We start from the raw sequence: 115,343 nt of genomic DNA, 5'->3' as shown, positions 1-115,343 counted from the left end.
CTGACGGTTTTCGATTTTAGAGATAATCTTAATGTCATTGCAGCCCTGCTCTGCCATAATTTTCCGTAACTGCAGCACATCATCTGCACAGCGTACAAAAGATGCTGCAATAAAATCTACACCCTGCTCAATTCCAAATAGAATATCGGAGCGGTCTTTCGGGCTGATATAAGGCATGGACAGATTTACATTCGGTACATTAATTCCTTTGCGGTCTGAAATCACACCACCATTTTCTACTTTACAGGTAATCTCAGTTTCTGTTACATTGGTTACCAGCATTTCAATCAGTCCATCATCAATCAGAATTCTGGTTCCGGCTTTGACATCATGCACCAAATCCTTGTAAGTAATAGAGACCCGCTCTTTATTTCCCATAATATCATTGGTGGTAAGTTTAAAGGTATCTCCCGGAAGCAGTTCTGCTCTGCCACCCTCCAGCTGTCCAATCCTGATTTCCGGTCCACTGGTATCAAGAAGAATCCCAACCGGTCTGCCCAGTTCCTTACGCATCCTTTTTACACGATCCATGGTTACTTTATGTTCTGCCTGTGAGCCGTGGGAAAAGTTAATTCTCGCCACGTCCATTCCATTTTCCATTAACTGTTTTAATACTTCATCATCCTTTGTTGCCGGTCCTAATGTACATATAATTTTTGTCTTTCTCATATTCTGTCCTTTCCTGCTACAAGCCCTCTATCTTCTTTTATTCCTTTATACTTCTTTCGTCTTTTCCTGTTCCTCTTTAGAAGAAGTCTCATCTTCTCTGCCATGATGCTCATACCACCAGCATGCAGCAACTGCTGCCGCTACCATAACGCCCATAAGCGCTACTACAATATCCTGTGCCATATTTTATTATCCTCCTATCACAGTTATGACCTGATATTGTACGCAAAGAAACCTATGCTCCTCTGCGCACAGGTAAATTGCTTCTAACTTGTGATAGTCAGCCCTTCGCTCCATCCTGATGATGGATATAGCCTATAATGACACGCCTGCTGTCCAAAACATCCTTTGATTTCCGTAATTCAAAGTTCCAGCCGTCTTTTGCCTGATTTTCAGGCAATACTGCTTCCAGTGATAATGCGGCTCCTTCCAAATCGCTGTTTTTCTCCGACAGTCTGCGGTATCCCGCTGCAATCCTGCCGGTCTCCCGAGTTCCCAAAAGTTCTTCGGTACAGCTCTCTGATGGTCTGGATAAATGTGCTACCTGTGTGAAATTCTGGTTCGCAGTATCTTCACATGCAAAGGAAGAATCTATGTTGATATTTTCAACATACATTCCTGAAACCGTCATAATAACAGCCACTATGAGACTTATCAGCTTTTTCTTTAAACCTGTTATCCTCATTGTATTCTCCCTGCTTACTGTGCAACTGCGAAAACACGCTTTACAGGAAAGCAATTTCCTGTAAAGTAAAAAAACTGGCAGGAGTAACTCCTGCCAGTTGCGTTGCTACCCGTCTGCTTACGCTCATTATAAGCATTTCGCTATTGAAATGCAAGAAACGAATAGACAATTATTCTTTTTTTACATAATCTTTACTTATTAACTACCGGATACGACACCAAGTTCCAAAAGCCTTCTTTTTGCCTGCTGCTGATTCTGAAACTGTATGCCTATAATGCCAAGCTTTTCTGCCGTCTCTATGTTTTCCGGACGGTCGTCTATGAATACACATTCCTGTGGCACTAAATGGTATCTGTCCAGCAATAGCTTATAAATTTCCACTTCCGGCTTGATGCACTTCACCTGATAGGAAAAGATTGCTCCGGTAGTCTCCTTTTCAAAAGAAAGTTCTTCTGTTGCTTTTTCATAAGTGCTCTTTGGAAAATTAGATAATATATAGGTATGATATCCATTTTTCTCAAGGCTTCGTATCCACCGCACCGTATATGGATAAGTACGAATCGTCTCTCCTACATGGTCATAAAAGAGTCTTATTTCTCTTTCATAATCCGGTGTTTCCTTGATGCATGCAGCAATAATCTCTTCATCCGGCTTTGCCCCCCGGTCGAATTCATTCCAGGTTACGGAACGGACGGTAGCATCCGCCACACATTCAAAAGTTTCCCCCTCAAAACCGAGCTTATGAAATACTTCTTCCCAGCAAAAGTCTACCAGCACTTTTCCTACGTCAAAGATTACATTTTTTATCATCACGATCTGCCTTTATTCTTAACGATAAATGATATCATTTCTTCCCGGTCCGTTAGAAACCATGGTAATCGGATATCCAATCTGTTCTTCAATGAATTCTACATATTTACGGCAGTTTTCCGGAAGGTCTTCGTATTTCTTAATTCCACGGATATCTGTCTTCCAGCCCGGAAGGTTCTTTAATACAGGTTTTGCTTTTTCAAGCTTTGTAGTTACAGGGAAGTCTGTGGTTACTTCTCCGTCGATTTCATATCCTACGCAAACCGGAATCTCATCTAAATATCCTAAAACATCTAACACGGTAAATGCTACATCGGTAGTTCCCTGCATGCGGCAGCCATATTTACTTGCCACACAGTCAAACCATCCCATACGTCTTGGACGTCCTGTGGTTGCGCCGAATTCTCCGCCGTCTCCACCGCGTTTTCTTAATTCATCTGCTTCTTCGCCAAAGATTTCGCTGACGAATGCGCCTGCACCAACAGCAGAAGAATATGCTTTACATACAGTAACAATTTTCTTAATCTCATATGGTGGGATTCCTGCTCCGATTGCACCATATGCAGCCAATGTAGAAGAAGATGTTACCATTGGATAAATTCCGTGATCCGGGTCTTTTAAGGTTCCAAGCTGTCCCTCTAAGAGAATGTTCTTTCCTTCTTTGATTGCCTTATCAAGATATAAAGAAACATCACAGACATACGGAGCTACCATATCACGGTACTCATGTAATGTATTTAACAGCTCTGCCTTGTCCAGTAATGGTTTGTGGTACATATACTCTAACATAATATTTTTCATTTCACAGATACGGTCTACCTTTTCTGTTAAAGTATCTTCATCGAAAAGTTCACTTACCTGGAAACCGATTTTTGCATATTTATCTGAATAAAATGGTGCAATACCTGACTTGGTAGAACCGAATGATTTCTTTCCAAGACGCTCCTCTTCGTACTGATCAAAAAGCACATGATACGGCATAACAATCTGTGCACGGTCAGAAACCAAAAGCTTAGGTGCCGGTACATTACGGTCTGTAATAGACTTCATCTCATTGAAAAGCTTCGGGATATCAAGTGCAACACCATTTCCGATAATACTTGTGGTATGTCCGTAGAACACTCCTGATGGAAGGGTATGTAATGCAAATTTTCCGTAATCATTTACGATAGTATGTCCTGCATTTGCACCACCCTGGAAACGGATAATAATATCTGCTTCCTTTGCAAGCATATCAGTAATCTTGCCTTTTCCTTCATCTCCCCAGTTTGCACCAACTACTGCTGTAACCATTTTTATTTCCTCCTTATAATAAGAAATATGTTCTTCTCGCTGCTCGCGTAACTATGAGAAACACGCTTTACGAGCTACTCGCGGAGCGTTTTTTACTTTACAGGAAAGCAATTTCCTGTAAAGCAAAAAAGAACCGGTGTAAAAACCAGTTCTCTGCTTCTTACTTTCTGATTATACCGAATCAGATATTATAAGTAAAGTCAATATTCCTTATACTCGACATAAGTTTTACTTATGTTGCAGTAATTTCAACAATTTTTCTGCTGCTGCAGTCAACGGAACCCTGTCATCTGAAACAATACAGAACTGTCTGGCAGGAATCTTCTTATTAAATGTAATCTGAAACAGTTCCCCCTTTTCAATTTCTTCCTGGGCAAAGTCCCTGACCACATTTGCTATGCCAAGGCTCCTTTTCGCAAACTGTATCAGCATATCGCTGGTGGCAAGTTCTATCTCCGGATGAATCACAACGCCTTCTCCCAGCAGAAATTCCTCTACATATTTTCTGGTAGAGGTATTTCCCTCCAGGCACATAACCGGCAGATGTTCCAATTCTTTATAGCTTAATTTACCGCCCTTTAAATATTCAAATTTTCGTCCTGCCACAAAGACATCTTCTATCTCACGCACCGGAATCACATGCATATTCTTCGTTGTCTCCATGGGCGTGCTGACTACACCAAAATCAATTCTGCCGCTCTGCAGATATTTCAGTGTCTCCGGTGTCGGTGCATTGGTAACTGTAATTCTGATTTTCGGATACTGCTCATGAAACTGTTCCAGATAAGAAAGCAGATAAAACTGCAGTGTCATATCGCTGGCTCCGATACATACTTCTCCGCTGGTCAGCTCCTGCATTTCAAGGAATTTGCGTTCGCCTTCCCGGATGGTCTCATAGCCCCGCTGCACATAGCCGTAAAGTGTCTGCCCCTCTGCAGTCAGACGCACCCCTCTGGATGTCCGCATGAAAAGGGTGGTTCCCAGTTCCCGCTCCAAATTACGGATTGCCTGGGACACTGCCGGCTGTGAAACATTCAGTTCTTCTGCTGCCAATGTAATACTGTGAAGTTTTCCTACATAATAAAAAAATTTGTAATATTCTAAATTCGTATTCATGAGCGAATTATACCATAATTAAATTGATTTTTACATTGTCATTTTTATTTTACCAATGTATACTAATCCCGTTTCCAAAGAATATAGTACTTTTTTCTCATATAGTGCAGAACATTTCTGCAAAAAATTATGAAAGGAGCTTATAATTATGACGAAAGATATGACAACCGGAAATCCACTGAAATTAATTCTTTTCTTCTCACTTCCTGTATTGTTCGGAAATCTGTTCCAGCAGTTCTACAGTATGGTAGATACCATCATTGTAGGACAGTTTTTGGGAGAAGATGCCCTGGCTGCTGTAGGTGCAACCGGTTCTATTATGTTTCTGGTACTTGGTTTTGCATCCGGACTTGCCCAGGGATTCGGTGTTATGGTATCACAGGCTTTCGGTGCAAAGGATGAAAGCCGTTTAAAGCATATTGTTGCTTTATCCTTCCTCTTAACCATAATCATTTCCGTGGTTCTTACCGCATTGACTGTTACTACTTCCCGGGAGCTTTTAATCTTTATGAACACACCGGATAATATTCTTGATATGGCAGACTCTTATATCCGGGTTATCTTCTGGGGTATCATTACCAGTATGATGTACAATGTTGTTTCCGGAATTTTAAGAGGTGTTGGTGACAGCAAGACTCCATTATACTTCCTGCTGTTTTCCTCCGCTCTTAATATTGTGCTGGATTTATTCTGTATTGTAACTTTAAAATTAAATGTTGCAGGTGCTGCATATGCCACCGTAATCTCACAGGGTATTTCCGCTGTTCTCTGTCTTATTTATATGTACCGTAAATTCACGATTCTCCGCACCAGAAAAAGTGATTACTACATCGACCGCGTGACAACCGCCCAGATGATGGGACTTGGTATCCCGATGGCTTTGAACTACTCTCTGATAGCTGTTGGTTCCATGATTCTTCAGTCTGCAGTAAATGTATTTGGTTCCAGTGCTGTTGCAGCCTTTACTGCTGCATCCAAGGTAGAACAAATTTCTACCCAGCCAATGCCAGCTCTTGGAACCACAATGTCTACTTACTGTGGTCAGAACTTAGGTGCCGGAAAATACGAACGCATCTTCGATGGCATGAAGAAGGCCTTTGGAATCGCCCTTGGAACTGTTGCAATTGCTGCATTCATCTGTACTGTATTTGGCCGTTCCATTGTTTCCCTTTTCTTAAGCGAACCGACGGAAGCCATTTACAGTTATGCCACACAGTACTTAAATACCATCAGCTGCTTTTTCTTCTTTCTTGCTCTTATTTACCTTTATCGTACTTCTTTGCAGGGACTTGGAAAAGGTATCATGCCTATGGTCAGCGGTATCTTTGAAATGATTTGCCGTGTCGGTGTCGTATGGCTCCTTTTAAATCCATATGGATACTGGTCAGTCCGTCTGGCAAGCCCGGTAGCATGGATTGGTGCCGGTGTACCACTTATGATTTCCTATCTTGTTTGGAAGAACCGGAAAAAGAAACAGCTCTGCAGTCAGGCTGTATAAAATCCTGAGCCTGCAATGCTGCAGCACGCAGAAAAGAAGCCCCATCCTCTGAATCATCAGACGATGGGGCTTCTACTTATTTACGCGAGTAGCTCGCAAAGCGTGTTTCTCGTAGTTTACTTATTACTTATTTCATATTCCAGTTTATGCAACCGGATTTCCGCACTTGGTACAAAACTTATTTCCAGCTACAAGCGGAGCACCACATTTACTGCATACCGGCTGTACTGGCTGCTGTGGCGGCATTGGCTGTCCCTGGAACTGTCCCTGCTGCTGTGGCGGCATTGGCTGTCCCTGGAACTGTCCCTGCTGTGGTGGCACATTTCCATACATATTCTGCTGTGGCATTCCCTGATATCCGTTCATCATTTTCTGTCTGATTAATGGTTTCTCAGCTTGAAGTACGTTGATAATAATCAACAGATCCAACACTACAATTGCCAGAATAAACAATATATTAAATATAAATCCGGCTGTAACTTTCGCTGTACAGTAATTATCTGTTGCTTCCTTATTTACTCCGACGCAAAGTGCAATCCAGAAAATAAAGTCAACAACTGCACAGCTTCCGGATGCGATTGCAGCAATTTTGTCTTTTAATACGCTCTTTAAGCACCAGAGAGCCAGCATAGCGATTGGAAGCAACAGCATTATAATGCAGATTACTTTTGGATCTGTTACACTTTCACCCTCTATCTTAATACCTGTCATAGCTTTAAAAGCGCTGATTTTAATATTTCCATATCCTGCACAGGATACCATAAATGATGGCACAAAGAAAAATACCATTAATAAAATAGATAACAGACGAATGATATTTTTCACATGAATGTGCTTTGTAAAATCATTTCCAGAATTCATTTCCTTCTCCTTTAGTTTCCAAACTGAGTTAAATTATCAGTTACTTCGTAAGTATAATCAACCTTCTGAGTTACAACCAGATCATTAAACATCTGTGCCCCATCTGTATAACCATCAACATTATACCATCCGTCATCATACTCTAAATCAGTATATCCTTCGATATCACCGTATGTATTGAAACTCTGGCTTCCATCAGATAATGCCATTATATTTGTATATTTTACCGGGAAGTATACAACAGTTGGCTCAAATGCACTTTCTGCACTGGTTACAGTTGTCGAAAATACCAGATAAAGGACGTTCGTATCACCCCATGTATCACTGTTTTTTGCAACCAGATAATAAGAACCTTCATAACTGAATCCGGAATTTCCAATATAGGAATTGTTATTTGCAAAATATGCATCTAACGCATCTGTTGCTTCATTTTTCATGGAATCCAGATTGTCTGCTGAAATATCTGCAGCAGATGTTACATAAGAATCTACTCCGGATACAGTATATTCTTTTGATGTCTGTGTGAATTTGTAACCATTTGCCAATGCATTCTCTTCTGATTCATCAACTGTTAAAGTTACGGTATCTCCGACATCAAGACTGTCATAATCTTCAAAATTGAACCACAGATAACGTAAGTAATCATCATCTGAATTATTGGTCCAGTCTGGATATACATAAGGTGGTGTTCCTGAGAAGGTTACCTCGATATCTTCAAACGGATCAACTTCTTTTACTTCTTCCAGTCCTTCTACTGTAAATTCCTGTTCTTTGGAAAGAATTTTAACTCCTGCTTTTTTCTCATAATCTTCATTCCATGAAGCAGTAACGGTTACCACATCACCATTTGACAGGTCTGAATCCGGTTTCACATCAAAAGTAATACTGTCAATCAAATCCCAATTACTACTTCCCATCAAATCTGTGAGGTCACTCCAGTCAAGGTCATCAAGAGATTTTACATTTTTAAGTTTCTTTCCCTGTGCCTTGATAACAGCTTCACTGAATCCGGTCTCGTCAAAATCAACATATGCTGTTCCCGCTGTTTCATATCCGTTATACTCTACAGAAATATAATCGTTGATATTTACTTTCTTTTTCTGATTCTTCACTACCACAAGTGCAACAATTGCAACTACTACAACTGCAATGACTGCAATAAGCAATGCCCATAACTGTTTCGTCATCTTAAATGGTTTCTTAGGCGGGCGTGCCTGCTGTGGCTGTCCCTGGAACTGTCCCTGCTGCGGCTGCGGCTGTCCCTGGAACTGTCCCTGCTGTGGTCTTCCCTGGAACTGTCCCTGGAACTGTCCCTGCTGTGGTCTTCCCTGGAACTGTCCCTGCTGCGGCTGACTCTGGAACTGTCCCTGCTGCGGCTGTCCCTGGAACTGTCCCTGCTGCGGCTGTCCCTGGAACTGTCCCTGCTGCGGCTGACTCTGGAACTGTCCCTGCTGCGGCTGACTCTGGAACTGTCCTTGCTGCGGCTGTTCCTGTACCGGTGTTTTCTGTTCTGCCGGCTGTTCCTGTACCGGTGCTTCCTGTTCTGCCGGCTGCTCCTGTACCGGTGTTTCCTGCTCTGCCGGCTGTTCCTGTACCGGTGCTTCCTGCTCTGCCGGCTGTTCCATCTCCCCTTTTAATTTCTGGCCACAATTTGGGCAAAAATCTGCATCATCACCCACTTGTGTGCCACAATTACCACAAAATGCCATTTTCATTTTCCTCCTTCGTTTTACCATGATATGTTACTTGCTTTTATACATTAACAAGTTAAACTATTTCAATTCTACACAATATTTTGTGGTTGGTCAATCAATTTTACCAAGAATTTACACTTTAAATCCTATAATTTTCTTGCACAGGCAAGTGCTAATGCTCCCGGTCCGATATGGCAGGATACATTTAAAGAAAGCGGATCCATCATAATGTCTGTAATCCCAAATTCTGCTTCCACTTCTTTGCGGAATTCCATCGCTGCACTTATATCTCCAGTGTATGCAATACAAAGCTGCATCTCATCCTGACACTCCTTAAAGCGGGATGCATAGTCATCTTTTACTGCTTTTATCATAATGCTTTTTGCCTGCTTTACCGTTCTGGCTTTTGCAAAAGCATCCAGCTTTTCACCCTGAATCTGTAATACCGGTTTTAATTTCAACAATGTTCCCAGTGCTGCTGCTGCCGGTGTAATTCTTCCACCTTTTTTCAGATAGTAAAGGGTATCTACCATGATATAAATGCTGGACTGGAATTTTGCATCCTCTAAAATATCTTTAATCTCTTTTCCGCTCTTGCCACTCTCTGCCAGCCTGATTGCATCAAATACGGACTGTTTCTGTGTTACAGAAATTCTCTGATTGTTTACTACAAAAACCCTGCCCTCATACTCTTCATCTGAAGATAATGCTGTTGCTGTCTCACAGGAACTGCTCAATCCACTGGATAAAGGAATGTATACTATTTCATCATATTCTTTTAAAAGCTCATCCCAACGGTCTGTAAGGTCTCCTACTGCCGGCATGGATGTTGAAATCTCTGCTCCATCTGTCAGATGCTCATAAAATGTATCCTGTGTCAGATTGATATCCTCAAACAGTGTTTCACCATTTATAAAAAAAGGCATTGGTAATACGCTAATCCCTAACTGCTGCGCTTCTGCCTGACGAATTCCACTGGAACTGTCTGTAAGAATAACTACCTTTCCCATTTTTCTTCCTCCTTGCTGTTCAGACTTCATGTTACACAATGAAATAATTGTAACATATTTTGCAAATCAAAACAACTGCCCCCAAAAAACTAACATCAGGAAAAAAACTGCATAGTAAAACTCCTGACTGCATTATCCGCAGCCAGGAGCTCTCTATCCTTACTTTTCAGTAATATATTTTATTTTCTTATTACATCATTCCCATACCTGGGTTTCCTGCCGGCATTGCAGGAGCATCTTCTTTGATATTTGCTACAACAGATTCCGTTGTAAGTAATGTAGATGCTACAGATGTTGCATTCTGCAAAGCACTTCTTGTAACCTTAACCGGGTCAAGGATACCAGCTTCTACCATATCTACATATTCTTCTGTTGCTGCATTAAATCCGATACCAGGAGCGGACTCTTTTACTTTATTAATAATAACTGCACCTTCAAGACCTGCATTTGCGGAAATGTAATACAATGGAGCCTCCAATGCTTTTAAGATAACCTTTGCACCGGTCTTCTCATCACCTTCCAATGTCTCAGCAAGCTTTGCAACCTCTTTGGATGCATGGATGTATGCAGAACCGCCACCTGCGATGATTCCTTCTTCGACTGCTGCTCTTGTTGCATTCAAAGCATCTTCCATACGAAGTTTTGCTTCTTTCATTTCTGTCTCTGTTGCAGCACCAACACGGATAACTGCTACGCCGCCTGCCAGTTTTGCAAGTCTTTCCTGTAATTTTTCTTTATCAAATTCAGATGTTGTCTCTTCAAGCTGTGCACGAATCTGGCCGATTCTTGCCTGGATTTCTTCTTTATTTCCTTCACCATCAACGATAACGGTGTTCTCTTTCTTAACCTTAACAGATTTTGCACGGCCAAGCTGTGCCATAGTAGCATCTTTTAATTCCAGACCAACTTCTTCTGAAATTACCTGACCACCGGTAAGGATAGCGATATCTTTTAACATTTCTTTTCTTCTGTCGCCATATCCTGGAGCTTTTACTGCTACAACGTTAAATGTTCCACGCAGTTTATTTACAATCAATGTAGTTAAAGCTTCACCCTCGATATCTTCAGCAATGATAAGAAGTCTGGAACCGGACTGAACAATCTGTTCTAACAGTGGAAGGATTTCCTGAATGTTGCTGATTTTCTTATCGGTAATTAAGATGTACGGCTCATCTAAAACTGCTTCCATCTTATCCATATCTGTGCACATATATGCGGAAATGTATCCACGGTCAAACTGCATACCTTCTACCAGGTCAAGCTCTGTCTGCATGGTCTTGCTCTCTTCAATGGTAATAACACCATCATTGGAAACTTTTTCCATTGCATCTGCTACCATGTTGCCAACGCTTTCATCACCTGCGGAAATAGATGCAACTTTTGCAATCTGGTCTTTTCCGGTTACTTTAGAAGACATTGCTGCGATTGTTTCAACTGCTTTTTCAGTTGCTTTCTTCATACCACGTCTTAAAACGATTGGGTTTGCACCAGCCTCTAAGTTCTTCATTCCTTCCTGAATCATTGCCTGTGCAAGAACGGTTGCTGTTGTAGTACCATCACCAGCAACGTCATTGGTCTTGGTTGCTACTTCTTTTACAAGCTGTGCGCCCATATTTTCGAATGCATCTTCCAATTCGATTTCTTTTGCAATGGTAACACCATCATTTGTGATTAATGGAGCGCCATATGATTTATCCAGTACAACGTTTCTTCCTTTTGGTCCGATTGTTACTCTGACTGTATTTGCCAGTTTATCAACTCCAGCCTCTAATGCTGTTCTGGCTTCTGTTCCATATTTGATTTCCTTTGCCATAATTTCTTACCTCTTTCTTCTATTTTCCTATTTTATTATTTGTTTTATTTACCAATTATCAATTCGATTATTCTACTACTGCAAGAATATCATTCTGCTTTACGATGATATATTCTTCGCCATCCAGTTTTACTTCTGTTCCGGCATATTTAGAATAAATAACCTTCTGTCCTTCTTTTACCTGCATGGTAACTTCTTTGCCATCTACCACTCCGCCAGGACCAACTGCGATTACTTCTGCTTCCTGTGGTTTCTCCTGTGCAGCACTTGCTAAGATAATTCCGGATTTGGTTTTTTCCTCTGCTTTTAACTGTTTTAATACAACTCTGTCTGATAATGGTACTAATTTCATGATTCATTGCCTCCTTGATTCGGTCTCTTTGTTTTCTTTCTTTTTTATTAGCACTCATTCAAACCGAGTGCTAACTGATAGTCATATAATAGTTTCTGCGTCTCTTTTTCGCAAGCCTGACCATTTTTTATTTTTCTCTTGTTTCCTTATATTTACTCTTAATATCTCGTTTTTTCTCTCGTTTTCTCACTTTCTGTAATTTGTAACGATTTAATACTTTTTTTAGATTTGTTTATGAAATCAGTCCAAAATGCTCCAATCCCTTATAAATGCCGTCTTCGTGCAATGGTGCTGTGATATAATCCGCTGCTTCTTTTGCTGCTTTGGTACCATTTCCCATGGCAATTCCATGCTGCACATGCTTTAACATTTCCACATCATTGATACTGTCTCCAAATGCATAGGTATCTTCTTTCTCAATACCAAGAAGCTCACAGGTTTTTTCGATGCCGGACGCTTTGGAAAATCCTTTTGGAACAAACTCTGCACATGCCGCATCATGCACCAGCGGTGTGAAATTCTCTTCCAGATGGGAAAGTACCTTAAGATAAGTATCATCCGGTGTGGAGCAGGAAAACTTACTGATTTCCATAATTGCTTCATTTCCCGTTACCGGCAGCAAATCCTCTCCCAATGTCTCTTTTAGTTTCAAGCCATAAGGGTCTTCTTCAAATTCTTCCAGATCCATATACAAATTCCGGCTTCCCTCATATACCGTAGGAATTCCATACTCTTTTAATATATGTATGGTATCCTCTATCAATTCCTGTTCTAATTTTTTATAAAAAAGTGTTTTTCCATCCATCTCTATCCAGGTACCGCAGCCTGCCACAATTCCGTCGAATCCCAGTGTCAGCAATCTTTCATCCTGAATAAATGCTCTGGTTCTTCCGCTGCAGAGAAATGCCAGATGTCCATTTTCCCGCAGCTTCCGGATTGCTTCCTTTGTGCTCTCCGGTATCACAAAATGCTCGTCCCACAATGTTCCATCAATATCAAAAAATACTGCTTTCCTGCTCATTCTCTTTATGTCCTTTCGCTGTTTTCTTCTCGCTCTTTTTGTCACAAGGGTTATTTTATGCCCCAAAAGCAGAATGTGTCAACCACGAAAAAGCCGCCTGCCACAGCTCACCCTCCGGTGCACCATAGTCAGACGACTTTCTTCTATCATTATATTGTAATTTTCATTACTGTACGGAAAGATAAGAATATCCCATCAGACTTTCGTCTACTTCACGGGCTGCTTCTCTTCCTTCACGGATTGCCCATACAACCAGGGACTGTCCTCGATGCATATCTCCTGCTGTAAAGACATTTTCCACGTTGGTCTTGTAATGACCGGCTTCTGTTGCCACATTGGTTCTGGCATTTAAGTCTACGCCGAATGCTTTGGCAATGTAATCTTCTGTTCCAAGGAAGCCTGCTGCAATCAGAACCAGATCACAATCTAACTTGCTTTCAGAGCCTGGTACTTCCACCATCTGCATCCGTCCGGTCTTTTCATCCTTTTTGCCCTCTAATTTTACGGTTTTTAATCCGCAGAGCTTACCGTTCTTGTCTTTTAAGAACTCTTTTACGGTTGTCTGGTAAATACGAGGGTCGGAGCCGAACATGGCAATTGCTTCTTCCTGACCGTAGTCTGTCTTGCAGACTCTCGGCCACTCCGGCCATGGATTGTTCTCAGCACGTTCATCCGGTGCCTTTGGCATCATTTCAAGCTGGATGACACTGGCTGCGCCGTGACGGATAGAAGTTCCGACACAGTCATTTCCGGTATCTCCACCACCGATGATAACTACTTTCTTTCCCTTGGCAGAAATATATTTGTTATCTTTAAGCTCGGAATCTAAAAGGCTCTTGGTAGTTGCCTTTAAGAAATCTACTGCAAAGTAAATGCCTTCTGCATCTCTGCCCGGAGCTTTGATGTCTCTTGGATTCTTTGCTCCACAGGCTAAGATGACACGATCATATTCTTTTAAGAGTTTTGCCGGCTTGATGTCTTTTCCAACATTGACATTGGTAATAAACTCGACACCCTCTTCTTTCATTATATTAATCTTACGGTCAATAACCCATTTTTCCAGCTTCATATTCGGGATCCCATACATCAAAAGTCCACCGACACGATCATCTCTTTCAAATACGGTAACGGAATGTCCTCTTTTATTCAACTGGTCTGCTGCTGCAAGTCCGGCAGGACCGGAACCGATGATTGCAACCTTCTTTCCGGTACGGACTCTTGGAGGTTTTGCTGCAGCATATCCTTTTTCATAGGCATTTTCAATGATTCCATGCTCATTTGCCTTACAGGTTACCGGGTCTTCCCAGTGTCCACAGGTACAGGCCGCTTCACAAAGTGCCGGACATACTCTTGAGGTAAATTCCGGGAAGTTGTTGGTCTTGGTCAGACGGTTATATGCCTGCTCCCAGTTGTTGGTATACAAAAGGTCATTCCACTCCGGTACCAGATTATGCAGCGGACATCCGCTGGTCATTCCCATGATATTCATACCAGCCTGGCAGAACGGCACACCGCAGTTCATACAACGTGCTGCCTGTACTCTTTGTTTCTCTTTTGAGAGAGGGGTATGGAACTCGTTAAAGTTCTTGATACGCTCCTTTGGTGCAACCGCTGCTGCATTCTCTCTGTCATATTCCATAAATCCTGTTGGTTTTCCCATTTTGCGTCCCCTCCTTAATTTCTTGTATTCGCATAAAATGCTTCAATCTGTGCCTGTTCGGAAGACAATCCTTTTTCTTCCATCTGAACAATTGCCATTAACATACGGTTATAATCGTATGGAATTACTTTCTTGAACTTCGGCAGATACTCACTGAAGTTATCTAAGATTTCTTTTCCCTTTTCAGAATTGGTCAAAGCTACGTGTTCTTTAATCATATCTTTTAATTCCATAACATCATATTTGTTTCCGACTTCTTCTGAGAATACCATTTCCTTATTGATTCTGGTATAAAGGTCGTTGTCCTCATCTAATACATAAGCGATACCACCACTCATTCCGGCTGCAAAGTTTTTACCAGTCTTACCAAGGATAACCACACGGCCACCGGTCATGTATTCACATCCATGGTCACCGACACCTTCTACTACTGCAGAAGCTCCGGAATTTCGTACGCAGAAACGTTCTCCTGCCACACCACTGATAAATGCTTTACCACTGGTTGCACCGTAAAGTGCTACGTTACCGATGATAATATTTTCATCCTTCTTATATTTCACACCTGCCGGAGCGTAGACAACCAGTTTTCCACCAGAAAGTCCTTTTCCGAAGTAATCGTTGGAATCTCCTACCAGCTCTAAGGTAAGTCCCTTTGGAATGAATGCGCCAAAGCTCTGTCCGCCGGCACCGGTACATTTTACGATAAAGGTATCTTCCTCTAAAGTATCGTCATATTTCTTTGTAATCTCGGAACCAAAGATGGTACCAAAGGAACGGTCTGTATTGCTTACTTCTACATCAATGCTTCTCTTCTGTTTCTTATCCAGTGCAGAAGAAAGCTGTTTTAACAGTACAGTTTCGTCCTTGGTCTTCTCCAGTTCGAAATCGTATACATGTTTTGGATCAAATGTAACTTTCTCCTTTGGTCCTGCAAACGGGTTATTCAAAATCTTGGAAAGGTCGATTTCTTTTTCCCGGTCTGTCAAATCCTCTCTTACCCGGAGAAGGTCACTTCTTCCTACCATTTCATCAATGGTACGGCAGCCTAACTTCGCCATGATTTCTCTTAATTCTTCTGCAATAAACCGCATGAAGTTCTCTACATATTCCGGTTTTCCCGCGAAACGTTTCCGAAGCTCCGGATTCTGTGTTGCGATTCCGGCAGGGCAGGTATCCAGATTACATACACGCATCATCACGCATCCCATGGTTACCAGCGGTGCAGTTGCAAATCCGTACTCTTCTGCTCCAAGCAATGCAGCAATTGCTACATCACGGCCGCTCATCAGCTTACCATCTGTCTCGATTCTTACCTTATTACGAAGTCCGTTCATAATCAGAGTCTGGTGTGTCTCTGCAAGTCCAAGTTCCCAAGGAAGTCCTGCATTATGGATAGAACTGCTTGGTGCTGCACCGGTACCACCGTCATATCCGGAAATCAATACCACCTGTGCACCCGCTTTGGCAACACCGGCTGCGACTGTACCCACACCTGCTTCTGATACCAGTTTTACGGAAATTCTTGCATCACGGTTGGCATTCTTCAAATCGTAAATTAACTGCTCCAAATCCTCGATGGAGTAGATATCATGATGAGGTGGCGGTGAAATCAAGGATACACCCGGTGTGGAAAGTCTTGTCTTTGCAATCCAAGGATATACTTTCTTGCCCGGAAGATGTCCACCTTCACCAGGTTTTGCACCCTGTGCCATCTTAATCTGAATCTCTTCTGCACTGACTAAGTAACGGCTGGTTACACCAAACCGGCCGGACGCTACCTGCTTGATTGCAGAACATCTGTCCAGACTTGTATGCTTGCTTGCGATACGGTCCGGATCTTCTCCACCCTCACCGGTATTGGATTTACCATGTAAATGGTTCATGGCAATTGCCAGTGTTTCATGGGCTTCCTTGGAAATAGAACCATAGGACATCGCACCTGTTTTAAATCTTGTTACAATAGAATCTACGCTTTCTACTTCTTCAATCGGAACACCTTTTTTCGGGAAATTGAAATCCATCAGTCCACGAATATTAGCATCACGCTCTTCGCTGTTTACAAGGTCTGTGTACTGTTTGAACAGGTTGTAATCTCCACGTTTGGTTGATTCCTGTAAAAGGTGGATGGTTGCCGGATTATAAAGGTGAACATCTGCGCCACTTCTCATCTTGTGACGTCCCTTGCTGTCTAAAGTAAGGTCTGTCTCTAATCCCAATGGATCATAGGCTGCAGAATGCAGAGTATCTACATCTTTTGCAATGTCTTCCAGTGTAATTCCACCGATACGGCTTACGGTATTTGTGAAATATTTATCAATTACTGCGGAGTCAATACCAATTGCCTCAAAAATCTTAGAACCCTGATAAGACTGAATGGTTGAAATACCCATTTTGGAAGCAATTTTTACGATACCACTGATAATTGCCTGATTGTAATCATGGATTGCTGCATAGTAATCCTTGTCTAACATATGCTCGTCTACTAACTGCTTTACGGTATCCTGTGCCAGATATGGGTTGATTGCACAGGCACCATAACCAAGCAATGTTGCAAAATGATGTACTTCTCTTGGTTCACCGGATTCCAGAATCATTGCAACTGCAGTTCTCTTCTTGGTCTTTACCAGATGCTGCTGCAAACCGGATACTGCCAGAAGGGATGGGATTGCCACATGGTTCTCATCAATGCCACGGTCGGAAAGAATCAGGATATTTGCACCGTCACGGTATGCACGGTCTGCTTCTACAAACAGATGATCCAATGCTTTTTCCAGGCTTGTATTCTTATAATATGTAGTAGGAAGAACCACAACCTTGAATCCTTCTACTTTCATATTTTTAATTTTCATCAGATCTGTGTTGGTAAGAATCGGGTTATCTACCTTTAATACCTGACAGTTAATCGCCTTTTCTTCCAGCAGGTTACCATCTTCTCCGATATATACGGTAGTGGATGTAACCACTTTCTCACGAATGGAATCAATTGGCGGGTTTGTTACCTGTGCAAATAACTGTTTGAAATAATTAAACAGTGGCTGATGGTCTCCTGCCAGTGCTGCCAGCGGAGTATCAATACCCATTGCAGAAGTTCCTTCTCCTCCGTTTAATGCCATCGGAAGGATTGCTTCACGCAGTGATTCGTAAGTATAACCGAATGCTTTCTGCATTCTCTGACGCTCTTCTTTGGTATATTCCGGAACACGCTGATTTGGAATCTTTAAATCCTCCAGTTTAATCAGGTTACGGTCAAGCCATTCACCATAAGGCTGTTTGCTTGCGTAATACTCTTTTAATTCATCATCATCGATGACTCTTCCCTGGATGGTATCTACTAAGAGCATTTTACCCGGACGAAGTCTTTCTTTTACAACAATCTTGGTCGGATCAATATCAAGTACTCCGACCTCGGAAGAAAGAATCAGCTGGTCATCATCGGTAATATAATATCTGGAAGGTCTTAATCCATTACGGTCAAGAACAGCTCCCATGACATCTCCATCTGAGAAAAGAATGGAGGCTGGTCCATCCCACGGCTCCATCATGGTTGCATAGTACTGATAGAAGTCTTTCTTCTTCTGGGACATGGTATTGTTATTTGCCCATGGCTCCGGAATCATAATCATAACTGCCAGTGGTAAATCCATTCCACTCATTACTAAGAACTCTAAGGTATTATCTAACATTGCTGAGTCAGAACCTTCGGAATTAATAACCGGAAGGACTTTCTGCAGTTCCCCTTTCAGTTCTTCGGACTCCATGGTTTCTTCACGGGCAAGCATCTTATCTGCATTACCTTTGATGGTATTAATCTCTCCGTTATGTACAATGAAACGGTTCGGATGTGCTCTCTCCCAGCTTGGATTGGTGTTGGTTGAGAATCTGGAGTGTACGGTTGCGATTGCAGATTCATAATCTTTATCCTGAAGGTCTGCAAAGAACTGACGCAACTGGTCTACTAAAAACATTCCCTTATATACGATGGTTCGGCTGGAAAGGGATACTACATAAGTGTCATCATTGGACTGCTCGAATACCCGTCTTGCCACATACAGCCGGCGGTCAAAATCAAGTCCCTTGGCTACTTCAGCTGGGCGTCTTACAAATCCCTGCATGATATATGGCATACAGTCTACTGCTTTCTGTCCCAGTTTATCCGGGTCAGTCGGAACTTTTCTCCATCCTAAGAATTTCATTCCTTCCTTTTCCACGATAACCTCAAACATTTTCCTTGCCTGATTCCGTTTCAGCTCATCCTGTGGGAAGAAAAACATTCCGACACCATAATCTCTTTCTCCACCAAGTTCAATATCTGATTCCTTTGCTACCTTGGAGAAAAATTTGTGTGATACCTGAAGCAGAATACCAACACCGTCACCGGTTTTTCCTTCTGCATCCTTACCAGCTCTGTGCTTTAAGTTCTCTACGATTTTTAAAGCATTTTCTACCGTCGCATGGGATTTGATACCTTTGATGTTTACCACAGCTCCGATACCGCAGTTATCATGTTCAAAATTTGGATTATACATACCCTGTGCTACTGCTGTACTTTCATTCCACTGTTCTGTCATAATCGTTCCCTTTCTGCTTTCTCTTTATTTTCTGTCTTACTTTGTTACCTGCACTCTGCTGCTTTAAAGTGCTTTTATTTTCTGAACTAAGTTTACACCCGGCGTAATATACTTTGCAATAGTTTTTTTCTTACTATTGTCTGATTATTAGACAATTTATTTTATATTCTTTTATTGTATTTATATTTATCATTTTTTTGCATATAAAAAAGGCTTATTAAAACAATTCAACGTGTTTTTTGTTGAAAATATTTTTTCATAAGCCTTTTGAATTTGCCTGTTATTTTAAATTGTGTCTGAATTGTTTCTCAGTTGTACTGGGATTTCCTGGGAAGGTTTTGAGTGTATCTGCTCTTTACTTCTCTTTTCCACCACGGAAAGCCACCACCAGTAACACCACTATCAGCACGCTCTCCACCACGGTGTATATGACGCTTCCCGTCATGGATGCATCCATGAAATGAAACAGCTTTGTCTCGTTTCGAAGTACCGATACCAGATTCGTTACCATATGGGCTGCCATGGCTGCGCCAAGCCCTTCCTGTTCCATGATGACTGCCAGCAAGAGTCCTACCGCTGTGGCATAAAGGAACTGTACCAGATTAAAATGCATGGCTCCAAATATTACTGCCGATAATACAATTGCTGTCTTCACTCCCAAAAACGCTTTCAAACGCTGGTAAACGATGCCACGGTAAAGAAGTTCCTCTAAGAACGGAATTATGATACAGGTTCCAAGGATTTCTAATGCCAGAGTACTGCCGTAAAAAGCAGCACTTACTTCCTGATAGCTCTGCGATGTTTCTTTTAAGCCGGTATATCCGATAAGATTATTTAACACTACGCCAAATAAGCCTGCAGCTGCTGCAAATAAAATGGTTCGTGGCAGATTTGCCATTTTCCCGCCATCCTCTTTCCGATAGAAAGCATAGATAAAGGGAAATGCTATCACCGTTGCAATAATCTGATAAATCATATAATTTTCATTTGTCATTGTATGCATGAGATTTAACACAAACATCACAACGTTGGTTACTACAAAATAAATACCAATGGGATAAATCACTTCCCAGATGCGAAGTAGCTTATAATCTTTCAATATATTCTGCCGCCTCCTCAATACTGTCACAGATTGCTTTTGCACCAGCCTCCTGCAACTCTTCTTTCGTTCCGAATCCATAAGTGATACCGATGCAGTCCATATGTGCTTCTTTGGCTCCTGACACATCAAATCTGGTATCTCCAATCAATACTGCTTCGGTGGTATCATAAATATGCATCCGCTTTATCGTTTCCTGCAGCACCTCATATTTGCTGTCTATCCTGCCATCCATTGTGGCTCCCACCACTTCATCAAAATAGGAGAGGATGTGGAAATGCTCCAAAATACGCCGGCAGGATTCTTCCGGCTTGCTGGATGCCAGTCCGATACGATAGCCTTTTCGCTTGAGAGATTTCAAAGCATCCTCAACGCCATCAAAAAGGCTGCATTCAAAGATACCGATTGGATGATAGCGTTCCCGGTACTTAGCTACTGCCGCTACTGCGGTCTCTTCATCCATGCCATAATGTTCCATAAAAGTATTTTTAAGTGGCAGTCCGATAAAGAATTCAAGCTTATCTGCATCCGGTTCGTCAATACCATATGCCTTTAGGGCATACTGGGCACACTTTGTTATTCCTTCCTTGGAGTTGGTAATGGTTCCATCCAAATCAAATAAAACAATGTCTTTTCTGCCCTTCAGTTCCTGTTTCATCTGAAGCACCGTCTTTTTTAACACCGGATGCCAGAGATATGGTGCGATTTCACACAGCGGTTCTAACACAAACAGGCGGTTTGCCATATCAATATGCGGAATCGTAAGTTCCGGGGTAGATATCACTTCATCATCATAAAATAAAATATCAAGATCTATCGTTCTTGAACCCCAGCGCATCTTACGCTCCCGGTTGCCATGAGCTTCTATGGCATGAAGCTTCTCCAATAATTCTTCCGGTGTATACAGGGTTCGAAGTTCCAGACATCCATTAAAAAATGCGCCCTCCGCCACGCCACCGTATGGTTCTGTCTCAAGAATATCGGATATACGACCTACCTTACAGTCTTCTAAGTTCCGCAGTTCTTCAATGGCATCTTCAATATATTTTCTCCGGTCGCCCATATTGGAACCAAAGGCAAGATATACCTTATGCCAGCCCCGTTCTATTTCCACTGCCACATCTGATAAAGGCAGTCCCACCGGTGCCCATGGTTTATGTATGGAAAATTTTAATTTCTGAATCAATGGAAAATGCAATAACACTGCCCGTGCTGTCTGCTCTGCTGCAGCTTCAATCAGCTTATAGGTATGTGTCGTCAGAAATTCTGTTACAAAATGGCTGACTTCTCCATAATTTACCGATTCTGTCAAATCATCCGAATATCCTGCTTTTCTGGTTGGTAAATAAAGTTCCATATTGATTAGAAACTTCTGTCCAAGCTTTGTCTCCTCCGGGAACACTCCATGATTTGCAAATAGCTCAAGATTTTCTATGATAATCTTATCCATGTAATCCTCCATCCCTGATTGCTTCTGCCATCTTAATTGCCTCTGCATTGGCACGCACATTGTGTACGCGGACAAATCCGCAATGTGCCCATACGGCATAAGCACTGGTTACTGCTGTGGCTGTATCACGTTCCTTTGCCGGAACATCCAGCGTCAGACCGATTACCGACTTCCGGGATGTGCCAAGCAGCACCGGATAGCCCAGTTCATTCAGTTCTCCCACGCATCGGATAGCTTCTAAATTATTCTCATAAGTCTTGCCAAATCCTACACCCGGGTCTGTCATAATACCATCTTCACGAATCCCCGCTTCCTTTGCAAGACGTAATGTTTCCCGTAAATCATTTTTCATATCTTCCATAAAGTTCTTATAATCTGCTTCGTTGCGGTTGTGCATCAGACAGCATGCGGCATCATATTTTGCAATCACGCCAGCCATTTTATCATCTGCTTTCAGTCCCCAGATGTCATTTAAAAGATGTGCTCCTGCCGCAAGGTTAGCCTCTGCCACCTTACTTTTATAGGTATCTACGGAAACCGGCACATCAAAACGGCTTACAATTGCTTCTACCACCGGAACAGTACGCTCAATTTCTTCTTCATCAGAAATCTTTGTATAACCCGGTCTTGTGGATTCTCCACCCACATCGATGACATCTGCCCCCTGTGCCATCATTTCTTCTACATGCTTTAATGCAAGGTCTAACTGGTTATAACTTCCTCCATCCGAAAAAGAATCCGGTGTTACATTTAAGATTCCCATTACATAAGTATGATTTACTGTGTCAAATGTCCGATTGCCTATTCTCATTTTTCTTCTCCTTTTATGCTGTCTGTAGAACCTGCTACCAACAGCTTCTTGCGGATGCCTGGCAGCTTAAAACCAGGTCTCCGGTTTATTTTTCTCTTCTTCACTCCACTTGCAGCTGTCTGCTGCTTCACAGGCAAAGCACATACGGGATGCCTTATCCGCCCATTTCATAAGCTGTGTAAATGCTGTCTGCCATAATTTCTCCCCGTGCAGCTCACTGCAGGTCTCCCTGCGGTGAGCCAGAATTGCCTGGCAGATGATAGCTCCTTTTTCCTTCGGATAGCCTATAGTCGCAAAAATCTCTCCTGCAAATTCGGCAGATGCCGCTGCATGAGAGATTCCCTGTTCATATTCTTTCATACGACCGATATCATGAAGCAGGGCATAAAGATATATCATCTCTTCATCCAAACCAAGCTGCTCCTTTAAATTGCGAATCTGTGCCAGCCGTGCCACATCCATAAAATGTTCCATATTATGTCTGCAATAGATTCTGTCCGCTTCCAGACGGGCAATTTTCTTTACGGTTTTCCGGTATTGCTCCTGATGCAAAAGTCTCGCTACATATTCCATTTCATCACCATATCTAACGCACCATCTGGAAAAATTTATTTACCAGACGCTCATCCTCATTAAAGATTCCACGGGTCACATAAGTAACCGTCCTGCTGCCCGGCTTCTTAATACCACGCATCGTCATACACATATGCTCTGCTTCCATCATGACCATGACACCCTTCGGCTTTAACTGCTCCATCAGTGCATCTGCCACCTGTGCCGTAAGCTGCTCCTGAATCTGAAGCCGTCTTGCATAGATTTCCACGGTTCTTGCCAGCTTGCTGATGCCGACTACTTCTCCATTTGGAATATAAGCAACGTGGGCTTTTCCATAAAATGGCAGCATGTGGTGTTCACATGTGGAATAAAATGTAATATCTTTTTCCAGTACCATCTCATTATTGCTGGCATGAAATCTTTTCTTTAAAGGCTCTGCGGCATCCATGTCCATTCCGCCAAAGATTTCTTCATACATCCGTGCAATACGATCCGGAGTCTCAAGTAATCCCTCCCGGTTCACATCTTCGCCAATGCCTTCTAATATCAGTCGTACACCTGCTTCCACTTTCTCTTTATCTATCATTCTTCTGTCCTTCCCGATACTGTATGACAGCCTGCTTTGCCTCTGCAAGATATGACAGGGAGCCAAATATCAGCACCACATCTTCTCCCGAGCTCTCAGCAATTGCATGTCTTACCGCATCTTCAATCAAAGGTTCTGTTATTACTGTTTGATAGCCTGCTGCCTTCGCTTCCTCCGCCAGCTTCTCTGCCGGAAGTGCCCTGCCATTATGCGGCGTTACCGCATATACAGTTTCCGAATAAGGACGCATTATCTTTAAAATCTTCTCATGTGCCTTATCAGCAAGCACCCCTATTATATAGGTTATCTTACGATTTGTAAAACAGTTTTCCAGCGTTTTTGCAAGTTGCAGTGCTGCGCCCTCATTATGGGCACCATCCAGAATGCATAATGGTTCCTCTAAAACACGTTCAAAACGCCCATTCCAGCAGACCTTCTGAAAGCCATTTTGTATCACAGATAAGGTAAGCTGCGGAAATGTTTTCTCTTTCAATACTTCTATTACTTTAAGCGCACAGGCTGCATTGGCTGCCTGATAGGCACCGGTCAACAGGAGTCTTATCTTCCACTGTGAATTATCTTCTCTTACATAATCAAACTGCATTCCATTCATATCATACAAAAGATTTCTTATGGCATCCTTCTTCGGCTGGTACAGCTGTGCTTTAAGCCGCTCTGCCTCCTTGACAAGAACCTCTTTCACAGCATCTTCCTGCCAGGCAGATACCACCGGACAGTTCTCTTTTATGATTCCAGCCTTTGCAGATGCAATCTCTGATAACGTATTTCCCAGGAACTGCATATGATCCATGCTGATAGAAGTAATGACACTGCAAATGGGATGGGTAATCAGATTGGTTGCATCCTCTCTTCCCCCCATGCCGGTTTCCAATAACACCACATCACAGGCTTCTTCTTTAAAATATAAAAACGCTGCTGCAGTCTCCACCTCAAAGGAGGTCGGATGCGGAAGTCCTTTTTCTGTCAGTGTAAGACAGGCTGTCTTTACTTTTTCCATCAAGGCAGCGTATGCTTCTTCGGAAACTGCTTTTCCATTTATCTGCCAGATTTCCCGATAGGAAAAGACTGCCGGGGAACTATATCTGCCTACCTTTAAGCCGGCTTCTTCCAATACTGCCTGAAGCATTGCTCCAACGGAACCTTTTCCGTTAGTTCCTGCAATGTGAATAATAGATAAGTCTTCCTGCACATTGCCCAATTCTTTCATCAGTGCCCGGATACTGTCCAGTCCTAATATACTGCCATATTTTTTTGTTTCTTCTACAAATGCAAGTGCCTGCTGATATGTCAATTTATTTCTTTACTCCTTTGGTTGCACGGTTTCCAATATGAAGCCGGTTCAATGCAATTTCTTTATCTTTTACCATGACCACTGGCGGTTCTTCCTCACCCAGTGCATAGATGTTGGTCAGTTCATCCCCTGCTGCAAGCTTCATTCCGCAGACTCCGATTGCCCCCTTCTTCTTCTCAGGAATCGTATCTGCTGCGATCCTAAGGAACATGTCCTTTGCCGACTGCATAACAATAGTCATATTTTCTTCTACCGGTGCTACGAATATAACTGCATCATCATCTGCAAGCTTCGTGGCAGCTGTGGTACGTTTTGCTACGTCAAATTCTTTTCCATCCACCTGTTTTAACATGGCTGTCTTCGTTCCAAATAAAAGCTTCTGCGTACACAGTGCTGCCAGATCCGTGATATAAATCAACTGCTCTTTAGAGCTGTCATAATTACTTACATTATCAATCGGCTGTCCCTTGTCACGGAATTTTCCAAACGGCAAATCGACTACCTTCAGCAGATGCATCTGTCCGGTATTGGTAAAGATGCAGATTTTTCCGGTATTCATACAATGAAGTACATAACGGTTCTCGCTGTCTGCTGCTTCTTTATTACGCTCATAAGCCGCCACATCAATGGTTTTCGCATAGCCAAAACGATCCATCAAGAAGACCACTTCCATCTCTTCCATCTTCTTTTCTTCATAAACAGCAGCTTCCACATTGTCGATACGGGTACGGCGTTCTCTGGAATAGTTTTTCTTAAGACCATCTAATTCCTTCATAATTACCTTCGCCATTGTACTGCGGTTGGTAAGAATATCTTCGTATTCTGCGATATTCTTTAATGTGGTATTATGCTCATCCATCAATGCTTCCACTTCCAGACCAATCAGCTTATAGAGGCGCATCTCTAAAATTGCTGTTGCCTGACGTTCTGTAAAGTTTAACTTCGAAGCTTTCTTTTCGGATTCTTTCGTTTTGAATTTAATATTCTCTGTCACACCATTCATCAGGCAGTTTTTCGCATCCTTGATATTACGGCTTCCTCTTAAGATTTCAATAATTAAATCAATGACATCGCAGGCACGGATTAATCCTTCCTGAATCTCTTTCTTGTCCAGTTCCTTTGCCAGTAAAGTCTTATATTTTCTGGTAGCAAGCTCATACTGGAACTTTACATGGTGACGGATAATCGGAACCAGTCCCAGAGTCTCCGGTCTTCCGTCTGCTACTGCCAGCATATTGACACCAAAAGTATCTTCTAATTTTGTCTTCTTATAAAGGAGATTGCAAAGATTCTGTGCATCTGCTCCTTTTCGAAGTTCGATAACAATGCGGATTCCCTCCTTGGATGACTGATTGGAAATATCCACAATATCATTTGTCTTCTTGGTCTCAACCAGACTGTAGACATCATTTAAGAATTTTCCAATATTGGCTCCAATCATGGTGTATGGAATTTCCGTAATAATCAGGCGCTCTTTTCCGCCTTTTACTGCTTCAATCTCTACTTTTCCACGAACCTTAATCTTACCGATTCCAGTCTCATAAATGGAAAGCAGTTCGTCCTGGTTGGTCACAATTCCACCCGTCGGGAAATCCGGTCCCTTGATATATTTCATCATTTCTTCTGTTGTAATATCCGGATTCTTCATATATGCTTTGACACCATCAATAACTTCGCCAAAATTATGTGGTGGAATGCTGGTTGCCATACCAACGGCAATACCCTCTGCTCCGTTTACCAAAAGGTTCGGCACCTTTACCGGAAGTACTTCCGGTTCTTTTTCTGTCTCGTCAAAGTTTGGCACAAAATCTACTACATCTTTATCCAGATCTGCCAGATACGCTTCCTGGGTAATCTTCTGCAGACGCGCCTCGGTATATCGCATCGCAGCCGCTCCGTCTCCTTCAATGGAACCAAAGTTACCATGACCATCTACCAGTGGCAGTCCCTTCTTAAATTCCTGTGCCATTACCACCAGCGCATCATAAATAGAGCTGTCTCCATGCGGATGATATTTACCCATGGTATCTCCCACGATACGGGCACATTTACGATAAGGTTTATCATAACGGATGCCAAGTTCGTGCATATCATAAAGTGTTCTTCGCTGTACCGGCTTCAGACCATCTCTGACATCCGGCAATGCTCTTGCGATAATAACGCTCATGGCATAATCGATATAAGATTTCTGCATTACTTCCGAATACTCGGTGCGGATAATCTGTTCTTTCGTTTCCATAATCTATCCAATTCCTTCCTGATTTTCTGCTTCTATCATTTCCCATACATCCATAAAAATATGCTGTCAGCAATTCCTTACGGATTCATAGAAATTTATATGTCAAGTTCTGCATCCTTTGCATTATCATAGATGAATTTACGACGCGGCGGTACATCCGTTCCCATCAGCATCTCTGTTACATCCGATGCCATTCTGGCATCTTCGATTTCTACCTGTTTTAACATTCTTGTTTCCGGATTTAAGGTTGTCTCCCAAAGCTGCTGTGCGTCCATCTCTCCAAGACCTTTGTAACGCTGCAGTGTAAAGGAGCCTTTGTGTGTCTTACGATAGCGGGCAAGGGCGGCATCATCATAAAGATATTCCTCTTCTCCCTTAGTTGGCATCGCCTTATACAAAGGCGGCATCGCAATATAGACATGTCCTTCGTAAATCAGTTCCGGCATAAACCGGTAAAACAAAGTCAGAAGCAGCGTTGAAATATGTGCTCCATCCACATCCGCATCTGCCATGATAATTATCTTATCATAACGAAGCTTGCTGATATCGAAGTCATTTCCATATCCTTCGGAAAATCCGCAGCCAAATGCATAAATCATGGTTTTTATCTCTGCATTAGCCAATACTTTATCAATACTTGCTTTCTCTACATTTAATATCTTTCCACGAATCGGAAGAATCGCCTGGAACATTCGGTTTCTTGCAGTCTTAGCAGAACCACCCGCAGAATCTCCCTCCACGATAAAGATTTCACATTTGGAGGCATCACGGCTTTCGCAGTTGGCCAGTTTTCCATTGGAATCAAAGGAGAATTTCTGCTTGGTTAAAAGATTGGTTTTCGCTTTCTCTTCTGTCTTACGGATTTTTGCTGCTTTTTCTGCACATCCGATAATTGCCTTTAAAGTATCCAGGTTACGGTCAAAGTACATCTGAATTTCATCATTGGTTACTTTTCCGGTGGCTCTTGCCGCATCCTGGTTATCAAGCTTGGTTTTCGTCTGCCCCTCAAATCTTGGGTCCGGATGTTTCACAGAAATAACGGCAGTCATTCCATTTCTTACATCTGTTCCGGTAAAGTTTGCATCCTTTTCCTTTAAAATGCCAAGCTCTCTTGCATAGGAATTAATCACCTGGGTAAAGGTTGTCTTAAAACCGGTCAGATGGGTTCCACCCTCTGCATTGTAAATATTATTACAGAAGCCCAGCACATTCTCATGAAATTCTGTTGTATACTGGAATGCCACTTCAACAGAAATGCCCTCAGATTCTCCTTTATAATAAATGACATCATGGAGACATTCATTATTCTGATTCATCTCTTTTACAAATCCAATGATTCCATCCGGCTCATGATATTCAATATGTTCTACTTCTTCCCCACGTCTATCTTCATAAATAATAGTTAAAGCAGGATTTAAATATGCAGTCTCATGGAGACGGCTCTTTACTTCATCCTCTTTAAATCTTGTCTTTTCAAAGATTTCCGGATCCGGCAGGAAATTAATCTTTGTTCCGGTCTTTTTCGTCTTTCCAATTGTCGGCAGCAGTCCGTTTACCAGCTCTACCGTTGGCACGCCACGCTCATAGCGGTCATGATGCACATAACCATCTCTGCTTATCTCTACATCCATATAAGTAGAAAGTGCATTTACAACGGAGGAACCTACTCCATGAAGACCACCGCTGGTCTTATATGCTGCATTATCAAATTTTCCGCCGGCATGCAGAGTAGAAAATACCACACGGGCTGCCGATACGCCCTTCTTATGCATTCCCACCGGAATTCCCCGTCCGTTATCTTCTACGGTACAGGAGCCATCTGCCTCTAATGTAACACGGATGGTATCACATACACCGGCAAGATGCTCATCTACCGAGTTATCCACGATTTCATATATTAAATGGTTCAATCCTTTTCTTGAGACACTTCCAATATACATTCCCGGTCTCTTTCGGACAGCTTCCAGTCCTTCCAGTACGGAAATACTGCTCGCATCATATGTTTCCTGTTTCGCCATTGTTCCAATCCTTTCTTTCTAAAGACTGCTTCAAAAGAAGCCCTGCGGCTAGTATAACACATGGAGATTTTTTTGGCAAACATGTGTTTTCTATTTTGTTTGATCAGGAAGGAAATGGGCTTCTCATATATTTTATTTGGCAAATTGGTCAAAAGCATATCTATTTGTTCCACTGTATGCAAATAAGATGTTCTAAATGTACCTGATTAAATATAGAAATATCACGCAACCGTCCTAAACGAGCCATCCGGGCTCTTTAGGACTCATTCTGACATCCATGTCAGAATGTTGCTGTATCATGGCAGGTACATTAAGAACTTCTAATTTGCTTCCAAAGTCACAAATAGATATGTTTTTGTACAATTTTGCCATATTCAAAATTTGATTTCTCCATTTGGCACCTGATCTTTCAAAAAAAACAACTACCGGGTGAACCGGTAGTTGTCTGAAATCTCTTTTATAAAATTGTCCTGTCTTATTTAATTGAACAGATTCTTAAAGAAATCTGCAATAGAGGAAAACAGGTTGGAGAAAAAGCTTCCTATCTTATCAAAGATGCCGTCTGCACCAAGGTTTTCAATCTTGTCATAAATGGATTTCGCCTGATTTACAAGGCTGTCTACATCAAGATCCAGATTGCCAATCTTCTTTAACAGGTCTAATAACTGCTCTTTCTGCTCTTCTGTCAGTGCAACATCAAATTTATCTGCTGCTTCATCAATGGCATCACGGATACTTGCATCATCCGTAAGATTGTTTTCTGCCATCTGCTGTTTTAAGTATGCAACCAGTCCTTCTACGGATTCTGCATCTGCACCAGTGCTGCTCTCTAACTGTCCGGTTAAAACCAGCTCATTTAATGCAGTATCTACATTTTCCTGTGGAAGTTCTTTTCCGGTAATCTCCTGGTATGCCTTAAACACACCTACCAGAGCTGCTGTTCCGGAAATATTCTGTGGTCCTGCAACAATTATGTCCGCATCTTCAATTCCGGCTGTTACCAGTGCATTCTTATACATACCAACTGTACAGTATGAAATATTCTTGGTGGAAATATTGATTCCATTTCCTTTATCTTTCTTTACGATTACTACAGAAGACCAGGATTTACTTCCAATCTGTGAAGATGGAATATATGCATCCAGATACTGGTGTTCTTCGGAATTGTTTACTGTAACTACATCATAATTATCAAGCTGTGCAGGATCAATGCCCATCAGACTTAATACTGTATTCTTCTGCTCCTCAGACAGATCAGCACCCAGTGCCAGATATGGTTTATCGCTTTCTTTGATCACGACATTGTCATCTGCCTTATCTTCTGCCGCTGCCGGATTATCTGCAGCTGCTCCACTTTCCGGAGTGCCGGCTGCTGCTCCATTATCTGTATTGGCTGCTGCATCGGAACCGTTGTTCTCTCCGCCTGCTGCAGTACCATTTTCCGATGATGTCTCTGTAGACAGTGTTCCTGTCACTTCTGCTGCGGATGCCTGAAATGGCACTCCAAGAAACAGCATACATGCCAATCCCATTCCCATTATTTTTTTGATATGTTTTTTCATTTTTTCCTCCTTTTTCAGGCAAGGTGAACATTCATCCATGCCAGAATATCATGATATACAACATCACGGTCTGTCTCATTTAAGATTTCGTGACGGTCGTTGTCATATAATTTCCAGGTAATATCCTCTTTGCCGGCTGCATCAAATTTATTATATACCTTCTTTACGCCGCTGCCGCAGCCGCCCACCGGATCCATTGCTCCCGATACAAAGAATAACGGAAGACTCTTTGGAACTGCTTCAATATTTTCCTGCTGGTTGTCAAAAAGAACTGCCTCAAACAGTCCCATATAAGCATTTACCGTAAATACAAACGTGCATTTCGGGTCTGCATAATAGGTTTTTACTATTTCTTCATCCTTGGTCAGCCAGCTATTGGAAGCATCTTTTCCTGTCAGGTCAAACTGATGATAGTATTTATCATAAGATAATTTCTGCAATAATTTACTTCTGTGGTGCCAGCCCAGAAAAGCTGCCTGCAGCTTTGCAATAAACATGGCAAGCTTTGTGGTATTGTCCGGAATACAGCCGGTTCCCATAATTATAGCACCGGTAAGCCCCTCTCCATGTATCGCCAGATATTTCCGAAGCATATAAGAACCCATGCTGTGTCCTAACATAAAATAAGGCACACCCGGATGCTCTTTCCGTGTTATCTCCCTGAGTGTATGCATATCGGCAACCACCGTATCGCTGGGATGCTCTGCAAAATATCCCCATTCATCCTTAGATACAACGGATTCACCGTGTCCGATATGGTCATGTCCTACCACCAGAAAACCATTGTCATTTAAAAATTCTGCAAAAGCCCGGTAGCGCTCAATATATTCCACCATACCATGTGTTATCTGTAAAACTGCACGATACTTTCCATCTTCCGGAGTCCATCGTACTGCATGAACTGTGGTTCGTCCATCTGCGGAAGGGAAAGAAAATACTTCCTCTTTCGTCATATAATATACCCCCTGTATGTTATAAATCCCTTATATTTTACAATGATTCTGCACTTTTTACAACCGATGCGTCCTGCAAAAACCATAATACTCTATTAAATTTTTCTTAAATCCCTAAAGTTTTACCTAAAACGCCGTATTATTGCCTGTACACTTTCTCTTCCACTGTAAGTGTCCACTGCCGGCTCATAAACGGCTGCAAACTGTATGCTGTTTTCTTTTCCATGCATAGCTGCATCCACTTCTTCACTGCCAAACTTTTCACTGAGAAATGTAAGTAATTTTTCCACTTCTCCAAAATAGACTCCTGCCACCGGATTCCCCCTTGAATCCAACAAATGAAGTTTTAACACATTCCGGTTTACGCCCACTATACCGGCTCTTGTAATCTTAATATTACGGTCTGCAAACACCGGTCTGGTATTGGACTTTCCGCAAGGCTCCAGCACCCTTAACTGCCGGATGGTATCTACCGTAAAATAGGACATCGGAAGCACCGCATCCAGCCTTACCACCTCTGCCATATCTTCTTCGGAAAGTTCTGCCTTCTGGTTAAGCTGTTCCCGCAATTTATCAATATCTTCTTCCCGCATGGAAAGTCCTGCTGCCATAGGATGTCCGCCGTATTTTGTAAACAGCTCCGCCACTTCCGTCATTTTATCAAACATGGAATAGGCTTCGATGGAACGACCGGAGCCTTTGACTCCTTCTTCTCCTCTGGTCAGTACAAATACCGGTCTCTGATAGGCTTCCCGGATTCTTCCGGCAATGATTCCAGCAAGGCTCTCATGGCATTCCGGCAGGTAAACCACTAATACTTTATCTTTTTCCCGGCCTTCCTTTTCAATCTGTTCCAATGCCTTCTGTGTCTCCTGCTGTGTCATATATTTCCGGCTTTCGTTAAGCTCCACCAATTCGCCTGCCAGTGCAGAAGCCTTTACTTCATCCCGCTCAAGCAGCAGCTCCAGGGAACGTTTTGCCGTATCCAGTCTGCCGCTGGCATTGATACATGGTCCCAATACAAAGCCGATATGGTACGCACTTAATGACTTGTCAGAAAGCTTGTTTTTTGCAATCAACGCTTTCATTCCGGGATTCTTCGTATGCTCTAACGCTTTTAACCCAAGCTTTACCAAAATGCGGTTCTCTCCGGTTAAGTCCATGACATCCCCCACCGTTGCAAAGCCTGCATTTTCAATAAAAATATCCGCTTCTTCCACCGGAATATCCATTCTCTCATAAAGCACCTGCACCAGCTTCCATGCCACTACTGCTCCGCAGATTCCTTTGCATGGATACGGACAATCCGCCTGCTTGGGATTTACAATGGCATCCGCATTGCTCCATAGAAATTCCTTTCCCTGTTCTGTATTGCAATAAGGAATCTCATGATGGTCCGTTACTACAACCGTCATTCCTTTTTCCTTTGCAAAATTAATCTCGTTGATTGCAGCAATTCCATTGTCACAGGTAATCAAAAGTTCTTTTCCATCGGACAATGCCTGCTCGATTAAATGCTCATTGATTCCATAACCATCTTTCATCCGGTCCGGGATTGCAGCATCCACATTGCCGCCGCACCGGCGGATTCCCTCTAACAAAATATAGGTTGCATTGACACCATCAATATCATAATCACCAATGATACGCATGGCCTTTTTCCCTGCAATGCCCTCTGCAATAATTTCTGCAGCTTTATCCACATCCTTTAATAAATGAGGATTATGTAATGCCTCTTTTCCACCATACAAATATTCTGTAATTTCTTTTTCATCTATTATATCCCGGTTTCTTATAATCCGGGCAATCAGTGGGTCAATTCCATATTTCTTTGCCATTTCCATGAAATTGCCGCCTTTTCTGATTTCAATCCATTTCTCCATGAAGCTTTCTCTGCCTTATCTATTCATATTCCACATTTATGAGCACCAGTCCCTTTGCTGCTGCCATTGGTCCTGCCAGACTGCGGTTTCTGCCCTCTAATATTTCTTTCATCTCACGAACTTCCCGCTTTCCCGTTCCAACTTCTAACAGTGTTCCGGTAAGGATTCGCACCATGTTCTGTAAAAATCCATTTCCGATAAAAGAAATGTCAAGTTCATCCTTTTTCTCTTCTATCCGAATCGCATAAATCGTCCGTACTGCCGATTTTTTGAAATGACGGTTGCCGCAAAAAGAAGTAAAATCGTGGGTTCCAATCAGCACTTCCGCCGCTGCCTTCATTTTATTAATATTCAGGTTTTCTGCCACCGGTGTTACATATTTTCTCCGAAATACATCCGGCTTCTCTCCTAAGAAAATGCGATAACAATAAGTCTTTTTTACAGCGTTTAATCTGCTGTGAAACCGGAGCGGTACTTCGGATACCTCCAATACCACAATATCCTCCGGCAGATACTGGTTGCAGTACCTCTTTATCTCTTCCGGTTCATATGCACTCTGAAGTTTAAAATTTGCCACCTGTCCCATGGCATGCACGCCCGCATCCGTTCTTCCGGAGCCATGTATCTCTATTTCTTCTCCTGTCATTTTCTCCAATACCGACTGCAGCTTTCCCTGAATGGTCTGCTCCGTATTTCCCTGCACCTGCCATCCGCTGTATCTGCTGCCATCGTATTGCAATATCATTTTATAATTTGTCATGTTATTTCTCCATTCATTATGCAACAGTATAACACGTTTTTCTCCATTCCGGCATATACTTTATGGAATAAATATCATGAGGTTTCCATATGTCAAACCTTTCTTATATGCAAAAAACCACGGACATGGGGCAACTGCGGATTCATGTCACCACAGAGCGTGGCTTTTTCCCTATTAAAGATGCCTCCATCCGTCTTTCCTATACGGGAAATCCTACTGAAATCATTGAAGAACTATCAACTGACATTTCCGGTCAGACTGCAGCAGTTGAACTGCCGGCTCCCCCCTTAGAATATAGCATGGAACCTTCTGAATTCCAGCCTTACTCGGAATATACCATTCAGGTAAATGCGTCCGGCTACCGTCCCATCAACATTTCCGGAATCTCCGTTCTGCCGGATAAAACTTCCATCCAAAATGTCCGGATGGAAACTGCCACCGTGGAAAATCCCCCGGAACGAAATATTGTTATTACTGCCAACACTCTCTATGGGAATTTTCCGCCGAAAATCCCAGAGGATGAAATCAAGCCGATGAATGAAAGCGGCGAAATTGTCTTAAGCCGTGTTGTCATCCCGGAATATGTTATTGTCCATGACGGACCGCCAAGCGATTCTTCCGCCAACGACTACTATGTCCGCTACCGGGATTACATCAAAAATGTTGCCTCCAGCGAAATCTATGCTACCTGGCCGGATGCAGCTCTCCGTGCAAATATTTTAGCGATTATGTCCTTTACCCTGAACCGGGTGTATACGGAGTGGTACCGGAACAAAGGCTATGATTTTACCATTACTTCTTCCACCGCCTTTGACCACAAATTTGTCTACGGCAGAAACATCTTTTCCAACATTTCCAATATCGTCGATGAGATGTTTAACAGCTACCTTTCCCGTCCGAACGTCCGCCAGCCGATTCTGACACAGTACTGTGACGGGCAGCGGGTAAGCTGCCCGAACTGGATGCCCTTTTCGGTTTTGCGTAGGGAGTGAAAATTTGGGATGCGGGATAACTTCTTTCTCAACAATCTTCTTTGAAAACTTATCAACGCGCCGCTTCTGATATAAAAATACCACCGACCTAAAGGCTAGTAGTATCTACTTCATTTCTTCTATTTTCCTCAATGCTTCTTCTTCGGTTATCTCCTCATAGCATTCAAACTCTGGCTCATCTGGTAAAAAATATCCAATTCCAAGCCCACGTCTTACCCATTCATCATCCTTATATTCATAAAATTTTCTTCCTTCCTGCTTAATAACTGTTCCTCTATTATCATAATCTGTAAGAACTAAATATCTTGTATTATTTGACATTTCCAATCCTCTCTATCTGCTCTGGGATTTTCATAGTTGTATTAACACCATTACTCTTCTATCTTTTCTTCTCTAGATTTATACTTCGGCAGCCTTCTGACCGCTTTACTCAGCTTCATTCAGTCACCTCCATTTTTTATATTAAAAAATCTCATCCTTATTATTTTTCAAACATAAAAAGGATATACCGTTATGATATATCCTCTTGGTAGTCAACCGGAATTGAACCGATGCCTTGTCTATCAACCTGTTCTGCCAGCCTAAACTATCTTCTACCTTATGTAAGTCACCCGGAGTTGCACCGGGATTTCTACGGTTGTTCGGAAACGTCGTTCCGCCGCAGCGTTCTCCTTCTTGAACTATTGCCCTTGCACCTTAAATGTACCATATCCCATTTATAAATTCAATTTCTTTCGTTTACGTTCCCACTGCTATAATACATTATTTACCAACTTTTCTTCTTTTCCATACAATCCAGAATATATTCCATATTCATCATGTTCATATCCGTTATACGTGTGTAGCAATGCTCCAACATGTGCTCTTCCTTTTACATCAATCTGCCTTACCCTCTCCCTTTGTACATCATGAAATGTGATATATTTGATATCGTTAAACTTGTCTACTGTAGCATATACACGTCCTAGTACCATTATTTCCATTGGAGCCTTCTCTCCCCTTCATTGGCTCGGATTGCTATTTCATTTCCAAACTGTGCAATGGTTGTATACTCCGTACCATATCTCTTGCCAGTATTACTAATACCGCTACTTGCTCATCTTCTGCGCATTCTCTATCCGCAATTTCCTTCAGTGTCATTGGAACTGTATCCTTCACACTATTCCCATTTCCAATTCTCCTGTTTTTGGATATAAAAATACCGCCAGTGAAATACTGACAGTATTAATAATGTTTATTTAAGATTTTTCATAATATTTCCCAACTCTGTGGCTATTCCTTCTTTACCAGTCTGAATCTTATTCAGCAAATCATTAATCATTTTTCTTAATTGGCTAACATTCGTTGATAAATACCCATCCATTTGAGCTCCACTAAGTTCATATATCCTTCCACGTTCCAATTGATCTAACTTATTTCCAATATCATTAAGTTCATGGCTATATTCTTCAGATATTTTGTATCCCAGTTTGTCCACTATCACTTCCTCCGTTCACGGTTTTTCATCCAATGTCGTTTCTAAAACTGCTATAATGAAGGATGCCTTATAGCTATCTCCTACAATTGCTTTTGCTGCTTTCAAAATCCCATTTGCAATATCACTTGCCGTATCACTATCTTCATTTAATAATTTAAGTGTAAATATAACATATTTTATTTCTCTTTTGTTATAATCTAAAGCTTTGTCTACACATTCATTAAAAAACTCCAAATTGATATTTCCTGTTTCCTTGTTTTCATCATACATGTCTGATAATTTCTTATACAATTCGCTATCATTTACTAATTTACTCATGTTAGTGCCTCCCTTATATTTATTATAAGAGCATCATATCACTTTCTCCGTCAGTATTCAATTTTCATTATGCAAAAGTCAATTGTTATCGACAAATTAAATCTGCTTTATTCATTTTCCTCTTTTTCAATCAATTAAATCATCTTTCATTATGTAATATAAGCATAAACCATCTATATAATTACTTGTTTTTGTTATTAATATATAAAACTTAAGAGCTAGGTAAAAGTAGTTATTCTCTCTACTTATTTGTTAAGTAGAACTTTTTCTATCATTCATCTGCTTCCGGATCATGCTCCTCCCCCAGTAGTTCATCCAATGTCTTTTCTTCCTTAATACAAATATCTACAATCCTGCTCCATTCTTTTATCGGCCAAGTATAAGACTCTGTATTTACTCCTTCCCCAAAATGTTTTTCATACCTTTCTACTGCAATTCCCATTTTTTCAACATCTGGATCTACCTTCATAGTTTTGTTTTCTCTTCTCAAAAAATCTGGTATCATTCCATTTTCTCCTATCATCTTTTGAATAGAACAAGCACCTTCAGAAAGATATTTCTTTCCGTCGATGCTTTTTCTTAGCGAATTTTCTCATACTAAGTCCACATTCTAATTATTTTTACCGTCCCCTCATACGCAATTCCATCCACTTCCACAGGCTCAGTATAAAGTGTCTTATATACAAAAGTCGGCTACTCAAATTTTAGCACCAAGCCACCGTTCCATCTGTTTGTCCCCTTTTTATGCCATGCAACGCATGATTTGCATATATATTTTCAAAATCCTCTTCCGATTCTTTTATAACTTCCTTTAAATCGTTATCATAATCTATTGCAACCAAACCAGCCGCAGTTCTATTTCCTTCTGGAAAATATGAATAGTAATATTTTGTTCCAACAACCTTTTCCAATAAAAATTCCAACATCATTCCATCCTTTTAACTCTATTATCAAATTAATTACCTATATAGAAATCCTATTTATCATCCATATCAAGGCTTCCATCTTCAAAAAATTTTTTTAACCTTTGAATTACTTTTTCATCATCTGCCTGAATATATGTTCCATAATCAATGTCATACACCAAGCAGAATGCCAAATCTGACCATTTGCATTTGTATAAGTCTTCCGACGGACCTATTTGTTTTCTGCCTATTTCAATTTCTTTACAACTTTCTAATTTTGCCAAAACATTTTGAAACAGAATTTCTTCCTCTATTCTATTATAATTAGTGAAATACAAACACTTAGGTTCACTGTCTATCTGAAATGTTCTCATCCTTTTTCCTCATACATATATCAATACTGCATATAATATAAACATTTACTTTCATACTATTACCTTTAGTATATCATATGTTGCAGTACTTGTACTTCTTTGAAAATTAAAACTGATATAAAAATACCACTGACCTAAAGGCTAGTGGTATCTACTTCATTTCTTCTATTTTCTTCAATGCTTCTTGTTCGGTTATCTCTGTTATTCTATCAAGCCTATCTAAATTTCCAATCCTATATGTAGAATCTTCCGGTTCAGTGTCATCATATCCTAATATTCTATCCATAAGAATATTAGATTGGTCTACAACCCACCCTCTTATCTTATCATAAATATAAGGGATGAACTCTTCCTCTTTTCCAACTTTGTTTAAATCTGATATATAATAATATGTACGCATAATTATTTTACCCTGCTTATATTATGAGGAATCTCATTTCTCTTATTTAACCATAATTTTTATTGCATCTGCATTATATCTCATATTTCTATAAGATACAATTACTCCTATCATTCATCTGCTTCCGGATCATGTTCCTCTCCCAGTAGTTCATCCAATGTCTTTTCTTCCTTAATACAAATATCCACACTCTTACACCATTCTTTTACCGACCATATATAAAATTCTATATTTAATCCTTCCCCAAAATGTTTTTCATATTTTTCTATTGCAGTTCCAAATTTTTCCATCTCTGGATCTATGATTATATTTTCCGGTTTCAAAAAATCTGGTATCAATTTATTTTCTCCTATCATCTTTTGAATTCTTCAATTATCTCTGGAAATTTTAACTTTATTCCAAATAGAACAAGCACCTTCAGAAAGATGTTTCTTTCCGTCGATGCTTCTTCTTAGCGAACTTTATCATAATGCGTCCACATTCTGATTATTTTTACCGTTCCCTCATATGCAACTCCATCTACTTCCACAGGCTCAGTATAAACCTGATAAACCAGCCTATGCTGTATATTGATTCTTCTTGAATAAACGCCTTCCAAATTTCCAACAAGTGCTTCATAAGGTGGCGGATTTTGAAAGGGATTGTCTTTTATGACTTCAACCAATCTTTTTGCTTTTTGGTCGAGCCTGACACTTTTTAAATTTTTAATATCTTTCACAGCCTGCTTAGTATAGACAATTCTGTACATAAAATTACCATTCTACATCTTCTTCTGATACACAATCTTCTATCGGCGTTTCCATTCCTTTTTTTATAGATTCAACCATTCCAGGTATTGAATTAAGGTATACCGTTTCCTGAATTGCATTCCAATCATTTTCAGAAACAAGAACTGCATTCCCCTTCTTACTTACAATCAAAGTCGGTTCACTATAGAGATTGACTTCTTCTACCAGATTGTAGAGTTCCTTTCTTGCGTTTGTTATATTAATTGCTGACATAATAAATCTCCTTTTCTATTTCTGTATTTCCTTACACTAATTTTTCATCTAAAATTTTTTGTAAATTCCTTAGTAAAACTTCTCGAACATTCCTGTGTATCTATATCTGTATTTTGATTAGTACCGTATCCTAAATTTGTATCTTTTACACTGTAATATCATTTTCTTTATATTCTATATTATTATGAATGGACGAGATTTTTTATGTCATAATTATTATAGCGTACGTTTTTACGTACGTCAAGTAAATATATTTAAATATTCTAAAAATACTATCTCAAGTGTCTTATACATAGAAGTCGGCTATATCAAATTAATTACTTATATAAAACCTATTTATCATCCATAGCAAGTCTTCCCTCTCTGATTGCTGCACATATCATAGATAAAGATTCTATATATCCAAGTACTTTTTATTTATCTGCTTCAGATGCATTCGATTTTAAGAAAACCCTTACTTCATTTTGAGTTTCAAAAAATTCTTCTTTTGCATGTTTTTTCTTTCGTATTTTTGCAATTAATTTGTCTGCTTCACTTGAATTTTCAGTAACCGTATACTTTCTTTCATATTCCCTAATCTTTTTTCGTAATTCTTTAATATCTGTCATTGCTCTTTCCTTGATGTTTTTAATTATTCTCTTCTATTTACCTGATTAACGTTTAACATATAATCTAATCCGCGCTCATGTAAATACTTTTCCAACCGTTCTCTTCCTGTTTTGTCTTTATTCTTCTCCCACTCTTCCAAATATGTATCCCATCTTCCATTTTTCTTCATTTCAATTGCGGTAATATAACTCATTCCTATTGCATCCCCTATTCTTGTTTCTTTTATTGCTTCTTCAATTTCCTTTTCCGAAAATTTTGAAAGTTCTTCATATATCTGAAATATTTCATTTGGATGACTCTCTCCACTTTTAAAATATTCTATAATTTCTACTGCTGTTTTGCCATTCTTTCTTTCAACCATTCTCTTCATGCTTTTTATTTTTCTCTTTCCCATTTTTCTTAGTACCTTCCCTATTTTTCACCTAATGTTCTCATCCTTTTCCTCATACATATATCAATACTGCATATAATATATACAGGAGGTATTCACATGATTGCTTGGTTTTGTTATTTATATCTAAAACTTAAGGGTTAGGCAAGCCGGAACTCTCCGGCCTGCCTCCCGGCATATTGCATCCTGTTTTTTCTGAATTATATTATATATTTTCTTCACATCGTCTTTGGTACTAAAACAATTCTATCCGCTGCCTGCTGATTTAATTTATTTCCGGCACATTTCTTTTCATCTACTGTTAATGTATTAACATTCCGATAATTCTCATCCTCACCAAATCGAATATAAACATTTACCTTCATACCGCCACCTCCAGTATATCATATGCTACAGTACTTGTACTTCATTTCCTGATTTCATATTTATGTGCTTTTTTCATACACTTAACAAAGGAGTGATAACATGACCGACAACACCTCCATGCGTACCGGTGCCCTCTACATCCGGGTATCGACCGGCAAGCAGGAAGAACTATCCCCGGACGCTCAAAGGCGGCTGCTCTTAGATTATGCTTCCAAGAACAATATCATTATCTCCAATCAGTATATCTATGAAGAAGATGGCATATCCGGACGTAAAGCGGATAAACGTCCGCAGTTCCAGAATATGATTGCCCATGCCAAATCAAAAGAACATCCCTTTGATGTAATTCTGGTATGGAAGTATTCGAGATTTGCCAGAAATCAGGAAGAATCCATTGTCTATAAGTCCATGCTCCGGAAAGACCATGTGGAAGTCATTTCCGTATCCGAGCCACTGGTGGATGGTCCTTTTGGTTCATTGATTGAGCGAATCATAGAATGGATGGATGAATATTATTCTATCCGTCTGTCCGGTGAGGTTGTGCGAGGTATGACGGAGAACGCTTTAAGAGGGCGAAATCAGGCTCGACCGCCTTTAGGCTATAAAGTACCGCATGCCAAAGAAACTCCCGTTATTGTGCCAGAAGAAGCTCTTATCATACATACTATATTCGATATGTATACCGAAGACGGTGCCAGTATGTTTGCAATTGCAAAACACTTAAATAACCTCGGCTATCTTACCTCACATAAGAAGCCATTTGAGCGGCGGAGTATCGGCTACATTTTAAGCAATCCTACTTATATTGGGAAATCCGTCTGGAACCGTCATTCCAACGATAATAAAGCATTAAAGGATGAATCCGAATGGATTATAAGAGATGGCAGCCATGAGCCGATTATCAGTGTGGAACAGTATGAAAAGGCACAGCAGCGTATCAAGGCAGAATACACTCCCAAATATGCCAAGCCACCGGAACTGCACCGGCACTGGTTATCCGGCATGGTAAAGTGCCACACCTGCGGACGCTCTCTCTCCACTTCCATTCATAAGGATAAACGATACGGACGAACCTACACGAATTTTCAATGCTATGGATATTTAAAGGGGAAATGCAACGTGTCCCATCAGATTTCCGCCCGGAAATTAGAACCGGCTGTATTAGAAGGTCTGCAAGAAATTATGGAAGGTGTGCGACCGCTCCAGTTTAAAATCATCAAGTCAGAAGAACCAGCCGCCCAGTCCGCCCATGAGATACTCACCGAAAGACTGCATGACATTGAGAAAAAAGAAGAACGTATCCGGCAGGCTTACCGGGATGGCATTGATACCATAGAAGAATACCGGGACAATAAAGCCATTCTTTTCAAAGAACGGGCAGAAATAGAAAGCCGGCTGGCAGAATTAACCCCTGCTCCTGCTCCATCGGAAACAGATACCAGGGAACTCATGTGCAACCGGCTTAAGAATGTACATGAGATACTTTCCAGTGAGGATGTCTCCACCGTCACCAAAAGCAATGCGCTAAAGTCCATTGTTGATAAAATTGTCTATGACAGTGAAAAGAAAGAATTAAGCATTTATCTCTACTGCTCCGACACCCTCTAAACCCGCATAAAATAAGGCTTTAGACGTACTACATACGCAAATTGGAAAAGGTTGACACAGTGGGGTTCGAAATACTTAGCAGACCAGGGGTATTCCACCATTGAGATTCTGCGCTACTATTACGGCAGCAGTATGTATATCAACACGGCGGATGAAATCAGTGGTGTACCTGCTTCCTGGCCGGGCAGCAACCTTGAGATTGGTTCTACCGGGGATAAGGTGCGGATGCTGCAGGAGCAGCTGAACCGGATTGCACGTAACTATCCTGCGCTTCCGACTATTACCGTGGATGGCATTTATGGTCCTGCCACCAAAGCTGCCGTAGAAAAATTCCAGTCCATCTTTGGGCTTCCAGTTACCGGAATTGTGGATTTCCGTACCTGGTACCGTATTTCCGAAATTTATGTGGCAGTTTCCAGAATTGCAGAATTGTATCAATAAATTTCATAACTTAAACCTTTTCCGGAATTCTTTTTACCGCAAACCCATAGTAATTATAAAAATACAATGCTATACTAAATGCATATTACGAATTTACTGGAGGGAAAAATAATGCATACTTTTCAACCATATCCAATTGACCTTATGGAAATGAATCCGTTTACTAAAATCGGCAAAGAATGGATGTTAATCACCGCAGGTGATGAGAAAAAAGCAAATACAATGACTGCAAGCTGGGGCGGTGTTGGTGTCCTTTGGGGCAAAAATGTTGTCTACATCTTTGTAAGAGATACACGCTATACCAAAGAATTTATTGATAATGGTGAGACATTTTCACTGACCTTTTTAGATGAGTCCAATAAAGGAGCTTTAAAATATCTTGGAGCGGTTTCCGGACGTGATGAAAATAAAATTGAGAATGCACGAATGCATCTTGATTACTGCAAGGACACACCCTATATTGACGAAGGAAATCTGGTATTTATCTGCCGCAAATTATCTGCCACAAAGATGACTCCGGACCAGTTTATTGATTCTTCTATCGAAAGCAGCTGGTATGCCGATGGCAACCTTCACACCATGTATGTGGGTGAAATCTTAGAAATACTTGCCCGCTAAGCTACCCGCGTAACCATGGGAAACACGCTTTGCAGGTTTCCAGCAGTTATCGCGGTGCTCGCCAAATCTGCATGCAAGCATGCGATTTTTCTCGCTACTCGCGTAAAAAGCCCGGCAGTGGTTCTTTTCAGACTTATCTAAAAGGAACCACTACCGGGCATTTTTTTACCATCATTTTACTTATGAATAATATCATAATGTGCCTGTACGGCAGCATCGATTTTTCTCTGGTCTCCCGTTTCGATTGCTTCTGCAATTTCTACATGAAGCTTCCACATTTTTTCAAATTTTTCTGCATCTGCATTTTCCCAGCCTTTTCGGATACTTTCCTTATAAATTTCAGAAAATACCTGCATAATCGCAATCATGAAGCGGTTGCCGGAACCTAATATTAATTTCTGATGGAACTCCCGGTCAATCTCATAGCTTCTCTGCTGGTCAGCATTCTGCATAGATTCTGCCAGTGCTTTTAACTCCGCAATATCCTGTTTACTCATGTTTTTAGCTGCCAGAAGACCTATCGCATGTTCTAAAAGGCAGCGTGCCTCTGCAAGCTCATCCTTATCTATCTGCTGCAATAGCAGCATCATATTAATTACTTCTGAAAGGCTTTTTTCCATGTTGCAGCAGATATAATTGCCGGAGCCCTGCTGGCTTTCAATCAATCCGATATTCTCCATACTCTTTAATGCTTCCCGGATAGATGGACGTGACATACCAAGTGTTTCTGCCATTTCACGTTCTGTTGGCAGCTTGCTGCCTACCTGAAACTCCCCACTCCGTATTCCATCTTTTACGAATGCCATTACCCTCTTATACTCTCTGTCCTTCATCTGAATCTCCTTTCATCCCTTGCAAAATTATTGTATCATAAATACATCAATAAAAATTAGCAAATACAGTTGCTGCTGCTACTGTCAGAAGTCCTGCTACTGCAATGGCAAGGCTGCTCATTGCTCCTTCTACTTCTCCCATTTCCATGGCACGGGCGGTTCCGATTGCATGGGCGGAAGTACCAAGTGCCAGTCCCTTTGCCACCGGCTCTTCTATATGAAATACACGGCATACCACTTCTGCAATCATATTTCCCAAGACTCCGGTAATGATAATTACTGCCACCGTAATCGTTACGATTCCTCCAAGTTCTTCAGATACTCCCATTCCAATTGCTGTGGTAATGGATTTTGGCAGAAGGGTTACATATTCCTCATGATTCAGATGAAATATCACCGCAAAAAGAAGCACACTTCCCACACTTGCAATGACACCGGATATAATTCCTGCTACAATGGCACTTTTATGTTTTTTTAACAATTCCAGCTGCTCATACAACGGAACAGCAAGACATACCGTTGCCGGGGTTAAAAGATAGCTTAAATACTTTGCTCCTTCATAATAACTGTCATAGTCAATCCTGCCTACACTTAATACAACCATAACAAAAATAATAGAAATCAAAAGTGGATTAAACAGCGCCAGCTTTAATTTACGCTTTAACAGTGCTCCGATTTCATATCCAATGAGACTGATTACTACACCAAAGAAAAGGGTATCTCCTGCAAAATTATTCATTTTCTTCTTTCTCCCTTCCCTTTCGTATCACATTCTGTGTCACTCTTCCGGTCACGACCATAACAATAATCGTCGTAAGTACTGTAATGACAATCACCGGCACAATAGTCGGACGCAGAACGCTCCAGGAGTCCAGAAGTCCTACTGCTGCCGGAATAAACATCACCGGCATAATTTCAATCAAGAATACCGCAGTGTCCTTCACCTGTTCTATCTTAACGATACCTGTTACCAGCGCAAGCAGCATTAACACCAGTCCGTAAATGCTTGCAGGCACTGGTAATGGCAGCGCCATATGCAGAATTTCTCCAGCAAAAGAAATTGCCAGAATTAAAAAAAACTGTCTAAAATACTTCATTTCTAAATCCTCCGATTGGTATTACCAATCAAAGAGTATAATACAAAAGAAGTAAAAAGACAAGTTTTATTTAAGAATTTTTTCTAAGAATTAGAACCTGCGATTAACTCATCCAGAGTACCAAAATGGTAGCCCATCTCTTCCCACTTTGTAATGAGTTCATCCAGGATTTCACCATTGGTCTTTGAAGTATTGTGCAGCAGCACAACAGCTCCCGGATGAATACGTCCGGTAAGTTTTTCAAAGGCCTCTTCTTTTGTTGGCTGATTATCCGGGTCCCAGTCCACATAGGCAAGACTCCAGAAAAAAGTATAATAACCTAATTCTTTTGCCATTTTCAGATTTGACTCACTATATTTTCCCTGAGGCGGCCGGTAAAATTTTACCATCTCCTTGTCTGTAATCTCTTCATAAAGTGACTTGACATCCTCAACTTCCTTTTGAAATGACGATACATCTGCAATTTCTGACATATCCGGGTGATGATAAGTATGGTTTCCTACAGTATGACCTTCTTCCACCATTTTATTTACGAGATCCGGGCTGGTCTCTAAGAAATGCCCTACCACAAAGAAGGTTGCCTTTACATCATGCTTTTTCAATGCTTCCAGTATCTTCTCCGTATTTCCATTCTCATAGCCGCAGTCAAAGGTCAGGTAAATCACCTTTTCATCGTCATTACCAATATAATATGTATTATATTTCCGCAATTCTTCCGGTGTGGCATTTCCGGTTGGCTGTGTCCCCGATTCACCAAATCCAAGTCCCCAGTTCTCTGTTGTAGATGCCACTGCATTTACTCCCAGTAAGCCGCCATTCTGCCAGCTTTTTACCAGCACTGCGCTCCCACGGCCTGCACAAAATACCAATGCCAGCATTACCGTCACTGCCAGTATCTTTTTCCATTTTTTCATAAAAAAAGCCTCATATACTCTTTCTAAAGTATATGAGACTTCTTTTATCTCATGCTTTTCTTTTTAATTCTTTCTGGCATTTACTCTACTGCCTTGAATGCTTCCTCTAAGTCTTCAATAATATCGTCAATATTTTCTGTTCCGATAGAAAGGCGGATGGTATTCGGTTTGATACCCTGCTCTTCTAATTCTTCTGCACTAAGCTGGGAATGTGTGGTTGATGCAGGATGAATTACCAGAGATTTTACATCTGCAACATTTGCCAGTAAGGAGAAGATTTCCAGATTGTCGATGAAATCTTTTGCCTTTCTGTCATCACCTTTGATTTCAAAGGTAAAAATAGAACCGCCACCGTTCGGGAAGTATTTCTTATATAATTCCTGCTGCTTTGGATCTGTACTTACTGCAGGATGATTTACACGCTCCACCTGTGGATGGTTATTTAAGAACTCTACTACCTTCAATGCATTCTGTACATGACGTTCTACCCTTAAGGATAACGTCTCTAATCCCTGTAAGAAGATAAATGCATGGAACGGAGATAAAGTTGCTCCTGTATCACGAAGTAAAATTGCACGAATCTTGGTTACAAATGCTGCCGGTCCTACTGCCTTGGTAAAACTGATGCCATGATAACTTGGGTTTGGCTCAGTTAAGGATGCAAATTTTCCACTTGCCTCCCAGTCAAATTTTCCGCTGTCTACAATAACTCCACCAATTGTTGTTCCGTGTCCACCGATGAATTTTGTTGCAGAATGTACCACGATGTCTGCGCCATACTCGATTGGGCGAACCAGATAAGGTGTTGCAAAAGTGTTATCTACGACTAATGGAATCTTATGTGCATGTGCTACTTTTGCAATTGCTTCAATATCAGCTACATCTGAGTTAGGATTTCCTAATGTTTCAATATATAATGCTTTTGTATTGTCTTTGATTGCTGCTTCAAATGCTTCCGGCTCCGGCTCAACGAAGGTTGTTGTAATGCCGTACTGTGGAAGTGTATGCTCCAACAGGTTATAAGAACCACCATAGATATTCTTTGCAGCTACAATATGGTCACCATTCTGTGCAAGATTTTCAATCGTATAAGTAATTGCTGCTGCTCCGGATGCTACTGCCAACGCTGCAACTCCACCCTCTAATGCTGCAATTCTCTTCTCAAATACATCTTCTGTCGGGTTCGTAAGTCTTCCATAAATATTTCCTGCATCTGCAAGACCAAATCTTGCTTCCGCATGGTCGCTGTTACGGAATACATAGGATGATGTCTGATAAATAGGTACTGCTCTTGCATCTGTCACCGGATCCGGATTTTCCTGTCCTATATGTAACTGTAAAGTTTCAAATTTTAAATTACGTTCTGCTCTGCTTTTCTTTGTGCTCATCTTCTTTTTCTCCGTTCTGTTATTTATTTCTGTCACTCTGATGTTACATCAGATTTTTTCTATTCTACTGCAAATTACTCTGTAAATAAAGCTGTTGAATAATATCTGTCTCCATTGTCCGGTAATAAAGCTACAATTGTTTTTCCTTTATTTTCCGGTCTCTTTGCCAGTTCGATTGCTGCATAAGCTGCTGCTCCGGAAGAAATTCCTACTAATACACCCTCTTTGTGTGCGATTTCTTTTGCAACACGGAAAGCATCTTCGTTCTCTACCGGAAATACCTCATCATATACTTTGGTGTTTAATACATCCGGCACAAATCCGGCACCGATACCCTGAATCTTATGTGCTCCACTCTTTCCTTCGGATAATACCGGTGAAGATGCCGGTTCTACTGCTACAACTTTAACATCTTCTTTCTGTTCTTTTAAGTATTCACCGGTTCCTGTTACGGTTCCACCTGTACCAACTCCTGCTACGAAGATGTCTACTGCTCCGTCCGTATCTTTCCAGATTTCCGGTCCTGTTGTCTCTTTGTGTACTTTTGGATTCGCAGGGTTTACAAACTGTCCCGGAATAAAGCTGTTTGGAATCTCTTTTGCAAGTTCATCCGATTTTGCAATTGCACCTTTCATTCCTTTGCTTGCTTCTGTCAGAACAATTTCTGCACCGTAAGCCTTTAAGATGTTTCTACGTTCAACACTCATGGATTCCGGCATAGTAAGAATGATACGGTATCCCTTGGCTGCTGCAAGTGCTGCAAGACCAATTCCTGTATTTCCGGATGTCGGCTCGATGATAACAGAACCTTCTTTTAACTGTCCTTTTGCTTCTGCATCTTCAATCATTGCTTTTGCAATACGGTCCTTTACGCTTCCTGCCGGATTGAAATATTCGAGTTTGAAAAGTAATTTTGCTTCTAAGTTATATGCCTTTTCTAAATTAACTGCCTCGATTAATGGTGTATTTCCAATCAGTCCTAATGTTCCTTTATAAATGTTTGCCATGATAATAATCTCCTTTTCCCTAAATTCATATATTTCCTATCTGTTTGATATGGATTAAATATAATATAAAACGATGTGTACCAATTGTCAAGACTTTTTTCAAATAAATTATTTAAAATATTTTGTTTCATTGGTACACACCGACCTCGTCCATTTAAATGACATAATCGCTGCTGATATCCTGCTGCCATTCCATCAAATCCTCTAACGTATACTTGTCTACTACACTCTTAATCGCATCGTTTAATTCTTTCCAGATACGAAGTGTTACACATTCTGACTGACGCTCACAGGTGTTCACATCATCCTCAAGACACGATACCGGTGCAAGGCTTCCTTCTACCTGACGCAATATCATCCCTATTGTATATTCCTTCGGTGTCTTTGATAAACGATATCCTCCCTGTGGGCCTCTGATGCTCTTAACAAACCCTGCCCGTACCAGTGTAGAAATAATCTGTTCCAAGTATTTCATGGAAATATCCTGACGTTCCGCAACATCTTTAAGACGTACCGGTTCAACTTCATCATTCATTGCTATATCAAGAAGAAGTCGGACAGCATAACGTCCCTTTGTTGAAATCTTCATACTGTACCTCCATTTCTATATGTCCATAGATACAGTATATTCCTTTTTTCCTACTATGTCAATATGAATATATTGTTTTTAATATTCTTCCTCTTCTTCACCCTCAGAGATGTCGTTCTTCGGCTTCTTTAAGCCTTCAATGACAATGCCATTCTTCTCAGCATAATCCCAAAGTGCAGCATGAATACCTTCTTCTGCCAGAAGGGAACAATGCACTTTAACCGGTGGAAGTCCGTCTAATGCTTCCATTACTGCTTTATTGGTTACAAGTAATGCTTCCTGTACGGTCTTTCCCTTTACCAGCTCTGTTGCCATACTACTGGTTGCAACTGCAGCACCACAGCCAAAGGTCTTAAACTTGCAGTCCTGAATCACACCATTATCATCAATATCAAGATAGATTCGCATGATATCACCGCATTTTGCATTTCCTACTGTTCCTACTCCGCTGGCATTTTCAATCTCTCCTACATTTCTCGGATTCTGAAAATGATCCATAACTTTTTCACTATACATAATCGTTACTCCTTTTCTACTCTATTACTGCTGGTTCTTTACAAAATCTTCGTATAACGGTGACATGCTGCGTAAATGTGCAACAATCTCTTTGATTGCGTCTACCGTGGTGTCAATCTGCTCTTTGGTGGTATCTGCGCCTAAAGTCAGGCGGAGTGAGCCATGTGCAATCTCATGTGGCAGTCCAATTGCCAGCAATACATGAGACGGGTCTAAGGAACCAGAAGTACATGCTGAACCGGAGGATGCACAAATCCCCTTCATATCTAACATAATCAGCATGGATTCTCCCTCCACAAAACGGAAGCATGCATTGACATTATTGGCAAGACGATGCTCTCTGTCTCCATTGATTTTCACATAGGGGATTTCCTTTTCAAAACGGGAAATCATATAATCTCTCAATTCTCTTTCTCTTGCAGTACGCTCTTCCATGGAAGCAAATGCCAGTTCTGCAGCTTTACCGAAGCCTACGATTCCCGGTACATTTTCCGTTCCGGCTCTTCTCTTTCTCTCTTGTGCACCACCATGTACAAAGGAGCGGATTTTTACACCTTTTCTGATATAGAGGAAACCGATTCCCTTTGGTCCGTTTAATTTATGGCCACTGCTGCTTAACATATCAATATTCATTTCATCTACCTGGATTGGCTCCTGACCAAATGCCTGTACTGCATCAGTATGGAATAAAACTCCATGTGCCTTGGCAATTGCACCAATCTCTGCAATCGGCTCGATGGTACCGATTTCATTGTTGGCAAACATAATAGAAATCAGAATGGTATCCGGACGGATTGCAGCTTCTACATCTGCCGGATTGATACGTCCATTCTCATCCACATCAAGATAAGTTACCTCAAAGCCCTGTCTTTCCAACCATTCACAGGTATGAAGAATTGCATGATGCTCAATCTTACTGGTGATGATATGTTTTCCTTTTTCTTTATAAGCTTCTGCTGTTGCTTTCAGTGCCCAGTTATCAGATTCACTTCCACCTGCCGTAAAATATATTTCTTCCGGTTTCGCACCGATTCCTGCTGCAATAATATCTCTGGCCTTTGTTACTGCCTTGCGGCTTTCCTCACCTAATGCATAAATGGTAGATGCATTTCCATAATACCGGGTAAAATAAGGTAGCATTGCCTCCACTACCCGCTCGTCCGTTCTTGTTGTTGCCGCATTGTCCAGATAGATTAATTCCATCGGTTTTCCTCCTTTATCAATTTGCTTTATCAGCTATTTTCGTCCTATTTCCAAGTAATTCAGTCGGAACTAAGAATAACACCTTAGGAATAGTATGTCAATCTTCTGCCTGGATTTATTCCTTTTGTTCTTTTATTTATCCAAGAGGGTTAAAAGGGGAAAGGGCAGCTTTCGCTGCCCTTTCCATCTATCCTCTTATTTCAGACGATATACATTATAAAAACTAAACTCTCCTGTTTGCAGTTTTGCTCTGCTTAGACTCTTTTACGTCTTCTGTAAAGTACAACTACCGCTGCTCCTGCAACGAATAACAATACTACCATGCATGCAATCGGAGTATTATCTCCTGTCTTAACCTGCTTCTCTGCTGTTACAACAGGTGTTGCATTCGGAGTTGTAGATGCTGCTGGTTTCATATCTGTATTGCTAAGTACAATAACATACTCAGATGCATGTGAGAATTTGAAATCAACGGTTCCGTCTGCATTTACCTTTACAGCCTGAACATATTCTAATGCTCCAGTCTTTTCATTATAATAGTAAAGGTTTGCATATTTTCCACTGTTCTCTGCACCAACGTTGACACGAAGTGTAGCATCAAATCCAAATGCTCCGTCATGTGCCAGTGAAAGTTCAATGGTCTTGTTGTCTCCAGCTAATGCTTTAATCTTATCAGCCGGAATGCTGCTCTTACCTACGGTTACACCGAGGTCTATTGCATCTTTTAATTTACTTACAATGTTCTTTCCGTTTACAATCCAGCTTACGTTGTCGTTCAGCTTGAAGGTAATGGTAATATCTTTTCCAATCATGCCATTGAATACTGCTGCTGGAACTTTTGTGGTATCTGGCATTGTAACACGAATGTTAGTTCCATCGCCAACTTTTCCGATTGTATCAATAACTTCTTCGAAGTCTTTTCCAGGAACAGTAATGTCAAGATTGATCTTATCTTCCTGTTTTTCTTTGGTCAGTACTACTGTACCGCCATCCTTTGCTGCTGGAATGCTTACTGTTACAGTCTTGTCTGCTGATACAGTATACTCTTTTCCATCATAAAGGTTCTCCATCTTGCTTCCTGCCTCTGCGCTTACTGGAATAGTAACCTCAGTGGCTTTTTCTTTGATATTCATTCCTACATATAATGTAGTATCACCATAGCTTCTTGCGATTACATCATAGCCATCTTCATCTGATGAAATAACTGATGTTCTGCTTCCTCTTGCAAATACATCTGTGTATGCGTTACGGATTGAAAGCATGGTCTTGTAATGATTGTAAATGCTATTGCTGTCTGCCTTCTGTGTTTCTAACTCTGTCCAGTCAAAGTCACGACGATTTGTCTGGTATGGCCAGTCATTAGCGCCTGCCTGACCAAGCTCATCTCCATAGTAAATAACCGGCTGACCCTTGGCTGTAATCTGAAGAGTAGCAGCTACCTTCATCAGGTTATAAGCCTCTTCCTCTGAAAATCCACTCTTATCTACAAGCTTGTACTGAAGAGTATCCTCATCATGGCTGTTTAAGAAATTACCCATTGTTGCTGTATTGTTTAGTACACCATTACGCTTTAACAATGAGTTTTCAACAGTAGAAATCTTTCCACCTACAAAATCCTTTGCAAAATCATTGAAATCGAAGTCAAGGAGTGCATCCATGCTTCCTGTTCCAAGCTCTCCGGCTGTATTAGCATATCCGGCTCCAGAGTACTCTCCAATCATCTTGAAGTCTGGATTTACTTTTGTAAGAGAATTCTTGAAAGCTGACCATGTAGTAGAATCAACATGCTTTACAGTGTCTACACGATAATAGTCAATGTCAAATTTATCCATCCAGTCGGTCTGCCATTCAATCAACTGGTCTCTTACTTCTGCATCCTCAGTTACGAAGTCCGGAAGGTCTGAAAGTGCATCTTGCTTGTCATCTCCTGAAACAGTATTGTCGCTGTCACGAAGCATCTTTATTGCATTTCCATCCTCACCTGTGAGAATATTATTGAAGTAATTCTCTGTGCCATAGCCTGCATGGTTCAATACCACATCAACCATAAGCTTCATTCCACGGCTGTGGGCAGCTTCAATAAGTGCTGCAAACTCTTCCTCTGTTCCAAGGTGTTTATTAAGCTTTGTGAAGTCACTAGCCCAGTAACCATGATATCCATACGTATCCATACCTGTCTTTGCGTCAGGCTGGTCATCTGTGATATTCTCTACTATTGGTGTAATCCAGATGGTATTTACACCTAAATCCTTGAGATAGTCAAGCTTCTGTGTTAATCCTGCGAAATCTCCACCATGATAGCTTGAACCACCCTTATCGCTTGTATCGTAGTCTCCTACTCCATAAGCATCATTGTTGCTTGTATCTCCATCGAAGAAACGGTCAGTTACGGCAAAGTAAATTACTGCCTCATCCCAGTCGAAATCTCCATCCTTCTTGTCTCTCTCTGTTACTGTAACATTTGTGCTTGTTCTATATACATTTCCGTATATATCCTTTACAGTTACCGGAAGGGTCTTATCTCCAGTAGTTGTAGTATCAAGACATGAAATTGTTGCTTCCATTAATTCTGGGTCAATTGCATAAGTGCTACTTAAGCCAAGTGCGCTTAAATCTACTGTTGCTGTAGCCACTTCAAATCCAGACATATCTGCACCTTCAGCAGGATTTGTCTTTATTGTCAATACGTTATTGTCATTGTAATCCATAGAGGACTGAGATAATTCTGCTGTAATAGCTGCATCAAACTTCTTATAGTAACGATAGCTGCATGTCTTTCCATCATAATCTTTTGTCTCCGCATTATATGCGTCAAGCTTCTCTACACCATCTACTGTGTAGTAGTAACAGTAATCTCCTGTTGTGATGTCAGTTAAGTCATAGCTAAATCTTTCATTTGCAGCATCATAAGTCATTGCATGCTCTACGCCATTTATTGTAACACTTACTTTATCTGCAATAGATTCCTGTGTGTTATCGGCAGCAAGCACCTCATCATCTCTGTAATAAAAATGAATCTGTCCGTTCTCGCCATCCAATACACATCCAACATTTGATGGAATAACCTCAGTGATTCCCTCACCCTGTACGAATTTTGCTTTTACAACATTCTGATTTGCCGGTACACTCACATAATGGTCTCCACCATCTTTATCAGCCCAAGCATCATCTGCTGTGCTTCTTCTCATACAGAAAGATAACATCATATCTGCTGTAGTATCTTTTACTGGAATCTTGGCTACCATCTTGCCGTTCATTTCCTGAAGGTTAATAGTAACTTCACTTCCAAATCCACTGTTCCATGTAAAGATATTCCAACCATCATAGTCACCAGCTGGTCTGTCATATTCTACCATTACATAACGCTCTCTTGGCGCTACAAGCTCTGGAATGCTTGTGTAAGCTTTTTTGCTGTTTGATGTAATGTAAAGAGTTACATTTTCATCTTTGGCAGTGTTGTCATATGAAATTGTATCATTCTGCCAAGACCATGTATCACCATAGTTCTTTGGAATAATACGAATATTTTTATAATATGGAAGCTTTACAGTAGCTTTAAGCCATGTATTTCCATCGGATAACTGCTCTGTTCCAGAAAAATTATAAAGAACTCCATCAGCTCCGTCATCCTCCCAAATCCACAGAGAACTTGCATCTGCTGCCATATGACTTGCAATGAAATCATGATAGTAAATAGTATAAGTATAAACTTTATCTACTACCGGAATGGTAATATCTTTTGTTGTTCCGTTATATGATGCTCGAATAGTTACATCTGTTCCTTTATATGAGGTTGGAACCTTAAGTGTTGCTCCACTTACTGTGATGCCTTCTGAAACAGCAGTATAAGTTACATCTACACCTTCAGTCTTGCTTCCCTGTTCATCACCTGCGTAATAGGTTCCTGTTGCTGGAAGTGCAACATCTACTCCTTTTTCTACCTGTGCTGGTGTTTCAACATCCAATGCCTCAATATAACTAATGGTTACATCTGTCTTTTTATTAGCATCTGTCTTGTCCAGCTTCATGGTAATGTCTGCCGGTGCCTTCACTTCCAGCTGGATATTACTTCCACCTGCGCCCTGCGCCCATGCTTTGTTCCAGCCATTTAAAGCAGCATCTTCCAAAATCTTATATTCATAAGTTTTCGCCGGAACATTCTTAATAGAAATGCTGTATTCATTCTCGTTTGTTTCAGATTTCACAAAGTTTGGTGTTGCGCTTGCATCCCAACCTGTTCCAGGAAGTGTTCCTACCAGGAGGAAGGTTGTCTCAGTCTCTGGTAAATCAGGAACTGGTGTATTTCCTTCTGCGTCAAGGTAGTATGCAAAGCTTTTTCCACCATCTTTTGTAATATAGTAAACATCAGTAGGTGTATCCCCAGTATACTGTGTTAACTTTGGATCATTTGCAGGATTCTTTGTATTTCCAGTATTCTGAAAATCTAAGAACTGAAATCCTGTTGCATCTGTTTTGACAGTAAGATAATAATCTTTGTCGCCATTTGTATTTGTTGTTGTTCCTTCACTGAAGAAATAAGCTTTTGCTCCTCCCCATGTTGGAATTTCTTTTGATTCTCCACCGTTCGCATCATTGCTCACATAAAGCAAATCCTTGCTATTTCCCCAGAATTGTACCGCTGGCTGTGTCCAGCCCCAATTACTTGGTTCCATAAAGTGAATAGTTACATTCATCGGATTTGAAGCTGCTTTGGTAAGCATACTATTTCCGATTGCCGGAACCATGGTCACAATCATGGCAAGTGCTAGTACCATACTGAAGATTCTGCTTACAATACCATGTTTCTTGTGAAAGCGTTCTTTTAACTTTCTCATCTTTCCCTCTCCTTTTCGTCGTTTCATTTTATACTTTCCTGCGATTACGTTTTCCCTCTGAATACGTTTTCGCAGTTTTTCGATAATTAATTATATTCTAATTTTTTTACTTTCGCTATCCGCAAATAAACTAAAAAAGAAATTCTTTTTTGTGCATTTTAACTAATTTCTGTCTTGAAGTGCATTTTTACGATTCATTTTATACAATTTTCGCATGATGTTTTTTTCGAAAAAAGGACAGCACCGATTGGTACTGTCCCCTACAATTTACATAATTGAATTTTCATGGTTCTGCAAAATAAGGCATCTAATTCTGGTAATCCATATGTGCAATGACCATCATGGCAATCTTAAAAGTCATGGCATCCTCGAATTTGCGGATATCAAGTCCAATCATCTTTTCCAGGCGTTCCAAACGGTATACCAGAGTATTCCGGTGGATGTATAGCTGCCTTGCTGTTTCTGAAATATTCAGGCTGTTCTCAAAAAATTTCTGGATTGTCACCATCGTTTCATCATCTAAATCAATATTCCGCTCACCAAAAATCTCTTTGATAAACATTTCGCAAAGGCTCATCGGAAGCTGGTAAATCAGTCTGCCGATGCCAAGCTTTCCGTAGGAAATGGTTTCCTCTTCTACATTAAAGATTCTTCCTACTTCCAGTGCCATCTTGGCTTCCTGATAAGATTTCGCAATATCCTGCAGGGTATTTACCGTATTGCCATAACCCACACGGACACGCACCATCGCTTCTGCATGCAGATTGTCTACAATTGTTTTCGCCAGATTCAGTGCTTCCTCTTCTGTTTTCAAATCTGTTGCATCCTTAATCAGGATAATGTTCTGCTCGTCTAACTCTGTCACAAAATCCCGGTTGCGGTCTGCAAAAAGATTCTTCACCATTTCTACAATAACAGAATCTTTTCTGCCATCTACTTCTATGACATAAACCAGACGCTTTGCCTGCTCAATATGCAACTTTTTTGCCTTATTATACATATCTACAACCAGCATATTGCCAAGAAGGATATTCTGCATAAAGTTGTTCTTATCCGACTGTTCCCGGTTGGAGGCAATCAGATTCCGAATCTGGCATACTGCAAGTCTTCCCACCATATATGCTTCATCATTAGTGGAGCGTGCCAGAAGAATATATTCCACTTCCTGTTCAGCAATTACTTTAAAGAAATGAAAGCCCGACAGCATCTGGCTTTCTGCCATGGATGCTGCAAAATTCACAACCTCTGCACGCATATCTGTCTCAATCTGAAATGTTGCTGCAACCTGCTTCCCGTTTTCGTCATAAAGGGCAAGTCCGATTTTGGATATATCACTGATTTCTTCTAATGTTGTCTGTAGCTTATGATTTGAAAGCATTCTGCGCACTCCTTACTTATATATAATGTGAGAAAAGACTTTTACTGAGAACAAAGAATGTACCTTGGCACATTCTCGCGCCTGCGGCGGTTGCTTGCGACATCTACCTTATACGCCGCAGTGCGCATCCTCGCGGAGCGTGTTTTACTTTACAGGAAATTACTTTCCTGTAAAGTAAAACACCCGGATGCATATAGCACCCGGGTTATTGCACTATATTCAGTTCGATTGTACCGAATTAGTTAGTAATTGTCAATTCAGTCTCTTTGTCGAATACATGAACCTTCTCAGGATCGATAGCAAGTTTGATATGGTCGCCTAAACGAGCCGGTGTTCTGGAATCAACCTTAGCTGTCATCTGAACTCCTGCAGCTTCGAAGTATAATAATACTTCAGAACCAAGTAACTCATATCCGGTTACATCTGTCTCAATGATGCTGTCTTTGAAGGTTTCGATTGTAATCTGGGAATCATCGATATCTTCTGGTCTGACACCCATAACAACTGTTTTTCCGTTGTAGTTGCCTTCGATTAATTTCTTAGCTTTTGCTGGTGGTAATACAACAGTTGTATTGTCAAATGTAAGGGAAACTTTCTCTCCTTCAATATTACATTTAGCATCTACGAAGTTCATCTGTGGGGATCCGATGAATCCAGCTACAAATAAGTTATCTGGCTCATTGTATAATTTCTGTGGAGAATCAACCTGCATGATAACACCATCTTTTAATACAACGATTCTGGTTCCTAATGTCATAGCCTCTGTCTGGTCATGTGTTACATAGATGATTGTAGCACCTAATCTATGATGCAGAGCAGAAATCTCAGAACGCATCTGTACTCTTAATTTTGCATCCAGGTTTGATAAAGGCTCGTCCATAAGGAATACCTTAGGATTACGAACGATTGCACGACCCATAGCAACACGCTGTCTCTGTCCACCGGAAAGAGCCTTTGGTTTACGGTCTAATAATTTCTCAAGGTCAAGGATCTTAGCTGCTTCTTCAACTTTCTTCTTGATTTCATCCTTCGGAACTTTTCTTAATTTTAATCCGAATGCCATATTGTCAAATACGGTCATATGTGGATACAGAGCGTAGTTCTGGAATACCATTGCGATATCTCTGTCTTTTGGTTCTACGTCGTTAACGAGTTTTCCGTCGATGTATAATTCTCCGGAAGAAATCTCCTCAAGACCTGCAATCATACGAAGTGTAGTAGATTTACCACATCCAGATGGTCCTACGAAGATGATGAATTCCTTATCTTCTACTTCAAGGTTGAAATCCTTAACAGCTTCAAAGCCGTTTGGATAAACTTTACAAATGTTTTTTAATGATAAACTTGCCATTGGTTTAACCTCCTAATGTTTTGTTCGTTTTTAACTGTCCTTATCATACAGGATATTGTTCACTTTGGCTATGCGAGGATTCCACAAAGATTTTTCTTTTTTTTGTATGTTCTGACTGATATTCTGTGCATTTTTTTATCTCTTCGTCAGAGTGACGAAAACCCATCTCTTTCTTGTACAATCCGACGAAAGAAATGGGTTTTCACTTTAGAAAATGTTTATCTTTTCTTTATAATTTAGAGTATCCGTAACCATTTACCATGGCCTCTAACTTCATGCCTTTTGCACAATACGGACAGTCATGCTGCTCATATGCCTGATAGCCCGGTACATCTTTCTCGGTAAAGAGACTTTCTACTCTGTGACCGTCTACTTCCTTAACAGTGGAGAAGATTGCTACTACATCTTCAATAATTCCACCGTAATACCGGATGCACTCTAAGCATCTTCTGATTGTCTCACCGGTTGTTGTTGTATCCAGCAAAAGCACGATATGTTTTCCGGTAATCATATTTTTGGTATTATCACGGAAAATCATCTGACCGCTGCTGTTCATCTCCGGAGAAATAACATAAATAGTCTCATGCAGATTGGTTGACATAAAATCTCCCTGTTCAAAACGCTCTGCTAAAAATCCGCCAATCATTTCTGTTCTGTCCATACATACAACGGTATCTACATAGGATGGATTACCGGTCTTCTGGTAAAGCACTTTTGCAGCTTCTTTTGCCTCTTTCACGCGGGCTTTCATACTGGTTACATCAATATAGTAATTGATGTGCGAATGACTGGTGGCAAAATGCCCCGGTATTGCATGTAATGCAAGATTGTTGTTTTCCTTTGAATAAAATTTGACCATACGTTCTTCCATTTGATTTACCCCCTGTTTGATAATTTACTGGATTCCGGTACTTCCGAAACCACCTCTGTCCTGGTTGCCCAGGCTTTCTACTTCTTCAAAATGAATCTGCGGCTGATTCTCTACAATACGGAACTGTGCGATACGGTCATTAACATGAATCACGGTATCACGCATTGCAATTGCAGGCAGTCTCCACATATCATTGTCTCCGCAGTAGGAACCGTCTACGATTCCGCAGCTGTTTGCCTGAATAATTCCGAAATTCTTATAAGTAGAACTTCTTGGCATAATGTGTGCTTCATATCCCTTTGGCAGCTCCATTGCCACACCAAGAGGAATCAGTTTAAATTCTCCTGCTTTCATTTCAACTTCTTCGGATGCACGAAGATCAATCCAGTCGGATTTGCCATCGATATATGTAAGCTTTTCGATTTTATCTGTAAAATATTTGATACGAATCTTTTCCATTCTGCTAAAAACTCCTTTTCTCCTACTGCCATTCCAAATCATCATGCTCTACTTTTTTATCTCTGAGCATCAGTTCTTTTACTGCTTCTTTCGCAGGTTTATCTTCAAACAATACTTCATTGACCTGTTCAATAATCGGCATATCTACATGATATTTCTTTGCTAAAGCAATTGCTGCTTTGGCAGAATAGACACCCTCAACTACCATCTTTACTTCATCCATTGCCTGCTGCATGGTATATCCCTGTCCCATCAGATATCCGGCACGACGGTTTCTGCTGTGCTTGCTGGCACAGGTTACGATTAAATCACCCATTCCGGTCAGTCCGCTTAAGGTCTCATATTTTGCTCCCATGGCAAGAGCAAGTCTTCCCATCTCGGAAATTCCACGGGTTATGAGTGCTGCCTTGGTATTATCTCCATAACCAAGTCCGTCTGCCATACCTGCTGCCAGCGCAATGACATTCTTTAAGGATGCTCCGATTTCCATACCCAGTACATCCGGGCTGGTATAAACACGTAATACTTCACTCATAAAGGTGTTCTGAACCAGTTCTGCTGTGGCACGCTTCTTTGCTCCTGCTACCAGACTGGTCGGAATTTCTTTTCCTACTTCTTCCGCATGGCTTGGTCCACATAAAACCGCCACCTCACATTGTGGAATCTCTTCCATAATGATTTCAGATAAAGTCATTAACGTATTCTCTTCAATTCCCTTTGCCACGCTGACAATAAGCTGTCCCTCTGCTACGAACGGGCTCATTGCTTTTGCTGTGCTTCTGGTAAATGGAGAAGGCACTGCTAAGACGAGCATGTCTTTTCCCTCGATTGCTTCTTTTAAATCTGTTGTGAACATAATATCATCCGGTAAAATAACGCCCGGAAGTTTTTCTGCCTGCTCATGCTTTTCCTTTAACATTTCAATTTCCGGTGCAAGTGCAGACCAGATTGTAATCTTATGACCGTTTTTATGTAATACCACCGATAAAGCAGTTCCCCAGCTTCCGGCTCCAATGATACTGATATCAGACATTTGTTTTTTCCTTTCCTATGCTTCCTGTTTCTTTGAATGGAAACTGAATTTGTTCTCGGTTCCCTTAAGAAGTCTTCCGATGTTGGCATGATGTAAAATGATTGCCAGTCCCGCCACAAAACCGAATACAATATATACCTCCGTCAGATACTGCTCCGGTACGGAAAGCAGTCCCATCTGTCCGAATACGATAATCTGTATTTCAAGACTGATCACACCAAGTATGGAACCCAAGGAAACATACCGTGTGATTGCTACCACAAGAATAAAAATTCCAAGGCTTATTGGCACTGCCAGCGGACAAAAGCCAATCAGCAGACCACCGGTACAGGCAATTCCCTTTCCACCTTTAAATTTCATATAAGCCGGGAAATCATGGCCTAAGATGCAGCCCACACCAGCATAAAGCTCTAAAACCTTTACACTGTCCGGATAACGGTTCCGGAAAATGAGCCATACAATGACCATTGCCATAAATACTTTGCACACATCACCAATCAAGGTAAGAATGCCTGCCTTCACGCCGAGGTTACGCATGGTGTTGGTAGTTCCTACATTTCCACTGCCCACCTTACGTAAATCCACATTTTCTTTCTTTCCATATAAGAAGCCGGATAAAAACATACCGCATAAATATCCGATTCCTACTGATATTACACGTCCGAATAACATTTTATTAATCTTCCTTTCTTTCCCTTATAATGAATTTCAGGGAAGTACCCTTAAAGCCAAATGCTTCCCGAATCTTATTTTCCAGATATCTTGTATAGGAAAAATGCATCAGGTTCTTGTCATTTACAAAGATAACAAAAGTTGGCGGTTTTACCGCTGCCTGTGTAATATAATATAATTTTAAGCGTTTTCCCTTATCGGTCGGTGGCTGCTGCATAGCAACTGCCTCTGCCATAATCTCATTTAATACACCGGTTGCCACACGCATGCTGTTATTTTCAAGTACTACATCAATGGTCTCAAAAATTCTGCCGGTGCGCTGTCCGGTCTTGGCTGAAATAAATAAAATCTCCGCATATGGCATAAAGCTTAAAATCTGACGGATTTTTTCTGTATGCTTGTAAATGGTCTTATCATCCTTTTCAATGGCATCCCATTTATTCACTGCAATGATAATTCCTTTGCCTCTTTCATGGGCAATTCCAGCAATCTTGGCATCCTGCTCCGTTACGCCTTCTGTAGCATCAATTACAATAATGACCACATCTGCACGTTCCACTGCTGTTACTGCCCGGATGATACTGTAACGCTCTAATTCTTCTTTAATCTTATTCTTTCTCCGGAGTCCTGCCGTATCAATAAATACATATTCTCTGCCATTATATTTTATATCGGTATCAATGGCATCTCTTGTAGTTCCGGCAATATCAGAAACAATCACACGGTTTTCACCCGTCAGCTTGTTAATCAGTGATGACTTACCTACGTTCGGCTTACCTACAATGGCAATGCGCGGTCTGTCATCTTCTGCTTCTTCTAACATTTCCTGGGTAAAATGCTTTGCCACTTCATCTAACAAATCACCGATTCCAAGTCTGGATGCTGCAGATACCGGAACCGGGTCACCAATTCCAAGATTATAAAATTCATAAACATCCGGCATATATTTTTTAAAATCATCTACTTTATTTACTGCAAGAATAACCGGCTTCTTGGAACGGCGCAGCATGTCAGCTACTTTCTGGTCTGCATCTACAAGCCCCTGTCTTACATCCGTAATAAAAATAATGACATCTGCGGTATCAATGGCTATCTGTGCCTGCTCCCGCATCTGGGATAAAATAATATCTCCGCTGTCCGGCTCAATACCGCCGGTATCAATTAAGGTAAAGTTATAGTCAAGCCAGGATACTTCGGCATATATACGGTCACGGGTTACCCCCGGTGTATCCTGTACGATAGAAATTCTTTCACCTGCCAACACGTTAAAAAGTGTTGATTTTCCTACGTTTGGTCTGCCTACAATAGCTACTACTGGTTTACTCATTCTGTCTCCTTCCAAGGACTGCATTCAGCAAATCCTGCCCGCTTGATTTTACAATATCTGCCTGTACTTGTAAAGTTCTTTTCAGCTCCGTCAATGTGATGTCATCTAAGAAAACATCCTCTCCCATACGCAATACATTGCATGGCAGCAGTATCTCATCTCCCAAATCTTCGTCCTTAAGCTGTGCGATAATATCCTGTCCGGTCAGAAGTCCTGCAACGGTAATCCGTTCTCCGAAGAAATCGTTTCGGATCACACGGACCCGTATCTTTACATTCGGAAACTTCTCCTTCATTTCTCCTGTCAGTTCCTCCAAAATCGGTCCTGCCAGCTTTCCGGTTACCAGCGTAACTGTCCTTTTCAGATTGGCATCACCTTTTTCTGCTGCAAGTGCCTCCCGGAATTCATCCCGCAGCAGTGTAATCATTCCCACGCCATTTTCCAGCTGGATATACCCATCATAGTTTTCTGCAGACGGAAGAGGCTGCTCTGCCAGAAGATACCACTCGTCTCCTCCATGCACAAAGTGTGTACCGAAATGCTCCATGCAATAATCCTGCCAGCGATGAATCTGCTCTAAGACTTTTCCTGCATCCTCTTTTTCAAAAGCTTCCAAAGGATATAAGCCCTCCCGGTATTTTGTCAGGCCGACCGGTACAATAGAAAGGCTCTGCATATTTGGAATGTATTCTGTCAGATCACGGATGGTCCGCTCTAACTCTTCGCCATCATTGACGCCCTTGCAGAGTACAACCTGTCCATTCATTTCAATTCCGGCATCTGATAAGCGTTTGATTTTCTTTAAGGCTTCTCCAGCGAAACGGTTGTGCAACATGGTACAGCGAAGCTTCGGATTCGTGGTATGCACCGACACATTAATCGGTCCAAGATTGTAGTATATGATACGTTCAATATCCTTATCCTTCATATTGGTCAGCGTTACATAATTCCCCTGTAAGAAGGAAAGTCTGGAATCATCATCTTTAAAATAAAGTGTCTCACGCATGCCCGGCGGCATCTGGTCAATAAAACAGAACATACACTTATTGGAACAGGATTTGTAATCGTCCATCAGCCCATTTTCAAATTCGATTCCAAGGTCTTCATCATAATCTTTTTCAATTTCCAGTTCCCACTCTTCGCCATTATTCTTTCTTACTACCACCAGAAGATACTCGTCCTCTGTCAGGAACTGGTAGTCAAATACATCTTCTATTTCTTTGCCATTAATGGAAATCAGTTCGTCTCCCGGCTCAAGCTCAAGCTCCATGGCAATACTGTCCGGTTTTACTCCACTGATGACATGTTTCTTTGTATGCATAAATTATTTTCTCAATCTTTCTATATTATAATACCTCTCTAGTTTACAATAAAAAGGGCAGAATAACAACAGTTATTCCACCCTTCCACTTATTCCTGCTCCATGCTCATGCTTCTGTCTTCCATTTCCTGTAATGTCATCAGTTCATCCTCTGACTCAATGATATGTAACTCCAGCAGTTTGTTAATCGTGTATACACAACGATCATTCAAATTCAAATTGAAATAATAATCTTTACTGTTTTCCATTCCCCACATCCGTTGTTCTCTCCTGGTAAGCCGGATTCCCTGACTGTTATAGACATGCAGATACAGTCCATTGATATACGTATGTTTATAGTAGTTATCATTTACTGTATTCAGATAAATATGTCCTGCCCGGATGTCCTTAAGATAAGCATCATATATTTCCTGTGCCCGCTCATCATTTATATTAATGCTGTCATATTCCAAATTCTGGTCATAGGCATCAAACTCCATTGAAATAATATGATTATTCGGATCATCATAATTCACCATCAGATTCCCCTTGAGATAATTCTCCGAATCCATAGACATAGCATAAATTCTTGAAACAACCGAATCTGCATTTTCATAATAATTTTTAGCAGCCGGTACATCATAGCTTCTTACCATAACGCTTCCGTCCGCAAGCTGATAATCAATCTCCACCCACTGCAATGCCTTATCTAAATCAGACGAGCCCTGATATGCCTGAAATTCCTTCTTTGAATCAATAATCTGCTGATGAATACTCATAATTTCATCAATTCCGCTTTCTGAATTTTCTTCTATATCAAAATAGCAGTTAATATTTGCTGCGACAATTTCCTTCTTATCCGGGATTTTATTTTCCAGTCCGAAAGCATTCCATTTGATGCAAAAAAGAAATACAACTGAAATTCCTAACATGACGCCGCATTCTAATAATCTCTTTTTGGTCACTACACGCAGCTTCTTCGTCAAAATCATTTCCGCAATGAAAAATGCCAGAAAACCTGCAATCAATGTGGTAAATAAAACCATCAGGAAATTGCCCAGTGATGTATGTACCAGCACACCAAACAGTCCGCTCAGCAGAATTGCAGTAAGAAAAGCCACACAAAAAGCCATTCCCCAGCGGAACACCGGGCGGGTTGCCGGAATTGTAAGCACATCTCCCGTGGTTTCCAGTTTACGTTTCTGATAAAGCATGCAGGATATTACTATCAGCACCACTCCCACCAGCACATAGATCCCTACAACCGAAAGGCCAAACATATGGTATTCTATCCTGTCCTCTAAATAGTCATACTCTACTCCCACCTTATTTGAAAGATATATCACCGGTGATAAAATACTATTCATACGGTCAGCATAAGAATTCGCCATACCATAGCCAATTGTACTAATCATACATGTAATCACATAGCGGCATCCTATATATAATACGTTCAGAATAATCGTAAATACCGGCATTGCCAATAACTGACCGGTAAACATGCCAACGAAAATTGCCATACTGTAGAAGAAAAAGCCCTCTCCCGTCAACATCAGTGCCCACGCCAGCAGATACTGCAGACTTGTAATTCCCTGCATAATGCAGCATACTGTTCCAATAATAAACGCCAATAGTACAGGAACCACAATCATGCAGAATCCTGACAGGAAATTACTGATAAAAAGTTCTGTTCTTTTCAATGGCAGTGAATGAAACAGATGTGAGCTTCTGTTATTATAAAGATAATAAAATACTGCCATTGCTACAATAATTCCAATTGCCAGACTAAGGAGTGCAATAAGCGCACCGCTTCCATCTGAAAACAGAATCTGCATAAAATTATTCATTTTTATTTCTTTAATTTCCTGTGCTGAATAACCTTCATAAGAAATCCCGGAATTCACTAACAGCCGCAGAGGAACCATACATAGCAGCAATATCGTATAAATCAGCCAGACAGGCCAGAAATGCGTAATATTTTTCCAAAATACCGTCTTATTAAAGTAAGATGTCTTTGACCGCATAATCCGCACCTCCTAATTCGTAAATAAAAATTTCTTCCAATGTCAGAGGCAGCACATCAATCAGCATCGGCGAAGTCTGTTCTAACCGCAGCTTTGCCTCTTTGGGATTGCCTTTTACAATCATGGTATATACCCTTCCTGTACTGGACATATGTAACACTTCAAAATCAGCCGGAAGCTTCGGCATTCTTTCCTGATATGCCACCTGAATCTTACAGACACTTCCCTGTAGTTCGCTTAAGGAACGTTCTAACATTACTTTTCCATGATGCATAATGCCCACATGGTCACAGACATCCTCCAGCTCTCTTAAGTTATGGGAAGATACTAACACCGTAGTTCCATGTTCTGCCACATCAGACATGATAATGCTCCAGATCTGCCTTCTCATTACCGGGTCTAGTCCATCTACCGGCTCATCTAAAATCATAAGCTCCGGTCTGCAGCTGATTGCCAGCCAGAAAGCCGCCTGCTTCTGCATTCCCTTTGACATTCTCCGAATGGTCATCTTCGGATCAATGTTGGAAAATGCATCCCGGATCCGGAAAAACAAATCTTCATCAAAAGTCTTATAGATTCCCTTATAAAAGCGTTTCATTTCCATGACATCTGCCTGCTGGAAATAGAAAAGATCATCCGGAATATATGCAAATCTGGCCTTTGCCTGAGGATTCTCATACACCGGCATCCCGGCTATTTCTATGTTGCCGGCATCCGGCTTATAGATTCCGGTAATATGTCTTATTATCGTAGATTTCCCGGCTCCGTTTGGTCCTACCAGTCCATAAATTGCCCCATCCTTTACATGCAGGTTTACACCGTCTAACGCCCGGAAATCTCCAAATGTCTTCACTACATTATTTACCCGTATCATGAATATATTCTCCTCCTTCCAGTTCCGTTATCCGATGTTTTAACTGCTCCGGCTCTACTGCCAGATACAGTAATTCTGATACGATTTCATCAAAATGTCCTTTTAATTCCACAGTTCTTGCATCCTTTACATGCTTCTGGGCAGCCACAAATGTGCCTTTCCCGGAAATGGTATAGACATATCCTTCTTTCTCCAGATCCCGGTATGCCCGCTGGATGGTATTCGGATTAATTGCCAGTGTTGCTGCCAGTTCACGCACAGATGGCAGTTTTTCATCCGCTGTCAATGCATTGGAAATCACAAGATGACGCATTCCATCTTTAATCTGTTCGTAAATAGGCTTTGCATCCCTGTAATTAAGCTGTATCACTTCGCTTCCTCCTTTTGGAATATCGTAGGTGTATTATCCGTATTACTTCAATTGATACGCACACTATAACATCCCAGCAGATGAGACACAAGAAAAATATCTGTATGATTTTATTAATAATTCCTTAATGCTGTTCGCGGAGCGTTTTTTACTTTACAGGAAAGCAATTTCCTGTAAAGCAAAAAAAACGAAACCAGTTTACACTGATTCCGTCTTTTTACACGATTCTATCTTCCTTTCATCAGGAAATATTATTCACATTTCTCTATTGCTGCAATTACTTCATTTAACTTCTGTAATTCATCTTTGATTTCGCGGTTGTTATTACCAAAGTCTGTAGCCAGTGCAGATACATTGGTTGCAACAATTGCGAATCCTTTTCCAGCCTCTCCTGCACGGGCAGCCTCAATAGAAGCGTTTAATGCAAGAATCTTCTGGTTCTTTTCAATCTTGTCCAGCTGTTTGGTAATATCATTAATCTTCTGGATGTATTCTGAAGTCTTCTGTACGTTCTCATGAATATCAGAATTCTTCTTCTCTTCATCCATTCTCTTCTCTTCAGATGCTGCAAGCTGTGTCAGAACGATAGTCAGAGCTGCTATCTTAGATTTAGCTTCGTTTTCATCCTCTGCGTCTTCCTTCTTCGCATAAGAAAGATATCCAACAATTTCAATTCCGGCTTTGATCACATCTCTGTATTCAGATGCTTCACCTTCCCCGATTGCTACACTTCCATCAGAATCCAGAAGTAATGGTTTTACTCCTGTTACGTTTTCCCATTGTGCAAAAAGTACCTCTATATCTTCTGCATTAAATATCTCATTCAACTGCATATTTCTGTCCTCCTAAATTATTTATCCTAATTATATCACATGTTTGCTTTGTGAACAAAAAAAATTTTCATTTTTTGACATTTTTCTATTTAATGCACAAAAATGCCCCAAGATTTCCTCTTCTTCCATGACTTGCTCTGTGCGAAAATAACAGTTCACTGTTACAGCAGGTACACACATTCGGTAAGATTAGTTTTTCCGGCAGGATTCCCGCATCTAAAAGCACTCTTTCATTGGCTTTCCAGAGATTTAACTGATACTTTCCATTTTCTTTCCGGTACATAATTTCACTGCCATGACTGGAAAACTCCTGTTCAAATTCCAGTGCCACATCTTCACTTACTTCATAACAGTCCTGGCATATAGATGGGCCTATCGCACACCATACATCCTCCGGTACTGTTCCATATGCTTCTGCCATTGCTTTCAGCGTGGCTCTTCCCATTCTGTTAACCGTGCCCCTCCAGCCGGAATGGCTCAGTCCGATTGCCCTATGCTTTGTATCCACAAAGTAAAGCGGCACACAGTCTGCATAAAAGGTTGCAAGCATCAGCCCCGGCACATCGGTAATCAATCCATCCACATCATGATACGGCCGTTCCTTTGTCAGTCCGCTTCCTGCATCCTCTGCTGTTACTTTTCTTACATTGGTGGTATGGGTCTGGTCAGAGCAGACAATCTGCCCTGCCGGAACTTCCATTGCCTCAGCTACCCTGCGGAAATTTTCCTTTACTGCCTCTATGTCATCTCCACGGTTAAAGCTTAAATCCAGCGAAGAAAATTCATTCTTACTTACTCCACCCATTCTTGTGGTAAAGCAGTGTTTTACCATATCAAGTGCCTGCAACTGTGGATACTGCAGCAGCACTAATTCTTTTTTCCCCGCATGGGAAAATACGGACGGTATCATGGTTCGTCCATCCTCTTTTATCTGAAATTCTGTCATTTTTCTTTTCCTGTTCTTATTTTTCCAGTTCCAACTCCATGCTGTAACTGGTTCAATTCTCCAGCATTCTTTTTCCTGTATCAAGTCTCATCTGTCACTAATAAGGCTCTATATAGGGGAAAGCATCCTTCAGCCACTGTATGTCCTCTCCTAATATTGCAATCACATCAAACCTGCAGGGCAGTCCCATCATATGTTTACACATCAGGTAATAATCTGCCACTCTTGATATTTTCCTTTGTTTGCGGTAATCTACCGCTTCCTGTGGAAGTCCCTTTCCGGTATCACTGCGGTATTTTACTTCTGCAAAAACAAGATATTTTCCATCTCTTGCAATCATATCAATTTCTCCGAACCTGCAGCGGTAATTCATCTCACAGATACTGCAGCCGGATGCCTTTAAATACTCTGCCGCCTTTTTTTCATACTCACTGCCCATGCTGCGTTTATTTTCCATCCCTGCTCCCCTTTCTGTTATTCCTGCTATTTGGATTCCTGTTATTTGGATTTCCACTATCCCGTTTGCCGTTACAGCTATTTTTATTCCAATTTACTGCGCAGCTTATCCATATCATCGACAAAGACAAGTATCTCTGCCACTACTTCATATAATTCCGGCGGAATCATATCTCCAATTTCAAGCCTGGATAAGGTATTTGCCAGCTGATTATCCTGATACAGCGGAACGTCTTCCTCTTTGGCTTTCTCAATAATTTTATCCGCAAGATACCCCTTGCCGGTTGCCAGTATCTTTGGTGCCCTCTCTCCCGGCTCATATGCGATAGCAACTGCTGTTTTTTCTTTTGTTTTCTCTTCTCCGGCATTTTTCCCATCAAAGTCTGCCGGATGCCAGATTCCATTTTTCATAAATTACGCCCTCATATCAAAGGAATACCGATGCAGGATTCCGACTGACGGATGCTCCTGCTGCATAAAATCTTCAACCAGATTTTTCTTTCCGGACTGGTTCTCCACCTGTACCGTACAGGAATATCCTTTCTCCTGCAGCCGCTGCATCAGCTCAGCCATATGTTCTTCGATTAAATCATAGGATTTCTCATCCTCCAGATAAAAATTCGTATGCACCTTTCTATCCTTCATCCGCACAGACACATCCGTTGCACCAAGGTTATCCATATCAAGATGTAAAAAAGCACTCAGTTCGCCATCCGGTCTGTCCACACCACTCTTATTAGTATAGACAAATAAATCTCCGTGGGTATTCTGATTTGACATCCGAAGGGGAATCTGCACATAATGATAGGCATTATTAATCTGATTCATAAATTCAATATTCCCCTGCAGATTACTTACTGCTTTCGCAAGGGAAGTATTGCTCTGACCAGATTCCTGCACCAGCTCCTGCATCTTCTGCATCTGATTTTCCATCTTCTCATAAAGATGCTTAACAGCATCCCCTTTGATTTCTTCCGGTTTTAGTGTCCACTGCTGTTTTACCTCATATTCCAGCACTTTCTGATACTCTTTACTGGAAAACAGTTTCTTTGCAGAACCTCCGGTTAAACCCATTATCTCATCCAGTGCCTGATGCAGTTCTTTTAGAAATGCACCTGTAGAAAGATTTCCGTTTAAAGTCCCCTCTGCGGTAAATAATTTACTGCCTGCAAGCTGTGGAAATTCTTTCAGAAGATTTGAAAAATCCTTCATCTGCCCCTCTGTAAACAATGCGCCGACACTGCCCCTGGCATAATACTGCACGCCATCTAATGTTTCTTCTATGGATCCTGCTATCGTTTCAGTTTCTGCTAATTCCGTTCCTGTGATTTCTGTGGCAGCAAATTCTGACGCTCCTTCCAGTATGGCTCCTTCCTGAAGTTCCACCGGACTCCAGCTTCCTTTCTGTACTCCCTCTTTTACAATTACAGACATATCCAAAGAACCATCCTGCTTCAACACCTGATAGATTCGGCTTCCCAGTTCCAATGCCTCTGTCTCGGAAAGGTTTTCGTTCTGATATAATTTTCCGATGCTTTCCAAGACATCATCAAACTGTGAAGTGATTGCCGCCTGATCAGATTTATAATTTTCAAACTGCCGGATAAATTCTTCTGACATCGGAATGTCAAGCTTATGCATCAATACCAGTGACTTAATATCCGCATCCGGATATGCAGAAATACTGCGTGCCATATCCATAAGGCTTTCCCTGCCAATGGACATCTGCTCTTCCATCATGGAATTGACCATATCTATCATTCTTGGTTCTGCCGGAATGCCTGCTGCATCCAGTGCCTTTAACAACGTCGGATTATTGAGATTTCCATTGGTATAAGGTCGAATTTCAACGGTAGTTCCATCATTGGATTTCACCTGGAAAAACATCGCCTGACCAACGGCTAACTGTACGCCTGCTGCTATTCTCGCCTGAACAGTCTGACCATTTGCCAGTCCAAGCGTAACCGTTCCGTTTTTGATATCATTTACGGTTCCTTCAAATACATTTCCTACCGTCATTTCCCGTACGGCTGATACCAGCTGCTGAACCCCTTGCTGCGGGGCTGTTGCTGTAGCTCCGGTAGCCGAACTTCTGTTGTATTGTGCTAACATGTCTGAAATCTGCATATCAATCACTCCACTCTGCATTGCCAATTTCTTTGGAATTATTCACTGTAAAAATTCTTAATAAAGGTTCTCCGGTGAATTGGTGTTGGTCCATATTCTTTGATTGCTGCAATATGGGCTGCGGAGCCATAACCCTTGTTATCCGCAAATCCATATTCCGGCATAATTTTCGCATATTCTTCCATCATGCGATCCCTTGTTACCTTTGCAATGATACTGGCTGCTCCAATGGAAATGCTCTTTGCATCTCCTTTGATAATCGGAACCTGACGGATATCTACTCCCGGTATTGTCACCGCATCATTTAATAATATATCGGGTTTTACTTTCAAATTCGTTATAGCCTGCCGCATAGCTTCATAAGTAGCCTGCAAAATATTAATTTCATCAATCCGCCCCGGACCTGCCATTCCAATTCCTGTTGCCACTGCCTTCTCCATAATTTCATCATAGAGTTTTTCACGCATGGATGCACTGAGTTTCTTGGAATCATTGATATATAAAATGTCACAATCCTTTGGCAGAATCACAGCTCCTGCCACAACCGGCCCCGCCAGCGGACCTCTTCCCACTTCATCTATACCGCAGATATAACCGGCATCCGCATATTCTTTTTCATACTTTTTCAGATTTTCAATCCGGGCATACTCTGTCTCAAGCTTCTGTATCCGCTTTCGTGCTTTTTCCACAAGGGTCTTTACGCCGCTTCGTTCATCTTTTTCATATCTTGCTATAAAATCAGGCAGCATACTGTCTTCTGCTGCCTGTAACTCTTCTTTGATTGCTCCGATTTTCTTCTCTTCTGCCATAATCACTTTATCCTCTGACTGCTCTTTCGTTTTTATTACTGATGCCGGATAAATCCAATTTTATCAAATGGATAGATTCTAAGCCATGCTTTTCCTATGATATCCGCCCGCTTGATATTTCCAACATCCGGGAACCTGCTGTCCTTGCTGTAATTGCGGTTATCTCCCATCACAAAATATTCATCCTCACCTAATGTAATCGGGTCTGATGCAAGTCCCGGGTCTTTAATAACCTCTCTTCCATAAGATTCCACCAGTTCTTCTCTGTTAATCAATATCTCTCCCTTATCGGTAATCTGTACCGTTTCTCCCGGCATTCCGATAATCCGTTTGATAAAATAAGTGTCTTCCTTATACTGATACGGAAATACAATAATATCAAAACGTTCCGGTTCATGAAACCGATAGGATATCTTATCTACAATCAGATTATCTCCATTGGTAAGGGTATTTTCCATGGACGAACCATCCACTCTGGTCCGCTGTCCAACATAACGTATCATCAAAAATGTCAGTACCACAATCACAATGAGATATAGTATGAAACTGACACTTTCCCTTACCGCCTTTCCTCTTTTGCCGTGTTCTTCTTCCTTCATATCTCCGTCTTGCTCCAACTCTTTTTGATTCCTGTTCTTATTTTTATCTTATGCTTCCACTTCCGGTTTTTCAAGTGAAATTTTACCGAGCTTTCCAGTACGGAATTCATCCAGCACCAGTGCAGCGGCTTTGGCATAATCTACTTCATTTCCTTTTTTGATACAGCCACGGTTTAAGGCAATTTTCTCCAACATCTCTGCCGGTGTTCCCTCTTCTTCCATTCCATATCTTTCCTTTAATACACCCGGATACTCTTCCCGCAGAATCTGAATCAGTTCCAGTGAAAGTTCATCAATATTTAAAATATCATCTTTGATAGAACCTATCAGTGCCAGTCTTAACCCAACGCTCTGGTCTTCAAACTTTGGCCATAAAATACCCGGTGTATCCAAAAGTTCTACATTCTTATTCAGGCGAATCCACTGCTTGCCCTTGGTTACACCCGGCTTATTTCCGGTCTTGGCGCAGGCTTTTCCTGCAAAAGTATTGATAAAGGTGGATTTTCCCACATTCGGGATTCCCACTACCATAGCCCGCACCGGACGGTTCTTGATTCCTCTTCGTAAATCACGCTCCGTCTTTTCCTTGCAGGCTTCTGCTATAATTGCAGACACCTGCTTCATGCTTCCTTTATTTCTGGCATCCATGCGTACTACATAATAGCCCTTTTTCTTAAAAAATTCTGTCCAGCCTTCATTTTTTCTTTCATCTGCAAGGTCAGATTTGTTCAACAAAATCAGACGGGCTTTTCCTTTTCCCAGGGTATCTATATCCGGATTTCTGCTGCTCACCGGAATTCTTGCATCCACCAGCTCTATTACTAAATCTACCAGTTTTATATCTTCCTGCATCTGACGTTTTGCTTTCGTCATATGTCCCGGATACCATTGAAACTGCATCTTATTTTCCTCTCTTCCCTTACTGTTCTTCTATTTGATAAAACCGATTTTCCGGAGCGGAGAAATCCGGAACCATGCTTTTCCTACAATATATTCCCGTTTTATATTTCCAATATTGGCATAACGGCTGTCCTCACTACTGTTGCGGTTATCTCCCAATACAAAATACTCATCTTCCCCTACCGTAATCTCTTCGGATGCCAGTCCTGCATCTTCAATGGCAGCTGTATCTACTTTTTCATCAAACAGCTCTCCATTTACATAGACTGCTCCATTCTTTATCTGTATCTTATCTCCCGGCACCCCAATGACACGTTTTACATAATAATGCGACTTTTCATTTCCATTTGGAAGAAATACAATAACATCATTTGCTTTTGGTTTCTTCAGTTTATAAACAAAACGATTAACCAGAATCTCTTCTCCGTTCTCTATCGTAGGGTTCATGGACTGTCCTACCACAGTGGTCCGAAGTCCGATAAAATATACAAATACAAATGAAATCACCAGGACAATTGCAATCTCAATGACCCAGGTGCCGATTTCCTTCAGCAGTGGTACATTTATTTTCTTTCTGCGTCTGCCAAAATTCAGACCACGAACGCTTCCTCTACGCATAATCTTATGTTCTCCTTCTTACCTGAATATCATTCGATATATCTGCAGAAACTGCCACCGGCAGCTTCTTACGAATACGTGGTAACTACAAGAAACACGCTTTGCGAGTTTCTCGAGTTATCGCGGTGCTCGCCAAATCTGCATGCAAGCATGCGATTTCTCTCGCTACTCGCGTAAATACAACAAGAGGGACGATACACATTGGCACGTCCCTCTGACAGATTCTTATTTTACTAACTCTTTTACTTTTGCTTTCTTACCGATACGACCTCTTAAGTAATTCAGCTTAGCTCTTCTTACTTTACCAGCTCTTACTACTTCAACCTTCTCTACGTTAGGAGAATGTAATGGCCAGGTCTTCTCTACGCCAACACCATTAGAGAATTTACGAACGGTAAATGTCTCACGGTTGCTTCCGCCCTGTTTCTTTAATACAACACCTTCGAAAACCTGAATTCTTTCACGGTTTCCTTCTTTAATTTTCGCATAAACCTTAACGGTATCTCCTACACGAAACTCTGGTGCATCTGCCTTTAACTGCTCTGCTTCAATGTTCTTAATAATTTCACTTGCGTTCATTTTGTGACCTCCTGTATATTTTGATGTTCTTAATGCATTCATTTGCAACAGAGGACCATCGCCTATTCACAACTGTTGTATTGTATCATGTTCTCTATGCCTCGTCAAGCTATTTTTATAAGCGTTTCTGTAACATTTCCGGATTGGATGCATAAACCAGTGCTGTCTCTTTTGTAATCTTTCCTTCCTGATACAATTTCAAAAGACTGCTGTCCATGGATATCATATCTTCCCGGTTCGAGGAATATACAACGCCGTCAATCTGTGGCACTTTATTCTCACGAATCATATTGCGGATTGCCGGTGTCACAGTCATAATTTCAAATGCCGGGATCACATTGCCATTCACATCCGGCACAAGCTGCTGGGAAACAATCGCCTGCAGCACCATGGAAAGCTGTACTGCAATCTGCCGCTGCTGATTTGCCGGGAACACATCAATGATACGGTCAATGGTATTAGCCGCTCCTATGGTATGTAAGGTGGATATAATAAGATGACCTGTCTCTGCTGCCGTCATAGCAACACCAATCGTCTCGTAATCACGCATTTCTCCAAGAAGAATCACATCCGGACTCTGCCGCAGGGATGCACGCAATGCCGTTACATAATTTTCAGTATCTACATTTATTTCACGCTGGCTGATAATTCCCTGCTGATGGCTGTGCAGATATTCAATCGGATCCTCTAACGTAATAATATGCTTGGCACACCGGCGGTTCAGTGCATCTACCATGCAGGCTAACGTGGTAGACTTACCACTTCCTGCCGGTCCTGTTACTAATACCATTCCCTTTGGCTGCAGACCAAGGTCAATGATATTCTGTGGAATTCCAATGTCCTCCGGCTTTGGCAAATCAAAGGTAATCACACGAACCACTGCTGATAATGCGCCTCTTTGCTTATAAGCACTGACACGGAATCTTGACAGTCCCTGCACCGCAAAGGAGAAATCATCATCCCCATGCTTTAATAACCGGTCAATATCACGATGGTCCGCCAGTTCATATATCTGCTCTAAATAATTTTCTGTCTCAGGAGGCATCAACCGCTCTCCCTCTTCTTTTATAATTACATTATTCGAACGATATGATATCGGAAGTCCGGCTACAATAAATATATCTGATGCGTGTTCCTCTACTGCTTTTCGTAATACTTCTTTTACATCCATAATTTTCCCACCAATCTCTTTATTTCTGCTGCTCCATCAACGGAAGTCTGGTTTCCTCCTGTCTTACATCAGTAGCAGTTTCTTTCCATTCTAATATGCTCCATTCCAGCATTTCTCCTGTCTCTCCATCCGTCTCTTCCGTAATAGAAAGCTTTACACGTAACTCCTGTGTGTCTGTCTCCGGCACACAAAAGCTTATGGTATCAGCTGCATCCTTCACCTCCGGCAATCCGGAAATTTCCTGCAACGCCATTTCTTTATTTTCGGATTCTTCCAGAATAGCATCTATCTCTGCTAAGACATCATTTGCCTTGTTACATGCTTCATAATAGGCACTCATCTTATCTGCCGCCCGTTTACTGTATTTATAATCCCGCAGGGACGAAGATAATGACAACACTGCGAATAATAAAAAAGTCAGAATCAATACTACCACTAACAAAAAAGAGTATCCAAAAGGACTGGCTATACGCGGTCTGCGTTTTTCTTCGTATAATGCACTCTTACTCATCTTCTGCCGCCTCCCTCTGACTGATTGCCCTCTTTAGTTCCACTTCATAAATACTCTTATCTTTCTCCCCGTCCTTCTGCTTTACTGCAAAATGACCGACCAGCCGCTGCTTCGCTTCACCCAGTGTAATCCACAGGGTATATTCCGCATCTTTCGTCTTACAGTTCTCCCAGTCAGCAGCAAAGGATACCAAAAATGTATTATCCTCTTTCTCATAATAAGAATACTCTTCTTTCAGATAATCTTCCATATCTGTTCCGGAGCGGAATACTTCTGCTGCCGCTGCAGCCTTATGTACTGCCATATTCATATTTCCTGCATCTTCACTGATGCAATGGGATTTTACAAATAGCTGCAATCCCACCGCTGCAGCAATACAGAAAAATAAAATCGATATCATAAGTTCCAGTAAAAATACCCCGGAACGTCTTGCCTGCCCTTCTATCATATGCCTTCCTCTATTCCTGCCCACTGCCGACAACAGCCACCACAGTATCCATTTTTCTCCCATCTTCCGACATACAGGAAAAATGCAATAATCCATTTTTCAAAGCTTCCATCTTAAAATCTTCAACCGGAATGACTGCCTTTCCATCCGCTGTACTTACAGCAGTTCCGGACCGGACAAAAAGCTCTTTCAACATGCCATCCTCTTCAAAAATATAGGTGCAATATTCTTCTCCATCATAATCCTGACGGATGATAAGGCTGTCTGTTCCATCCACCGAACCAATAGTAACTGTCCCATTATCATTCTGATGAATCTTCTCCGTAAGATAAGACAATACTGTTCTGCTTTCATAATTTTCATCTGCCATAGTCGTCGTATCCTGATAAATATCTGCTGCCAGGATAAGCACCAGAAGTCCGCAGATTGCCAGCAGCCCAAACAATGCCCATGGAAATAATATATCAATTGTATGTTTTCTGGCGGTACTCTCTGCCATATTCATCCCTCTTCACTCTAATTCTTGCGCTCAATTACTGTCACATCCGGCATAATGTTTGCTCCAAGCAGCTGGTAGTCCACAAAAAACTGCTCCTTATCATAGGAAAAACCATACTGTTCTTCCAGATACGAAAGACTGTCCGGGTAATGTCCTTCCAGCACATAACACTGCACGATTTCTCTCTGCAGAGCCTCTTCTAAAGAACGTTTTTCCTCCTCTTTACTATCCGCCATCAATCGGTTCAATCCATGGCAGGTCAATAAAATAATACAACTGGAAATGGCTACCGTAAATAATATCTTTGCCCAGACAGAATGCCTTTTTTCATGAAAAAAAAGCCTCTTTCGACGAAATCCTTCCATATGCATCTCCTTCTTACAGTCCTGCCATAATTCCCATCAACGGAAGAATCACGGATAACAGTATCATTCCGACAATAACAGACAAAATAATTACAAGTGTCGGTTCTAATATTGCAATATAAGAAGACATTCTCTGATCAATTTCTCTTTCATACTGTCTTGCTATCGTCTCTAATGTTTCATCGGTCTCTCCGGTTTTCCCGGAAATCACCAGCATCCTCTCATACAAGCCCTTAAATATTCCGGCACCGCCTACTGCTGCTGCAAAATCCTCGCCCTCTTCCATTTTCTGGCTGCATTTCTTAATCTTCTTTGAAAAATTCTTATCTGCAATCAATTCGTCTGCAAATTCCAGTCCCTTTTGCGGATTTTGTCCACTCTTTAAAGTCAGATACAGGCTGTCTGCGAAACGACATGCTGCGATTTTATCGTATAAGCCATGAAACAAGTGCATTTTTCTGCTAAAACCAGCAAACGCTCTTCGTCCTCTGCTGCTCTTTACAAAATAAACAAATACTCCAACGATTACCGCCGCTATTGTAATGAATACAATTGCATAATTCGAAATTGTTTTTCCCAATGCCAGCATGCCACCGGAAAATCCGGTCATCTGTCTGCCTAACTGGCGAAATACCTGTTCAAATACCGGCATTACTTTTGTTAAAAGTATCACAATTACAGCTATCATCATAGCAATCATAATCAAAGGATATGTAAGTGCGCTTTTAATACTCTTCTCGATCTCATCCTCACGCTCGTAATGGTGAGTCAGCCCATTCATAACATCATCCAGTGTACCTGTTTCTTCTCCTATCTTAACCATCTGAAGAAGATAATCCGGAAATACACTGGTCTTTTCCAGTGCCGGATATAACAGTCCTGTATTTATCATTTCATCATACATTACCTGAAGTATTGCCTTTTCCTGCACATCCTTTGCATCTTCCAGTAATAATGACACCCCCTCAACTGCCGGAAAGCCTGCATGCAGAACCATTGTCATCTGGCTGCAAAAAGATGCACATTCAAGATTTGACAGCTTTTGCTGTTTTTTACTTTTTCCCATACTTTTCTTCCTCTCTTAATATGTGTACTTTATAATATAACGGCTTCCGTCGCCAATATAATCTTTTACGGTATCATCATCATTATTTGCTGCCAGGGTCGGGTCCATAAGAGACCAGTCCTTTCCGTCAAAAGATATCATATTATCTACCCAGCCTATCTCATCCACATAACAGCTGATCCACGCATGATAAGCCTCACCCGCATATCCTACCTGAAGTTTGGTTGGAATTCTCTGCGAACGAAGCATCGCTGCCATCAATGCTGCATAATCAAAACAGATTCCTTTTCCGGACGAAAGTGTTTCATCTACATCCGGCACATATCCATATGCAACATTCTCTGCTTTTTCTTCATCATATGTAATATTTTCAATTACATAATGATAAATGTTGGTTACTACATCAAGGTCACTGCCGCAGCCTGCTGCCAGTTCTTCCCCTTTCTTTACCGTCTTGGAATTCTCATCAAAATCCACATAACAGTTAGGTGCCAGAAATGGGACAAATTCATCCGTAATGGTAACATCAATACTCTGGGTAAATGCTGTTGCATACAAATTTTCTTCTACTGATGCAGCTTCATATAAGGTCAACTGGTAAGTACCGCTTCCCTGTGTCAGCGGATATACAATATACGTTCCATTCTTTGTCACCAGATAGGTATATGCTTCCCCTTCCGGTGTCTCTATCTGGAATTTCACTTTTTCATTGGTTCCGGTATAATTAAGCATCACATAACCATCGGATGCATGCGATGCATCAATAGCAATCTGATCTGTCCCATAAGTCACTTCTCCGGAAGCCTCCGGATGTAATACTTCTGCTGTCGCATCGCGATTTCCCTTTGCGGTATCATTGCTGCTTTGCTCCGGAGAATTCTTCTCTCCGCCACAGCCTCCCAATGCACCGCTCATCAGCAATATCCCTGCGGCCATCCATATTATCAGGTAATATTTCTTACTGTGCCGGCTCTTCTGCCTCTGCATGACAACACACCTATTCCTTTTCCTGTATATTCCTGCTATCTGTACCTATATATAATAAAATTGCCGCCAGTAATACAACTGAGACGATTACAATTTTACCGTAAAAGGTTACCATAGCTGCAAATATCCCTCCTAATACCGGAATGGTCAGGGTTACTTTTCCAATTACCTGTGCATAGGAAACCGGGGAAATATCCTCCGCTTCATTTGCATCTCCTTTGGTAATCAGCTGACCGGACACCACCTGATTCTTCACCACACGATGGGTAATGATAATTCCCACATCTGTATCGCTCCGATATGCCACAACTTCACCTTCCATAAGTTCTGCCGGTGCTTCTTCCCTGACATAAATAAGACTTCCTACCGGAATCGCCGGTTCCATGCTTCCGGTTACAACTGTATAAATATCAAACCCTGTAAGCCTTGGTAATGTCAATGGTATGCAAATCAGAATCACCAATATCAGAAGAGATACTCCTATCATACTACAGATTCTGGCTATTGTCCTCTTTTTTCTTTTTGTTTTTCCCATTCGTTAATGCCTCTGCTCTGACATTCATTTTCTTTCTTCGTAATGCAAAAGCAGTAAGAGCCACAAGTCCTGCAACTGCCGCTGATGCTACACCAATCAGCAATGGCATATTTCCTGCCGGTCTTTTGGTCTTCTCATCCTTTTGCTGCATATCTGCTAACGGAGTTTCCTCATCATCAAGATTTACCAGTTCCTGCGGAGTCTCTTCATCCGGAATATTTACATTTCCATCTGCCCCTTGATTATTATCCGCATTGGCATCATCTGCTGCATTCGCATTGTTTGCTGCATTTGCATTGTTTGCCGCATTTGCATTGTTTGCTGCATTTGCATTGTTTGCCGCATTTGCATCATTTCCGGCATTTGCACTGTTTGCCGCACTCTGTGTATCCGTCGTGTATACAAACGTAAAAATGTTTTCTGCTTCATTGCTGCTTAAGGTTTTCGTCAGATTATATGCCTGCGGACGATAATTTTCAAAATATTTAAACGCCACCACCGGCTGGTCACCCACTGCACCATAGAAGGTCTCACTGTCTGAAAGTGCATTTCCATTGGCATCCTGATAATTCACAGTATATGCTACCATATTTCCCGCAATTGCATATGCCGCTACATACTCCTGATCAGATTCTACCACAAAGGCAGATTTTCCAACAGTATTATTATCCCTTCCGCTCTCCCGGATTCCACCAATATAATATTTTCCATCTTCCTTTAGCTGAATACAGGACTGTGCCCGAACCATAACCCGGTCACCATATTTCAGTCCACTGATTTTTATTTTTTCTCCCTGGCTTTCCTTTTCAATCTGATAAGAAGAACCTGTTATATGATTGTCTACTGTAATTCCATTCGTATCTGAAAAATATCCCTGATTTCCAGAGCATAACGTTACTGTATAGGTATATTCTGTTTCATTTCCACCAACTTTTGCCCATGCCTGTACCGGAAATGCCAGTGTAAGTAATGTTGTAAATAAAATACTTCCGTGAAGAATACGTTCCATTCTTTCTTTTATTTTATTCTTCATCCCTTACTCCTCCTTTTCCAACCGATTTTCAGCTGCCTCATCTTCTTTTCGTGTCCTCTTCACTCTCACAACAAAAAGGACGACTAAAACAAGTCCTGCCGCCAGAGCAAGTGCCGAAAAAAGAAGCACCTGATTATTGTCACCCGTTTTAATAACGACATGATTCGACAATGGTGTTGAACCACTGGATAATAATTCTACCGCAAAATTCATCTGCAATTTTGCCAGGGTATCCTGATAGGTATTTCCCTGTGTCTCACCCTCCAGCTTTACGGTTAGTGCAATCTCTGCTTTTTCACCTTTCGCAAGCTCATCCAGATAGAAATAATCTTTCATTGCATTGGTTGCCTGGTGAAGACCTTCACCACTTTCTCCTACCGTATCTCCACCTACATTTTCACTGCTGTATAAAATACGGTTACTTCCATCCGGAGCCGTAAAAGAAAGTATGTACGAATACGCTCCTCCGGAAGCCACACTCTGTGAATCCTCAAGGCTCTGTAATACCTGATTTGTCATATACCACTGCGTATCCCCATCATAGGTATTCTTTAACTCCAGTCTGATATTTACCGTATCTCCCGGCTGAAGCTGATATATCGCATCATCAATATCTGCATTTTTAAATGTGCTGTTTAATTTTTCTCCATCAAACGTTACGTTCCAGTCATCACCGCCGGAAAACTCTTCTGCCTGTACCTGAACAGGGGCTGCTGCAACCAGAGCCAGAGCTGCCATGATACCAATCCATTTTCTCTTCATCTCAGTCTCCTCCTTACTGCAGTAATGTCAGATTTCCATTGGAATCAACAGAAACATCAACTCCCCAGGCACTCTTAATCGCATCCTGCGCATTGTGTGTCTGTACGGCATCCACTTCTGCCTCTACATGAAAGGAAACCCCATCATAATTAAATGTTGTAGTAGTGGTCTTAAGTCCATTTTCCTCCGTTGTATGCTCCGTTACCTTTGACGTAATAGAATTATCAATCTTTAAAGTATCAGAAAATGCCGGTGTACTCTCACCCACCTTCAATACCGATGGCCAGTAAAGAACAGTTCTCTCCTCCGTAGATGCATTTTCATCCACAATCCAGCCATTCTGGGTCAGGTTTAATTCAATCAAACTCGGAGCAAGTGTTGTTTCCTTGCTTCCATCCTCATTCTTCCAGCTCTTATAAATTCTCACACGGACATATTCATCAATATTGCCACTGTTTTTTACGGAAAGTGCTTCCTTATAATTTCTTCCGGCTACCAGCTTTCCATCGGTCTCATCCAGCATATCTGTAAGAAGTGCTCCCTGATTTTGCTTCCAGGCATCATCACTTCCTGCATAATCACGGCTGCTGATATCCTTAGAACCCTTGGCAGATTCTTCCACCAGAGTCACTCCGATATCATACATTTCCATCTGTGCGGTATAATTCTCACTATAGTAAGTAAGTGCTGCTCTCGCACTTCCAACCGCACTTCCTGCCAGAAGAAGTACTGCTGCACCCAATAATAAAAAGGTTCCTTTTCTTCCCTTCATTACTTTTTTCAATCGGCTCATTCTTCACCAGCCTCCCTTGCATCTGCAGTTCCTATATCTGTCCTGGTATCTGCAATCCGGTTCCAGTCTGCATATGGTGTTCCATCCTCTTCATAGAGAACCGGTGTACACTCCTGAACGACCACTACATTAAAACTCTCTTTATATTCCTCCGGTATTGCTATTTGGGCTAAAAGTTCTTCTGTATTGCCACTTACCGGAACAATATCACTATAATACCAATAGCCATCTTCGCCCTGATTCCATGACGAGCCGGACATAGTTAATGTAATCTGACTTCCTGCGAATACCTTTACTCTGACAAAGCAATCACTTTCTCCTGTATTTGTAAGTACGATATGCTTCTCCATATTTTCAACTTTTTCTTCTATTGTAGTTTCATTACCAAGTGTAATCGAATATCCTCCTTCCGCTTCCACATAAGTTGTAAAATACGCCATTGCCGGTGGCACTGCTGCCCCTGTAAGGAATACCAATGCTGCTGCAGTCAGCCAGAACACTTTTGTTTTTTTCTTCATCATCTTATATTCCAGCCTCCTTTAGTCTTTCTTTACACTATTATCCGGTAATTGTGTCCACTGCCATCCCTCATCTTCATCATAATCGAAATGATTGGTCACTCCGTAGCCCGGATTCAATCCGTGGTCATATGTATTATCAAACTCCACTGTTACGATTTCATCCGCACTGATTTCTGCTGTCTGCTGTGGCTCACTTACCAGTCTATAACCAGCCCCACTATATACCTCTGTCACAGTAACTTTTGCACCTGCCGGAATATGATCTGCAATTGCCGCTTTCGTTCCTGCCGATGAATGTGTGGTCGATACTACATTACTGTATACCGTATTACCATTTTCATCTACTGCTTCTATCGAAAATACAAAAGTTACCTCTTTCATTGTCTCATTATAGTTATCAAGATTTTTCTGTATAAGAAGACTTCCATACCGTGGAGAACGTTCCGGTTTTAGATTTGCTGTAACCTCGTAAATCCATTTGTTTTCTGCGCCTGCAGAATGAAATGCCTGATTATCCGGCAACGCAATCAGACCTGGATTAAAATTATACTCATAAAAACCGGTTGATGCAGTTTCAACCACAACAAGATATATCCCAGAATTCAGTTCTTTCTCTCCTGTTCCATCCGTAATCGTGCATTCTGTATCCGGGGTTTTATCCGAAGCGAGCTCCGCTGCCTTCGCTGTCATCTCTTCCCATGTAACATCTCCATTTACCGCATCTTTTAAAGAGAGGGATTTAAATTCTGATGTTTCGCTGTACTCTCCTGCTGCATCCACAGTCGCTACCTGATATATTTTAGCATGCAGTTCCATCCCATTCAGTTCTTCCGTATATTCTTCGCCCTTCGGCACAGATAAAGTCAAAGTACAAGGTTCTGCCGGATCTATTACATTGGTGGCATATGCAGATGCCACATGTAATCCTGCTGCTGCCAAAAACAACGTCAGTAATCCCGCAATATACCCTTTCTTTATTTTTAACTTTTTCATTTTCCACCCTCCTTAGAACCTCTTGAAACTTTTCTATCTCGAATAATCTTTATCAAAACTGTAATCAGAATTGCTGCTGCAACTGCCAGTATTGCATATAACATATAATAATCTTTCACCGTCTGAAGCATAGATTCATTGGCTATTGCCTTCTCATCATCCTCTCCATTATACGGGACACTGTAACCACGCACCAGCAGTCTATGGCTGTTTACACCATATGGGGTGCAGGTGAAAAGTGTTACATAATCTTCCCCTTCGACATTCTTCATTGCCTCTGTCAAAGTATCCGTATCATCCTTTTCTACCATCGGCAGAATCTGATCCACTTCATATGCAAGCACCTTATCCAGTACATGCACATAGAATTTATCACCTTCTACAAGCTGGTCAATATCGGTAAAAAGTTTCGCACTTGGCAGTCCGCGGTGTGCTGCCAGTACACTATGTTTTCCCTTACCACCAACCGGAAGACTGGTTCCGGACATATGACCTGCGCCAATCTGTAATACTGCCTCCGAAGTTCCATGATAAATCGGAAGTCTCTGTTCTATTTTCGGGATGGAAATATATCCCATAATCCCATTATCTCCCGGATTTAATACGGACCAGTATTTACTTTCTCTCATATTCTGTTCTTCCTGTGAAAATGCATCCCCATCGAAGGTATTATTACCTATCTGGGAATTATATTCCTCTGCCATCTCCCAGAGCTTCTGATAGTCTACTTCATCCATATCTGCAACAGTTTCTTCATAACTGGCAATTGCCCTGCTCTGATGGTATTTATTCCATTGATCTGCCACAGTCGGATATGCAAAGATTCCCAGTCCGACCAGGAAAACCAGTCCAAGCAGAATTCCAGGTAATTTCTGCTTCCATTTCTGTTTCATTCCCTACTCCTTTTTCCTCTTCCAGCTAAACCGCTGCCAAATCAAAAGTCCCAGTAAAATCCAGAACAGTAATATAATCGCAACTACAATTGCAACTGCAGAAGTATTGACAAGATATCCATCTGCCGTCACAAAGTTACCGCTTTCCTCCTGTGAAATCCGCTCACCCCTTACCAGCAGCCGATGAGAATTGATTCCATATGGAGTGCAGGTCATTAATGTACAATAATCTTTTCCCTCTTCAATTGTAAGATCATTAATTTCCTGTGGTTCTACAATTTTAATCTGATCCACCTGATAAGTCAGTTTGCGATCCAATACGGTAACGGTAAAGGTATCTCCTGCTTCCATTTTATCCAGATTTGTAAAAAGTCTTGCAGACGGAAGTCCTCTGTGTGCAGAAAGAACACTATGTGTGCCTTCTCCTCCAACCGGCAAACTACTGCCCTCTAAATGGCCTGCTGCAACCTGTAATACTCCTTCCGAAGTTCCATGATAAATCGGGAGTTCCACACCTAACTTTTCAATTGTAACATAACCCATGATGCCGGTGCCAGAAATATCAAGAATGCTGTTATAATCGCCTGCCTCTGCATAATTCAGAAATGGCCGGTTCACATCCTTTAATTTTTCATTGTAGGTATCAGCTTTTTTTAACATTGTGTCTTTTTCTTCTTCTGTCAGTGATTTTACGGCATTACTATAAGACGCAACGGCTCTTGACTGGACTTTTGAATTCCAGTAAGAACTAATTGGCGGATACAGCATCACGGAGAGACCTATGATAAAAACAAACACTAACATTACATTCAGTTTATCTTTCTTAAATAATTTCTTTAATGTCCTCTTCATAGATTTCTCCCTAATGCTGTCAAAGTCCCAGCGAGCGGGAATTTTCTTCCAGTCTCGTTCGTGTATAAATCGGCGGTTCACCGGGAATTCCCGGTGAATTACCGCCGTTCATCTTAAAATTCTAGTTTTTTGCAGTACGTTTTCTTGTGATTAACAATACAGCTGCTACAATCATGATAATTGCACCTACGGTATAGAAAATCTTAGTACCGATACCACCGGTTGCAGGAAGTTCAGTTCCACTTAAGTTCTGTACATCCGTGGATACAGCACCTGTTCTTAAAGTTGCTGTAAAGATTGCTTCTGTTCCTTCTGAAACAACCTTTCCAGAAGCATCTTTTACTACTAATGTCTTTAATTCCGGATTATCTGATGTTGTATCATAGGTTGCTTCTACTGAAAATACAAGATCATCTGCTTTATTATATCCTGCCGGAACAGTTGTCTCAACCAATTTATACCGGCCTGCATCTACACCTTTGAAATAGAAGGTTGTTACTCCTGTAATCTCATTTCCAACTGCAACATAATCACCTGTAGTGCTGTCTAATTTGTAAAGGGTAAATCCTGCACCCTCAAGAGGAGCATTGTTACCGTCTACCTTATTTGCAATTAAATTATATGTAAATACAATAACTTTATCTTCTGGAGTTACACCTGTGCCATCCCCATAAGGATTGTTGCTGTATTCCAGTTTGGATACGTTGGTGTTTCCACCTTCACCGATTACTGCATTTTCATTCAGTTTTGCGGTGTAATTTACAACTACTTTACTTCCAGCTTTTACTGCTTTGATATTCTTTAAATCTGCAAAACGAACTTCAAAAGTGCAGCCATCATCTAAATCTTCTGTAACTACTTCATAGCCGGTTGTTACTGCTGTTCCGTCCACTGTTACAGTTACAGAATCTGCATTGAAAGTAAGTCCGTCAGACATGGTATCATGGAATGCATAATAATAACTTCCATATTTATCATATTTTGCATCTACCGTACCGGTTAACTGGAATGGTACGTTATCTCCGATATCATAATCTGCTGCATCCTGCCAGTCACTCTCTGCACCGGTAGAGTCATTTTTCTCTTTTACTTTCTTTTCAAGTTCCGGTCTGTCTTCCTTTGTTGTTACAGTTACGCTGTCATTTCCAGCTGTGTCTAACATAACAAGGGAATAGGTATCACCTTCATCACCTGTTTTTATTTCTGCAATCAGGTAATAACCCTGATCAACACCGCTAAATTTATCATCGGATGTTTTTGCTTCCGGCTCTAATGTCTTGATTTTTGCAAATACTGCATCTGCAAATGCACGAATACCATCTGCATCTAATCCTGAAATGTAATTAATTACATCCTTATCTTCTGTTTTTCCTGTTACTTCTTTCAATGCTGCTGCATACTTATCATTTAATGTGTATGCAAATTTTCCTTCACCACCATCTGTAGCATTCAGTAATCTGTATGCCGCATATTCAGAACCTGCTGCGCCATTTGTAATTGTAATGTCTGCTGCATAAACAGTAACACCCATTGCGAATGCCATAACCATTGCAACCATTGCTGCAAAAAGTTTTTTCAATTTTTTCATCTTCTTTCTCCTTCTTTGACCTTTTAATATATTTGATACCTGAAACGGATTTCCTCAAAAGGGGGCTTTATATGCCTGCACCCCTTTCTCTTTTCCGTCTCATCCGGTATCCATACAACAGGGATGACATAAGCATAATTGCTGCACCACCTATAGTATAAACAGTAGTACCTGTTCCTCCCGTTGCCGGAAGTTCATAACCGTATTCCTGATTCTTAACCTGAATCGAAATACTATCAAGATTATCATAATAGGTAAAGGTATATTTATTTTCTTTGCTTAATTCTGTACCCTTCTGACCTATTCCAACTAACTCATAACCATTTACCAGTTTTTCTTTCACCGTGTAGACCTGACCATCTTCCAACGCTTTATTACCATTCTGGTCTGTAATGGTCTTCAATGCAACCGATCCACCCTGGCATACGGCAAATTCTGTAATATAATCAGCTTCATCCGTTGAGTCACCTTTATATAATACAAAAGTAAAGGTTTTCATCTGATCATATGGAAGTTCATTTCCATATGCATCCAGAACGTCTTTCTCAATTACCGGTTTCTTATAAATCTTTACTCCGACCTTCGGAGGCTCTGCCCGCAGTGTTTTTTCATTTCCGTTTACTTCTGCCGTATACTGGTATGCGAAGCTGTTCCATGCAGTCTCACCCGGGTTTGCATTCTCTCCTACTACTCCATTATATTTCACGGTAAGAATACAGCCCTTCTTTAATGCAAAGGTATCTGCCATCTTTATACGGAAGGACACATCATCTGACTGCCAGAAGGAATGCCACTGTTCTGTTGAAGTACCCGACATATCAGCTTCAGTAAAGCTTACCAGATTTGAAAATTCCACAAAATAATCCACGCCTTCTTCCAGCTGCCGTTTTGTGCCGCTCTCCTCAGTTACCCAGAGTTCCAGTCCTTCGGCATATGCAACAGAGAATTCACTTCCTCGTTTTTCTTTCTGGTTCAGTACTCCGGTATCATTTATATGTGGCATACTGTCTACAATAACCATCTGTGTAAAGGAGTTATTGCTGACATTTTCAATATTGTTGGTGTAAATCACATCTTTTCCATCTTCATCCAGATAAATGTAATTCTTTCCTTCCAGTCCAAGATAGCCGCTTCCCCGGTTATCTGAATTACCGGTTTCCTCTACCGTTTTCCATGAGAATGAACCATAATCACCCAATGCATAAACGCAATCAGAAGCTTTTACTCCAATATATTTTCCACTGTCATCCGTCACCAGTTCTCCCGTTTTTACACTGTTATCATCAAACGGATCATCCGGCAGGAGATATGCAGTATTTTCATAAATCTTGTTCTCATATACTGTATTTCTGGTATATACCGTAAACTCCGCTTTTCCACCTGCAGGAATCTGATATTCTTTTCCCTCCAGATACAGTGAAAACTCGTGGGTCGCATTATCCGGTATCAGCTTCCATACTTCTTCAGACAAATCATACTTATGAAGTACATTATCATCCTCATCATAAATGGTCAGTACAAAAGCATTTTTGTCAAGTCCCAGGTGAAGGGTTTTATTAGTTGCCTCTTCTTTCGACAATATATGGAACGGAGACTGAACAGAATCTTTCATTGTATAATCGCAGATCGGAATGGTTCCATCGTTGCGTAACTCCAACAGCCACTTTGTCGTTACATTCGGCTGTATATTGTCCTTCTCTTCCAATTCAACAGCATCTTCCACATTTTTACCAGATGGTATATAGGACACTGCTTTCTTGGTAATTCCCGGAACAATTACATCCTTTGGTGTTATCATTACAGATGACGAAATAACACGCTTTTCTCCTACAATTCCTTTATCTTCCGATGTGCCGTTATTCTGTCTGGAATCATCCCTGGTTCCTCTCATTGTAATGTCATTCGGATTCTCACGATATTCCACATCCTTATCTACCAATAAATCCACGGTATTGGTAATTGGAACATCTAATTCCACGTCTTTACTTACCTTGCACATCACAAAGAATGAAAGATTCTTTCCTGCCGGCAAATCATAACCTTTGCCCTCGGCTCCAATCGTAAAGGTAACCATATGATTTTCCTTATCATCATTGGTCATTGCAATGGTAACATCCCTTACCAGACTTCTGCCATCGATATTGGTTACCTGCGCCATGTTCCAGTCGTTTGACTTAATTGGTTCACTATAACTCTTTTCAATCTGAACCGGAAGCGTATATCCCAGGCTCGGACGTATTCCAACATATTCCAGACCATCCGCCATATGATCTTCCAATGTATCAATATGAACCGGATCTTCTCCTGTATTTGTTACTGTAATATTGTAAATCACATAATTTCCGAGATAATTTCCTTCATTTACACTCTTAGAGAATATGGACTTATCTTTTAACTGGCTGGTCTTCCACTGATGGAACTGATCCAGAATTGCCCACACACTCTTCTGCACATCCACTGCCTGATCCAGTTTCTTTTTTCCTTCCGGCTCCCCTTTTACCGTTACTGTATCCTTCATTCCGTTTACGGTTGCACTATTGGTATAAGTAAAGGTTCCCGTCTGTTCATTCTCTTTATCATCCATATAAATGTAAGCATTGAATTCTTTTTCAATCACTTCACCCGGTGACATGGTGCCAATCTTCCAGATTAAACGGATTCCTTTATGTGCACTGATATTTATTCCATTGCTCTTGCCAATCCAGTATCTCTTTATCTGCACATATTCACCATTTATCTTTGTATAATAAGTTCCCCAGTCAGATGTATTTTCTACATACTCTTTCCAGCTGATACCAGCCTCTACCAGTTCCTCATCATTCTTTGGATATCTGGAATTTAACGTTCCTGCCTGCTTTGCCTTATAAATCTTGTATTCATCCGAAGGAAAGACATGATATGGCATATCATCTGTCAATGACAGTCCGCCTTTCTTATATGCGGCATCTCCATCAGCATTTGTAATCGTTATGCTGTATTTAAATAATTCCTCTGCTTTAAAGGTTTCTCCACCTTCCCCGCCATTAACCTTCTTATCTACGGTAATTGGATTTTCCACTTCAATGGTTTCTCCGGTGCTTTCGCCGGATGAGTTGCTGGTGATATGATTTACAAGGTCATAATCCGCTGCTTCCGGCAATTCATTCAGGTCTACCTTACATACATATTTAATCGTTACTTTCTCTTTGGCATTCAGTCTGCCCAAAGAAAATGTCAGCTTCTTGCCATCCACCTGAAGTCCTACATAGCGGCTGCCGCCTACTGCATTGGATGACTCTGCCACGAAGTCCGTTGCACTTTCGGTTACCTGATTTCCATTCTTATCTATGATATATTGGAACACCAGTCCCTTTGGCAGCGTATCCTCTAAAATCTGTTCAATGGTTTGATAGTCTTCTTTATTTTCGATAGTTACAGTATAAGTAACCAAATCGCCATTTTTTACATTTTTCTTATCACTGCTCTTGTCAATGGTAAGCTCCGGTTTCTTATAAATAACGGTAATGGTTGAATCTTTGCCTTTATAGGACGCTTTGTTGTGAATGGAGGTATTGTTTGGATATTTTGCCAGTTCCTCCTGGCTCTTCACATTAACCGCAAATGTAAATTCTGCTTTCTCACCGGCTTTCAATGTACCCGGTGCCCAGCTTATTGTGCGGGTTTCTTCGTCATATTCCGCGCCCTGATTCCGGATTGCCTGTATCTGCTCCGCAGTCAGCACCAGATGCTCCGGCAGTTTATCTGTCACCTTATAAACGCTTCCATCTGAAGCTTCTCCTTTAATCGGATTGTTTCCAGTATTTTCTACCGTAATCGTATAATTAATGGTATCACCGGCAATTACTTCTTTCTTATCTGCCGTCTTAACAATTTTAAAGTCCTCTTTTATTTCCGGTCTTGACTTTACATCTGCGGATAATTTTGTGTGATCATATTCTTTATAAGGAACAGATTCAAAATCAACATGATTTGTAATTACATCCTCTTTTACTTTTTCTGCGGCTACTGTAATGTAATTATCTGTTAATACTAATTTTGATACATCCAGACTTGCGCTTACATTCAGATGCTCCTGTTCTCTTGTTGGCACACCATCTGTCATATACTGGTTCGGCACACTAATCTTATATGTAACGGTTTTTCCATCCAATGTCAGGCTTGTAACGGTTCCTCCCTGAAGATCAGTAAACTGGAAAATCACATTTCCATTGCTATCCACAACGGAAACACCATCTTCACTGACCTTGGTTCCTTCCGGAAAGCTGATTCCATCCGGTAATGTCAATACATCGCTCAACTCTACATGGTCTGTCCAGATTGCTCCCGTATCACCAACGCCACATGGATTCATACTGTTTGCAGTGATTCTATAATCTAATGTTCCTTCCAGCTTATTGATCTTTCCATTCACCGGAATAATTTCCTTACTGACAGTTTTTTTCAAATCCTGCCAGAGATTCGTTCCATGCCAGATCAATTCTGCCGGTTCAGAAATCACATCATTGTCTTTCTGATCCGGAATCTCCGGTGTCAATGTTACCTTGGAATCTTTTTCCATAATTCCATTTAAGGAATTAAACTGCAAGTCGAAGGAAACGGTTGAACCTGCAGGCGGTTCAAACTCTATGTAAGTCTCATCATCCTCTTCTACCAGTTTTACTTCCAGTGTTTCTTCTGTTGTTTCACTGACCGCTTTATAGGTAACCTGCATAACAACACTTTCTTCAAAACCGGTCAATGTAACTCCTTCCGGTAAATCACTAATCCGGATACGAACCGGTACCAGCTCTGTATCTGTCGGATTTGAGTTGGTTGCACTCACGGTTGCATACAGAATCTGTCCATTTTTCCCATCATCCGGACTCTTCTGTGAAACGCTCAAGTTAATACGCTCACTAATCGTGCCTCCGGCTGACGTCTGCTCTGTTTCCTTATTTCCTGTTGCTGCAAGTCCCGGAAGAATCAGTCCCCAGACTACACCCACTGCCACAAGAACGCAGCATATCCCCAGTAAAATTTTTGTTCTTCTGCGGATTTTTCTCTTTTCTTCTGCTTTCTTTACATGTTTTCTTACATTTTCCTGCATATCCCTATCTCTCCCTATTTAAGGAATCCCATTTTACTCAATGGCCAGAATCGAAAAGCCACCTTTCCAATTATCTGTTCTTCTGCCACACACCCAATGGCTGAACTCCGGCTGTCAACCGATACTGAACGATGGTCTCCCATCACAAAATATTTGCCTTCCGGCACCTGATAAGGAAAATCAATATCACATTCCCCTAAATCTTTCTTTATTGCATATGGTTCATCTAATTTTTCACCATTTACATATACATTGCCGTCTTCGTCTATATCTATGTAATCACCTGGTGTTCCTATGACTCTTTTCACAAGTATCTTACTCTGATAGTAAAAGCTTATGATATCTCCCTGTTTGATTTTTGTGGTTTTCTTTATTACTACCAGCTCACCATTCTCTAATGCCGGTTCCATGCTCTTACCAGAAACCTGCAATACCGGTACTAATCTTGTTGCAATCAATACTGAAATTGCTGCCACCACAAGCAGTATTCCAATCGCACTGAAAAGATGTCTCTTCTTCTCTCTGCAGGCCTGTTCCGCCTGTATACATTGAAGTGCCGCATCTAATTCTATTTTCTTGTCCTTATTCCCGTCATTTTCTTCTGTAGTTTCCTGCAAATCCTTCTGGAGTCCCTCTATAATTTCAATCAACTCCCAGCGTTTCAGCTTGCGGAAATCCTTATCTGCCACAAACTGCACCCCCTGTTATTCTTTTGCTGCCCTTATTATGACCTTCCCCTGTCTTTTCATGCATGTGATTTTTCTTTTGTGTTGAATGTAAGTATATATATTTTTTATATAGAATTATGTCATATTCTGGCATATAGATTTGATTTTTTCTAACGAAATAATCAGACTAATTTAATTTGATATCGTTCTTATAAAGTAAAAAAAGAGACGTAACTTACACTTCTGTAAATTACATCTCTTTTATTTTACCTAATCGTCAGATTCTTCTGTCCAATCAGCTAATCTTATTTGTAAAGTTCAACTAATCTTAACAGATGTTCATAACGAGCCTTTGCAGCTTCCTCAGATGCTTTGAACAGTTTTTCTGCTCTGTCTGGGAAGGAACGTGTTAATCTGCTGTAACGTGTCTCGTTATTTAAGAAATCCTGGTAAGATCCATCACCTGGCTTAGAAGTCAATGTGAATGGGTTCTTTCCTTCTGCTTTCAATGCCGGGTTGTATGAGAATAAGTTCCAGTAACCTGCTGCTACTGCTTTCTTCATCTCATCCTGGCAGTGGTTCATTCCACCCTTAACACCGTGTAACTCACATGGAGCATATCCGATGATAAGTGAAGGTCCGTTGTATGCTTCTGCTTCAGCAATTACCTTAACAGCATTTGCCATATTTGCACCAAGAGCGATCTGTGCTACATATACATAGCCGTAGCTCATAGCGATTTCTGCAAGGCTCTTCTTGCCAACTTCTTTACCAGAAGCAGCGAACTGACAAACCTCACCGATGTTAGAAGCTTTAGAAGCCTGTCCACCTGTATTAGAGTACATCTCTGTATCGAATACCATTACGTTTACGTTCTCACCGGAAGCAAGTACATGGTCTAATCCGCCGAAGCCGATATCGTAAGCCCATCCATCACCACCGAAGATCCATACAGACTTCTTAGCAAGGTAATTCTTCTTATCTAATGCATCCTTAGCATCCGGGCATCCTGCTGCTGCAGCTTTCTCTAACTCAGCAACTAATGCTTCTGTTGCAGGTGTATTAGCTTTTGTATCATTCTTAGTCTCTTCGAACTTGTCAAATGCAGCCTTTAATTCTGCGCTTGCTTTATCAGACTCAGCACATTTCTTAGCGCTTGCAATTGCCTGCTCACGAAGAACTTTCTGTCCGATTTCCATACCAAAACCATGCTCAGCGTTATCCTCGAATAAGGAGTTTGCCCAAGCCGGACCTTTCTTGGAATCTTTGTTTACTGTATATGGTGATGTTGCTGCAGGACCGCCCCAGATAGAAGAACATCCTGTTGCATTGGAAATATACATATGCTCACCAAATAACTGAGTAATCAAACGAGCGTAAGATGTCTCTGCACAACCTGCACAAGAGCCTGAGAACTCAAGCAATGGCTGATTGAACTGGGAACCTTTAACGGTATTGTCTGCCGGCATACCAGGTTTCTTTCCAACGTTTGCTACTAAGTAATCGAATACTGGCTGCTGATCTGCCTGTGATTCCTGAGGAACCATTTCGATTGCGCCTACTGGACATACCGTAATACACTCGCCACATCCCATACAGTCTAATGGGGATACGCTCATTGTATATTTGTACTCGCCAGCCTTTGGCTTTGTATCAGCAAGTTTTGTCTGCTCTGGAGCAGCTTTTACTTCTGCTTCGTCTAACATGAATGGACGAATGGTTGCATGTGAACATACGAATGCACACTGATTACACTGAATACATTTCTCAGCATCCCATGTAGGAACGGTTACGGCTGTACCACGTTTCTCATATGCTGCCGCACCATGTTCGAACTGTCCATCCGGATTCTTTGCAAATGCAGATACCGGAAGGCTGTCTCCGTCCATCTTGGAGATTGGCTCCATTAAGTCTCTTACCATCTTAACAGTCTCAGGACGTCCGGTTAATTCCTTCGGAGTTGGATCTGCTTCTGGGTTAGACCAGGATGCTGGAACTTCAACCTTATGTACTGCGTCTACACCAGCGTCGATAGCTTTGTAGTTCATTTCTACGACAGCATCACCCTTCTTACCGTAGGATTTCTTAGCTGCTGCTTTCATGAATTCTACTGCATCGTCGATAGGCATAACGTTTGCAAGTTTGAAGAATGCAGACTGTAAAATTGTGTTGGTACGTTTACCCATACCAATTTCAATTGCTTTATCAATTGCATTGATTGTATATAACTGAATGTTGTTATCAGCAATATATTTCTTTGCTTCAGCATTCAGATGATGAGCTAACTCTTCGTCTGACCACTGGCAGTTAATCATGAATACTCCGCCTGGTTTAACATCCTGGGCCATCTTGAATCCTTTGGTTACATAAGATGGGTTGTGGCATGCTACGAAGTCAGCCTGATTGATGTAATATGGGCTCTTGATTGGCTTGTCACCGAATCTTAAGTGAGAAATTGTTACACCACCGGTCTTCTTAGAGTCATACTGGAAGTATGCCTGGATGTATTTATCTGTGTGGTCACCGATAATCTTAGTAGAGTTCTTGTTAGCACCTACAGTACCGTCTCCACCAAGACCCCAGAACTTACACTCTACAGTTCCTTCTGCAGATGTGATAGGTGCTGGCTTAACCTCTGGTAAGCTTAAGTTTGTAACGTCATCTACGATACCTACTGTAAATCTGCTCTTTGGAGCATCTTTTTCCAGTTCTTTATAGATAGCGAATACAGATGAAGGAGGAGTATCCTTAGATCCTAATCCGTAACGGCCGCCGCATAATACAACGTCGTTTAATCCTGCTTCACGTAATGTTGTAGCTACGTCTAAGTATAATGGGTCTCCTAATGCTCCTGGCTCTTTTGTTCTGTCAAGAACAGCAACTTTCTTTGCAGTCTTTGGAAGAACTTTTAATAAGGAAGCAGATACCCAAGGACGATACAGACGAACTTTGATTAATCCGACTTTCTCTCCTGCTGCTGTTAAGTAGTCGATTACTTCTTCTGCTACGTCACAGATAGATCCCATTGCTACGATAACACGGTCTGCATCTGCTGCTCCATAGTAGTTGAATAAGTCATAATCTGTACCAAGTTTTTCATTGATTTTGCCCATGTATTTCTCAACGATAGCTGGTAACTCATTGTAAGCTGTATTACAAGCTTCACGATGCTGGAAGAAAACGTCTCCGTTTTCATGGGAACCACGCATTGCTGGATGCTCTGGGTTTAATGCATGCTCACGGAATGCTTTTACAGCGTCCATGTTGCACATTTCTTTCAAATCTGCGTAATCCCATTTCTCGATTTTCTGAATCTCATGAGATGTACGGAATCCATCAAAGAAGTTGATGAATGGAACTTTTCCTTCAATTGTTGCAAGATGAGCAACTGGGCTTAAGTCCATAACTTCCTGTGGGTTTGTCTCACATAACATAGCGAAACCTGTCTGACGACAAGCATATACGTCACTGTGATCACCGAAAATATTTAAGGACTGGGTTGCAACGGTACGTGCTGATACATCAAATACACATGGAAGCTGCTCTCCAGCGATTTTGTACATATTAGGGATCATTAATAAAAGACCCTGGGATGCGGTAAATGTAGTGGTTAAAGCACCTGCTGCAAGAGAACCATGTACGGCACCTGCTGCTCCTGCCTCTGATTCCATTTCTACGACTTTAACCTGATTTCCAAAGATATTCTCCTGACCTGCTGCGGACCACTGGTCTACGGAGTCAGCCATTGGACTGGACGGGGTAATAGGATAAATAGCTGCAACGTCTGTGTATGCATAAGCTACATGAGCTGCTGCTGTATTACCGTCCATTGATTGTTTTGCTCTGGACATTATTTATTCCTCCTTATTTAAATAAAAAACTTATGTCTTATCGACCTAAATCACATTTTAGCATTTTATTTGTCGATTATCAAGATTATGGACTGTACGAAATGAAGAACAATCACGAATTTTTTCTATAAGAAGTTTTAGTTGCTTTTCCGCTGTTTTTCTAGTATGATACGAATTGGTGCATAAGCATGAAAGCACCGTAAATTCAAAGAGTCAGGAGATTTGATTATGATAAGTGCAAACAATGTAACTTTACGAATCGGGAAGAAAGCCTTGTTTGAAGATGTAAATATTAAATTCACGGAAGGCAACTGCTACGGTCTGATTGGTGCCAATGGTGCCGGTAAATCTACTTTCTTAAAGATTTTATCCGGACAATTAGACTCCACCAGCGGCGATGTGGTTATTACACCGGGACAGCGTCTTTCCTTCCTGCAGCAGGATCACTTCAAATATGATGAGTACTCCGTTTTAGATACGGTTATCATGGGAAATAAGCGTCTCTATGATATCATGAAGGAGAAGGATGCTATCTATGCAAAAGAGGATTTTTCCGATGAAGATGGTATCCGTGCCAGTGAACTGGAAGGCGAATTTGCTGAAATGGACGGCTGGAATGCAGAATCCGATGCTGCCATGTTATTAAATGGTCTTGGCATCCCGACAGAAGACCACTACACCACTATGCGTGACCTTCCGGGTGCTACCAAGGTTAAGGTGCTCTTAGCCCAGGCATTATTCGGTAATCCAGACATTCTGCTCTTAGACGAGCCGACCAACCACTTAGACTTAGATGCCATTGCATGGCTGGAAGAATTCTTAATTAACTTTAACAACACTGTAATCGTCGTATCCCATGACCGTTACTTCTTAAATAAGGTATGTACTCATATTGCCGATATCGATTATGGCAAGATTCAGTTATATGCCGGTAACTACGATTTCTGGTATGAGTCCAGCCAGCTTCTTGTTAAGCAGATGAAAGAAGCCAATAAAAAGAAGGAAGAAAAGATTAAAGAGTTACAGGAGTTCATTTCCCGTTTCTCTGCGAATGCTTCCAAATCCAAACAAGCAACTTCCAGAAAACGTGCCCTTGAAAAAATCGAGCTGGATGAAATCAAACCTTCCAGCCGTAAATATCCTTACATTGATTTCCGCCCACAGCGTGAAATCGGTAATGAGGTTCTTACCGTAGAGGGGCTAAGCAAAACTATCGATGGCGTAAAAGTATTAGACAATGTATCCTTTATCTTAGGACATGATGATAAAGTAGCTTTTGTCGGAAGCAGCGAGCTTGCCAAGACTACCCTCTTTAAGATTCTTGCCGGTGAAATGGAGCCGGACGAAGGAACTTACAAATGGGGTGTTACGACTTCCCAGTCCTATTTTCCGAAGGACAATACCGAAATCTTTGATACTGACCTTGTTATCACAGACTGGCTGACCCAGTATTCCGAGATCAAAGATGCTACTTATGTACGTGGTTTCTTAGGAAGAATGCTTTTCGCCGGTGAAGATGGCATGAAGAAAATGAGAGTCCTTTCCGGAGGAGAAAAAGTGCGTGTACTGCTCTCCCGTATGATGATTCAGGCTTCCAATGTCTTAATCTTAGATGAGCCTACCGACCACTTAGACATGGAGTCCATTACCGCATTAAACAACGGTCTGATTAAATTTCCGGGTGTTGTACTCTTCGCTTCCCGTGACCACCAGTTCACACAGACCACTGCCAACCGCATTATGGAGCTTCTTCCAAATGGCGGACTCATTGATAAGATTACCACTTACGATGAATACTTAGAAAGTGATGAAATGGCAAGAAAACGTCAGGTTTACTCCATGAGTGAAGAAGACGAGAATGATAACTAAAAATAGCTTTTAAGATAGAAAGCAGGTGTTCCAATCGGAACACCTGCTTTTTTGCTTTACCGAAAATTGCTTTCCTGTAACACACGTTTCTTGTTATTTGCATATATTATTTATACCTGACATTTACACCGTCATTATGCGAATCATAATTATTAACCGGTCACTTAGGTTGTCGTATTATAAATCTCTCCGGTATTATAATTGTAGGTATATGTACCTGTATTACCATATGTATTGCCCTTGGATGCTTCCCGTTCTGCATAATAATCTGCTAAAGATGCTTTTGCAGATACCTGATATCCATAGGAACCATTTCCATTGAACAAAGATTTTACCAAAGACATATCTGCCTTCTTAAAGGTATCCTCATCAATACTGAGTTTGTTATCTACACCAACGGTAATTCCAACCTTAGAAAGTAACTTTTCATTGGAATCCGTAGTCCGAACCATGGAAGAAACTGCATTGAGAATTCCATTGGTATTGGAATCTTCTGATTTCTTCAGCAGGTTATTGTAGCTGTCTACGAAAGCACTTACTTTCTTATAAATTGCGTCTTTATCATAATCTGTTGTGGTATTACCCTTTGCATCGGTTGTTGTTACTTTGTTAAATACAGACTTCTTGGTCTTATCCAGTAAAGCATCGGATGCACCCTTCAACTCTTCCGCAGCATCTTCAATTTTTGCTAATGTCTTAGTATCATCCTTTGCAGTAGACGTTGAAGTCTTCTTGTTTGTCTCTACAATCTTGCTGGCAGAATTATTTCCACCATAATATGCCTTCATCAGTTTAAAATAGGAACCGGTACGAATTGCAGAATAATCAGCAATATTAATTCCTAACAAACCGCTGTTTGAAGCTCTGCTTCCATTTGATAATCCGGAAAACAATGTGTGAATTGAATTCGAATCATAATTTGAAATGCCTATCATACAATCACTCCTTTGATATCTGATGTGTAACATCCTTGTCCCACGTCTGCCTATTGTTAATGCTATTATAGCATTTTAGGCACAGGATTGCAACATTGTGTAAAATTCACAACTTTTTATGTGATTTTTTTCATCTATTGTAACTTTTCACAAAGTATTTATGGTTTGTTCATAGTTTTGTCATATTTATAGCATACTATAGAACCATCAAAAGAAACTCATGTTTTTAGATATATTTTTTCATAATAGCCTCGGCATCCGAAAGATGTCGGGGCACTCCTCATTTTAGGAATAATTTCTTATGTTGGCTGGATACCATGTTGGCAATTCGAAGAATAACAGGATTTCATGGGGTTCTATGTTGATTCGACATGAAATACCTGCAGTTCTTAGCACATATTTTTCTTGATTACAAAATGTCTTTCCGTTGCTTTGACTGCCTATCCGCACTGTCCGCCAAAGACGGATGTTACACAAGATTTATAAGGGGCACTAAGAATTTCGAAACATATTGTGTTTTGCCCGGCAACCGGTGCAAATTCACATCCATGTTCAGATTGCACCTCGCCGGCACATCCTGTGCCGGCGTTGCCGGTTGCAATACGAAATTCTAAGTGCCCCTAATAAATTGTGTCATACATCCGTCCTTTTGACAAACCGTGCGGATAGTTTGTCAAACATTGGAAAGACACTTTATATTGTAAAAAGAAAAATATGTAATTTAGAACTGCGGTATTTTATGCCTGACATAGAAACCTATTAAATCCTGCAATGCTTTGTTATTCAACATTATTGGTATCAAGTCAACATTAAAATCCATTCTGCAAATTCTCAATCTGCCAGTCTATCGGTGCTACTCCATGCTCTTCTAAAAATGCATTCGCCTGTGAGAAATGTTTGCATCCGAAGAAACCACGGTATGCCGAAAGCGGGCTTGGATGAGGTGCTTTTAATATCAGATGCTTCGGATTGGTAAGCATTGGAATTTTGCTCTGTGCCGGTCTGCCCCACAGCATATAGACAACTGGTCGATCCTGGGCATTGACCGCCTGGATAATGGCATCCGTAAAATGCTCCCATCCTTTGCCCTGATGGGAGTTCGCCTGATGTGCACGGACAGTCAGAACCGTGTTCAATAATAATACACCCTGCTTTGCCCATTTTTCCAGATAACCATTGTCAGGGATATAGCAACCAAGGTCATCCTGTAGTTCTTTATAGATGTTCTGTAAAGATGGTGGAATCTCTTTCTGATCCGGCAGTACGGAAAAACTAAGGCCATGTGCCTGATGTTCATTATGGTATGGATCCTGTCCCAAAATCAGCACCTTTACTTCTGAAAGCGGTGTCAGGTGCAAGGCATTAAAGATATCATCTGCCGGTGGATATACCACATGGGTGCTGTATTCTTTTTTTACAAAATCATATAAATCTCTGTAATATGGCTTTTTAAACTCGGCAGATACACTGTCCAGCCAGTCATTGGTAATCATTGCCATAGTTTTATCTCCTTACTGATACCCCGCGACCTGCAAGATAATTCTTAAGGTCCATAATTTCAAGTTCTTTATAATGGAATAATGATGCTGCCAGTGCTGCATCTGCTTTACCCTCTGTCAAAGCTTCATAGAAATGCTCTTTCGTTCCGGCTCCACCGGAAGCAATGACCGGGATAGATACATTTTCTGCAATCTGTCTGGTCAGTTCCAAATCGTAACCGGCTTTCGTGCCATCACAGTCCATACTGGTCAAAAGAATTTCTCCGGCTCCAAGCTTCTCGACTTTCATTGCCCATTCTACCGCATCAATACCTACATCAATTCTTCCGCCATTTTTATAAATGTTCCAGCCGCTGCCATCTTCTCTTCTTCTCGCATCAATGGCAACAACCACACACTGACTTCCGAATTTGTCTGCCGCATCACTGATTAACTGTGGTGTATTAATTGCAGAAGAATTAATGGAAATCTTGTCTGCACCTTCCCTAAGCAGCACTTTAAAATCTTCTACACAGCGGATTCCTCCGCCTACGGTAAATGGAATAAATACATTTTCTGCTACACGTCTTACCATATCTACTACTGTATTACGGTTATCCGAAGATGCTGTAATATCCAGAAATACCACTTCATCTGCTCCGGCTTTATCATAGGCTGCTGCAATTTCCACCGGGTCACCGGCATCTCTTAAATTCACAAAGTTCACACCTTTTACAACTCTTCCATCATTGACATCCAGACATGGAATAATTCTCTTGGTAAACATTATTTCACACCTCCCTGTAATGACGCAAAGTTCTTAAGTATCTTCAGTCCAACGGAGCTGCTCTTCTCCGGGTGGAACTGGCAGGCAAAGATGTTGTCCTGCTCCACAGATGCATGAATAGTGACTCCATATTCTGTAGTTGCTTTTACGATTTCTTCATGCTTTGCCTGTAAATAATAAGAATGCACGAAATATACATAAGCATCCATCGGCACGTCCTGAAACAGTCTTCCATTATTCTGTAAATGCAGGGAGTTCCAGCCGATATGCGGAATTTTCAGTCCATAGGTATCCGGAATCCGTATAATCTTTCCCTCTAAAAGTCCAAGTCCTTCTACTCCTTCTGACTCTTCGCTTCCTTCAAACATCAGCTGAAGTCCGAGGCAGATTCCAAGGAATGGCACTTTTCTTTCGCATACTTCATGGATGACCTTGTCCAGTTCATAGCGTTTCAGATTATCCATTGCCACACCAAAAGAACCAACGCCCGGTAAAATCACCTTATCTGCCTGTTCAATGGTATGAAAATCTCTTGTAATTACGCTTTCCTCGCCCAGATATGCCAATGCTTTTTCCACACTCTTTAAGTTTCCTGCATCATAGTCAATAATTGCTATCATCATGTTCTCCTATTCCAGTCCTGCTGCTGCAAGTATCTCCTGAATTGCCTTTGTATAATCTGTTCTCTTTGTCATGGCATGCAATTCTGCTGCTTTTTCCTCTGATACACCAAAATGGTCTGATAACTGCTGCAAAATCTGATTCTTCAGTCCTGCCATTTCATCTGTTATCTCATATTCCTGAGCCAGGTCTGCACCATCTACGCATCTGCCATATCCACGAATCAACGCATCCAAAGCCATTTCATTTTCATTGATTCCGCTTAAGCTCTCATAAGACTGATATTCGCTCTGTATGGAAGCCAGCACCTGTGCCTTCTTATAGAAATTCTCGTCTTTTCCCTTTACATAAGAACCGGCTACGGTCTGGAATGCTGTTACATAGGAGCCGCTTGCAAAATCATCCTTTGCCTGCTGCATATCCTGTCCATACTGTAAATTGGAACTTCCCAGCAAAATCAAGATTAGAAGGGAAAGTGCCATAATAAAAATCAGAATAACCGGCTTCTTCGGAAGAGGCGGCGTACGGTCTATTTCTTTTGGAGGCTTCTCTTTCTTTACCTTTGGCGCCTTCTCCTTCTTCGCCTTTTCCTTCTTTTCTTTTTTCTCTTTCTTTCCCTTCTTACCGGCTCCCTCGTCTGCATCCATCTCTTTTAAGATTTCTCTGTTCTCCGATGAAATGCTGCCAAGGCTGTCATCTTCTGCAATCTTTGTATCATCCTCTTCTTCATCCGGTCCAAATAAAACGGACATAATTTTACTGAAGAATCCCTGTTTTTTTCTCTTTTCCTTTGCTTCCTTTAAATCTTTTAATTCTTCGATACTTCCAAGGCGTTCAAATTCATCCTGGACCTCACTGTCCTCATCTTCTGAATGCTCTAATTCTTCTCCATTTTCATCTGCTTTCAGCAAATCGCCGATATCGGATAAGTCAGCATCTCCGGATAACATATCCATAAGATTAATGGCATCATCATCTTCTGAAAGAAGTGGTTCCTCTTCCTCAGATTCTGTCTTTGATGCTTCTGGTATCTCTGCCGCCGAATCTTCATCCAGCGTATCAAAAAAGCCCAGAGGCTCTTCTTCCTCGGAAGCATCATCTTCCGGTGTTTTCGACGTATCCATATGTTCTTCCTCTCCAGAATCGCCCACTTTCTTCCGGACAGCGTCCATGATGTCATCCACATCTTCCATCATATCTGACGGTGCAGACCCATCTGTTGCCATATCTGTGCCCTCTGATGAGATTGGCTCTGAAGCATCCCGCAGCTGATTGGTTTCTTCTGACTGGTTTGCTGCTTCCGGCTGTTTTGTTGCAAAAGCTGCCTCCATATCGGATGTCTGGTCTTCATTGACATCAATATCTGCCTGATTTGATGCCTCTTCGTCTAATTCCATTTCGAATTCCTGCAGGAAATCATCTGCTGCTCCTGTTGCCAGCTCCTGTTCAAATTCACGCAGGAAACCTGTGCCGGAGTAATCCTCGTGTTTCTTCTCTACCGTTTTTTTCTCCCGCTCTCTTGGCTTTGCAGCTTCTTCATTCATTGATTGAATCAAATTCTCGATATCCTTCTTATTATTTCTTCTGTTAGCATCTGAAACTGAATTCAGCAAATCGTCCAGATAATCTTCACTCTTACTCAAATTTATACCTCCATGTATCCAAGTTGCCTGTATATCTGCTTACAGGGTCTGCCACAACATCTCCCAGCAGATGCCGGACAGCGTAAAGGAAAGGGATGTGATGTAACATCACACCCCTTTGTCTACGTTCTTTCCTTACTTTCCAGTCTGGTCAATCAGTCTGTCGATAGCCTGTACCAGACTTCCAATCTCCGGTTTAGTCAATTGGGCGTCTGCTCCGAGTGATTCACCTTTTCTTCTCATTTCATCATTTACCAGGGAAGAGAAAATGATTACCGGAATATCATGCATGTTATCGTTCTCTTTTACCAGTTTTGTTAACCGGTGTCCGTCCATCAATGGCATCTCGATATCGGTAATAATACAATGTACTTTATCTTTTACATTGCCAGCTTTCTCATAAGCACAAAGCTTGTCCCATGCTTCCTGTCCGTTCATATTGACATTCAGGTTGGTATAACCTGCTTTCTTCAGACAATCTGTAATCAATTTACTTAATAATGGGGAATCCTCTGCAATCATAATCGGGGAATCATTACGGTTACGATTTTCCAGATGCTCTACATCAGATACCTTAAGTCCTGTTTCCGGGCTGATATCAGAAATAATTTTTTCAAAGTCAAGAATAACAATCAACTGTCCATCCAGTTTAATGACTCCGGTTGATACACCCTTGTCCTGGACATTAATCGTTGCATCCGGTTTGATAATCTCTGACCAGGAGACACGATGAATTCCAATAACCTGATCTACATGGAATGCAATATTTAATTTATTAAAGTTTGTGATAATAAACAAACCTTTTCCTTCTTCATCCTGCATACCCAGACATCTTCTCAGGCTGATTACCGTCAGCATGGTATCTCGTGGCATAAAGATTCCTTCCACACTCGGATGTGCATTTGGTACCGGGGTTACCGGCTGATAGGATAAAATCTCACGAATCTTCGCTACGTTAATTCCGTAATGATTATCCCCTAAAGTAAACTCCAGCACTTCCAGTTCGTTCGTACCATTTTCTAACAGAATATTTGTCTCCATTTATGTTTTCCTCCCAAGGTCATTTCTTAGAATATTTCTATTTCAAATTATAACATAATATTACATAAAAATGCACCGTTTTTTTACAATTCTTTAGATATTTTTACTATTTTATAGATTACAGGTCTTATGTACCGTGTTTTCGACTACTTCCAGAGAGATTTTACTCAAATCTTCCGGTGTACCTTCCGGCACCTCAAAGAGTAAAACCGTATCTGTGCCACTTCCTGCTTCAATAGTCCCCTGATATGTGCCAAGGTCATTTAACAGAATTGAGACCTGTGCAACAGCTTCCACGCTGTCATTTAATGTCATGCGGAATGACACCTTGCGGCTTAACATATCACAATCAACTGCTTCGGTTCCGGCATTGTTTAAATGAAAATGTAAAACCAGATACTTATTTCCAGCGGTCGGCTCTACGATATAAGACGAATCCTGCTGATAGACGGAAGCAAATTCTGCCCCAGTATACTGCACATCAATGCCCGGTATTGCCACTGCATCGTTTAAGGACACACTGTTGTCCGATGCCACATTCTCCGGAGTTCCTGTTGCATCTCCACCTTCTGATGGCATCTGCTCAGTGGAATCCGGCTGTTCCACAGCCTCGGTATCTGCAGTCTCTGTTGTCTCTTCACTCTTCGATAGTCTTACAATTCCATCCTGCTGCTTTATATTATACTTTGATACTACATGTGCTGCATAATCTACAATTGTCTGTTCTTCCTGCTCCGTTAATTCAATCGGCTGCTCTCCGCATCCGCCTAATAATAACGCAGCCAACAGCACACATGCCGTTGTTTTTATCTTTCTGTCTCTCATAGGCACTCCTTAACTTATCAATCTATTCCCATGTTAGCATTTTTCCGGCTTTCAGGCAATAGTTATTTCACGTTCTTCCTCGTTATCATCGCGATTGCTGGTGTCTAATTCTATCCAGAATTCCACACCATCCTCATGGTTAATGACTCCGCACTGCTGATGCATGGAATCCATAATTGCTTTTACAATGGACAGACCAATTCCGCTGCCTCCATAAGCTCTGGTTCTTGCTTTATCTACCTTATAGAATTTAATCCAGATATTATCAATGTCTTCTTCCGGAATCGGCTTTCCGGTATTAAACACGCTGACTCTTACTACATCCTGCTTACATTCATAAGAAATTTTAATCCGGTTTTCACCTTCCAAATGGTTGATTGCATTGCTCAGATAATTGGTTATAACTTCTTCTATCTTAAATTCATCCGCCCACACAAAAAGCGGCTGCTCGTCAAATTCCAGAATAGCTCCTTTCTGTTCTAAGATAATGGCATTACTGGCAGCTACTCCACGTATCAGTTCGGTGATATCAAACCGTTCCATCACAATAGCATCATTCCCAAATTCCAGCTGATTCAAAGTAAGAAGTTTCTTTACCATGCGGTTCATCTTCTCTGCTTCATCTGTAATGACCTCACAATAGAAATTTCTGCTCTCCGGATCGTCCTGCACACATTCCTGTAAGCCTTCTGCATAACCCTGAATCAGTGCCAGCGGTGTCTTTAGCTCATGGGAAACATTTGACAGGAAATCTTTTCTCATCTCGTCAATCTGTTCCTTCTTTTCGATATCTATCTTCAATTCATTATTAGCACTCTTTAATTCCGATATGGTCCGCTCTAAGATTTCCGATAGCTGGTTCATATGCTCGCCCAGCTGTTCAATCTCATTATCTCCCTTGACCTCATACTTCGCATCAAAGTCGAATTCTGCCATTTTCTTGGATATATCTGTAAGCTGCAGAATTGGGTTAGTAATACGACGTGTAACAAAAAAAATGATAATACCACTCACTATTACCGCAACAACTCCTACATCCATCAGCAGACGATTAGACACCTGCGCACTTTCCTTGATACTTTCCAATGGAGTTCTCGCCAGCAAAAGATTACCATCTGCCAGGGTTCCCCAGAGAATCAGATAATCCGATTCCAGCCTGGTATCCTCTTTTTCTCCCATGACATAATTGTCGTTTGCTTTCAGTACTTTCATATTAAGATGCATATCATCATTCTGCACACTTGCCATGATAATTTCCATAAACTGCATCCTGAGATTTTCCACACCATTGGTAGAAGAACGCACTACTGTACCATCGGATGTAATAATTAAAATCGTCAGGTTACCATTGGAACAGATTTTTTCAAAATCTATATCATAATCTGATGTATTTAAGATTCCCTGTTCACTGGCCGCATTAATCTGCTGAAACCCATTTTCCAGCACTTCCTGCTTATAGCGGGTATAATAGCCTTCCAGCAGGGTAACATTAAGAAGCCAGCACAGTAATACCGTGCCGGCCACTAATCCAACGATAGTCAATGTAATCTGCGTTGTAATGGAATGCTGTTTTTTCTTATTCTTTGCCATATATCTTCCACCTTATCACATTCTATTGCGGTGCATCAATGTCCAGCTTATAGCCCATACCCCAGATTGTCTTGATATAATCCCCTTTTTCGCCCATCTTGCTACGCAGCTTTTTCACATGGGTATCGATGGTTCTGGCATCACCGAAATAATCATAATTCCATACATGATTCAGAATTTTCTCACGGGATAAAGCAATTCCCTTATTCTCCATGAAATATGCCAGAAGCTCAAATTCTTTATAGCTCAAATCAATATTTTTGCCGTCAATTGTTACCATGTGGGCAGCCTTGTCCATTACAATGCCACCTACTTCCAGCACATCATCTTCTGTATAATTGCCGGTTCTCCGCAAAATTGCCTCTACCCTTGCCACCAGGATCTTCGGGCTGAATGGTTTACTGATATATTCATCCACACCAAGTTCAAATCCCAAAAGCTCATCACTTTCTTCACTCTTGGCTGTCAGCATGATAATCGGTGTCTTGGAACTTTCCCTGATTTCCCGGCATACATCCCAGCCGTTCATCTTCGGCATCATAACATCCAGAATAATCAATGCAATATCTTTATTTTTATAAAATACATCTAAGGCTTCTTCTCCGTCTCCTGCCTCTAACACTTCAAAGTTCTGTTTTACCAGGAAATCCCGCACCAGCTTACGCATACGGCTTTCATCGTCTACCACCAGAATTTTACGTTTTTCCATATTTGCTTCCCTCTTCTTTTTTCTATAGTTTAACGGATAAATATGTCAAATTTGTGTTCTTCTGCGATTTAATTCTGCTTTTCCAAAGCATCCAGTGCCGCTTCTCTTTCATCCAGTTCCTGTTCCCACTCTTCATATTTATTAATGATTTTCGTCTCATAATTTAAGATTGTGGTACTGCCACTGGTAAGGCTGATGGCAAACATGGCAATAACAATGATAATCAGCACAATATTCACAGAAAGTAAGATGCGGCAACGCTTCTGTAATTTCGTTTCCTGTTGTTCCGCTGAATTTTTATCAGCATTTTCGTTTGGGTGCTCACCAGATTTTTCTTTGCCAGCTACATGGTCAAGGTCTAAGCCCATATCTTTCACAGGAATACCTGGTATTTCGGATGCATCCACCCCGGGCAGTCCTTTCAGATAATCCTGCAGTTCTTTTAGATAGGCATATCCTATCGGTGTATGGAACAATTCCTGAGCCATGATTCTCTGGTAGATTTCCTGTACCATCTGTGGATTATCCATATTCATATTATCATGTATGTACTGGATTCCTTCCACTTCCTTTTTGGCCAATTTTGCCTGTTCTTCATTTTCAAATACGAATCCACTTACTTCCCAGACTTTACCATCTAATTCTTTTTGTTCCATATTTCCTCCTGCAATTTACAATCCCAGAAAAGTCTTTTTATAAAATGGTGCAACCTCACCAATCAGCTCCATTGCCTTTTCGTCTGCTTCATGCATATCAAGACGCATATAGCCAAGGGACGGCTTTACAGCTTCAGCAATTCCTTCAAAGACGCTCTTTCTCTCACCCTTAAACTCTACAACCAGCAAATAACTAATGTCATCCTTACGTTCAATCTTCGTTACCAGATATGCTTTCTTAATATTCTTCTGTTTCTTCATATATTCACTGAGTATCTGTTTCAGTTCATCCGCCTCTGCAATTGGCTCACCAACAAATACACCCGTTTTCATTTCAACAAGATTGCCAGATGCCATCTCAGCTTCCTGCCTCTTATATCGTTTGAAATAACCTATAATAATTTTCTTCCGGTTCTCTTCTACCCGAAGTTCCATACTGCCCGGATTGATTACAAAATCTCGCTCTCCTGCAATCTTCATCAGCTGGTCAAAACTGACTTTCTGTCCCTTCCATTCCTTTACATTATAAATCTTCTGGAAACTCTGCCAGTCTGTATACACCGGCATCCACTGTGCTCCATTGCTATCCTGTAACAATGCAAACTGAAGGGCTGTTCCCTTTTTTCCGTCTGCATCCTTTTCTTCCTTCGGGTCCTCTACCACTTTTACCGGACATAAGAATTCCCCGCGGACTACCTCTTTTAACATACGGTCACATAAGAACTGCTCCGCACGTTTCCACTGTTCATCTTTCTTTTCTTCAAATAAAATCTGTCTGTGTCTTGCCATTGCAAGAATCAGAGCCGGATTTACAACCGGAATCTGTGCTTTGGAAAGCTCGGAAAAATCCGGTGGTGGAAGCAAGTCATCTCTTTTTAATCTGCAGGAATAGCTTCCCACATCCAGTATCAGATCTTCCATACCCCACCAGTGGAGGTTTGCCCAGAAGAACATCTGCTTGTCTCCTCTGATTCCTTTTAATTCCAGTTCTACATTCTGCTCTTTATAATGTTCTATTGCCTTTTGGGCAAATTCTTTCGTTGAAAAGATTAATACACTTCCGTCCCCCATAACACGCGGGTAACCGGTGTGCCTGTCCCATGCGCAGTAAAGCTCTTTGCATCCCTTTATTTTATCTGCCAGAATCTTGTTAAACACTTCTATCTTCTTTAAAAAGTTATCTGCCACAAAGGTTTTCTTCTTATGATGTACTTCTGCAGAACGAATCAGAAATTCCAGCTCCTCTAAAGTAAGCTTTGCAAGCTCCTGTTCATCCGGCATTTCATAATTCAAAAGATGGGTCTCTAATAATTCTTCTTTACGCTCTTTACTAATTTCCATGTTCTTCTCCTATATCTTTCCTTAAAACAATCACGTTATTTCTATTTTAATATAAAAATGCCATAAAGTAAAATAGAATCCTTCCGGATTCTACTTTATCTTTCACGCAGTTTACATCAGTTCTTCAATGACTCCTGTTTCATTGTATTTTCTGCAGTCAATGACACGCTGATTGGAAGAACCTTTGAATTTTAATGTAATATCATATAGCTCTGCCACATAAGGGCCATCCACCAGCACATCGATTAAGGATAATAATTCTTTCGTATCCTCGGTATATCTTCTTCCCTCCGGTACCAAATCCTTATCCAGTACATATCCGGTATATGCCCATATGTCTTTTTCCGGATGTTCCGTCCGCACCCGCTTGATAAATGGAAGCAGTGCATGCTGGTTTTCCGGTTCAAAAGGGTCTCCTCCCAAAAGAGTCAGTCCCTTGATATAGGGAGATTCCAAAGATGCAAGAATTTCATCTTCTACTTCTTTTGTAAATTCCTCTCCATTTTTAAAGTCCCATGTTTCCGGCTGAAAACACTCTTTACAGTGGTTCCGGCAGCCGGATACAAACAGCACCGTTCTTACACCGGTGCCGTTCGCAATATCATTATATTTAATCGCTGAATAATGCATTTTCTTTTCACTTTCTTTTTATAAGTGAAGTACACGCTCCTTGATTTCCTGGGTTCTTCCCTGATTCCAGAACTGGGAACCAATATAACCACAGGTACGTCTTGCCACGTTCATCTTATCCTGGTCACGGTTGTGGCAATGCGGGCACTCCCATACTAATTTTCCATCATCATCTTTTACAATCTGAATTTCACCATCATAGCCGCATACCTGGCAGTAATCGCTCTTGGTATTTAACTCTGCATACATGATATTCTCATAGATGAATTTCATTACAGATAAAACAGCATCCAGATTATCCTGCATGTTCGGAACTTCCACATAGCTGATTGCTCCACCCGGTGAAAGTGCCTGGAACTGGGATTCGAATTTCAGCTTGGTAAATGCATCAATGTTTTCGGTTACATGCACATGATAACTGTTGGTAATGTAATTCTTATCGGTAACGCCCGGAATAACTCCGAATCGTTTCTGTAAACATTTTGCAAATTTATAAGTGGTAGACTCAAGCGGTGTTCCATATACGGAGAAATCAATATTTTCTTTCTCTTTCCACTCCTTGCAGGCATCATTTAACCGCTGCATTACCTTTAAGGCAAATGGTGTAGCTGCCGGGTCGGTATGTGGTTTTCCAGTCATATATCTGGTACATTCGCAAAGTCCTGCATAGCCCAGTGAAATAGTAGAATATCCACCATATAAAAGCTTGTCTATGGTCTCGCCCTTTTTCAGACGGGCAAGTGCTCCGTACTGCCAGAGAATCGGTGCCACATCAGAAGGTGTTCCCTTCAGGCGGTTATGACGCGCCATCAATGCACGGTAGCAAAGGTCCAAACGCTCATCAAATAGCTTCCAGAATTTTTCAAAATCTCCGCCGGAAGAGCACGCCAGATCTACCAGATTCAAGGTTACCACGCCTTGATTGAAACGACCGTAGAACTTTGGCTTGCCATCTTCATCATGATATACGGTAAGGAAGGAACGGCAGCCCATACAGGTATAGCAGTTGCCATCTTTTAATTCCTTCATTTTCTTCTCAGAAATATAATCCGGAACCATACGCTTTGCAGTACATTTTGCTGCTTTCTTGGTCAGATAATAGTATTCCGAATCCTCATGGATATTATCCTCTTCCAATACATAAATCAACTTTGGAAATGCCGGTGTAATCCATACGCCATCCTCATTCTTAACACCCTGATAACGCTGGTCTAGCACTTCCTCTATAATCATGGCAAGGTCTTTTTTCTCCTGCTCATTCTTTGCTTCGTTCAGATACATGAACACGGTTACGAATGGGGACTGTCCGTTGGTAGTCATCAGGGTTACTACCTGATACTGGATAACCTGTACGCCCCGCTCGATTTCCGCATGAAGTCTTCTTTCCACAATGCTGTTAATCTTCTCTTCGCTCAGCTCCACATCGCTCTCTTTTAATGTCTGCACCAGCTCTGCATGAATTTTCTCGCGGCTGATCTGGACAAATGGTACTAAATGTGCCAGTGAAATACTCTGTCCGCCATACTGGGAGCTTGCCACCTGAGCAATAATCTGGGTAGCAATATTACACGCTGTAGAGAACGAATGTGGCTTGTCAATTCTGGTTCCGCTGATAACGGTTCCGTTCTGTAACATATCCTCTAAATTTACCAGATCACAGTTATGCATATGCTGTGCAAAATAATCTGCATCATGGAAATGGATAATTCCCTGTTCATGTGCCTCTACAATATCCTCCGGGAGAAGGAATCTTCTGGTAATATCCTTACTCACCTCACCAGCCATATAGTCACGCTGCACGCTGTTTACGGTTGAATCCTTATTGGAATTCTCCTGTTTTACTTCTTCATTATTACATTCAATCAGACTTAAAATCTGTTCATCCGTAGAGTTGGATTTACGTACCAGGGCACGTTTATAGCGGTAAGTAATGTATTTCCGGGCAACAGAAAAAGCCCTCTTGTCCATTAACTGATCCTCCACTAAGTCCTGAATATCTTCTACATTCAGGGCATGGTTGGCATCCTTACAGGAATCCTCTATATATTGTGCAATCTCCTTAATCTGGTCTGCAGTCAATCGTTCCGCTTCCACCACCTCATGGTTCGCTTTATTGATTGCAATAATAATTTTTGAAATGTCAAAAACAGCCTCTGCGCCGCTTCTTTTAATGATTTTCATCGAAATCCTCTCCCATAAAAAAATAGTCTATTCGCATAAAATCGGCACAAAACTGTACTAGATTTTGTGTCGAATCTCTTCAACGCATATACAGTATACCATATCTTGTGTTTTACGCAAGAGAAATATACAAGATTCATGAAATTTTTTCAGAAAAAATTTTTTAGAATTTAACGCTTTTTTCATAATCTGGACAATTATTTTTCACAAAATCCGGGTATACTACAAATATCAATAGAGAACAGGTTCATCCCCCAATGTCTTGTCTCTCTATTTGATAAAACTTTTTTCATAAATTTTCATAACTCCCCTTTGTACCCCCGCAGTGCTGTGGGGGTATTACCTTTGTAAAACCATTTTTCAGACTGTAAAAACCCCGTCTCAAATATCAATGCGATATGATATGTACCCTCTTTACTGGACAACCAGTAAGGAGGGTGTTTTTATGCGTTATAGTTATGAGTTTAAACTGATGTGTGTTGAATTGTATCATTCAGGTTCGTATCCAGATATCCCAGAGGGTACGAATCCAGATACTCTCAAAAGACATATACGAGAATGGTCTGGATTGGTTGATTTACATGGTCCAGAAGTTTTAAAACATAAGGTGTTCAATAAAGTGTGGACACCAGAAGAAAAGCTTGAACTGGTTTTAATGGTTATTGCAGGTATACCAAGGAGAAAAGTTGCCATAGAAGCAGGAATCAGCGCAGGAATGCTTTATCAATG

General features: G+C 41.1%; 109 protein-coding genes and 2 pseudogenes (1 of these 111 only partly in view). 7 read left to right on the top strand and 104 right to left on the bottom strand.

Translation table 11 applies throughout. From position 1 onward, the window contains the following. The 6 genes and pseudogenes from pyk to DV740_RS01320 form a co-directional block, all read right to left on the bottom strand. Positions 1-669 (bottom strand): annotated as a pseudogene (pyk, locus tag DV740_RS01340) (pyruvate kinase); its annotated part reaches 753 nt to the left of the window's first position; the annotation flags it as partial. Between the two features lie 45 nt (positions 670-714). Then, positions 715-852 (bottom strand): hypothetical protein, encoded by a 138-nt coding sequence (locus DV740_RS14720; protein ID WP_158552089.1) that lies wholly within the window; start codon positions 850-852, stop codon positions 715-717. A 97-nt stretch (positions 853-949) separates the two neighbouring features. Further along, positions 950-1,354: a hypothetical protein gene (locus tag DV740_RS01335; protein WP_117698479.1), complete on the bottom strand. Its 405-nt coding sequence runs from the start codon at positions 1,352-1,354 to the stop codon at positions 950-952. A gap of 198 nt (positions 1,355-1,552) precedes the next feature. Then, positions 1,553-2,164, bottom strand: coding sequence for an HAD family hydrolase (locus DV740_RS01330; RefSeq protein ID WP_118087329.1), 612 nt, complete (start codon positions 2,162-2,164; stop codon positions 1,553-1,555). A gap of 18 nt (positions 2,165-2,182) precedes the next feature. Next, complete coding sequence (locus tag DV740_RS01325) at positions 2,183-3,457, bottom strand: adenylosuccinate synthase (RefSeq protein ID WP_118087328.1); 1,275 nt, start codon at positions 3,455-3,457, stop codon at positions 2,183-2,185. Between the two features lie 228 nt (positions 3,458-3,685). After that, positions 3,686-4,573, bottom strand: coding sequence for a LysR family transcriptional regulator (locus DV740_RS01320; protein WP_117698476.1), 888 nt, complete (start codon positions 4,571-4,573; stop codon positions 3,686-3,688). 148 nt (positions 4,574-4,721) lie between these two features. On the opposite strand from DV740_RS01320, the gene DV740_RS01315 reads away from it, so the two are divergent. Next, positions 4,722-6,071, top strand: coding sequence for an MATE family efflux transporter (locus DV740_RS01315; RefSeq protein WP_118056844.1), 1,350 nt, complete (start codon positions 4,722-4,724; stop codon positions 6,069-6,071). 144 nt (positions 6,072-6,215) lie between these two features. Here the strand turns inward: DV740_RS01315 and DV740_RS01310 are convergent, their stop codons facing one another. The 20 genes from DV740_RS01310 to truA all read right to left on the bottom strand — a co-directional run bounded on the left by DV740_RS01310 (position 6,216) and on the right by truA (position 34,278). After that, positions 6,216-6,932 carry a zinc ribbon domain-containing protein gene (locus DV740_RS01310; protein ID WP_117698475.1) on the bottom strand — a complete coding sequence of 239 codons (717 nt, stop codon included), beginning with the start codon at positions 6,930-6,932 and terminating at the stop codon, positions 6,216-6,218. 11 nt (positions 6,933-6,943) lie between these two features. Next, positions 6,944-8,641, bottom strand: coding sequence for a zinc ribbon domain-containing protein (locus tag DV740_RS01305; protein WP_158561493.1), 1,698 nt, complete (start codon positions 8,639-8,641; stop codon positions 6,944-6,946). Positions 8,642-8,772: 131 nt separating this feature from the next. Further along, entirely contained in the window at positions 8,773-9,636 is an 864-nt protein-coding gene (locus DV740_RS01300) for a DegV family protein (protein WP_117698472.1), read from the bottom strand. A 190-nt stretch (positions 9,637-9,826) separates the two neighbouring features. Beyond that, entirely contained in the window at positions 9,827-11,449 is a 1,623-nt protein-coding gene (gene groL, locus DV740_RS01295; RefSeq protein ID WP_022242509.1) for a chaperonin GroEL, read from the bottom strand. A 67-nt stretch (positions 11,450-11,516) separates the two neighbouring features. Then, on the bottom strand, positions 11,517-11,801 hold the full coding sequence (groES, locus tag DV740_RS01290; protein ID WP_022242508.1) for a co-chaperone GroES: 285 nt from the start codon (positions 11,799-11,801) through the stop codon (positions 11,517-11,519). Between the two features lie 232 nt (positions 11,802-12,033). After that, a complete protein-coding gene (locus DV740_RS01285; RefSeq protein ID WP_117698471.1) occupies positions 12,034-12,822 on the bottom strand; it encodes a Cof-type HAD-IIB family hydrolase in 789 nt (262 codons plus the stop codon). Between the two features lie 166 nt (positions 12,823-12,988). Next, the gene (locus DV740_RS01280) at positions 12,989-14,482 is read right to left on the bottom strand and encodes a glutamate synthase subunit beta (RefSeq protein ID WP_118087326.1); all 1,494 of its coding nucleotides are present in this window, start codon (positions 14,480-14,482) and stop codon (positions 12,989-12,991) included. A 14-nt stretch (positions 14,483-14,496) separates the two neighbouring features. Continuing rightward, positions 14,497-19,050, bottom strand: a complete 4,554-nt coding sequence (gene gltB, locus DV740_RS01275; protein ID WP_118087325.1) for a glutamate synthase large subunit — start codon at positions 19,048-19,050, stop codon at positions 14,497-14,499. A 355-nt stretch (positions 19,051-19,405) separates the two neighbouring features. Continuing rightward, positions 19,406-20,149 (bottom strand): CPBP family intramembrane glutamic endopeptidase, encoded by a 744-nt coding sequence (locus DV740_RS01270; RefSeq protein WP_158561492.1) that lies wholly within the window; start codon positions 20,147-20,149, stop codon positions 19,406-19,408. After that, positions 20,136-21,599: a 2-amino-4-hydroxy-6-hydroxymethyldihydropteridine diphosphokinase gene (gene folK, locus DV740_RS15245; RefSeq protein WP_330415568.1), complete on the bottom strand. Its 1,464-nt coding sequence runs from the start codon at positions 21,597-21,599 to the stop codon at positions 20,136-20,138. The genes DV740_RS01270 and folK overlap by 14 nt, the downstream gene beginning before the upstream one ends. Continuing rightward, positions 21,592-22,410 carry a dihydropteroate synthase gene (folP, locus tag DV740_RS01260; RefSeq protein ID WP_118087323.1) on the bottom strand — a complete coding sequence of 273 codons (819 nt, stop codon included), beginning with the start codon at positions 22,408-22,410 and terminating at the stop codon, positions 21,592-21,594. The genes folK and folP overlap by 8 nt, the downstream gene beginning before the upstream one ends. 66 nt (positions 22,411-22,476) lie before the next feature. Next, entirely contained in the window at positions 22,477-22,983 is a 507-nt protein-coding gene (locus DV740_RS01255; protein WP_117840850.1) for an HD domain-containing protein, read from the bottom strand. Positions 22,984-22,996: 13 nt separating this feature from the next. Next, on the bottom strand, positions 22,997-23,551 hold the full coding sequence (folE, locus tag DV740_RS01250) for a GTP cyclohydrolase I FolE (RefSeq protein WP_118087322.1): 555 nt from the start codon (positions 23,549-23,551) through the stop codon (positions 22,997-22,999). Continuing rightward, a complete protein-coding gene (locus DV740_RS01245) occupies positions 23,541-24,863 on the bottom strand; it encodes a bifunctional folylpolyglutamate synthase/dihydrofolate synthase (RefSeq protein WP_118087321.1) in 1,323 nt (440 codons plus the stop codon). The genes folE and DV740_RS01245 overlap by 11 nt, the downstream gene beginning before the upstream one ends. Position 24,864: 1 nt before the next feature. Continuing rightward, on the bottom strand, positions 24,865-27,102 hold the full coding sequence (locus DV740_RS01240) for a DNA gyrase/topoisomerase IV subunit A (protein WP_118087320.1): 2,238 nt from the start codon (positions 27,100-27,102) through the stop codon (positions 24,865-24,867). 95 nt (positions 27,103-27,197) lie between these two features. Beyond that, positions 27,198-29,120, bottom strand: a complete 1,923-nt coding sequence (locus DV740_RS01235; protein WP_117840847.1) for a DNA gyrase/topoisomerase IV subunit B — start codon at positions 29,118-29,120, stop codon at positions 27,198-27,200. 479 nt (positions 29,121-29,599) lie between these two features. Further along, complete coding sequence (locus DV740_RS01230) at positions 29,600-30,682, bottom strand: DUF1002 domain-containing protein (protein ID WP_117698170.1); 1,083 nt, start codon at positions 30,680-30,682, stop codon at positions 29,600-29,602. A 14-nt stretch (positions 30,683-30,696) separates the two neighbouring features. Next, on the bottom strand, positions 30,697-31,635 hold the full coding sequence (locus DV740_RS01225; protein WP_117698171.1) for an alpha/beta fold hydrolase: 939 nt from the start codon (positions 31,633-31,635) through the stop codon (positions 30,697-30,699). Positions 31,636-31,757: 122 nt separating this feature from the next. Further along, the gene (gene recJ / locus DV740_RS01220; protein ID WP_118087319.1) at positions 31,758-33,518 is read right to left on the bottom strand and encodes a single-stranded-DNA-specific exonuclease RecJ; all 1,761 of its coding nucleotides are present in this window, start codon (positions 33,516-33,518) and stop codon (positions 31,758-31,760) included. Between the two features lie 19 nt (positions 33,519-33,537). Then, positions 33,538-34,278, bottom strand: a complete 741-nt coding sequence (gene truA / locus DV740_RS01215; protein WP_118087318.1) for a tRNA pseudouridine(38-40) synthase TruA — start codon at positions 34,276-34,278, stop codon at positions 33,538-33,540. 89 nt (positions 34,279-34,367) lie between these two features. Between truA and DV740_RS01210 the strand changes: the two genes are divergently transcribed. Then, entirely contained in the window at positions 34,368-35,270 is a 903-nt protein-coding gene (locus tag DV740_RS01210) for a carboxypeptidase-like regulatory domain-containing protein (protein ID WP_118087317.1), read from the top strand. A 105-nt stretch (positions 35,271-35,375) separates the two neighbouring features. On the opposite strand, the gene DV740_RS01205 is transcribed toward DV740_RS01210, so the two are convergent. From DV740_RS01205 to DV740_RS14710, 15 genes are all read right to left on the bottom strand, one after another. Then, the gene (locus tag DV740_RS01205; protein ID WP_118087316.1) at positions 35,376-35,591 is read right to left on the bottom strand and encodes a hypothetical protein; all 216 of its coding nucleotides are present in this window, start codon (positions 35,589-35,591) and stop codon (positions 35,376-35,378) included. A gap of 431 nt (positions 35,592-36,022) precedes the next feature. Continuing rightward, entirely contained in the window at positions 36,023-36,253 is a 231-nt protein-coding gene (locus tag DV740_RS01200) for a hypothetical protein (RefSeq protein ID WP_118087315.1), read from the bottom strand. 34 nt (positions 36,254-36,287) lie between these two features. Continuing rightward, the gene (locus DV740_RS15165; protein ID WP_256385583.1) at positions 36,288-36,410 is read right to left on the bottom strand and encodes a hypothetical protein; all 123 of its coding nucleotides are present in this window, start codon (positions 36,408-36,410) and stop codon (positions 36,288-36,290) included. Positions 36,411-36,504: 94 nt separating this feature from the next. After that, positions 36,505-36,747, bottom strand: a complete 243-nt coding sequence (locus tag DV740_RS01195) for a hypothetical protein (RefSeq protein WP_242994192.1) — start codon at positions 36,745-36,747, stop codon at positions 36,505-36,507. Positions 36,748-36,762: 15 nt separating this feature from the next. Next, on the bottom strand, positions 36,763-37,065 hold the full coding sequence (locus DV740_RS01190) for a hypothetical protein (protein WP_118087314.1): 303 nt from the start codon (positions 37,063-37,065) through the stop codon (positions 36,763-36,765). Between the two features lie 271 nt (positions 37,066-37,336). After that, positions 37,337-37,570, bottom strand: a complete 234-nt coding sequence (locus DV740_RS01185) for a hypothetical protein (protein ID WP_118087313.1) — start codon at positions 37,568-37,570, stop codon at positions 37,337-37,339. Positions 37,571-37,769: 199 nt separating this feature from the next. Then, positions 37,770-37,991 (bottom strand): hypothetical protein, encoded by a 222-nt coding sequence (locus DV740_RS01180; protein ID WP_118087312.1) that lies wholly within the window; start codon positions 37,989-37,991, stop codon positions 37,770-37,772. 50 nt (positions 37,992-38,041) lie between these two features. Further along, entirely contained in the window at positions 38,042-38,344 is a 303-nt protein-coding gene (locus tag DV740_RS01175; RefSeq protein WP_118087311.1) for a hypothetical protein, read from the bottom strand. Between the two features lie 151 nt (positions 38,345-38,495). Then, the gene (locus tag DV740_RS01170; RefSeq protein WP_242994190.1) at positions 38,496-38,744 is read right to left on the bottom strand and encodes a hypothetical protein; all 249 of its coding nucleotides are present in this window, start codon (positions 38,742-38,744) and stop codon (positions 38,496-38,498) included. Positions 38,745-38,854: 110 nt separating this feature from the next. Beyond that, a complete protein-coding gene (locus DV740_RS01165; protein WP_147342269.1) occupies positions 38,855-39,100 on the bottom strand; it encodes a hypothetical protein in 246 nt (81 codons plus the stop codon). A 95-nt stretch (positions 39,101-39,195) separates the two neighbouring features. Then, positions 39,196-39,492 (bottom strand): Txe/YoeB family addiction module toxin, encoded by a 297-nt coding sequence (locus DV740_RS01160; protein WP_118087308.1) that lies wholly within the window; start codon positions 39,490-39,492, stop codon positions 39,196-39,198. A 4-nt stretch (positions 39,493-39,496) separates the two neighbouring features. Continuing rightward, positions 39,497-39,745, bottom strand: a complete 249-nt coding sequence (locus DV740_RS01155) for a type II toxin-antitoxin system Phd/YefM family antitoxin (RefSeq protein ID WP_118087307.1) — start codon at positions 39,743-39,745, stop codon at positions 39,497-39,499. A 413-nt stretch (positions 39,746-40,158) separates the two neighbouring features. Beyond that, on the bottom strand, positions 40,159-40,353 hold the full coding sequence (locus DV740_RS01150; protein WP_118087306.1) for a hypothetical protein: 195 nt from the start codon (positions 40,351-40,353) through the stop codon (positions 40,159-40,161). 23 nt (positions 40,354-40,376) lie between these two features. Next, positions 40,377-40,748 (bottom strand): hypothetical protein, encoded by a 372-nt coding sequence (locus tag DV740_RS01145; RefSeq protein ID WP_118087305.1) that lies wholly within the window; start codon positions 40,746-40,748, stop codon positions 40,377-40,379. Between the two features lie 215 nt (positions 40,749-40,963). Then, the gene (locus tag DV740_RS14710) at positions 40,964-41,110 is read right to left on the bottom strand and encodes a hypothetical protein (protein WP_158561490.1); all 147 of its coding nucleotides are present in this window, start codon (positions 41,108-41,110) and stop codon (positions 40,964-40,966) included. Positions 41,111-41,210: 100 nt separating this feature from the next. Between DV740_RS14710 and DV740_RS01140 the strand changes: the two genes are divergently transcribed. The 3 genes and pseudogenes from DV740_RS01140 to DV740_RS01130 all read left to right on the top strand — a co-directional run bounded on the left by DV740_RS01140 (position 41,211) and on the right by DV740_RS01130 (position 43,778). Beyond that, positions 41,211-42,719, top strand: coding sequence for a recombinase family protein (locus tag DV740_RS01140; protein WP_242994188.1), 1,509 nt, complete (start codon positions 41,211-41,213; stop codon positions 42,717-42,719). A 24-nt stretch (positions 42,720-42,743) separates the two neighbouring features. Further along, positions 42,744-43,160: pseudogene (locus tag DV740_RS01135) on the top strand (peptidoglycan-binding protein); the annotation flags it as partial. 111 nt (positions 43,161-43,271) lie between these two features. Further along, positions 43,272-43,778 (top strand): flavin reductase, encoded by a 507-nt coding sequence (locus DV740_RS01130; RefSeq protein ID WP_117698175.1) that lies wholly within the window; start codon positions 43,272-43,274, stop codon positions 43,776-43,778. 176 nt (positions 43,779-43,954) lie between these two features. Here the strand turns inward: DV740_RS01130 and DV740_RS01125 are convergent, their stop codons facing one another. The 50 genes from DV740_RS01125 to nifJ form a co-directional block, all read right to left on the bottom strand. Then, positions 43,955-44,611, bottom strand: coding sequence for a FadR/GntR family transcriptional regulator (locus DV740_RS01125; protein WP_118056865.1), 657 nt, complete (start codon positions 44,609-44,611; stop codon positions 43,955-43,957). 46 nt (positions 44,612-44,657) lie between these two features. Next, the gene (locus tag DV740_RS01120; protein WP_117840840.1) at positions 44,658-45,350 is read right to left on the bottom strand and encodes an LrgB family protein; all 693 of its coding nucleotides are present in this window, start codon (positions 45,348-45,350) and stop codon (positions 44,658-44,660) included. Further along, positions 45,343-45,708 (bottom strand): CidA/LrgA family protein, encoded by a 366-nt coding sequence (locus tag DV740_RS01115; RefSeq protein WP_117840839.1) that lies wholly within the window; start codon positions 45,706-45,708, stop codon positions 45,343-45,345. The genes DV740_RS01120 and DV740_RS01115 overlap by 8 nt, the downstream gene beginning before the upstream one ends. Before the next feature lie 83 nt (positions 45,709-45,791). Beyond that, complete coding sequence (gene pdaA / locus DV740_RS01110) at positions 45,792-46,622, bottom strand: delta-lactam-biosynthetic de-N-acetylase (RefSeq protein ID WP_118087303.1); 831 nt, start codon at positions 46,620-46,622, stop codon at positions 45,792-45,794. Positions 46,623-46,702: 80 nt separating this feature from the next. Beyond that, complete coding sequence (locus tag DV740_RS01105; RefSeq protein WP_118087302.1) at positions 46,703-48,010, bottom strand: O-acetylhomoserine aminocarboxypropyltransferase/cysteine synthase family protein; 1,308 nt, start codon at positions 48,008-48,010, stop codon at positions 46,703-46,705. A gap of 74 nt (positions 48,011-48,084) precedes the next feature. Continuing rightward, a complete protein-coding gene (gene cysK / locus DV740_RS01100) occupies positions 48,085-49,017 on the bottom strand; it encodes a cysteine synthase A (protein WP_118087301.1) in 933 nt (310 codons plus the stop codon). A gap of 154 nt (positions 49,018-49,171) precedes the next feature. Continuing rightward, positions 49,172-49,606, bottom strand: a complete 435-nt coding sequence (locus DV740_RS01095; protein ID WP_117698181.1) for an RrF2 family transcriptional regulator — start codon at positions 49,604-49,606, stop codon at positions 49,172-49,174. A gap of 78 nt (positions 49,607-49,684) precedes the next feature. Further along, positions 49,685-50,122 carry a Fe-S cluster assembly scaffold protein NifU gene (gene nifU / locus DV740_RS01090; protein WP_022242477.1) on the bottom strand — a complete coding sequence of 146 codons (438 nt, stop codon included), beginning with the start codon at positions 50,120-50,122 and terminating at the stop codon, positions 49,685-49,687. 24 nt (positions 50,123-50,146) lie between these two features. Further along, positions 50,147-51,325, bottom strand: coding sequence for a cysteine desulfurase NifS (gene nifS / locus DV740_RS01085; RefSeq protein WP_117840834.1), 1,179 nt, complete (start codon positions 51,323-51,325; stop codon positions 50,147-50,149). Between the two features lie 254 nt (positions 51,326-51,579). Further along, the gene (locus DV740_RS01080) at positions 51,580-56,160 is read right to left on the bottom strand and encodes an alpha-amylase family glycosyl hydrolase (RefSeq protein ID WP_242994186.1); all 4,581 of its coding nucleotides are present in this window, start codon (positions 56,158-56,160) and stop codon (positions 51,580-51,582) included. A gap of 307 nt (positions 56,161-56,467) precedes the next feature. Continuing rightward, positions 56,468-57,538 (bottom strand): PucR family transcriptional regulator, encoded by a 1,071-nt coding sequence (locus tag DV740_RS01075; protein ID WP_118087300.1) that lies wholly within the window; start codon positions 57,536-57,538, stop codon positions 56,468-56,470. Between the two features lie 238 nt (positions 57,539-57,776). Continuing rightward, entirely contained in the window at positions 57,777-58,889 is a 1,113-nt protein-coding gene (locus DV740_RS01070; protein ID WP_118087299.1) for an ABC transporter ATP-binding protein, read from the bottom strand. Between the two features lie 229 nt (positions 58,890-59,118). Then, on the bottom strand, positions 59,119-59,760 hold the full coding sequence (locus tag DV740_RS01065) for a phosphoribosyltransferase (RefSeq protein ID WP_022242471.1): 642 nt from the start codon (positions 59,758-59,760) through the stop codon (positions 59,119-59,121). Between the two features lie 24 nt (positions 59,761-59,784). After that, positions 59,785-60,219, bottom strand: coding sequence for a dUTP diphosphatase (locus DV740_RS01060; RefSeq protein WP_117698185.1), 435 nt, complete (start codon positions 60,217-60,219; stop codon positions 59,785-59,787). Positions 60,220-60,241: 22 nt separating this feature from the next. Beyond that, complete coding sequence (locus DV740_RS01055; RefSeq protein WP_118087298.1) at positions 60,242-61,252, bottom strand: NAD(P)H-dependent glycerol-3-phosphate dehydrogenase; 1,011 nt, start codon at positions 61,250-61,252, stop codon at positions 60,242-60,244. Between the two features lie 15 nt (positions 61,253-61,267). Then, entirely contained in the window at positions 61,268-61,924 is a 657-nt protein-coding gene (plsY, locus tag DV740_RS01050; protein ID WP_022242468.1) for a glycerol-3-phosphate 1-O-acyltransferase PlsY, read from the bottom strand. Between the two features lie 4 nt (positions 61,925-61,928). Continuing rightward, positions 61,929-63,251, bottom strand: coding sequence for a ribosome biogenesis GTPase Der (der, locus tag DV740_RS01045; protein ID WP_117698186.1), 1,323 nt, complete (start codon positions 63,249-63,251; stop codon positions 61,929-61,931). Continuing rightward, positions 63,244-64,572, bottom strand: a complete 1,329-nt coding sequence (locus DV740_RS01040) for a DUF512 domain-containing protein (protein WP_022242466.1) — start codon at positions 64,570-64,572, stop codon at positions 63,244-63,246. The genes der and DV740_RS01040 overlap by 8 nt, the downstream gene beginning before the upstream one ends. Positions 64,573-64,661: 89 nt before the next feature. After that, positions 64,662-66,575 carry an ABC transporter permease gene (locus tag DV740_RS01035; protein ID WP_118087297.1) on the bottom strand — a complete coding sequence of 638 codons (1,914 nt, stop codon included), beginning with the start codon at positions 66,573-66,575 and terminating at the stop codon, positions 64,662-64,664. Further along, positions 66,550-67,449 (bottom strand): ABC transporter ATP-binding protein, encoded by a 900-nt coding sequence (locus DV740_RS01030; protein ID WP_117946676.1) that lies wholly within the window; start codon positions 67,447-67,449, stop codon positions 66,550-66,552. Before DV740_RS01030 ends, DV740_RS01035 begins: the two co-directional genes overlap by 26 nt. Beyond that, a complete protein-coding gene (locus DV740_RS01025) occupies positions 67,433-67,819 on the bottom strand; it encodes a GntR family transcriptional regulator (RefSeq protein WP_117840827.1) in 387 nt (128 codons plus the stop codon). Before DV740_RS01025 ends, DV740_RS01030 begins: the two co-directional genes overlap by 17 nt. A gap of 251 nt (positions 67,820-68,070) precedes the next feature. After that, positions 68,071-68,652 carry a methyl-accepting chemotaxis protein gene (locus DV740_RS15160; RefSeq protein WP_117698190.1) on the bottom strand — a complete coding sequence of 194 codons (582 nt, stop codon included), beginning with the start codon at positions 68,650-68,652 and terminating at the stop codon, positions 68,071-68,073. An 85-nt stretch (positions 68,653-68,737) separates the two neighbouring features. Continuing rightward, positions 68,738-69,598 (bottom strand): peptidoglycan editing factor PgeF, encoded by an 861-nt coding sequence (gene pgeF, locus DV740_RS01015; protein ID WP_118087296.1) that lies wholly within the window; start codon positions 69,596-69,598, stop codon positions 68,738-68,740. 97 nt (positions 69,599-69,695) lie between these two features. Continuing rightward, complete coding sequence (locus DV740_RS01010) at positions 69,696-70,055, bottom strand: YraN family protein (protein ID WP_022242460.1); 360 nt, start codon at positions 70,053-70,055, stop codon at positions 69,696-69,698. Between the two features lie 83 nt (positions 70,056-70,138). Continuing rightward, complete coding sequence (locus DV740_RS01005) at positions 70,139-70,465, bottom strand: EscU/YscU/HrcU family type III secretion system export apparatus switch protein (protein ID WP_117946678.1); 327 nt, start codon at positions 70,463-70,465, stop codon at positions 70,139-70,141. Between the two features lie 3 nt (positions 70,466-70,468). After that, positions 70,469-72,181 (bottom strand): flagellar hook-length control protein FliK, encoded by a 1,713-nt coding sequence (fliK, locus tag DV740_RS01000; RefSeq protein WP_022242458.1) that lies wholly within the window; start codon positions 72,179-72,181, stop codon positions 70,469-70,471. A gap of 38 nt (positions 72,182-72,219) precedes the next feature. Next, complete coding sequence (locus tag DV740_RS00995; RefSeq protein WP_118056879.1) at positions 72,220-72,990, bottom strand: ribonuclease HII; 771 nt, start codon at positions 72,988-72,990, stop codon at positions 72,220-72,222. 35 nt (positions 72,991-73,025) lie between these two features. After that, positions 73,026-73,589 (bottom strand): signal peptidase I, encoded by a 564-nt coding sequence (lepB, locus tag DV740_RS00990; RefSeq protein ID WP_118087294.1) that lies wholly within the window; start codon positions 73,587-73,589, stop codon positions 73,026-73,028. A gap of 48 nt (positions 73,590-73,637) precedes the next feature. Then, positions 73,638-74,489: a ribosome biogenesis GTPase YlqF gene (gene ylqF / locus DV740_RS00985; protein WP_117840819.1), complete on the bottom strand. Its 852-nt coding sequence runs from the start codon at positions 74,487-74,489 to the stop codon at positions 73,638-73,640. Between the two features lie 30 nt (positions 74,490-74,519). After that, complete coding sequence (gene lepB / locus DV740_RS00980) at positions 74,520-75,107, bottom strand: signal peptidase I (protein WP_199534925.1); 588 nt, start codon at positions 75,105-75,107, stop codon at positions 74,520-74,522. A gap of 225 nt (positions 75,108-75,332) precedes the next feature. Continuing rightward, positions 75,333-75,686, bottom strand: a complete 354-nt coding sequence (rplS, locus tag DV740_RS00975; RefSeq protein WP_022242453.1) for a 50S ribosomal protein L19 — start codon at positions 75,684-75,686, stop codon at positions 75,333-75,335. A 115-nt stretch (positions 75,687-75,801) separates the two neighbouring features. Beyond that, complete coding sequence (locus DV740_RS00970; RefSeq protein WP_118087293.1) at positions 75,802-76,857, bottom strand: type IV pilus twitching motility protein PilT; 1,056 nt, start codon at positions 76,855-76,857, stop codon at positions 75,802-75,804. Between the two features lie 19 nt (positions 76,858-76,876). After that, a complete protein-coding gene (locus tag DV740_RS00965) occupies positions 76,877-77,368 on the bottom strand; it encodes a hypothetical protein (protein WP_117840816.1) in 492 nt (163 codons plus the stop codon). Then, complete coding sequence (locus DV740_RS00960; protein ID WP_118087292.1) at positions 77,361-77,816, bottom strand: hypothetical protein; 456 nt, start codon at positions 77,814-77,816, stop codon at positions 77,361-77,363. Before DV740_RS00960 ends, DV740_RS00965 begins: the two co-directional genes overlap by 8 nt. Positions 77,817-77,826: 10 nt before the next feature. Next, positions 77,827-78,315 carry a DUF4860 domain-containing protein gene (locus DV740_RS00955; protein WP_158561489.1) on the bottom strand — a complete coding sequence of 163 codons (489 nt, stop codon included), beginning with the start codon at positions 78,313-78,315 and terminating at the stop codon, positions 77,827-77,829. Positions 78,316-78,332: 17 nt separating this feature from the next. Next, positions 78,333-78,680: a hypothetical protein gene (locus DV740_RS00950; RefSeq protein WP_118087290.1), complete on the bottom strand. Its 348-nt coding sequence runs from the start codon at positions 78,678-78,680 to the stop codon at positions 78,333-78,335. A 13-nt stretch (positions 78,681-78,693) separates the two neighbouring features. Continuing rightward, positions 78,694-79,746: a type II secretion system F family protein gene (locus DV740_RS00945; RefSeq protein ID WP_118087289.1), complete on the bottom strand. Its 1,053-nt coding sequence runs from the start codon at positions 79,744-79,746 to the stop codon at positions 78,694-78,696. Between the two features lie 15 nt (positions 79,747-79,761). Further along, positions 79,762-80,733 carry a transglutaminase-like domain-containing protein gene (locus DV740_RS00940; protein WP_242994184.1) on the bottom strand — a complete coding sequence of 324 codons (972 nt, stop codon included), beginning with the start codon at positions 80,731-80,733 and terminating at the stop codon, positions 79,762-79,764. Between the two features lie 10 nt (positions 80,734-80,743). Further along, positions 80,744-81,220, bottom strand: coding sequence for a signal peptidase I (locus DV740_RS00935; protein ID WP_242994182.1), 477 nt, complete (start codon positions 81,218-81,220; stop codon positions 80,744-80,746). 1 nt (position 81,221) lies between these two features. Next, on the bottom strand, positions 81,222-82,301 hold the full coding sequence (locus DV740_RS00930) for a MucBP domain-containing protein (RefSeq protein ID WP_199534924.1): 1,080 nt from the start codon (positions 82,299-82,301) through the stop codon (positions 81,222-81,224). A gap of 3 nt (positions 82,302-82,304) precedes the next feature. Next, positions 82,305-83,063, bottom strand: a complete 759-nt coding sequence (locus tag DV740_RS00925; protein WP_022242443.1) for a hypothetical protein — start codon at positions 83,061-83,063, stop codon at positions 82,305-82,307. Positions 83,064-83,076: 13 nt separating this feature from the next. Beyond that, positions 83,077-83,856 carry a hypothetical protein gene (locus tag DV740_RS00920; protein ID WP_118087287.1) on the bottom strand — a complete coding sequence of 260 codons (780 nt, stop codon included), beginning with the start codon at positions 83,854-83,856 and terminating at the stop codon, positions 83,077-83,079. Continuing rightward, positions 83,853-84,377 (bottom strand): hypothetical protein, encoded by a 525-nt coding sequence (locus DV740_RS00915; protein WP_118087286.1) that lies wholly within the window; start codon positions 84,375-84,377, stop codon positions 83,853-83,855. Before DV740_RS00915 ends, DV740_RS00920 begins: the two co-directional genes overlap by 4 nt. 18 nt (positions 84,378-84,395) lie before the next feature. Then, positions 84,396-85,370 (bottom strand): DUF5979 domain-containing protein, encoded by a 975-nt coding sequence (locus DV740_RS00910; RefSeq protein WP_118087285.1) that lies wholly within the window; start codon positions 85,368-85,370, stop codon positions 84,396-84,398. Beyond that, positions 85,367-86,263 (bottom strand): class C sortase, encoded by an 897-nt coding sequence (locus DV740_RS00905; RefSeq protein ID WP_118087284.1) that lies wholly within the window; start codon positions 86,261-86,263, stop codon positions 85,367-85,369. Before DV740_RS00905 ends, DV740_RS00910 begins: the two co-directional genes overlap by 4 nt. A 3-nt stretch (positions 86,264-86,266) precedes the next feature. Beyond that, a complete protein-coding gene (locus tag DV740_RS00900) occupies positions 86,267-87,115 on the bottom strand; it encodes a class C sortase (RefSeq protein ID WP_118087283.1) in 849 nt (282 codons plus the stop codon). 121 nt (positions 87,116-87,236) lie between these two features. Further along, the gene (locus tag DV740_RS00895; RefSeq protein WP_118087282.1) at positions 87,237-88,703 is read right to left on the bottom strand and encodes an isopeptide-forming domain-containing fimbrial protein; all 1,467 of its coding nucleotides are present in this window, start codon (positions 88,701-88,703) and stop codon (positions 87,237-87,239) included. A gap of 67 nt (positions 88,704-88,770) precedes the next feature. Further along, positions 88,771-93,789 (bottom strand): LPXTG cell wall anchor domain-containing protein, encoded by a 5,019-nt coding sequence (locus DV740_RS00890; protein ID WP_118087281.1) that lies wholly within the window; start codon positions 93,787-93,789, stop codon positions 88,771-88,773. A gap of 14 nt (positions 93,790-93,803) precedes the next feature. Then, positions 93,804-94,478 carry a signal peptidase I gene (gene lepB / locus DV740_RS00885; protein WP_118056888.1) on the bottom strand — a complete coding sequence of 225 codons (675 nt, stop codon included), beginning with the start codon at positions 94,476-94,478 and terminating at the stop codon, positions 93,804-93,806. A gap of 284 nt (positions 94,479-94,762) precedes the next feature. Beyond that, positions 94,763-98,308 carry a pyruvate:ferredoxin (flavodoxin) oxidoreductase gene (gene nifJ / locus DV740_RS00880; protein WP_118056889.1) on the bottom strand — a complete coding sequence of 1,182 codons (3,546 nt, stop codon included), beginning with the start codon at positions 98,306-98,308 and terminating at the stop codon, positions 94,763-94,765. Positions 98,309-98,536: 228 nt separating this feature from the next. Between nifJ and DV740_RS00875 the strand changes: the two genes are divergently transcribed. Next, a complete protein-coding gene (locus DV740_RS00875; RefSeq protein WP_118087280.1) occupies positions 98,537-100,177 on the top strand; it encodes an ABC-F family ATP-binding cassette domain-containing protein in 1,641 nt (546 codons plus the stop codon). Positions 100,178-100,341: 164 nt separating this feature from the next. Here DV740_RS00875 and DV740_RS00870 read toward each other — a convergent pair whose 3' ends face one another. The 13 genes from DV740_RS00870 to nrdD all read right to left on the bottom strand — a co-directional run bounded on the left by DV740_RS00870 (position 100,342) and on the right by nrdD (position 114,614). Continuing rightward, positions 100,342-101,112: a flagellar filament capping protein FliD gene (locus DV740_RS00870; protein ID WP_242994180.1), complete on the bottom strand. Its 771-nt coding sequence runs from the start codon at positions 101,110-101,112 to the stop codon at positions 100,342-100,344. An 809-nt stretch (positions 101,113-101,921) separates the two neighbouring features. Beyond that, on the bottom strand, positions 101,922-102,611 hold the full coding sequence (locus DV740_RS00865; protein ID WP_118087279.1) for a uracil-DNA glycosylase: 690 nt from the start codon (positions 102,609-102,611) through the stop codon (positions 101,922-101,924). Positions 102,612-102,615: 4 nt separating this feature from the next. Then, positions 102,616-103,377, bottom strand: a complete 762-nt coding sequence (hisF, locus tag DV740_RS00860) for an imidazole glycerol phosphate synthase subunit HisF (protein ID WP_022242430.1) — start codon at positions 103,375-103,377, stop codon at positions 102,616-102,618. Further along, positions 103,377-103,997, bottom strand: coding sequence for an imidazole glycerol phosphate synthase subunit HisH (hisH, locus tag DV740_RS00855; RefSeq protein ID WP_118087278.1), 621 nt, complete (start codon positions 103,995-103,997; stop codon positions 103,377-103,379). The genes hisF and hisH overlap by 1 nt, the downstream gene beginning before the upstream one ends. Before the next feature lie 9 nt (positions 103,998-104,006). Further along, positions 104,007-105,641, bottom strand: coding sequence for a hypothetical protein (locus DV740_RS00850; protein WP_118087277.1), 1,635 nt, complete (start codon positions 105,639-105,641; stop codon positions 104,007-104,009). Positions 105,642-105,776: 135 nt separating this feature from the next. Next, complete coding sequence (locus DV740_RS00845) at positions 105,777-106,682, bottom strand: chemotaxis protein (RefSeq protein ID WP_117698212.1); 906 nt, start codon at positions 106,680-106,682, stop codon at positions 105,777-105,779. A gap of 111 nt (positions 106,683-106,793) precedes the next feature. Further along, a complete protein-coding gene (locus DV740_RS00840) occupies positions 106,794-107,507 on the bottom strand; it encodes a DUF4352 domain-containing protein (protein ID WP_118087276.1) in 714 nt (237 codons plus the stop codon). A 51-nt stretch (positions 107,508-107,558) separates the two neighbouring features. After that, positions 107,559-109,097 (bottom strand): sensor histidine kinase, encoded by a 1,539-nt coding sequence (locus DV740_RS00835; protein WP_117840801.1) that lies wholly within the window; start codon positions 109,095-109,097, stop codon positions 107,559-107,561. 22 nt (positions 109,098-109,119) lie between these two features. Next, positions 109,120-109,806 (bottom strand): response regulator transcription factor, encoded by a 687-nt coding sequence (locus DV740_RS00830; protein WP_022242424.1) that lies wholly within the window; start codon positions 109,804-109,806, stop codon positions 109,120-109,122. A 68-nt stretch (positions 109,807-109,874) separates the two neighbouring features. After that, a complete protein-coding gene (locus tag DV740_RS00825) occupies positions 109,875-110,462 on the bottom strand; it encodes a hypothetical protein (protein WP_118087275.1) in 588 nt (195 codons plus the stop codon). Positions 110,463-110,477: 15 nt separating this feature from the next. Continuing rightward, on the bottom strand, positions 110,478-111,803 hold the full coding sequence (locus DV740_RS00820; RefSeq protein ID WP_118087274.1) for an enhanced serine sensitivity protein SseB: 1,326 nt from the start codon (positions 111,801-111,803) through the stop codon (positions 110,478-110,480). Between the two features lie 111 nt (positions 111,804-111,914). Continuing rightward, positions 111,915-112,433, bottom strand: coding sequence for an anaerobic ribonucleoside-triphosphate reductase activating protein (gene nrdG / locus DV740_RS00815; protein ID WP_117698216.1), 519 nt, complete (start codon positions 112,431-112,433; stop codon positions 111,915-111,917). A gap of 18 nt (positions 112,434-112,451) precedes the next feature. Next, positions 112,452-114,614 (bottom strand): anaerobic ribonucleoside-triphosphate reductase, encoded by a 2,163-nt coding sequence (gene nrdD, locus DV740_RS00810; protein WP_022242420.1) that lies wholly within the window; start codon positions 114,612-114,614, stop codon positions 112,452-112,454. 445 nt (positions 114,615-115,059) lie between these two features. Between nrdD and DV740_RS14885 the strand changes: the two genes are divergently transcribed. After that, the coding region (locus DV740_RS14885; RefSeq protein WP_330415567.1) for a hypothetical protein at positions 115,060-115,343 on the top strand (284 nt) is incomplete at its 3' end.

The organism is Roseburia sp. AF02-12 (genome assembly GCF_003461765.1).
GTDB classification, from domain to species: domain Bacteria; phylum Bacillota; class Clostridia; order Lachnospirales; family Lachnospiraceae; genus Roseburia_C; species Roseburia_C amylophila.
Note: the sequence above shows the minus strand (reverse complement) of the source record. Positions and strands in the feature narration are given on the sequence as shown.

Excerpts from the sequence above, each read along its gene's own strand:
- DV740_RS01140 (WP_242994188.1), top strand. The coding sequence starts at position 41,211 with ATGACCGACAACACCTCCATGCGTACCGGTGCCCTCTACATCCGGGTA.
- lepB (WP_118087294.1), bottom strand. The coding sequence starts at position 73,589 with ATGAAGGAAGAAGAACACGGCAAAAGAGGAAAGGCGGTAAGGGAAAGT.
- DV740_RS00920 (WP_118087287.1), bottom strand. The coding sequence starts at position 83,856 with ATGAGCCGATTGAAAAAAGTAATGAAGGGAAGAAAAGGAACCTTTTTA.
- DV740_RS01310 (WP_117698475.1), bottom strand. The coding sequence starts at position 6,932 with ATGAATTCTGGAAATGATTTTACAAAGCACATTCATGTGAAAAATATC.
- DV740_RS00875 (WP_118087280.1), top strand. The coding sequence starts at position 98,537 with ATGATAAGTGCAAACAATGTAACTTTACGAATCGGGAAGAAAGCCTTG.
- DV740_RS01105 (WP_118087302.1), bottom strand. The coding sequence starts at position 48,010 with ATGAGCACAAAGAAAAGCAGAGCAGAACGTAATTTAAAATTTGAAACT.
- DV740_RS01255 (WP_117840850.1), bottom strand. The coding sequence starts at position 22,983 with ATGGAATATGTAGCGAGACTTTTGCATCAGGAGCAATACCGGAAAACC.
- DV740_RS01155 (WP_118087307.1), bottom strand. The coding sequence starts at position 39,745 with ATGTCAGCAATTAATATAACAAACGCAAGAAAGGAACTCTACAATCTG.
- DV740_RS01300 (WP_117698472.1), bottom strand. The coding sequence starts at position 9,636 with ATGGGAAAGGTAGTTATTCTTACAGACAGTTCCAGTGGAATTCGTCAG.
- DV740_RS01185 (WP_118087313.1), bottom strand. The coding sequence starts at position 37,570 with ATGATACCAGATTTTTTGAGAAGAGAAAACAAAACTATGAAGGTAGAT.
- DV740_RS00955 (WP_158561489.1), bottom strand. The coding sequence starts at position 78,315 with ATGGCAGAGAGTACCGCCAGAAAACATACAATTGATATATTATTTCCA.
- DV740_RS00940 (WP_242994184.1), bottom strand. The coding sequence starts at position 80,733 with ATGCAGAGGCAGAAGAGCCGGCACAGTAAGAAATATTACCTGATAATA.
- DV740_RS01175 (WP_118087311.1), bottom strand. The coding sequence starts at position 38,344 with ATGAGAACATTTCAGATAGACAGTGAACCTAAGTGTTTGTATTTCACT.
- DV740_RS00905 (WP_118087284.1), bottom strand. The coding sequence starts at position 86,263 with ATGAAACAGAAATGGAAGCAGAAATTACCTGGAATTCTGCTTGGACTG.
- DV740_RS01335 (WP_117698479.1), bottom strand. The coding sequence starts at position 1,354 with ATGAGGATAACAGGTTTAAAGAAAAAGCTGATAAGTCTCATAGTGGCT.
- DV740_RS01065 (WP_022242471.1), bottom strand. The coding sequence starts at position 59,760 with ATGGAAGAACGTATGGTCAAATTTTATTCAAAGGAAAACAACAATCTT.
- DV740_RS01115 (WP_117840839.1), bottom strand. The coding sequence starts at position 45,708 with ATGAAGTATTTTAGACAGTTTTTTTTAATTCTGGCAATTTCTTTTGCT.
- plsY (WP_022242468.1), bottom strand. The coding sequence starts at position 61,924 with ATGTTATTCGGACGTGTAATATCAGTAGGAATCGGATATTTATGCGGT.
- DV740_RS01030 (WP_117946676.1), bottom strand. The coding sequence starts at position 67,449 with ATGATACGGGTAAATAATGTAGTGAAGACATTTGGAGATTTCCGGGCG.
- DV740_RS01010 (WP_022242460.1), bottom strand. The coding sequence starts at position 70,055 with ATGGAAAATAAACGCAGCATGGGCAGTGAGTATGAAAAAAAGGCGGCA.
- DV740_RS01325 (WP_118087328.1), bottom strand. The coding sequence starts at position 3,457 with ATGGTTACAGCAGTAGTTGGTGCAAACTGGGGAGATGAAGGAAAAGGC.
- DV740_RS00820 (WP_118087274.1), bottom strand. The coding sequence starts at position 111,803 with ATGGAAATTAGTAAAGAGCGTAAAGAAGAATTATTAGAGACCCATCTT.
- nrdG (WP_117698216.1), bottom strand. The coding sequence starts at position 112,433 with ATGCATTATTCAGCGATTAAATATAATGATATTGCGAACGGCACCGGT.
- truA (WP_118087318.1), bottom strand. The coding sequence starts at position 34,278 with ATGACAAATTATAAAATGATATTGCAATACGATGGCAGCAGATACAGC.
- folK (WP_330415568.1), bottom strand. The coding sequence starts at position 21,599 with ATGGATAAGATTATCATAGAAAATCTTGAGCTATTTGCAAATCATGGA.
- DV740_RS00915 (WP_118087286.1), bottom strand. The coding sequence starts at position 84,377 with ATGATGAAGAAAAAAACAAAAGTGTTCTGGCTGACTGCAGCAGCATTG.
- DV740_RS00935 (WP_242994182.1), bottom strand. The coding sequence starts at position 81,220 with ATGATAGGAGTATCTCTTCTGATATTGGTGATTCTGATTTGCATACCA.
- DV740_RS01190 (WP_118087314.1), bottom strand. The coding sequence starts at position 37,065 with ATGAGTAAATTAGTAAATGATAGCGAATTGTATAAGAAATTATCAGAC.
- DV740_RS01180 (WP_118087312.1), bottom strand. The coding sequence starts at position 37,991 with ATGTTGGAATTTTTATTGGAAAAGGTTGTTGGAACAAAATATTACTAT.
- DV740_RS00900 (WP_118087283.1), bottom strand. The coding sequence starts at position 87,115 with ATGAAGAGGACATTAAAGAAATTATTTAAGAAAGATAAACTGAATGTA.
- DV740_RS01075 (WP_118087300.1), bottom strand. The coding sequence starts at position 57,538 with ATGCTTTCAAATCATAAGCTACAGACAACATTAGAAGAAATCAGTGAT.
- nrdD (WP_022242420.1), bottom strand. The coding sequence starts at position 114,614 with ATGAAAATCATTAAAAGAAGCGGCGCAGAGGCTGTTTTTGACATTTCA.
- DV740_RS00865 (WP_118087279.1), bottom strand. The coding sequence starts at position 102,611 with ATGGCAATGATTACCAATGACTGGCTGGACAGTGTATCTGCCGAGTTT.
- DV740_RS00930 (WP_199534924.1), bottom strand. The coding sequence starts at position 82,301 with ATGAAGAATAAAATAAAAGAAAGAATGGAACGTATTCTTCACGGAAGT.
- DV740_RS00945 (WP_118087289.1), bottom strand. The coding sequence starts at position 79,746 with ATGGGAAAAAGTAAAAAACAGCAAAAGCTGTCAAATCTTGAATGTGCA.
- DV740_RS01315 (WP_118056844.1), top strand. The coding sequence starts at position 4,722 with ATGACGAAAGATATGACAACCGGAAATCCACTGAAATTAATTCTTTTC.
- nifS (WP_117840834.1), bottom strand. The coding sequence starts at position 51,325 with ATGGAATTAATCTATCTGGACAATGCGGCAACAACAAGAACGGACGAG.
- der (WP_117698186.1), bottom strand. The coding sequence starts at position 63,251 with ATGAGTAAACCAGTAGTAGCTATTGTAGGCAGACCAAACGTAGGAAAA.
- DV740_RS01225 (WP_117698171.1), bottom strand. The coding sequence starts at position 31,635 with ATGACGAAAGAGGAAGTATTTTCTTTCCCTTCCGCAGATGGACGAACC.
- DV740_RS01060 (WP_117698185.1), bottom strand. The coding sequence starts at position 60,219 with ATGGAAAAGATTCGTATCAAATATTTTACAGATAAAATCGAAAAGCTT.
- DV740_RS01200 (WP_118087315.1), bottom strand. The coding sequence starts at position 36,253 with ATGGAAATAATGGTACTAGGACGTGTATATGCTACAGTAGACAAGTTT.
- DV740_RS15165 (WP_256385583.1), bottom strand. The coding sequence starts at position 36,410 with ATGACACTGAAGGAAATTGCGGATAGAGAATGCGCAGAAGATGAGCAA.
- DV740_RS00995 (WP_118056879.1), bottom strand. The coding sequence starts at position 72,990 with ATGGCAGAAGAGAAGAAAATCGGAGCAATCAAAGAAGAGTTACAGGCA.
- DV740_RS00965 (WP_117840816.1), bottom strand. The coding sequence starts at position 77,368 with ATGAGTAAGAGTGCATTATACGAAGAAAAACGCAGACCGCGTATAGCC.
- DV740_RS01170 (WP_242994190.1), bottom strand. The coding sequence starts at position 38,744 with ATGCGTACATATTATTATATATCAGATTTAAACAAAGTTGGAAAAGAG.
- DV740_RS00890 (WP_118087281.1), bottom strand. The coding sequence starts at position 93,789 with ATGCAGGAAAATGTAAGAAAACATGTAAAGAAAGCAGAAGAAAAGAGA.
- DV740_RS00960 (WP_118087292.1), bottom strand. The coding sequence starts at position 77,816 with ATGATAGAAGGGCAGGCAAGACGTTCCGGGGTATTTTTACTGGAACTT.
- DV740_RS00835 (WP_117840801.1), bottom strand. The coding sequence starts at position 109,097 with ATGGCAAAGAATAAGAAAAAACAGCATTCCATTACAACGCAGATTACA.
- DV740_RS01055 (WP_118087298.1), bottom strand. The coding sequence starts at position 61,252 with ATGTCTGATATCAGTATCATTGGAGCCGGAAGCTGGGGAACTGCTTTA.
- DV740_RS01210 (WP_118087317.1), top strand. The coding sequence starts at position 34,368 with ATGTCAAACCTTTCTTATATGCAAAAAACCACGGACATGGGGCAACTG.
- DV740_RS01005 (WP_117946678.1), bottom strand. The coding sequence starts at position 70,465 with ATGAAAAATGGAATCTGGCATCCGGCAGACTTTGATGGGAAAAATGCC.
- ylqF (WP_117840819.1), bottom strand. The coding sequence starts at position 74,489 with ATGCAGTTTCAATGGTATCCGGGACATATGACGAAAGCAAAACGTCAG.
- DV740_RS00925 (WP_022242443.1), bottom strand. The coding sequence starts at position 83,063 with ATGAAGAGAAAATGGATTGGTATCATGGCAGCTCTGGCTCTGGTTGCA.
- DV740_RS01235 (WP_117840847.1), bottom strand. The coding sequence starts at position 29,120 with ATGGCGAAACAGGAAACATATGATGCGAGCAGTATTTCCGTACTGGAA.
- DV740_RS01095 (WP_117698181.1), bottom strand. The coding sequence starts at position 49,606 with ATGAAGATTTCAACAAAGGGACGTTATGCTGTCCGACTTCTTCTTGAT.
- DV740_RS00845 (WP_117698212.1), bottom strand. The coding sequence starts at position 106,682 with ATGGAGACAAATATTCTGTTAGAAAATGGTACGAACGAACTGGAAGTG.
- gltB (WP_118087325.1), bottom strand. The coding sequence starts at position 19,050 with ATGACAGAACAGTGGAATGAAAGTACAGCAGTAGCACAGGGTATGTAT.
- DV740_RS01035 (WP_118087297.1), bottom strand. The coding sequence starts at position 66,575 with ATGCGGTCAAAGACATCTTACTTTAATAAGACGGTATTTTGGAAAAAT.
- nifU (WP_022242477.1), bottom strand. The coding sequence starts at position 50,122 with ATGTATAGTGAAAAAGTTATGGATCATTTTCAGAATCCGAGAAATGTA.
- DV740_RS01130 (WP_117698175.1), top strand. The coding sequence starts at position 43,272 with ATGCATACTTTTCAACCATATCCAATTGACCTTATGGAAATGAATCCG.
- DV740_RS00950 (WP_118087290.1), bottom strand. The coding sequence starts at position 78,680 with ATGGAAGGATTTCGTCGAAAGAGGCTTTTTTTTCATGAAAAAAGGCAT.
- DV740_RS01305 (WP_158561493.1), bottom strand. The coding sequence starts at position 8,641 with ATGGCATTTTGTGGTAATTGTGGCACACAAGTGGGTGATGATGCAGAT.
- DV740_RS00970 (WP_118087293.1), bottom strand. The coding sequence starts at position 76,857 with ATGGATGTAAAAGAAGTATTACGAAAAGCAGTAGAGGAACACGCATCA.
- DV740_RS01070 (WP_118087299.1), bottom strand. The coding sequence starts at position 58,889 with ATGGCAAGTTTATCATTAAAAAACATTTGTAAAGTTTATCCAAACGGC.
- DV740_RS01320 (WP_117698476.1), bottom strand. The coding sequence starts at position 4,573 with ATGAATACGAATTTAGAATATTACAAATTTTTTTATTATGTAGGAAAA.
- DV740_RS01240 (WP_118087320.1), bottom strand. The coding sequence starts at position 27,102 with ATGGAAACGAAAGAACAGATTATCCGCACCGAGTATTCGGAAGTAATG.
- DV740_RS01330 (WP_118087329.1), bottom strand. The coding sequence starts at position 2,164 with ATGATAAAAAATGTAATCTTTGACGTAGGAAAAGTGCTGGTAGACTTT.
- hisF (WP_022242430.1), bottom strand. The coding sequence starts at position 103,377 with ATGTTTACCAAGAGAATTATTCCATGTCTGGATGTCAATGATGGAAGA.
- DV740_RS01165 (WP_147342269.1), bottom strand. The coding sequence starts at position 39,100 with ATGATAGGAGAAAATAAATTGATACCAGATTTTTTGAAACCGGAAAAT.
- cysK (WP_118087301.1), bottom strand. The coding sequence starts at position 49,017 with ATGGCAAACATTTATAAAGGAACATTAGGACTGATTGGAAATACACCA.
- pdaA (WP_118087303.1), bottom strand. The coding sequence starts at position 46,622 with ATGAAAAAATGGAAAAAGATACTGGCAGTGACGGTAATGCTGGCATTG.
- lepB (WP_199534925.1), bottom strand. The coding sequence starts at position 75,107 with ATGCGTAGAGGAAGCGTTCGTGGTCTGAATTTTGGCAGACGCAGAAAG.
- DV740_RS15160 (WP_117698190.1), bottom strand. The coding sequence starts at position 68,652 with ATGCAGTTGAATGAGATATTTAATGCAGAAGATATAGAGGTACTTTTT.
- DV740_RS01280 (WP_118087326.1), bottom strand. The coding sequence starts at position 14,482 with ATGGGAAAACCAACAGGATTTATGGAATATGACAGAGAGAATGCAGCA.
- DV740_RS00840 (WP_118087276.1), bottom strand. The coding sequence starts at position 107,507 with ATGAGAGACAGAAAGATAAAAACAACGGCATGTGTGCTGTTGGCTGCG.
- fliK (WP_022242458.1), bottom strand. The coding sequence starts at position 72,181 with ATGCAGATTTCAGACATGTTAGCACAATACAACAGAAGTTCGGCTACC.
- DV740_RS01150 (WP_118087306.1), bottom strand. The coding sequence starts at position 40,353 with ATGACAGATATTAAAGAATTACGAAAAAAGATTAGGGAATATGAAAGA.
- DV740_RS14720 (WP_158552089.1), bottom strand. The coding sequence starts at position 852 with ATGGCACAGGATATTGTAGTAGCGCTTATGGGCGTTATGGTAGCGGCA.
- DV740_RS01040 (WP_022242466.1), bottom strand. The coding sequence starts at position 64,572 with ATGCATACAAAGAAACATGTCATCAGTGGAGTAAAACCGGACAGTATT.
- pgeF (WP_118087296.1), bottom strand. The coding sequence starts at position 69,598 with ATGACAGAATTTCAGATAAAAGAGGATGGACGAACCATGATACCGTCC.
- DV740_RS01285 (WP_117698471.1), bottom strand. The coding sequence starts at position 12,822 with ATGAGCAGGAAAGCAGTATTTTTTGATATTGATGGAACATTGTGGGAC.
- DV740_RS01160 (WP_118087308.1), bottom strand. The coding sequence starts at position 39,492 with ATGTACAGAATTGTCTATACTAAGCAGGCTGTGAAAGATATTAAAAAT.
- groL (WP_022242509.1), bottom strand. The coding sequence starts at position 11,449 with ATGGCAAAGGAAATCAAATATGGAACAGAAGCCAGAACAGCATTAGAG.
- folE (WP_118087322.1), bottom strand. The coding sequence starts at position 23,551 with ATGATAGATAAAGAGAAAGTGGAAGCAGGTGTACGACTGATATTAGAA.
- nifJ (WP_118056889.1), bottom strand. The coding sequence starts at position 98,308 with ATGTCCAGAGCAAAACAATCAATGGACGGTAATACAGCAGCAGCTCAT.
- hisH (WP_118087278.1), bottom strand. The coding sequence starts at position 103,997 with ATGATAGCAATTATTGACTATGATGCAGGAAACTTAAAGAGTGTGGAA.
- DV740_RS01145 (WP_118087305.1), bottom strand. The coding sequence starts at position 40,748 with ATGGGAAAGAGAAAAATAAAAAGCATGAAGAGAATGGTTGAAAGAAAG.
- DV740_RS01230 (WP_117698170.1), bottom strand. The coding sequence starts at position 30,682 with ATGAAAAAACATATCAAAAAAATAATGGGAATGGGATTGGCATGTATG.
- rplS (WP_022242453.1), bottom strand. The coding sequence starts at position 75,686 with ATGAACGCAAGTGAAATTATTAAGAACATTGAAGCAGAGCAGTTAAAG.
- DV740_RS00825 (WP_118087275.1), bottom strand. The coding sequence starts at position 110,462 with ATGGAACAAAAAGAATTAGATGGTAAAGTCTGGGAAGTAAGTGGATTC.
- DV740_RS01205 (WP_118087316.1), bottom strand. The coding sequence starts at position 35,591 with ATGTCAAATAATACAAGATATTTAGTTCTTACAGATTATGATAATAGA.
- DV740_RS00870 (WP_242994180.1), bottom strand. The coding sequence starts at position 101,112 with ATGATAGGCATTTCAAATTATGATTCGAATTCAATTCACACATTGTTT.
- DV740_RS01120 (WP_117840840.1), bottom strand. The coding sequence starts at position 45,350 with ATGAATAATTTTGCAGGAGATACCCTTTTCTTTGGTGTAGTAATCAGT.
- DV740_RS00830 (WP_022242424.1), bottom strand. The coding sequence starts at position 109,806 with ATGGAAAAACGTAAAATTCTGGTGGTAGACGATGAAAGCCGTATGCGT.
- recJ (WP_118087319.1), bottom strand. The coding sequence starts at position 33,518 with ATGGAGAAATGGATTGAAATCAGAAAAGGCGGCAATTTCATGGAAATG.
- DV740_RS00895 (WP_118087282.1), bottom strand. The coding sequence starts at position 88,703 with ATGAAAAAATTGAAAAAACTTTTTGCAGCAATGGTTGCAATGGTTATG.
- DV740_RS00910 (WP_118087285.1), bottom strand. The coding sequence starts at position 85,370 with ATGAAAAAGTTAAAAATAAAGAAAGGGTATATTGCGGGATTACTGACG.
- DV740_RS01080 (WP_242994186.1), bottom strand. The coding sequence starts at position 56,160 with ATGAGAAAGTTAAAAGAACGCTTTCACAAGAAACATGGTATTGTAAGC.
- DV740_RS14710 (WP_158561490.1), bottom strand. The coding sequence starts at position 41,110 with ATGAAGGTAAATGTTTATATTCGATTTGGTGAGGATGAGAATTATCGG.
- DV740_RS01125 (WP_118056865.1), bottom strand. The coding sequence starts at position 44,611 with ATGAAGGACAGAGAGTATAAGAGGGTAATGGCATTCGTAAAAGATGGA.
- groES (WP_022242508.1), bottom strand. The coding sequence starts at position 11,801 with ATGAAATTAGTACCATTATCAGACAGAGTTGTATTAAAACAGTTAAAA.
- folP (WP_118087323.1), bottom strand. The coding sequence starts at position 22,410 with ATGAGAATAGGCAATCGGACATTTGACACAGTAAATCATACTTATGTA.